This window comes from Massilia agilis, from assembly GCF_024756255.1.
GTDB lineage: Bacteria > Pseudomonadota > Gammaproteobacteria > Burkholderiales > Burkholderiaceae_D > Telluria > Telluria agilis.
The window spans coordinates 1-114,612 of record NZ_JANUHB010000001.1 but is presented as its reverse complement, the minus strand read 5'-3'; the positions used below and the strand labels follow the sequence as shown (position 1 = coordinate 114,612).

Genomic DNA, 114,612 nt, shown 5'->3' with positions numbered 1-114,612 from the left:
ATGCGCAACGTGGTCGAGACCACGCGCGTGACCGCTGTCTGAGGAGGACGCCATGAACATCAAACTTGTCGGTGCCGCGCTTGCGGTGCTTGCGTGCGGTGTGGCTGTGGCGGTCGAGATCCAGCTGCCGCCCGATGCGACGGCTTACAAGCCCAGCCAGCTGCCGGGTTACCAGCTGGTCCAGCGTAACTGCATGACCTGCCATGCGGCCGAATACCCGGCCACGCAGCCGCCCAGTTCCAACCGGGCGTACTGGGAAACCACGGTGAAGAAGATGAAGAAACCGTTCGGGGCGCAGTTCGACGACGCCGATATTCCGGCGATGGTCGATTACCTGGTCAAGACTTACGGGAACGAGCGCAGCGGGGCGGCGCCCGCGCCGAAAAAAGGTGGTTCAACGTAGGGTGGGCTCCCGAGCCCACGCGCAAGACACGCGGCGCGTGAAATCCGCGTGGGCACAAGTGCCCACCATACGGGATGCGTTACCAGCTGTACCCCGCCTTCACGTAGTAGAACCGCCCATTGAACCCGTTCGGCGCGAACCCGCTGTAGCGCGAAATGCCGCCGTTGTTCAGGTTCGCCTTCGAAGTGATCTCGGCCGGGTAGCGGTTGGTCACGTTGTCGATGCCGGCGGCGAGCCTCCAGTTGCGGTCGATCTTCACGCTGCCCGACAGGTCCAGCACCCATTGCGGGTCGTAGGTCTGGTCCAGCGTGGCGTCGTTCTGCGGCACGGTAAAGCTGCCGTAGCGCGTCACCACCGCGCGCGCGTTCCATGTGCCGCGGGTGTAGTCGCTGGACAGGCTCAGCTTGTCCTTGGGCGAAGCGACCGTCACGCGGTTGATGGTCTGGCGGTCCACCAGCAACAGCTTGTTCTGGGTGAGCAGCGCCGGGTTGTCGGCGACGTGGCGCACCGCGTTCTGGTTCCAGTTGTAGCCGAGCGTGAAGTCCACGCGCGCGCCCTGCGACAGCGGCAGGCGGTACGTGCTGACCACGTCCACGCCCTTGGTGCGGGTGTCCAGCGCGTTGGTGAAGTAGCGCGCCGCGCCGATGTAATAGCCGCGCGAGGCCATCTGCGCCTTGAGCGCGTCCGGCAGCGGCAGGTTGGCCGAGAACAGGATGCGGTCGTCGATGTCGATGCGGTACAGGTCCACCGAGGTGCTGAAGTTCTTCGACGGCTGGTACTGCAGGCCCAGGCTCAGGTTGCGTGCCTTCTCGGCCTTGAGCGGCTGCGCGCCGAGCACCTGCGCGGCCGGGTTGGTGACGGCGAAGGTGCCGGTCTCGATCGGCGTGTTCACGCCATTGATGACGAAGAAATTGGTGGTCGTGATCGTGTAGTACTGCTGCGCCAGCGACGGCGCGCGGAAACCGGACGAGGCGGTGCCGCGCACCGAAAAGTCGGGCGTGACCGCGTAGCGCGCCGATGCCTTGGCCGAGGTGGTGTCGCCAAAGTCGGTGTAGTGCTCGTGGCGCACCGCCACCGAGCCGGCCAGCTTGTCGGTCACGTCCGCTTCCAGGTTCAGGTACGCGGACTGGTTGCTGCGGCCGTTCTTGCCGGCGTCCGTGGCACGGAAGCCCGAAAAGCCCTGCGAGCCGCCGCCGGTGTACGACGCCTCTTCGCCGGCGCCGATCTCGTAGCTCTCGTGACGTGCCTCTAGGCCGAGTGCGACGGTCAGCGGGCCATGCAGGAACGACACCGGGATCTCACGCGCCACGTCCAGGTTGGCCAGGGTCTGGCCGAACTTCAGGCGGCCGGCGTAAAAGTGGGTCGGGCTGGCCGCGCCCAGGCTCTGGTTGATCGTGTTGTCCAGGTCGAGCGAGAACTCGTTGCTGCCGTAGTTCAGGCTCGCGTCCCAGCGCCAGCCGGCCAGTTCGCCGCGCAGGCCGGTCACCACCGACTTGTCGGTCGAGGTGCTGTCTTCCAGCGGCAGGAAGCCTTCCGGATAGATCGTCGGCGAGCGCAGCGCGGTGCCGACGTAGGCCGTGCGCCAGGTGGCCGCGGCCGAGGTGTAGCGCTCGCCGTAGTTGGCAAAGCCGTACCACTCGATGTCGTCGTTGACGCGCACCTGGCTGTTGACGAACAGCGTGCGCGGACGGCTCTCGGGGTCGCCCAGGCGCTGGGTCACCTGGCCATAGCGTGGCTCCTTCGGGTTGCGGAAGTCGGCCCCGGCGCGGTTGGTCGGGTCCTTGTCGGCCGCCTCCAGCGCAATGCGCACCCAGCCGCGGTCGCCCAGCTCGAAGCCGGTCGAGCCGCGCAGCGTCACTTGCCTGCCGTCGTGCTGCTGGTACTGGCCCCAGCCGGCTTCGACGTCGCCGCCCTTGGCGCCTTTTTTCAGGATGATGTTGATGACGCCGGCGATCGCGTCCGAGCCGTACTGCGCGGCCGCGCCGTCGCGCAGTACTTCGATGTGGTCGATCGCCTCCAGCGGGATCGCGTTCAGGTCCACCGGCGCCGAGCCGCGGCCCAGCGTGCCGTTGACGTTGATGACCGACGAGGCGTGGCGGCGCTTGCCGTTCACCAGCACCAGCACCTGGTCGGGCGACAGGCCGCGCAGCTGCGCCGGGCGCACTGCGTCGCTGGCGTCGGCGCCGGACGGACGCGGGAAGTTCACCGACGGCAGGATGCGGCCGAGGACGGTGGCCAGCTCGGTCGAGCCGGTGGCCTGCAGTTCCCTGGCGCCGATCACGTCGACCGGCGACTGCGAATCGAGCGTACGGCGGTTCTTGGAGAAGGTGCCGGTGACGACCACCGACTGCATTTGCGCGCCGTCGTCGGCGGCGGGTTGCTGGGTTTGCGCGCTGGCGTTCAGGCCGAGCGAGCCGATCAGGCCAAGCACGAGCAGGCTCGGTGCGGAGTGGTGCTTACTCATCTTTCGAGATACTTTCTTCTTCTGACAATTGCGAGGGGGATGCGAAGATTAGCAGCCTCATCATTCGCCGCGCCAATATTGTTTGCTTGTTTGCTTATGCGGATTCCGCGATAAGGCCCGGTCCCCAGCCAGGATGAGGCTGGACCGTTGTGGTAAATTGCCATTTTTGTTTCCTTAGTGGCCATGATCGTTTCCTTGACCCATTCGCGCGGGCTCACGCTCCTTTCCCTGTCCTTGCTCGCGGGCTGCGCCTCCTTCCACGTCGAGCCGCAACCGGAGGCCGCATTCGTGGTGCTGGGCGAGCAGGGCGCTGCGCTGGTGCGCGCGATCACGAGCCAGCCGGCCTGCCCGTCGATGGCGGTGGACGGCAAGGCGGTAGCGATGGACGTGCGCGCGCCGCTGCAGGCGATTCCCCTGCGCCCGTCGGGCAAGCCTCAATCGGCGTCGAGCGCGGTGCTCACCTGCGAACGCGCGCTGCCGCACGGCGTGCAGGAGGTGCAGGTGGCCGGCCGCAGCCTGCCGCTGCCGCGCGCCGAAGCAAAGCGCATCGTGGTGATCGGCGACACCGGCTGCCGCATCAAGGGCAAGGAGATCCAGGACTGCAACGACGAACAGGCGTTCCCGTTCGCCCGCATAGCGGCGGTCGCCGCCGCGTTCGGTCCGGACCTGGTGGTGCACGTGGGCGACTTCCACTACCGCGAAGACCCGTGCCCGGCGGACCACAAGGGGTGCGCAGGCAGCCCGTATGGCTACGGTTGGGATGCATGGAATGCGGACTTCTTCCAGCCCGCACGCCCGCTGCTGCACGCGGCGCCCTGGGTCATGGTGCGCGGCAACCACGAATCGTGTGACCGGGCGGGGCAGGGCTGGTGGCGCTACCTCGATCCGCGCCCCTTGCTGCAGCACCGTGCCTGCGACGACCCGCGCGACGACGCGCTGGGCGACTACAGCGACCCGTACGCGGTGCCGCTTGGCGCCGGCGCGCAACTGCTCGTGCTCGACACGGCGAACACTTCCCACAAAGGTTTCAAGGACGGCGACCCGCGCCGCGCCATCTACGCAGACACGCTGCGCAAGGCCGAAGCGCTGACTCGCAATGCCAGCTACAACATCGCTGTGGATCACCATCCGCTCTACGCGTTCGGCGCGACCACCGAGAAATCGGGCGCAGTGCGGCTGTTCGGGGGCGACGCCGGGCTGGTGCAGGCGTTTGGCGACGTCACCCCGCGCTACCTGCCGGCCAGCGTTGACATGCTCCTGTCCGGCCACGTGCACCTGTGGGAGCAGGTGAGCTTTGCGAGCGACCACCCGACCCAGTTCGTGAGCGGCTTTTCCGGCACCGCCGAAGACCTGGTGCCGCTGCCGGCCGCGGTATCGCCGAGCCAGACCCCGACCCCGGGGGCAGTGGTGGCGCACATGAGTTCGTGGATCGACGGCTTCGGCTTCATGACCATGGAACGCACCGGCGCGCGCGACTGGCTGGTCAAGGTGTGGGACCGCGACGGCCGCGTGCGCAACAGCTGCACCGTCAATGGCAGCAAGTCGGTCTGCGAGGTGGCGCAGGTCAAGTAGGACTAGTCCTACATTGGTACAAATCTAGTTGCATCGAAGCTACGGATCAGGCAGTATAGCGCTGTTGGGGCGTTACCTCTCCGGGTGACCCGCTCGATCAGCGATGAGGGGCTGTTGTGCTTACCTCTTGCGCCCCCGGCCACTGCCGGGGGCATTTTTTCCGCGATCGGCCAGCAATCCCGCCAGCTCTACGGATTTGCCCGCATGACCGACCTGATCTCCCTTGCATCCCGCCTCGCCTGGCCTCTGGCACTGACCCTGGCCTGGATGGCGGGTGAACTGATGTACCGCTTTTCCGGCATGCCGCGCATCGCCGTCTATGGCCTGGCCGGCTTCGTGTTCGGCAACGTGGCCGCCGGCTACCTGCCGCCATCCGAGGCGCAAGCCTTCATGCTGTTGGCCAATCTTGGCTTCGGCCTGATGCTGTTCGAGCTTGGCTACCGCATCAACCTGCGCTGGCTGCGCAACAACCCGTGGATACTCGCCACCTCGCTGGCCGAAAGCGTGTGCACCTTCGCCGCCGTGTACCTTGTCGCGACCTATTGCGGTACGCCGCCGCTGGCCGCCGGGCTGCTGGCCGCGCTGGCCATGTCGACCTCGCCCGCCGGGCTGCTGCGGGTGTTGAACGAGCAGGCCAGCTCGGGCCAGGTGACCGAGCGCGCGCTGCACCTGTCCGCGCTGAACTGCGTACTGGCCGTGTTCGCGTTCAAGGTGGTCGTCGGCATCGGCGTGTTCCAGACATCCGGCGACCTGGCGCACGCGGCGTGGAGCAGCCTGGTCGTGCTGGCCGCGTCGGCGCTGCTTGGGGCGCTGTTCGGCATGGCAGTGCCGCTGTGGCTGCGCCGGATCGACAACGCCGCGCGCGACGCCACGCTGGCCTTTGCGATAGCGGTGTTCCTGCTGGTCGTGATCACCCATGTGCTGGTGTTTTCGCCCGTGCTGGCCGCACTCACTTTCGGCATCGTCGCGCGCCACCGCCGCATTGCGCTCTCGCCGGCGCAGCGCAACTTCGGTGTGCTGGGCGACTTGCTGTCGGTGCTGCTGTTCTTCTTCGTGGCCACCACGCTGTCGTGGGATCAGGTGGCACGCGGATTTGCGCTGGGCCTGTTGCTGGTGTTGGTGCGCGCCCTGATCAAGGTCGCGGTCTGCACCGCGTTTGCGCGCGTGTCCGGCATCACCGCGCGCAAGGGCGCGTTGTCGGGACTGGCGCTCACGCCGATGGCGGTGTTTGCGATTTTGCTGCTGGAGCAGACCCGCCGCCTTGGCGTGGACCTGTTCCACAGCCTGGCGCCGCTGGCTGCGATCGCGCTGCTGCTCGAGGTGGCCGGGCCGCTGGTCACGCAGCGCGCCGTGCTGCTGGCCCGCGAAGCACGCAGCGTGCGGGAGGAATGACATGCCGCTTGAACGATTCGCCACTTCCGATTCGCTGACCATGGGCGTGGAGCTGGAACTGCAGCTCGTGAGCCTGTCCGACTTCGACCTGGTGGCCGCCTCGCCGGACATGCTGGAGCTGCTCGGGCGCGCGCCGTTCCCGGGCAACGTCACGCCCGAGATCACCGAGAGCATGATCGAGATTAACAGCAGCGTGCATACCGGCCACGCGGGCCTGTTGGCCCAGCTGCGCGAGATCCGCGACCGGCTTCTGGCGGCGGGCGACCGGCTCAACGTGGGCGTGTGCGGCGGCGGCACGCATCCGTTCCAGCAGTGGTCGCAGCGGAAGATCTTTTCCAAGCCGCGCTTTCGGCAGGTGTCGGCGCTGTACGGCTACCTCGCCAAGCAGTTCACGGTGTTCGGCCAGCACGTGCACATTGGCTGCAGCTCGGGCGACGAGGCGCTGTTCCTGCTGCATTCGCTCAACCGCTACATCCCGCATTTCATCGCGCTCTCGGCGTCCTCGCCGTTCCTGCAGGGGTATGACACGTTGTTCAACTCGGCGCGCCTGAATTCGGTGTTCGCGTTTCCACTGTCGGGCCGCGCGCCGTTCCTGCTGCGCTGGGAAGACTTCGAGCGCGACTATTTCGCCCGCATGGAAAGCACCGGCATCGTCAAGAGCATGAAGGACTTCTACTGGGACCTGCGCCCCAAGCCGGAGTACGGCACCATCGAGCTGCGCGTGTGCGACACGCCGCTGACGGTGGAGCGGGCCGCGGCGCTGGCGTGCTACCTGCAGGCGCTGTGCCGCCACCTGCTCGAACGCAAAGAGCCGGCGCCGCGCGAGGACGACTACCTGGTGTACAACTACAACCGCTTCCAGGCGTGCCGCTTCGGGCTGGACGGGACCATCGTGCATCCGCAGACGCACGAGCAGATGTCACTGCGCGAGGACATCCTGACCACGCTGCGGCACCTTGAGCCGCATGCGCAGGCGCTGGGCAGCGAAGCGGCACTGGACCATATCTACCATGAGGCGCATGCGGGCAGCGACGCTTACTTCTTGCGCGACGCGTTCGCCCAGGCCGGCAGCGCCGAGGGCATCGTGGACGCGGCGCTGCAGCGGTTTCGCGGGGAAGGGGAGGCGTGACCGGGTCAGAGCTGGGCGAGCGGCACCGCGGCGCCGGCCTCGTCGGCGGCGAGCGCGGCGATCAGCTTGTCCAGGTCCTGTTCCAGCCGCGCCAGCGTTTCGGGGTCGAGCGCGGAGAGCGCATCGGGCAGCACGCCGGCAAACGGCATCGGCGCGCTCTTGAGCACGGCCTCGCCTGCCGGCAGCAGGCGCAGCGCCACGCTGCGGCGGTCCAGTCCCTCGCGCGCGCCCACGACCAGGCCGCGCTCGACCAGCGCCTTGATCAGGTTGCTGGCGGTGGACTGGTGGATGTCGAGCTCGCGCGCGAGGTCGGTGACGCCAATGCCGGGCTGGCGCTCGATCACGGCCAGCGCCCACAGCTGGGCGCCGCCCACGCCCGCCTCGCGCTCGACCTGGCGGAAGTGGGTCTTGACCGCATTGAAGACGATACGGAACTGGCGCAGCACGCGCGTGGACGGCGCCAGCGCGTCGTCCTGATTTTGGATGAAATCAGTCATGGGCGAATGATATAGGAAATTGTCGCGCCACCCCGCTTTCCAGCCGTCCGTGCACCATGGCCCGGGGCCCAAAGTGAGGTGAACAACCGTCAGTTGCGCCGTCCTCGGCTATACTTGCTGCTCTTATCAGTGATGCAGACAGGGTAAAGACAAGTGGCCGAGGACGACAACACAGGCAGCCGGCTCAAACGCCATGGAAAACGGCTGTTCGACGCGGCCCAGGTTTCGGCCCGCAACGGCTACCAGCTGGCGCAGGGCAAGCTCCAGAATCGCACCCCGCTCCAGCGCGCCGCGCTGGTCACCCTGTGGAGCCTGCTCGCGCTGATCGTGCTCGGCACGCTGTACATGCTGCTGCTGGTCCCGCTCACGCCGGGCATTTCGGACCTCAAGCAGGCGCGCGTGGCCCGCCCCACGGTGATGCTGTCGGCCGACGGGCGCGAACTGGCCAGCTTCGAGCAGGGGCTGCAGGAGCGCGTCAAGCTGTCGCAGATTTCGCCGCACGTCATCAACGCGCTGATCGCCACCGAGGACCACCGCTTCTACGACCACCACGGGGTGGACTTCACCCGCATCGGCGGGGCGCTGGTGGCCAGCCTGCACGGCGACACGCAGGGCGGCTCGACCATCACCCAGCAGCTGGCGCGCAACATGTTCCCCGAGGAGATCGGACGCTCGCGCAGCCTGAATCGCAAGCTCAAGGAGCTCATCACCGCGATCAAGATCGAGAACACCTACAGCAAGCCCGAGATCCTTGAGATGTACCTGAACACGGTGCCGTTCCTGTACAACACCTTCGGCATCGAGATGGCGGCGCGCACCTATTTCGGCAAGCCGGCCGCCCAGCTGGACATCGTCGAGAGCGCGACGCTGGTGGGCATGCTCAAGGGGACCAACTACTACAACCCGGTGACCAATCCCGAGCGCTCGGTCCAGCGCCGCAACGTGGTGCTGGGCCAGATGCTCAAGCAGGGCGCGTTCTCGGAAGCGCGCTACAAGCAGCTGCTCAAGCGTCCGCTGCGCGTGCACTTCGCGCGCCAGACGGCCGAACGCAATACCAAGGAAAACCACTTCACGGCCTACGTGCGCAAGTGGCTGATCGATTGGGCCGACGAGAACGACTACAACCTGAACCTGGACGGCCTGGTGGTGCGCACCACGCTCGACTACGACCTGCAGCAGGCCGCGCAGCGCGCGGTCGAGCGCCAGGCCGCGGCGCTGCAGGCGGTGGCCGACGTCGAGTGGGCGCGCGCCCAGCCGCCCGGCGGCAGCTCGACCGGCCTGTACACCGACCTGCACGGCAGCGTGGCCCCGTTCGACTATTTCTGGCGCTCGCACGCCGACCTGCTGGACCAGTTCGTGCGCGAGTCCGGCGCCTACCGCCGCGCCGTCGACGGTGGCGAGGCGCCGGCGGCCGCATTCAAACGCCTGAAGGCCGACCGTGATTTCATCGCCAAGCTGAAGGCAACCAAGACCCGGCTCGAGGCAGGCTTCGTGGCCATGGATCCGAACACCGGCGAGATCAAGGCCTGGATCGGCAGCCGCGATTTCCAGCGCGAGCAGTACGACCACGTGGTGCAGGCGGCGCGCCAGCCGGGGTCCACGTTCAAGCCGATCGTCTACGGCGCGGCACTTGAACGCGGCATCACGCCCGACCATCCGTATCTGGACGCGGTGATGGACATCAAGGCTGCGGACGGCACGATCTGGCGGCCGACCGACATGAGCGGCACCACCGGCCGCCAGATGACGCTGCGCGACGGTCTTGTGTTCTCGAAGAATACGATCACCGCCCAGGTGATGCAGGACGTCGGGCTGCCGCCGATCGTCAAGCTGGCGCGCGACATGGGCATCCGCGAGAGCAAGCTGTCGCAGGTGCCCTCGCTGGCGCTGGGCACAAGCCCGGTGACGCTGCTGGAGATGGTCAACGCCTACTCGACCATCGCGGCGCAGGGCAGCTATCGCCGGCCGGTCTTCATCAAGAGCATCTCCGACCGCGATGGCAAGGTGATCGCCCAATTCGACAGCGGCAAGCCTGAGCCGGCGTTGTCCAGCGCGTCGGCAGTCACGCTGATCGACATGATGCGCGGGGTGGTCAATCGCGGCACCGGTACGGCCGTGCGCTACCGCTTCGGCATCAATGCGGACGTGGCGGGCAAGACCGGCACCACGCAGAACAATGCCGACGGCTGGTTCATCCTGATGCATCCGAACCTGGTGGCAGGCGCCTGGGTGGGCTTCAACGACACGCGGGTGGCGATGCGCAGCAGCTACTGGGGGCAGGGCGGCCACAACGCCGTGCTCCTGGTGGGCGACTTCTTCAAGACGGCGCTCGACAGTGGCAAGCTGGACGCGCGGGCGGTCTTCCCGGGCGGGCGTCCGCCACCGCCGGTGCAGCGTAACCAGGAGCCTGAGCCGGACATGGAAGAGCAGCCGAGCGACCTGCAGCAGGACGGCGCGCCGCCGCCGCAGCCGCCGGTACCGCAGCCGCCGCCCGAAGAGGATGAGCCGCCGGCCCAGACCCTGCCACCGCCGCCGGAGAACGCGCCGACGCAGGGGCAGCAGTCCGGTTCGGACCTCTAAGCCCCTGGAACCGCTCTCTTGGCACGTCGTCCCCGCGAAGGCGGGGACCCATGGAACGTTTGAACAGCCAGGGCAGTGGTTACGGGCCACCCGGGCCCGGCATGGGTCCCCGCCTTCGCGGGGACGACGGTGGCGCGGGCACTTTAGTGCAGGCTGCGCACGTTCCCCGCGCCGCGCTTTTCGCCGCTGGATGCCTGATCGTGCACCAGCATGGTCTGCGGCGGCGTCGAGGTCGAGATACCCTGGTCGATGAACATCTGCATCGCCGCGAGGATGATGGCCTGCTGGGTATCCATGAACTTGATGTAGTCCGCCGTCAGCATCGTGTAGGCCACCTCGAACTCGATGAAGTTCTGGTCGAGCGACTTGACGTGCGCACGCTCGAAGTTCACCTTATCTTTCGTCTCGACGATGTGCTTGAGCGCGGGCGGCACCTTGGCCACCAGCTCGGGCGGCGTGGTCGGACAGGCGCGCAGGCTGAACTGCACGTGGCGCGTTTGCATGCGCTTGAAATTGTGCACCGTGTTCTTGAGGATCTCGGCATTCGAAATGACGATCTGCTCCCCCGACAGCGCGCGGATTCGCGTGGTCTTGAGCCCCACGTGCTCGACGGTGCCGGAAAAGTCATTCACCGCCAAAAAGTCGCCCACCTCGAACGGCTTGTCCACCGCAATGGCGAGCGAGGCAAACAGGTCGCCCAGGATGTTCTGCACCGCGAGCGCGATCGCGACGCCACCGATGCCCAGGCTGGCGACAAAGGTCGTCACGTTGATTCCCAGGTTGGACAGCATCGCCAGCGCGAACACGGTCCACACGCTCGTTTGCAGCACCCAGATCATCAGCGTGTGCGCGACCGTGACCTGGTCGTCCTCGGCGCCACGTCCATGCTGGCGGAAGTAGCGCCGCGCCGTGACCGCAACCGCGCGGTGCAGCCATAGCGCGAGCTGTGCGCCAAGGGTGATGAACCACAGGTGGCGCACCCGCTGGTCCCACGGCGCCGGCAGGTCGAGCACCGACAGGCCGATCAGCAGGGCGGTGGCGACGATCGCCAGGTTGCTGGTGCGCGCCAGCGTCTGGCGCAGCACCTCGGCCACCGGCCGGTGCGCGCGTTCGTCGGACAGTTTGCAAACGCGGCGCCGGAACAGCAGCAGCACGGTGTGGATGGCGATGAAGCTGACCACTGCCGCCGCCAGCGCGAACAGGGCGTTGGGCAGGGTGATGTTGAGGGATGAGACGAATCCGCGGATATCCAAGGCGGCCTCCTTTCAAAAACGGCGACGCCGGCCGGCAGCGCATCATGGCGCTGCGGGGCGGCGTCGCGGGAATTACCGGATGGGGTGGGGCGGCGCGGGTCAGCGCTTGAGCTGTTCGCGCACGGCGGTCACGCTGTTGCCCGCCTGCGCGACAGCACGCGCCAGTTCCTCCTGCGAGACGCCGAGTTCGCGGGTCCAGTACTTCACTTCCCAGGGTTCGTTCATGTTGATGCGCGAACGGTCCTGCTGCCCGCGCTGGTTCAGGTCGTCTGCCATGATGTCCTCCTGAATGATGAGCATGGGCCCAGCATGCCATGGCGGGCGTACACCTTCCGTTCGCTGGCGAACGTTCAGGCCGCTTGGTCGTAGGGTGGGCGGCTCGTCCGCCCACGCGTTCAACTACTCCATGAATGACCGCTCCCGGATGCGCTGGCTCCGTTTGAACGCGTGGGCGGGAGACCCGCCCACCCTACGCGAAACGCGTGTTTTGAGGTACGCTTGCAATATCAGCACTATCAGGAGCCAATCCGCATGACCAAGCCTTACGAAACGGCCCAGCCCGAGCGCAGCGCCATCGACGCAATGCCGGGGCCGATCGCCCTTGATTTCGGCACCAACTGGTGCGGCTACTGCCGCGCAGCCGAGCCGCTCATCGAGGGCGCGCTGGCCGACCACCCCGGCATCGAGCACATCAAGGTCGAGGACGGACCTGGCCGGCCGCTGGGACGCTCGTTTCGCATCAAGCTGTGGCCGACCGTGGTGGTGCTCAAGAACGGGCAGGAAGTCGCGCGCGTGACGCGCCCGGCCGATGCCGACGAGGTACGCGCCGCGCTCGCCAAGGCGGCCGGCGCATGACGGCGGCCACCGCAACGCGCCCGGTCAACCGCCCGGCGACGGTGCTGTTCGCCAGCCTGGCCGGCACCACCATCGAATTCTTCGACTTCTACACCTACGCCAACGCGGCCGTGCTGGTGTTCCCCAAGCTGTTCTTCCCGGCCAGCGATGCCGTGGCGGCGACCATGCAGTCGTTGGTCACGTTCGCGCTGGCCTTCCTGGCGCGGCCGTTCGGCTCGGCCCTGTTCGGCCACTTTGGCGATCGCATCGGCCGCAAGGCCACGCTGGTAGCGGCGCTGCTCACGATGGGTATCTCGACGGTGGTGATCGGCCTGCTGCCGACCTATGCCGACATCGGCATGTGGGCGCCGGTGCTGCTTGCCCTGTGCCGTTTCGGCCAGGGCCTGGGCCTGGGCGGCGAGTGGGGCGGGGCAGTGCTGCTGGCCACCGAGAATGCGCCGCCGAGCCGGCGCGCGTGGTACGGCATGTTCCCGCAGCTGGGTGCGCCGATCGGCTTCTTCCTGTCGTCCGGCGTGTTCCTGCTGCTGTCGCAAACGCTGTCCGACCGCGAATTCTTCGCTTATGGCTGGCGTATCCCGTTCCTGGCCAGCGCGCTCCTGGTGCTGGTGGGCCTGTACGTGCGGCTGACCCTGACCGAGACCCCGGCCTTCCGCGACGTGCTCGACCGCAACGAGCGCGTGCGCGTGCCGGCGTTGACGGTGTTCCGCGAACACCGCCGTCCGCTCGTGCTGGGCACCTTCCTCGCGGTGGCCACCTTCGTCGTGTTCTACATCATGACGGTGTTCACCATGAGCTGGGGCACCAGCGCGTTGCACTACTCGCGCAAGGAGCTGCTGTTGCTGCAGCTGTTCGCGGTGGTGTTCTTCGGGCTGACGATCCCGCTGTCGGCGGTGCTGGCCGACCGGCGCGGCGCGCGCATGGCGATGATCGTGGTCTCGGTGCTGATCGCCGCGTTCGGCCTGTTCATCAAGCCGCTGTTCGGTTCCGGCCACCTGACGCTGGTGACGGTGTTCATGGTGCTGGGCCTGTCCCTGACCGGCCTGACCTATGGCCCGCTGGGCACCTTGTTGTCCGAGCTGTTTCCCGCATCGGTGCGCTACACCGGTTCGTCGCTCAGCTTCAACCTGGCCGGCATCCTTGGCGCCTCGCTGGCGCCCTATATCGCGATGACGCTGGCCACCAACCATGGCCTGCAATACGTGGGCTACTACCTGAGCGCCAGCGCCTTGCTCAGCCTTGGCGCGCTGCTGCTGACCGAGAAGACCCCCGCGGGCGCCGCGTTGCGCTAGCGAGCGCCACCCGCGCACGCTTGAGCTTGCGCGGGCGATGGCCTATGCTGGAAGCACACCAGCGGAGGTGATATGGACGCTTTGCTCAACCTGCTTGCGCGGATCCTGATGTCCCAGATCTTCATCGTCTCGGGCTTCGGCAAGATCACCGGCTATGCCGGCACCCAGCAATACATGCAGGCGGCCGGGGTGCCCGGCTTTCTGCTGCCGATCGTGATCCTGGTCGAGTTGGGCGGCGGGCTTGCGCTGCTGTTCGGTGTCAAGGCGCGCTGGGCGGCGCTGCTGCTGGCCGGGTTCTCGCTGGCCTCGGCCTTGCTGTTTCACCTGCACCCCGGCGACCAGATGCAGATGATTAACTTCATGAAGAACCTGGCCATGGCCGGCGGACTGTTGATGGTCACGCGCCATGGTGCCGGGCGGCCGTCGCTGGACCACCGGCTGGAACGCTCGCCCTGATCCGGGTCAGAACGAATAGACCATCGTCAGCGAGGTCTGCGTATCGGTGTTCTTCTTGTCGGCCGGGACGCTGGTGTCGTTGCGCAGGCTGAAGCCGGCCTTCATCTGCATCGTGCCGTTGATCTTGGTGCTGATCGAGGTCTCTGCGATCGAGTGCGTGTTGGACGTGCCGCGCTCCACGCTCACGTTCTGCACGAACCAGGCCGACGGGCTGACGGCCCAGCGAAACAGCGCCGCGCCGCGCACCGTCACGCCGCTTTCGCTTTCGCCGATCGAGTGCACGCCGTGGAAGTAGCCCGGGCCGATCTCCACGTCGAGCGTCTTGTCGTCCGTCTTGTACCACTGCGAACCGTAACCGACCGCCAGGCTCGAATAGCGGGTGTAGGCGCCGAACTTGTCGTCCACGTGCGAACCGAGCACGAAGGCGCGCTTGCCTTCCTGGAGCAGCTTGAACGCGGCCTTGGCCGACAGCGTGAAGCGCTCGGCCGAGCGCTGCTTGACGCGGTGGCCGTCGTCGGTGGTGACCTCGTCTTCCTTGAAGTAGCCGCTGGCGATGTACTCGTTGCTCCAGTTGGCCGATTCGTGGCGCGCATCGACCTTGCCGGTGAACGAGGTGCCGGTGGTGTTACCCGACGTGGTGATCGCGCCCATCTCGGCCGAGGTGAACCAGCCGCCATCCGGCAGCGTGGTGGGCGGCTTGACCGTCAGCGGCGCGTGCACGTTGATGGTCTCGCCCGGCTTGGCGGTCGGGACGGGATCGGCCAGCTCGTCGGCCAAAGCGGGAATGGAAACGGCGGCGGCGAGCGCCAGCGCGAAAAGCGATTGAGATTTCATAGGCATCCGTGCGGCTGGCGCATGCGCCGCGCCGAGCGCGCGGCGGGGCCAGCCCGTCTTTCGTGAGTCGCCCGCCCGGCTTGGAGCGCGCGTGGCGCGCCGTGCGGCTGAGTTCACATTGTAGCCCGAAAGACGAGCCGGCGCGACCGCCGGCGATGCCTTTTGTCAGGTGCCGATGTAGACGATCTTGAAAGCGAACAGCGCGGCGATCACCCAGATCACCGGCTTGACCTCGCGTGCGCGGCCGGTCAGCAGCTTGAGCACCGCGTAGGTGATGAAGCCGAATGCGATGCCTTCCGCGATCGAATACGTGAAGGGCATCAGCAGCGCGGTGATCGCGGCCGGAATGCTCTCGGTGGTGTCCGCCCATTCGATGTCGACCAGGTCGCGCAGCATCAGGCAGGCCACGAACAGCAGGGCAGGCGCGGTGGCATAGGCCGGCACCACGCCGGCCAGCGGCGCGATGAACAGGGCGGCCAGGAACAGCACCGCAACCGTCAGGGCGGTCAGGCCCGTGCGGCCGCCAGCCTGCACGCCGGCCGCGCTTTCGATGTAGGCGGTGGTGCTCGAGGTGCCCAGCATCGAGCCGGCGAGGATCGCCGCGCTGTCGGCCAGCAGCGCCTTGTTCAGGCGGTCCATCTTGCCCTCGACCAGCAGGCCGGCGCGGCTGGCCACGCCCATCAACGTGCCGGTGGCGTCGAACAGTTCGACCAGGAAGAACACCAGCACCACATTCAGGATGCCGCTGGAGAGGGCGCCCGGGATATCCAGCTTGAGCAGCGTCGGGGCGATCGACGGCGGCGCCGAGAACACGCCATGGAAGACGTTCCCGCCGAAGAAGAACGAAAGCACGGTCACGACGATGATGCCAATCAGGATGGCGCCCTTCACGCGTAGCTTGTCGAGCGTGACGATCAGGAAGAAGCCGAGGATTGCCATGATGGCCTCGGGCTTGTGCAAATCACCCGCCTTCACCAGCGTGGGTTCGCTGCCGACCACGATGCCGGCGCTCTTTAACGCAATCAGCGCCAGGAACAGGCCAATACCCACCGTGATGGCGGTGCGCAGCGACTTGGGGATGCCGGCCACGATCATGCCGCGCAGGCCCAGTACCGTGACCAGGATGAACAGGCAGCCCGACACGAACACGGCGCCCAGCGCCGCCGGCCAGGCGATGCCCATGCCCAGCACCACCGCAAACGCAAAGTAGGCGTTCAGGCCCATGCCGGGCGCCATGGCGATCGGGTAGTTCGCGTACAGGGCCATCACGGCCGATCCCAGCGCGGACACGAGACAGGTGGCGACGAACACGGCGTCTTTCGGCACGCCGGCCGTGCCCAGGATCGACGGGTTGACGAAGATGATGTACGCCATCGTCAGGAAGGTGGTCAGGCCGGCGATCAGTTCGGTGCGGACGTTGGTGCCGTTCTCTCGGAGTTTGAAAAGGTTTTCGAGCATGGTAGCGATCTGTGGTGGATGAGCGGCCGCGCCCGGCGCGATGACGAAAGCATAACATCGTTTCACTATCGCATTGTCCGGCGGCGGCGCGTGGCGGAATTCTACCTGCTGGCCCTTGAAAGTTCGACAAACCGGCGAAAAATTTCTCGGTTTCGCCGGCCGAACCGCGGCGAGGTGGATTTGATACCATGTCGGTTTGATCAAACTGTCGGACTCCCATGCCCCGTAACAAGCGTCCCCTGCCGAGAAAGTCAAACAACACGCCGCAGCCCAATCCCGACGCGCAGCTGCGCGAGCTGTCGATGCTCGCGCTCACCGTCATCGAGCGCGGCGAGGCCGGCACGGACAGCCCGCGCGAGGAGGAGCTGCTCACCCTGGTGCGGCGCGCGCTGCGCCGCAAGCATGACGAGGTGCTGTATGGCGCCGTCGAATTCACCAAGCTGTCCGACCCCGACGCCTGCCGCTACCTGCGCGACCGTATCGAGGAAGAGGCGGCCAGCCAGCGGATCCGCCGCGAAGGCGCGCCCGAGCTCGAAATCGACGCGTTCCTGGTGCCGCTGTTCGTGCGCAGCATCGGCGGGCTGAAGGAAGACCAGGTGTTCCAGGACGAGGCCGCGTTCGACGAGCTGGTGCGCAGCTTCAAGCGCGATGGCCTGGAAAGCGAACAGGCCAGCGTGGTGCTGGTGCGCCACCTGTACGACCTGGAGGAAGTGAACGCGATCACCTACGGCACGCTGCACGAGATCGTGCGCGAGGCCGCCGGCTCGATGACGTCGAAGAAGCCCACCCCGGTGCCGCTGCTGGAAGCGTCCATGCGCGGCTGGAGCGGCGAGGACTTTGCGCCGGACGACGAGGCGATGGAACTGCGCTTCCTGTTCGGCTTTTCGCTTAAGCGCGCCGACGACCCGTTCTATGAGGTGCCGGAAGACGAGGCGGGCAGCGAAGCCTATTTCGACGCGCGCATGGAGCGCTACCGCGCGTGGACCCGGCAGGCCGCGCCGCTGCTCAAGCGCTGCTTTGCGGCCGTGCCAGACGCCCTGGAGGTCAACTTCCTGTACCAGGACCTGTTCTTCGGCGCCCGCGCCCAGGGTGCAGAGGAGTTGGCGATGCTGGTGTCGCTGGCCGAGGTCAACCATGTGCTGGGCAAGCATGCCCTGGCGCTGGAAGATGCGCGTGCCGTGGTCGCGGTGCTCGACGGCGGCGAGAACGCGCTGCTGCGCACCAACCTCTATCGCGGCGACGAACTGGTTGGCACGCTGGACCGGCCGATCGACCTGTCGGCGGACCTGGGCGAAGAACTCGACACGATGTGCGAGGCGCTGCTGTCGTTCGGTGTTGGCGTGGTCGAGACGGCGGCCGACTTCACCGAGGAAGGCCAGCCCGAAGGCGCCGAGCGCTTCGAATCGGCCTGAACCGGTTTTGTAGGGTGGGCGGGTCTCCGCCCACGCGTACAAACCATCTCCGCGTAGTGGCCCGGCACGCCCGTGTTGAACGCGTGGGCGGGAAACCCGCCCACCCTACGCATCCCATTATTCGCCGCCGCTTCCCCTCGCGCGTACGCGCGCGCCCGCGCACGCTTGCGCACATGATGAGTTTTCGTAGTGTTTTTTCTTGAATCGTTGTAGGACTGGGCCGACATTCGGCTTCCGGCCTAGGCAGCCTCTCCTATGAAACGCCTGTTGGCGGTACATACATTCCATTTCCACAGGGAAAAATTGCAATGTATAAATGAAAATCTTAGAAAAGTAGCATGTTACGATTTCCCGGTCTGGCGTGGTTCGGCCAGGTGCCACAAGCCCTCGTGCCGACGACCCGCGCAGCAACTCCCAGATCAATCAAAACAGCCACAAAGGCGAAAGGAAAACTGAACATGCCGACCCTGATCGTGTTTTGCCACTTGCGTTGGGATTTTGTGTTCCAGCGCCCACAGCACTTGATGACGCGCCTGGCGGAACACTACCAAATCCTGTTTGTCGAGGAACCGGTCTATCACGAGGGGCAGGCACACCTGAAGAAAACGGCGGTTGCGCCGAACATTACGGTGTGCCAGCCGCATACCGCGATCCATGCCCCGGGCTTCCACGACGACCAGATCCCGACCCTGCAGACCCTGCTGGCGGACCTGGTGCCCGAGGGCGAACAACCCGTCGTCTGGTTCTACACCCCGATGGCCCTGCCGCTGCTGCAAGGGCTGCACCCCGCGCTGGTGGTCTATGACTGCATGGACGAACTGGCAGCATTCAAGAATTCGCCGAAACAGCTGCTGCAGCGCGAGACCGCGTTGCTGAACATCGCCGACCTGGTCTTCACCGGCGGCCCCAGCCTGTACGAGGCCAAGAAGGAGCGCCACAACAACGCGCACTGCTTCCCGAGCAGTGTCGATGCCGCCCACTTCCGCAAGGCGCTCGACCGCGCCAGCAGCCACCCGAGCCAGGAACCGTATGCCGGGCCGCGCCTGGGCTTTTACGGCGTGATCGACGAGCGTTTCGATACCGAGCTGGTCAAGGCCATGGCCGAGGCGCATCCGGAATGGAACATCGTGCTGGTCGGCCCGGTGGTGAAGATCGACCCGGCCGCGTTGCCGCGGGCCAGGAACATCCACTACCTCGGCCAGCAGGACTACAAGGCCTTGCCGCAGTTCCTGGCGGGCTGGGACGTGTGCCTGCTGCCGTTCGCCTTGAACGAATCGACGAAGTTCATCAGTCCGACCAAGGTGCTCGAGTACATGGCAGCCGAGCTGCCGGCGGTGTCCACCCCGATCACCGACGTCAAGGTGCCGTATGGCGACGTGGTGGCGATTGCCGAAACGCCGGAACAGTTCATCACTGCCTGCGAGCGTGCGCTGGCCGCGTCAAGCGAGCAGAAGGCCGCGATGGCGCGGCGCATGCGCGAGATCGTCGCCCGCACCTCGTGGGACAACACGGCAACGAGCATGCACCAGCTGATCCAGGCCACGGCGCCGGGCAACAAGGCGCACCGCCTGGTGGCGCACGGCGGCGACGCCGGTGCGCAGGTGAACCCGCTGCCGGTGCAGGCGGCGCAGAAGTCGTCTTACCGCAACGTGATCATCGGCGGCGGCCCGACTGGCCTGTCGGCGGCCTACCACCTGGGCGCGGATACCGTGCTGCTGGAGCGTAACCAGACCATTGGCGGCTGGTGCCGCTCGATCGAGGACAATGGCTTCACCTTCGATTACGCCGGCCACATCATGTTCTCGAACGACCCCTACGTGCTGAAGATGTACGAGGTGCTGCTGGGCGATAACGTGCACTGGCAGAACCGCGAGGCCTGGGTGTACAGCAAGGGCGTGTACACCCGCTACCCGTTCCAGGGCGCGCTGTACGGCCTGCCGCCGACGGTCATCACCGAGTGCGTGATGGGGGCGATCGAAGCGCGCTACGGCGTGGACGAGGCGGCCGAATCGCTCGATGCAACTCAGATCGAGGATTGCTGCGCCGACGGCACCACCGACGTGTGCAACACCGACAAGTCGGTCAAGGGCCAGGTCCGCAACTTCGAGCAGTTCATCTACAAGGTCTGGGGCAAGGGCATCGCCAAGCACTTTGCGATTCCATACAACCGCAAGATCTGGACCGTCCCGCTGACCGAGATGGAAACCTCGTGGCTCGGCGGACGGGTGCCGCTGCCGAACCTGGAGGAAATCATTTCCGGCGCGCTGGAGCCGGTGGCCAAGCCGATGGGCCCGAACGCGCGCTTCGGCTATCCGCTCAAGGGCGGCTTCCAGGCGCTGATGGACGGCTTCAAGCCGCACATCAAGGGAAAAGTCGAGACCAATGCCGACGTGGTGCAGGTGCTGCCGCGCGAGCACGTGGTGGCGCTGGCCGACGGCCGCCGCTTCCGCTACGACAACCTGGTCTCGACCATGCCCTTGCCGGAGTTGGTCAAGCTGATCGGCGACGAGGCGCCGGAAGAGGTTCGCGCCGCGGCCAAGGGCCTGCGCCATGTGTCGATCCGTTGCGTGAACATCGGCATCGACCGCGTGGCAACCGACAAGCACTGGATCTACTACCCGGAAGACACGATCTTCCACCGCATCTTCGTGCAGGGCAATGCCAGCCCGCAGTGCAACCCGCCGGGCGGCTTCGGCTTCACGTGCGAGATCTCGTACTCGCCGTACAAGCCGCTGCCGGTCGATGGCGACGAGCTGATCGCACGCGCGATCGAGGACTGCCGCAAGGTCGGAATGATCCAGCCGGGCGACAAGATCCTGGCGGCCAACCAGGTGGACATGCCGATTGCCTATGTGTTGTATGACCACAACCGCGCAAAGAACGTGGAGACCTGCAAGGCCTGGCTGAAGCAGTTCGACATTACCCTGGCCGGCCGCTACAGCGAGTGGGAGTACTACAACTCGGACCACGCCCTGCTGGCTGGCAAGAAGGCGGCCGACACGGTGCTGGCACTGCAGGCCGCCGCCGACGCGGCGCAGGCATCGGCCGCGCCAAAGCAGGGGCAGCAAGCACAGGCCGAATAGGGGCGCATGTTCGTGCTTCTGCCCGCATGCGGTCGTTGAACGCGTGGGCGGAATCCGCCCACCCTACGAAGGGCCGAGACCGGTAGGGTGGGCAGATTCTGCCCACGCGTTCAACCAGCCTGGATGATGCCCCGCCTCAAACCGTTTCCCATTCCTCCGTCTGCAGCGCCAGGCGCGGTGACGCTGCCGGCTGCGCCACGCTCAATTCGCGCTGCGCAGGGGCGGCTTGTTCATCGATCCGGAACACCTGCACCAGCTCGGCCAGCCTGGTCGCCTGTTCCTGCATTGCTTCGGCCGCAGCCGCCGCCTCCTCGACCAGAGCGGCATTTTGCTGCGTGGTTTGGTCCATCTGCGCGATGGCCTGGTTGACCTGCTCGATTCCGGAAGTCTGCTCGTAGCTGGCAGTGGTGATTTCGCCCATGATTGCCGTCACGCGCTCGACGCTGGACACGACCTCCTTCATGGTTGCCCCGGCCTGGTCCACCAGCCTGGTGCCGGCTTCCACCTTGCCCACCGAGTCGTCGATCAGCTGCTTGATTTCCTTGGCTGCCGCCGCGGATCGTTGCGCAAGCGTGCGCACCTCGCCTGCCACCACTGCAAAGCCGCGCCCTTGTTCACCGGCGCGCGCCGCTTCCACGGCCGCATTCAGGGCGAGAATATTGGTTTGAAATGCAATGCCGTCGATCACGCCGATGATGTCGACGATCTTGCGTGCCGAGGTGTTGATCGAGCCCATTGTCTGCACCACCTGGCCCACCACTTCACCGCCCTTGGTCGCGACGGACGAGGCGCTGCCCGCCAGCTTGTTGGCTTGCTGGGCGTTGTCGGAATTCTGCTTGACGGTCGAGGTAAGTTCCTCCATCGACGAGGCGGTCTCCTCGAGCGAGCTGGCCTGCTCCTCGGTGCGCGAGGACAGGTCCAGGTTGCCCGCGGCGATCTGGGCCGAGGCGGATGCGATTGCGTCGGTGCCGTTGCGCACCTGCCCGACGATGGAGGCGAGGCTGTCGCGCATGCTTTTCATCGCGAACAGCAGGCTGGTCTGGTCGCCGGGGCGCAGATTGATCTCGGTCACCAGGTCGCCCGCGGCAATGCGTTCGGCGATGGCCGCCGCGTGTGCCGGTTCGCCGCCCAGCTGGCGCGTCAGCAGGCGCGTCATGGTGACGCCCATGATGATGCCGGCGCCCAGCCCGCACAGCACCAGCACCAGCATGGTGGTGCGGCTGGTGGCGTACAAATCGGCGCTGGCCTGGGCCACGCGCGCGGCGTTGGTTTCCTTCAACCGGCTCAGTTCGCCCAAGGTTTCGGTCACAGGGGCGAGCGTGGTCGAATAGGTGCCAAACAGGAAGGCGATGGTGTCGCTGCGTGCTTGCAGCGGCTCGGCGCGGATGCGCTTGACCAGTTCATCGGCCAACGGCAGGTAGGCTTGCAGCTGGTTGTCCAGTCCCCCGAGCAGCGCCTTGCCGCGCTCGGTGACGAACAGGGGACGGGCCTGCGCCAGGTTCTGCTGCAGCAGGTCGCGTTGCTTCTGTGCATCCTCGAGGTATTGGTTGCGCAGCTGCTCGGTCGGGGCGAGCAGGGCATTGCGCAGGGCGCGTCCCAGGTTGGTCAGGCTCAGGTTCGCGTCCTTGATCCTTGAGACGCCCACCAGTTCCTGTTTGTAGATCACGTCGGATTGCTCGTTGAGCTTGCCCATGTTGCGAATACCGATGCCGGCAACCACGGCGCCAATCAGGGCGACGATGATGAAACCAAACAGCAGTCTGGTGCTGATCTTCACATCTTTGAACAATTTTTTCTCCAGCAGAAAAGCAAACGGGTGTACCAGGCGGCACGGCCGCGAAGCGAGCGCTTCGCCAAGCGTGATGAGGGATCGTCGTGGCGCAGCGCCGGGCAGCGCCGCGAATTCAACCAGATCAAGAATACGGGGCTGACATTACGTTGTGCTTACGGCCCGGTCACACGCGCAAAGCGCCATGCAACACAGTTATGCAATTGTTCACGCGGCTCCTGCATGCGCCCCGTGGCGCCGTGTGCGCTTCACGCTGCGGGCACGATGTTCTGGTTTTGCCGGAACAGGTTGTGCGGGTCGTAGCGTTGCTTGATGGCCTTGAGCCGCGCATAGTTGCCGCCGTATGCGGCAGCGATGCGTCCGCCTTCGTCCTGCGTCATGAAATTGATGTACACGCCGGTGCTGGCGTACGGGGCGGTCTCGGCGAAGAAGGTGCGCGCCCAGCTGATGCACGCTTCATCCTCGCCCGGCGCGGTCCAGCGGCCGTGCACGTTCATCACGTACAGCGCATCGCGGTGCGGGTAGGCGATGGCGTCGGCGGCCAGACGCGACGCCTGCCCGCCGAGCAGGCCGAGAAAGATTTCGGTATGGGCCGACGGCAGCGCGCCGGCGTGGCGCACCACGGTGTCGATGGCCTCGTCGCCCAGGTCGGCGAAGTTGTGCGACTTCCAATAATTGCGTGCGCCTGGCGCCAGCATCGGGTCGAAGATGCGCTGCCAGGCCACGTAGGGCATGGCGCCGGCCATCTCGCCGTGCGGGTTGCCGAATGCGCGCACCAGGTCCAGCTCGGCGCTCACGTCGTCCGGGGGCAGCGGCGAGAAGAAGGCCATGACGACAACCTCGTTGCCGTGTACGTTTTCCGGCAGGAAGGGCAGGGGCGGGGCCTTGCGCAGCACGGCCCACACGCTGACGTCGTCGCCAAGCTGGGGCACCAGGTTGCGGTAGCGCGTCAGCACCTGGCGCGCCTGGTCGAACGGGAACACGATCAGCGCGGCGGTTACCAGCGGCCCTACTGCGTGCAGGGCGAACTCGAAGGTGGTGACGACGCCGAAATTGCCGCCGCCGCCGCGGATCGCCCAGAACAGGTCGGGGTGCTCGGTGGTGCTGGTGCGCAGCAGCTCGCCGCCGGCGGTGACGATCTCGGCCGACAGCAGGTTGTCGGCGCTGAGCCCGTACTTGCGGCTCAGCCAGCCAAAGCCGCCGCCGAGGGTGAGTCCGGCCACGCCGGTCGTCGAGTTGATGCCCAGCGGCGTGGCCAGGCCAAACGACTGCGTCTCGTGGTCGACGTCGGCCAGCAGCGCGCCGCCCTGCACCCAGGCACGGCGCGCGCTGTTGTCCACGTGCACCGCGCGCATGCGCGACAAATCGATCACGAGCCCGTCGTCGCACAGCGCGTTGCCTGCGATGTTGTGGCCGCCGCCGCGCACGGCCAGGCGCAGGCCGTTGTCGCGCGCAAAAGCCAGTGCGGCGCGCACGTCGGCGCTGTCGGCGCAGCGCACGATCAGCGCCGGGTGCTTGTCGATCATGGCGTTCCAGATTTGGCGCGCGCTGTCGTAGCCGGCGTCGGTGCCTTGCAACAGGTCGCCGCGCAATTGCCCGCGCAGGCCATCAATGGCTGTTTCCTGTAACGTGTTCATCATCCCCTCCTGTGGCTGGGGCGCGTTTCGCTCCAACGGTGCGACAGTATCGCGCGCGGCGCCGCGCAATTGGACGCCCGGGCCTTCGGTGCTGATGCCCGAAGCGCCAACTTTGAGAGGGATCATGGATGCATGCGATGTTCGGAAGGCCGCGCAACACAATCGGCGGCCGGACGCAAAAAAGCCGGCGCGGGCAACCGTATTCCAGTGTGCCCGCGCCGGCGTTCTTCAGGCGCCCTCAACGGGCGCCCTCAGTGATGGCGATCAGCGACGGCCGCCGTGGCCGCCGTTGTTGTTGCCGCCGCCTTGGTTGCCGGCATTGTTGCCGCTGCCCGAGCGCGAGCCCGAGTTGCTGCCGCTTTGCTGGTTGCCGTCGTTTTTGTGCGACTGGCGGCCGGCTTCGCGTGCTTCTTCCGAATTGAATTCGTGGGCGTGGCCCGAAGCGTGTGCTGCGCGGCCGCCCTCCGAAGCGATCTCACGCTGCTTTTGCGGATCCATCGAGGCAAAACCGCGGTTGCTGTTGCCGCCGCTTTGGTTGTTGCCGCCGTTACCACCTTGGTTGTTGCCACCTTGGTTGTTACCGCCTTGGTTGTTCGATGCCATGATCGTTCTCCTTAATCGAATCGTTCGAATGGATTACTGCGTCCCCTGCCGGATCAGTGTCAACTGACAGGCCGATCGGGGAGAGGCGAGGTCATCTTAAGCGGGGGAAGGGTAGGACAGAATAGGACAGGGCAGGGCAGCCTTGTAGGATGAGTCCGGCTAACTTGCGCAGAGAAATCTAATGCCTCATCGCACGGTCGGACACGGGCGCGACAGGCGCGGGGCCGGCACGCGCGCCGATGTCGCCGGGCTGCCGGTCGAACACGCGCACGATCGACATGGGATGCGCGAACTGGATATGTTCCTGTTCGAAGCGCCGGTAGAGCGCAAGAAAGATTTCCTGTTGTGTGTCCAGGTGCGCGAACCAGTCCGGGCTGCGAAACACGTACACCACTTCGTAGTTGAGCGACCATTCGCCGTAGGACATGAAGTGGCAATGCTCGAAGTCCACCGGATGCGCGCCGACGATCTCGCGGATGATGGCCGGCACCGCGCGCAGCTTTTCCTCGGGCGTGCCGTAGGCGACGCGCACGGTGAAGGCAACGCGGCGCCGTTCCAGTCGCTTGTGGTTGTGGATGCGGCTCTTGAGCAGGTCGCCGTTGGAGAACACCACTTCCTCGCCGCCCAGGCCGCGCACGCGGGTGGTCTTCAGGCCGATGTGTTCGACCCAGCCGAGGACGTCGCCGACGATGATGAAGTCGCCCAGCTCGAACGGCTTGTCGAGCATGATCGACAGCGACGCGAACAGGTCGCCCAGGATGTTCTGCACCGCCAGCGCCACCGCGACGCCGCCGATGCCCAGGCTGGCCACCAGGGTGGTGATGTTAAAGCCGAGATTGTCGAGCACCATCAGGAACGCGACGACCCACAGCGACAGGCGCAGCACGAAGCACAGCACGGCGCTGGAGGCGCGCCGCCCGCCGTCGCCGGGTGCGTTGTTGCGGTAGCGGTCGCGCCATGCGCGCAGGCCCACGTCGCCCCACACCGCCGCTTGCAGCAGCAGGACGGTGATCGCGATCCGGGTGAGGATCAGCGCCGGGTGCGCGCGGATTTCCAGGAACTGCGCGCCGATGTAGGCGCCGACGGCCAGGATCGCGAAAGTGTGGGTGGACGCGAGCACGGCGACGACCAGGTCGTCCAGCGTGGTCTCGGTGCGCCCGGCCAGCTTGCGCAGCCGGCACAGCATGTAGTAGCGCAGCGCGTACAGCACCGTCAGCGTGACGGCACCGGCCAGCAGGGCGGCGCTCCAGCGTTCGATTGAATTACCCCAGAACACAAAATCCATGCGGTCCCCGACGGTGTCAGCCTTTTGAAGGGGCATAGTGTGCGGCGATCCCGCGGCCGGGGTGCGCACAATTGACATTCGGAAGGGCCGCGCATACATTGCCTTTAGTGCATCGAATATGCCACCCGCGGGCCATGATTGCCGACATTCAAACAAGAATCTTGCTCGTCGACGACCAGCCTGCCAACCTGACCGTCCTGGCGACGGTCCTTGCCGACCTGGGACCGCAACTGGTGGCGGTCGATTCCGGCGAAAAGGCGCTGCGCGCACTGCTCGAGCACGAGTTCGCGCTGGTGCTGCTGGACCTGCGCATGCCCACCATGGACGGGTTCGAGACCGCGCGCCTGATCCGCGAGCACCCGCGCACGCGTTCGGTGCCGATCATCTTCATGACCGCTGCCGAGGAGCCGGCGTTCCCGGTGGACGAAGCCTACGCGCTGGGCGCGGTCGACTACCTGACCAAGCCGGTCAACCCGGCGGTGCTGCGCGCCAAGGTCTCGGTGTTCGTCGACCTGTACCGCAAGAACGCCGAACTGGCGCGCCTGATGACGCGGCAGCACCAGGACGCTCTCAGGAAGCGCGACCAGCGCCTGCGTCTCATCCTCGACAATGTGCGCGACTACGCTTTCATCGGCACCGATGTGGAGCGTCGCGTGACCGAATGGGAAGGCGGGGCCGCGGCGATCACCGGCTGGAGCGCGCAGGAGGCAATCGGGCGCAGCGCGGACATGCTGTTCGATGCGCAGGAACGCCAGGCCGGTGCGCCGGAAGACGAAGCGCGCCGCGCGCTGGAGAACGGGAACGCCCAGGACCGGCGCTGGCACCTGCGCCGCAACGGCAGCCGGTTCTGGGCAGACGGCGTGATGGTGGCACTGCGCGACGAGGGCGGCGGATTGCGTGGCTTTGCCAAGATCCTGCGCGACGCCACCGCCGAGCGGCTGGCCGCCGAACGGCTGGCGCAGAGCGAAAAGCAGCTGGGCGAGAGCATGGAGCGCTTCGCCCTGCTGCTCGAATCGGCGGGCGAGGCGATCATCGGCCTGGGCATGGATGGCACCTGCACCTTCATGAACGCGGCCGGCGCGGCCATGCTGGGGTTTCGGCCGGGCGAGCTGCTCGACACCAATGTGCACGAGCGCATCCACCACCATCGCGAGGACGGCTCGCCGCACCCGGTAGAAGAGTGCCCGATCCTGGACGCGGTACGCAACGAGCGCGTGCTGCGTGGCGAGGACGTGTTCTGGCGCGCCGACGGCAGCATGGTGCCGGTGGCGTTCTCGGTGCACCCGATGATCGTGGGCGGGCGCGCCACCGGGGCGGTGCTCACCTTCACCGACATCACCGGGCGCCGCCAGGCCGATGCGGAGCGCGAGCGCCTGAACCGGGAACTGCGCACGGCCAACGACCGGATGATCGACATCTTCTACCGCGCGCCCGCATTCATGGCGGTGATGCGCGGGCCGGAGCACGTGTTCGAGATGGTCAACGAGCGCTATCTCGCGCTGATCGGCGCGCGCGAGGTGATCGGGCGCCCGGTGCGCGAGGCGCTGCCCGAGGTGGAAGGCCAGGGCTTCTTCGAGCCGCTCGACCAGGTGTACCGCACGGGCGAAGCCTACGAGGGCAGCAACGTGCGCATGCTGCTGCAACCGGACGGCGCCGGCGACCGGCTGGAGGAGCACTTCGTCGACTTCATTTACCTCGCGCTGCGCGAGCCGGACGGCAGCATCGCCGGCGTGCTGGTGCATGGCGTGGACGTGAGCGAGCGCACCCGGGCCAACCTGCTGGCGGTCGGCCAGCGCGGCGCGCTCGAGCTGGCGGTGACCGATGCGCCGCTGGCGGACGTGCTGGACGTGCTGGCACACACCGCCGAGGACTATGCCGGCGGGGCCGCGCTGGCCGCAGTGCAGCTGGCTGAGCCGGACGGCGTGCACCTGCGCCACGCGGCCGCCCCATCGCTGCCTGCAAGCCTGCGCGAGGCGTTCGACCGCCTGCCGGTGGCGCCGCTGTCCGGCAGCAGCGGCGCGGCGGCCTGGCGCGCCGAGCCGGTGGTGAGCACCGACATCGACACCGATCCGTTATGGGAGTCCCTGCGCGAGGTGGCGCTCGAACACGGCCTGCGCGCCGCGCACTCGGTGCCCATCCTGGCGCCGTCGGGCGCGGTGCTGGGCACCTTCAGCTGGTACTTCCGCGAACACGGCGCACGGCCGGCGCACGAAACCGAGGCGATGGCGCTGCTGGCCAACACGGCCTCGCTGGTGATCGGGCAGCGTCACGAGGCGCAGGAGCGGCAGGCGGCCGAGGAGCGCTCGCGCAACATCCTGGAGAGCATGAGCGAGGGCTTCCTGGCGGTGGACCGCGAATGGCGCGTGACCTACGCCAACCGCGCGGCCGAGGAAGTGGCGCAGATGAGCCGTGAAGAGATGGCCGGCGGCGTGTTCTGGGAGCTGTTCCCGCACGTGCGCGGCACCGTGCGCGAGCAGGCCTACCGGCGCACCGCGGCCGAGCGTGTGCGCACGCGCATCGAGGCCTACCTCGACCCGCACGGCCGCTGGTTCGAGATCAACAGCTTTCCCACGCCGGACGGCGGCATCGCGCTGTACTTTCGCGACGAGACCGAAAGGCGCCGGGCGGAAGAGGACATCCGGCGCCTGGCCGCGCTGGCCGAGCAGTCGTCCGACTTCATCGGGCTGTTCACGCCGGACGCCGGCGGCATCTATCTTAATCCGGCCGGGCGCGCGCTGGCCGGGCTGGCGCGCGATGCCAACATCGAGGCCTGGCGCCTGCTCGATTTCGTGGCGCAGGACAGCCGCGATTTTTTCCGGAACGAGGTGCTGACTGCACTGACCGGCACCAAAGCCCAGTGGGAGGGCGAACTGCGCTTTGCGCGCGCCGGCGGCGGCGCTACCTTCCCGGTCTATTTCAAGGGCTTCGTGGTGCGCGATGCGGCCGGCCACCACCTGGGCCTGGCCACCATCACGCGCGACATCACGGGCCAGAAGGCGGCCGAGGACGAGTTGCGACGGGTCGCGGCGGACTTGTCCGAGGCCGACCACCGCAAGAGCGAGTTCCTGGCCACGCTCGCGCATGAGCTCAGGAATCCGCTGGCGCCGATCCGCACGGGCCTGGACCTGCTGCGCATCGGCGCCGGCAACGCACAGACCGCCGAGCGCGTGCACGACATGATGGAGCGCCAGCTCGGGCACCTGATCCACCTGGTGGACGACCTGCTCGACATTGCCCGCATCACGCGCGGCAAGATCGAGCTGAAGAAGGAGCCGGTGGACCTGCGCGCGGTCGTCGCCACCGCGCTCGAGACCAGCGCGGCCATGATCGAGGGCAGCGGGCACACGCTGTCGGTGCAGCTGCCCGACGAGCCCTTGATGCTGGCGGCCGACGTCACGCGGCTGGTGCAGGTGTTGTCCAACCTGCTCAACAACGCAGCCAAGTACACGCCCGCCGGCGGCCATGTGGGGCTCAAGGCATGGCGCGAGGATGGGCAGGCGGTGGTCGAGGTGTCCGACAGCGGCGTGGGCATTCCGCCAGAGGCGCTGGGCGCCGTGTTCGAGATGTTCACCCAGGTGCGCGGCAGCATCGATCGCGCCCAGGGCGGGCTCGGCATCGGGCTGTCGCTGGTGCGCCGGCTGGTCGAGCTGCATGGCGGCCGGGTGAGCGCGGCCAGCGCCGGGCGCGGCAAGGGCAGCACGTTCACGGTGCGCTTGCCGCTGCGCCAGGCGCAGGCCGGCGCCACCGGCGCGGCCGCGCCGCACGCCGCCCACGAACCGGATGCGCGACCGCTGCGGGTGCTGGTGGTGGACGACAACGCGGACGCCGCCGAGAGCCTGGCCGAACTGCTGGGGCTGCTGGGGCACACGGTCAGGGTCGCCCACGACGGACCGCAGGGCTACCAGCTGGCCAGGGAGTTCCGGCCGGACCTGGTGTTCCTGGACATTGGCCTGCCCGGCATGTCCGGGCACGAAGTGGCGCGCGCGATCCGCCGCACCAAGGGCCTTGAGCGCGTGGTGCTGATCGCGCTCACCGGCTGGGGCGCGGCGCGCGACATGGCGCGCTCGCACGAGGCGGGCTTTGACCAGCACCTGACCAAGCCGGTCAGCTTTGAAGCGCTGGAGCAGGCCTTTGCCGCGGCCTGGGAGGCGCGCCGGTGAGCGCCGGCCTGTCGTGCGGCGTGCTGGTGGTGAGCCCGCGGCGCGAGCTGCTGCTGTGCCATGTCACGCATACCGCGAAATGGGACATCCCCAAGGGCATGCGCGACCCGCACGAAAGCACGCTGGAGGCGGCCATGCGCGAGCTGTACGAGGAAGCCGGCATCGCGTTCGCGCCTGCGCGCTTCGAGGATCTGGGTGAGTTCGCGTACCGGCCGGCCAAGCGCCTGCACCTGTACAAGGTGGCGGCACAGGGCGAGCTGGAGAGCCTGGAGCAACTGGCCTGCACCAGCTTCTTCCCGCACCGGGTCACCGGCAAGCCGACGCCGGAGGTCGATGCGTTCCGCTGGGCCGGACGCGGCGAGATCGCGGCCCTGTGCTGGCCGCGCATGGCGCAGGTGCTGCTGTCGCTCGACTGGTAGTTCAGGCCGCGGTGGCCGCCACTTTGGCGAGCACCTGCTCGATCGCTTCGATCGTGGCCGGCTTGGTCAGGTGTTCGTCAAAGCCCGCGCTGGCGCTGCGCGAGCGATCGAGCTCGCCGCCCCAGCCGGTGAGCGCCACCAGCATCACGTTGTCGAAGTTGTGGTCGCGCCGGATCGCACTGGCCACTTCGTAGCCGGACATGCCCGGCATGCCGATATCAAGGAACACCACTTGGGGGCGGAAGCTGTGCATCATGCGCAGCGCCTGCGCTCCGTCGTTGGCGACCGGCGCCGCGTGGCCCATGACGTCGAGCAGGGCGGCCAGGGTTTCGGCGGCGTCGCGGTTGTCGTCCACCACCAGCACCCGCAGCGCAGAGGCGCTTTGCTGGGCGGCGTTCGGCAAGGCAGCGCCGGACAGGGCGGGTGCGCCCTGCGGCGCAAGCGGCAGCCGCACGGTGAACACGCTGCCGGCGCCGGGCCCCTTGCTCGAGGCGACCACCGTGCCGCCATGGAGCTCGACGAAGCTGCGCACCAGCGACAAGCCGATGCCCAGCCCGCCGTGCGGGCGGAAGTCCTCGGCGCCGACCTGGGTGAACATCTTGAAGACGTCGGCCAGCGCCGCCTTCGGGATGCCGACGCCGTTGTCCGCCACCGTGATCACGGCCTCGGCGGCGTCGCGCCTGGCCGACAGCGCAATGTGCCCGCCGCGCGGGGTGTACTTGGCGGCGTTGTTGAGCAGGTTGCTGACGACCTGGGTGATGCGGGTGGGATCGGCGAACAGCGGCACCGGCTCGGCAGGCAGGGCCAGTTCGAGCTGGTGGCGCGAGGCTTCCACCAGCGGCATGCTGGCGTCCACCGCACCCTGCAATACCTGCCCGAGGTCGATCCACTCGCGCTTGAGCTCGACCTGCCCGCGGGTGATGCGGGCCACGTCCAGGAGGTCGTCCACCAGGTGCACCAGGTGGTCGAGCTGGCGGTCCATGATGGCCTGCACGCGTTCCATGGTGGCCGCGTCGCTGCCGGCGCGGCGCATCAGCTGCAGGCCGCTCCTGATCGGCGCCAGCGGGTTGCGCAGTTCGTGCGCGAGCGTGGCCAGGAACTCGGTCTTGAGGCGGTCGGATTCGGCCAGGTCGGCCGCCAGGCGGCGCAGCTCTTCCTCGGCATGGCGCCGCTCGGTGATGTCGTTGAACAGGACCGCGACGCGGCGCAGGGCCGGTGCGCCGATGCGGGTGGCGTACACGTCGTACCAGCGTCCCAGCGCGCGCGCTTCGTGGGTAAAGCGCACCGGCTCGCCCGTGAGCGCGACGCGCCCGTAGATGTCGAACCAGTGCTGCTCATGCGCCGGCGCCAGCGTGCGGATGGTCTTGCCGACCGCGTCTTGCAAGCCGGTGTGGGCGACGAAGGCCGGATTGACCTCGAGGAAGCGGTAATCGCAGGGCAGTTGCTGCGCGTCGAACAGGACCTCGATCACGCACACGCCTTCGTCGAGCGATTCGAACAGGGTGCGGTAGCGTTCCTCGCTGGCCGCCAGCTGCTGTTCGGCCTGGATCTGGCGGGTCGCGTCGATGATCACGCCGCGCAGGCGCAGCGCGCGCGCGTGGCGGTCCAGCTCGACCCGGCCGCGCGCGATCACCCAGCGCCAGCCGCCCGGCGCGCGCAGGCGGAAGGTGGCGTCGTACGTGGCGCCCTCGCGCATCGCCTGGTCGAGCTGGGCGCGGGTGGCGGCCACGTCGTCGGGATGGATCGCCGCGAACCAGCGCGCCAGCGGCGCGCCGTCCAGTTCGGCCGCGGGCACGGCGAACAGGGCGCCCATGCGCGCGTCGGCATGCACGTAATCGGCCTGCACGTCCCAGGTCCAGGTTGCGACCTCGGCCGCCTCGATGGTCGCCTCCAGCCGCGCGCTCGTTTCGAGCAGGGCCGCCTCGGCATGGCGCCGTTCGGTGGCTGTGGCGAAGGCGTCGAGGTAGAAGCGGGCCTTGGCCTTGAGGATGGCGGGCGAGATCGGTTCGGTGACCACGGCGATGGCGCCCGCTTCGTACAGCGGTTCGAGCGGGAACCCCGGGTCCGGCGGCACGCCGAGCACCACCACCGGGGTCTGGCTCGACCGGGGCGTGGCGCGGAAGGTGCGGATGGCGTGCAGCAGCTTGTCGGTGTTGCCGGAGTAGCCGGCCAGGATCAGCGCGAATTCATTGTTGCGCAGATGGGCGAGCGCGGATTCGGCCGAGTCGGCGCGCACCAGCATTTGCCCCAGCTCGCGCGACACGGTTTCGATCACCGGATCGGAGACCGGGCGGTCGCAGACGAACAGGATATGGCCTTGGTCGGGGCGGTTCACGGGCGGCCGCTGCCTTTCCGGGGGCGCGCACACGCAAGGCCGGCCGTCGGCAGGGCAAGGTGGCGGACGGCAGGGGGCGGGCATGGAATGTTCATGTACAGCTCCACACAATAGGAGCGCCGCGCAGCCTTGTCAACGTCCGCGCCGGCGCGCTCAGCGGGTTGCCGGCGGCACTTCGTCGTCGTCTGGCTGGGCGGCGCCCGGAACGCGCGGGGCGGCGTGCTCGGGCGCCTGCCCGATGTGCCGCGCCGCGTCGGACTGCTGGTCGAGGTTGACTTCTTCGGCCACGTCGAAACGGCCGTCGCTGTCGTCCTTTCCTGGGGGCAGCAGGTTCTCCGAGCGGTTCGGCTGGGCCGAGCCGCCGCCTGCGTTGCCCCGGTCATGCTGGTCGGTGCTTGCCATGCTGTCCTCCATGCGCGGGTGATGGGCGCGATTATCGCGCGATGAAGGTTTGGCAAGGCGCACGCTAGCGCGTCTTCGCGCGCGGCAGGTTCTTTTCGAGGATTGCCCACAAGATCAGTCCATACGCCAACAATCGGATCAGGTAATGCAGCGGCGAGTCCTCGCCGCCGTCGTCGTGCAGCGCCGAGTACACCCGGTGCAGCCCTTCGATGAAGAAGGACAGCGCGAAATACAAAAAGAAGCGGTCGCTCGTGTTGCGCCAGAAGCGCAGGAAGAACAGGGCGATGACCAGCGAGGCCATCGCGATCGCGCCGGTGAGCAGGTCGGTCATGGCTCATTCCTTCTCATAGATCAGGCCGTACAGCAGGAGCAGCAGGGCAAGCAGGGCCGAGCCCAGGCGCCCGAACAGGAAGTCGATGTCCGGGAACACCACCTTGTCCAGCAGCAGCAACAGGTTGTTCAAGGTCATCACCGCAAAGCATGAGCCGCTCCAGAACAGCAGGCGGTGGCCGGTACGGCGGTAACTGCCGAACAGCAGCCAGCAGCAGGCCAGTGAGGTCAGGGTGCACAGGATGTAGATGGTTTCCGCCACGTCAGGAGTCCTTTCGCCATCTGAAAGCGTCGGCAAATTGCTGCGCCTTGCGGTCGAGTGAGGAGTGGATCAGGTTGGTGACTTCGACGAGATGGCGTGCGTACAGCTCGGCCAGCGCGTCGATGCGCGACTGCAGCGCCGGCGACGCCGGCTGGTAGCGGTAGCAGCCGGTGGCGGCCGGCTCGCACGGTCCGGCCATGCCGGCCGTGCACAGCGCCTCGAGCAGCCCGTGCGCGACCCGTTCCGAGATGTACAGGCGGCGCGCCAGCGTGTCGGCATGCCACTGCTGGCGGGGATCGGCCCGCAGCAGCAACAATGCCTCGAGGAAGGGGACTGACGGAATGCTGGTAAGCACGAAGCGCCGCAGGTCCTCCGAGAATGTGGCTCTATCCATCGCCAGAAGTTCCGGTATGGAAATATCAAAAAGAATCGGATTCTAGAGCATCAAGGAAAGCTCTGCCTTTTCAATCGTGCGCGCCGTGTTGTGGATGGCACGCCAGGCAATTGTATCTTAAATGTAAATTGTGTGTCAGAAAAATATTTCCTCGAAGTCACATTGCTGGGTTGTAAAATTCTGCGTCGCACGAATCCAGAGAAATATGCTGTCTCCGAAACTGATGCTCGCCGCCGCGCTGCTGTCCTCGTTTGTGGGCGTTGCCGTGGCCGGCGATTGCCCGTCCCATTACGTCGGCGGGCGCCTGCCCGAAATCCACAACCCCAAGCTGGCGAACGGTACCCGCGAACTGTGCTATGGCGAGTTCGGGGTGATGCATTCGGGCGTGACGCGCACCCCGCTGTGGTCCGCCGAACACCTGCGTGCCGAGAACGTGCTGGCCGCCCAGGGCCTGACGCGCGAGAACACCTTCCATGCCGAACCGCGGCTGCCGCCGGCGCAGCGCGCGGAACTGGCGGACTACGCGCGCAGCGGCTTTGACCGCGGCCATATGGCGCCCAACGGCGACATGCCGGACCGCGACAGCCAGCACGAGAGTTTTACGCTGGCCAACATGGTGCCGCAGGATGGCGACAACAACCGTCATGTCTGGGCCGGCATCGAGGGCGCGGTGCGCAAGATGGCGAAGAAGGAGGGATCGCTGTACGTCATCACGGGACCGGCATTCCTGGGCGCCCAGCTGCGCAAGGTGGGTAACGTGATCGTGCCGAGCCATTTGTACAAGGTGGTGTACAGTCCCCGCCAGCAGGCCGGCGCGGCATGGTTCGTCGCCAACGAGGCCGGCGCAGAGCCGCAGGTGCTGTCGATCCCGGAGCTGGAGCGCATGGTCGGCATCGACCTGTTGCCTTCGCTGAGCGCACAGCAGAAGGAGCGCATGCTGCGCCTGCCCAAGGTGCGCCAGGGCGAGCGGCGCCGGCTGTAACAAGGAGAGGTAATGGCAAACAAGAAGAGTTCTTTTGTGCCGTTTGCAAACGAAGCGGACGTGCTGCAGGTCGGCGGGCTGACCGCCGAAAACCGGCTGGACCGGATCACACTGTCCGGCGACATCGACCTGACGGCCGACCAGGCAGGCCTGGCTGCCGCCCGGGTGCTGCACGAGCTGCTTGGCAAGGTGGTTGCGGCGCTGGAGGGACGCGATCTGCCCGAGCGCTTGCCGCCGCCAAACGTCAAGCGCGTGGACAACCCGTTCGCGTAGGGTGGGCAGGTTTCCTGCCCACGCGTTCAGGCGGCCCAGGCAAACCACACAGGCGCCACCACTGTGAATGCATGAACTGAACGCGTGGGCGGGAGACCCGCCCACCCTACACGGCGCGCCGGGTCCGGGCGGCTAGCGCTCCAGCACGTAGGTGCCCGGTGCCGCCGCCAGCGAGGGACCGACCGGGCGCGCCGGCACCCGGGCGCCACGCGTGTGCCGGCCCAGCCAGGCAGCCCAGGCCGGCCACCACGAGCCGTCGTGCAGGCGCGCCTCGGCCAGCCAGGCATCGGCGTCGATGTAGCAGTCGCCGCGATGGCGATCGAGGCTGTAGTAGTGGCGTCCCCGGTGGCCCGGCTCGCTGACGATGCCGGCGTTATGCCCGCCACTGGTGAGCACGAACGAAACGTCGCAGCCGGAGAGCAGGTGGATCCGGTGCACTGAACGCCAGGGCGAAACGTGGTCGGTGATGGTTGCCACCGCGAAGATCGGCAGTTCGATGTCGGTGAGCGCGATCGGCTTGCCGCCAACCCGGTAGCGGCCCGCGAACAGGTCGTTGTGCAGGAACAGGTGGCGCAGGTAGTCGCTGTGCATGCGGTAGGGCATGCGCGTGGTGTCGGTGTTCCATGCCATCAGGTCGTTCATGGGTGGGCGCCGCCCCAGCAGGTATTGCTCCACTGCGATCGACCACACCAGGTCGTTGGTGCGCAGCAGCCGGAATGCCCCCGCCATTTGCCGGTTGTCCAGGTAGCCCTGTTCCCACATCAGGTCTTCCAGCCAGGTGACCTGGCTTTCATCGATGAAGAGCTGCAATTCGCCGGCCTCGGAGAAATCGGTCTGCGCCGCCAGCAGGGTCATGCTGCCCAGGATCTTGCGGTCGGCACAGGCCAGCGCCGCCGCCGCCATCGACAGCAGCGTGCCGCCCAAACAGTAGCCGGCGGCGTTGATCGGCTGCCCGGGCACCAGCGCGCGCACGACGTCGATCGCGGCCAGCACCCCGTCCTCGAGGTAGTCGTTCAGGTTCAGCTCGCGGTTTTCCGCGGTGGGGTTGTGCCACGAGATGATGAACACCGTGTGCCCCTGCTCGACGAGGTAGCGCACCAGCGAGTTGTGCGGCGACAGGTCGAGGATGTAGTACTTCATGATCCACGCCGGCACGATCAGCACCGGCTCGGCGTACACGGTGGGGGTGGCGGGCTTGTACTGGATGAGTTCGATCAGGCCGTTGCGGTACACCACTTCGCCGGGGGTGACGGCGACCTCGTGGCCAGGCCGGAATTTTTCGGCGCCGGCGGGCGGCTTGCCGGTCAATGCGCGGTGGATGTCATCCACCATGTAGCCCGCCCCGCGCACGAAATTGAGGCCGTGCTCGGCGATGGTGGTGGCCATCACCTCCGGGTTGGTGGCGACGAAATTCAGCGGCGACACCATGTCGAGCAGCTGGCGCGCGGCGAACGAGACCACCTGCTCGTGGTGGCGGGTAACGCCGTCCACGCCGGTGGTGGCGTTGTACCACCACTGCTGGTTCAGCAGGAAGGCTTGCTGCAGCAGGTTGTACGGCCACTGCTGCCACAGCTCGTTGACGAAGCGGCGGTCTTGCGGCAGCGGCTTGATGCAGGGCGGTACCTGCATGCCGAGCGAGCTGCGCACCGCGTAGTCCCACCACCGGATGTCCTTGTGCCAGGCCTTTTCGGCCAGGCGCTGCCATTTGGCGGGCGCCTGCGCCAGGTGTAGCAGCCAGTCGAACGCGGCCAGCGCCAGGCTGGTGGGTGAAATGCCGTGCGTGGCGTGGCCGATCAGCGCGTGCAGCAGCCGGTCCGCGTCGCTTGGCGGCTCCGGCACGCTGGTGTGCATGGCGACCATGTCCTGGTGGCGCTGGGCGCCGCCAATTTGCGGCGGCGGCCAGGGGATACCGGGGATCGGCGGTGGCGTTTCCATGTGTTCTCCCAACCCGTGCAAGGCGCGAGGGATCCAGCATCGCGCGCGGAGCTGGCGCAAACTTGATCGGTCTCAATGGTGCGCGGCACAAGGCGGCTTTGGGGTAATCTCGGTCGGTCTCGCGCAACCACTTCGGAGCCCGTTCGATGGCAGACAGCCCGCAGCAGCAAGCCGAAAGCGATGCGCTCAAGGTTCCCGTGATCGAGGAACAGCTCGCACTGGACACACGCACGGTCGACACCGGCCGCGGCGTGCGCATCCACAAGACCGTGGCCGAACATCCGGTGGCCATCGACGAACGCCTCATTCACGATGAGGTGGACGTGCGCCGGGTACCGGTCGACCGTGTAGTCGGGGCCGGCGAGGCTCCCGCTGTGCGGTACGAAGGCGACACGCTGGTCGTGCCGGTGCTCGAGGAAGTGCTGGTGGTCGAGCGGCGCGTGCGCATCAAGGAAGAGCTTCACATCACGCGCAACCGGCGCGAGGAGCGCCACCAGGAAACCGTCATGGTCAGGTCGGAGCAGGTCAGCATCGAACGCTTCGACGAAGCGGCAGCGCCACTCCCACCCCGCTAACCCAAGGAGGAAATCATGCAACATACACTCATCGCCGTGTTCGACAACCGCGCCGACGCCGACCGCGCCCAGGACGACCTGCTGATGGCCGGCTTCAAGCGCGACTGCATCAAGATCTCCAACAGCGACCCGACCGGGATCACCGACAGCGTTTCGGGCAGCACCACCGCCACGGCAGCCAACACCGGGACCGAGCATGAAGGGCTGGGCGCGAGCATCAAGCACTTCTTCGCCGATATCTTCGGCACCGACAACAGCGAGCACGCACAGCGCTACTCCGACGCGGTCAGCCGCGGCCACCACGTGCTGACCGTCACCGCCGACGATGAGCCGGAAGTGGAACGCGCCGCCGACATCGTCGAGCGCCACGGCCCGGTGGACATCGACGAGAAGGCGGCCGAATGGGCGGGCGGCGCCGCGATCGGCCATCCCGAGTCGATGCGCATGAGCGGGGCCGGCGGCATGCAGCAGTCGGGCGCCACCTCGCTGCAGTCCGAGGGCGACCGCAACCTGTTCGCGCAGCAGTCGCTGAACGAGGATGTGCCGATGGGCCAGACCTACCAGGAGCCGATGTCGCGCAGCGGCGAGTCGCTGCAGGGTTCCACGCTCGGCGGTTCGCAGCAGTCCGAAGGCATGCAACTGGACAGCACGCGGGGCAGCACGCTGCGGCCCGAAGCCGGTGTCCTGGGCGCCGAGCAGCGCGACACCGGCCTGTCCGGCTCGCTGCAGCGGGACACGTCGAGCCAGGCCATCCCGGTGGTCGAGGAACGCCTGAAGGTGGGCAAGCGCGAAGTGCAGCGCGGCGGCGTGCGCGTGTTCTCGCGCGTGGTCGAGCAGCCGGTGAACGAGAGCATCGGGCTGCGCGAGGAGCATGTGAACGTCGAGCGCCACCGCGTGGACCAGCCGCTGTCGCCGGGCGACACCAGCGCGTTCAAGGAGCAGACCATCGAGATGCGTGAGACCGCCGAGGAACCGGTGGTCGAAAAGAGCGCACGCGTGGTCGAGGAAGTGGTGGTCGGCAAGCAGGTGTCGCAGCGCGAGCAGCAAATCCGCGACACGGTGCGCCACACCGAGGTGCAGGTGGAAAACCTGGGCGCGCGCGCGTCGATGCTGAGCGATGACGACTATTTCCGCCGTCACTGGACCAGCAACTACGGCAGCAGCGGCGGCAGCTACGGCGATTACGCGCCGGCCTACAGCTTCGGTTCCGACATGGCGCGCGATACCAGGTACCGCGGCCGCAAGTGGGATGAGGTCGAATCGGACCTGAAGAGCAGCTGGGAGGCGCGCCACCCGGGCCAGTCGACGTGGGAGCGCTTCAAGGCATCGGTGCGCGAGGGCTGGGACCGGATCACCAACGACGAGGCCAGCCGTTCGCACTGGAACAGCAACTATGCCACCAGCGGCGGCAGCTACGACGACTACGCGCCGGCCTATGACTACGGCTACCAAATGGCGCGCAGCGACAAGTACCGTGGCCGCAAGTGGGACGAGGTCGAGTCCGACCTGCGCAGCGACTGGGACAGCCGCTATCCGGGCGAGTCCGGCGCATCGAGCTGGGAGCGGTTCAAGATGGCCGTGCGTAATGGCTGGGATCGTCTGACTTCCTGAGTCAACCCAGGTCGTCTGCCATCGAACCGTCGTCCCCGCGCAGGCGGGGACCCATGCTGCGCTTGCGCTCGGGCTGGCCTTGCCTCGGGCACGCGGTCCATGGGTCCCCGCCTTCGCGGGGACGACGTTGTTTTAGGCCGGTTCGGAGATGGGCAAGCTGATCCGGTTGCGCCCCATGTGCTTGGCCCGGTACAGGGCCGCGTCCGCAATCGCCACCAGCTGGCTCGCATCATTTTCAGGCGATGCGATCGCGGTCGCGGCGCCAATCGACACGGTCACGTGCTGGGTAGGCGCCAGCCGGTTCGGCACCTGCAGCTTCTCGACACGGCAGCGGATGCGCTCGGCCACGATGGCGGCACCCTTGAGCGACTGGTTGGGCAGGATCACCGCGAATTCTTCTCCGCCGTAGCGCGCCACCAGGTCGTTGGCGCGCATCTCGCTTGCCACCGCGGTAGCGATGCGCTTGAGGCATTCGTCGCCACCCAGGTGCCCGTTGGCGTCGTTGTAGGCCTTGAAGTTGTCGACGTCGACCATCAGCAGCGACAGCGGCTGGTGCTGGCGCAGCGCGCGTGCCCACTCGGCATGCAGGGTGTCGTCAAAGCAGCGGCGGTTGGCCAGGCCCGTCAGGCCGTCACGCGTGGCCAGCTGTTCCAGCGCGATCTGCGCCATCTTCTCATCGGTCAGGTCGCGCAGCGTCTCCACCACCGCCGACAGGCGCCCGTGCTGGTCGTAGATCGGGCTGGCGTCCGCGGCCAGGTAGCGGCGCCGGCCCATGCGCGGCATGTCGCACCAGCTTTCGGCCGACAGGTTGGCGCCAAGCGGCTGCACCTTGGCCTGGCGCGGATAGATCTGGCGAATCTCCTCGGTCCGGTTCTGGATCACGAGGTCGGCCAGCGTGGGACGCGGTTCTTCGTAGAAGGTGCGCCAGTGGTTGTCGGTGCCGACGATCTCGTCGGATGGCACCCCGGTCAGGCGCTCGCAGGCCCGGTTCCAGATCATGACCCGCGAGTTGGTATCAAGCACGAACACCGGGATCGCCAGCATTTCCATCAGCTGGTTGGCGAACGCGCGGTCGTGCGGTTGGGCGGAGGACTCTATCAGGCGGGACATTGTTGTTGTGCTGGTCATGAGCCATCCTCGTTGTCTGTCCGTTGAGCAATCAATTGACTGCTGACAAGTCGGATTTTGCTACCCGGAAGTGTTGGGATTCTTGATCCCGAGCAAGGAAGGAACCGGTCGCGTTCACCGCACCACGGTTTCATGCGCGAGGGGTAAGGACAGCGCCAGCAGGGTCCCGGCGTCGGGCGCGCTCTCGACCAGCAGGTCGCCGCCCACCGCGCTGATACGCTCGCGCATGCCGGCCAGGCCGCAGCCATAATGCGCCGGGTCGGTCGGCATGCCCACGCCGTTGTCCTGGATGCGCAGGCACACGCAGCCTTCCTCGCAGGCCACGCGCACCCAGACCTTGGAGGCATGCGAGTGGCGCGCCACGTTGGTCAATGACTCCTGCAGCACGCGGTACAGCACCACGTCCAGCGCCGGCTCGCGCTGGGCCAGCTCGAGCGCATGCTCGTCGGCGATGAACTCGTGGGTGATGCCGGAAAGGCGGCTGAACTCGCGCACCTGGCGCTGCATGGCGCCGCACAGTCCTTCGCCGAGCGCGAGCGGTCGCAGGTCGTTGAGCACGGCGCGCAGCGAACGCAGTGCGTGGTCGAGCGTCCCGGCCAGCATCCCCAGCTTGTCGTGGATGGCCGGGTGCAGGCCTTTGGTGGAAACCTGCAGCAGCGACACGTCGATGCGCAGCGCGAGTAGCGTCTGGCCGAGGTCGTCGTGGATGTCGCGCGCGATGCGGCCGCGTTCGGTGTCGCGCTCGCGGCCCTGTTGCTGGACGAGCCGGGAAAGCACGGCGTGCGTTTCCGAGAGCGCCGCTTCGGTGTCGGCACGTTGCTGCTGCTCGGCATACAGCTTCGAGCGCAGGCGTTCGACCTCTTCTTCGATCCGGAAACAGCGGCGCAGCAACAGGCAGCACGCGCTCGCCAACGCCACGACCCACAGCAGGCAGGCGCCAGCCGCGGTCGGGACTTCCCAGGCGCTGGCCTGGGCTTCATTCCACGCCAGGCAGAGGAGGGCGGGGAGACAGACAGTTCGATGGGACAGGTGGGCCATGGCATACCTTCCGACGTTGATCAGAACTTTCTGTTGACCAACATAGCGTGCCGGCGCCGGGCGAATATTGTTCGTAATCAATCGGTTGCCGAGTATTATTCCTAGTCACTGTCGGCGAATGCGCCGGCGGGAGCTCGCTGCGCAGGACGTTCCCGCGCTATAATGGAGGGTTCTCGAAAGGCTCAGCGTGACTTACAGCATCAAAGAAATCTTCTACACCTTGCAGGGCGAAGGGGCGCATGCCGGCCGGCCGGCCGTGTTCTGCCGCTTCTCTGGCTGCAACTTGTGGAGCGGGCGCGAAAGCGACCGTGCCAGCGCCATTTGCACGTTCTGCGACACCGATTTCGTCGGCACGGACGGCGAGCGCGGGGGGAAGTTTCGCGACGCGCCAGCGCTGGCGGCGGAAATCGACAGCCTGTGGCCGGCCAGCTACCCGGCCAGCAAGTACGTCGTGTTCACCGGCGGCGAGCCGCTGCTGCAGCTGGACACGGCACTGCTGGAAGCGATGCACGCGAAAGGCTTCACGGTCGCGATCGAAACCAACGGCACATTGCCGGTGCCGGCGGGCGTCGATTGGGTGTGCGTGAGCCCCAAGATGGGCTCGAAGCTGGTGGTGGAGAAGGGCAACGAAATCAAGGTCGTGATCCCGCAGGCCGGGCAGGACCTTGCCGCTTACGAGGGGCTCGACTTCGACAACTTCTACGTCCAGCCGATGGACGGGCCGCTGGCCGAGTTCAACACGCGCCTGGCGATCGAGACCTGCCGCCGCAACCCCAAATGGAAGCTCAGCCTCCAGACCCACAAACTGCTACAGATTCCCTAAGCCATGCTGACGATTACCCGCAAGCTCGAGTTTGACGCCGGGCACCGCATCCCCGACCACAAGAGCCAGTGCCGCAACCTGCATGGCCACCGCTACACGCTTGAGATTACGCTGACCGGCGCCGTCATCAATGCCGAAGGAAATTCCGACAACGGCATGATCATGGACTTTTCCGACATCAAGGCGCTGGCCAAGCAGCACCTGGTGGACGTGTGGGACCATGCCTTCCTCGTGTACGAAAAGGATGACAAGGTGCGCGAGTTCCTCGCCAGCCTGCCGGACCACAAGACGGTCGTGATCGACCGCATCCCGACCGTCGAGAACCTGGCGCAGGTCGCCTTCAATATCCTCAAGGGCGCCTACACCGACCGCTACGGCACCGGCCTGCGCCTCACGAAGCTGGTGCTGCATGAAACCCCCAACTGCTGGGCCGAGATCGGCGATGCCTGATTCGCGCTTCATGCAGCTGGCCCTGGACCAGGCACGCCTGGCGTGGGCCGTGGGCGAGGTGCCGGTGGGCGCGGTCGTCGTGCGTGACGGCGAGGTCATCGCGACGGGCTACAACCAGCCGATCGGCCGGCACGACCCGACCGCACATGCCGAGATCGTTGCGCTGCGCGCGGCGGCCGAGAAGCTCGGCAACTACCGGCTGCCCGGCTGCGAATTGTACGTGACGCTCGAGCCGTGCGTGATGTGCTCGGGCGCGATGATGCATGCGCGCCTTTCGCGCGTGGTGTACGCGGCGGTCGATCCCAAGACCGGCGCCTGCGGCTCGGTCGTGGACCTGTTCAAGCAGGAGCAGCTCAACCACCACACCGAGGTGGTCGGCGGTGTGCTGGCGGACGAGGCCAGCGCCATGCTCAAGGGTTTTTTCGCGGAGCGCCGCGCCAGCGCGCGCCGTCCCGTCACCGAGTAGCGCGCCGCACGCGGCGCGAGCGCCGCCGATTTGTCGAAAATGCTATGCTGGTTTCACATCGCCCTCGGGCGAAGGAGACCACGTTTTGCATTTGCGTTCACACGTTCGGCGTGCGCGGCCCTTGCGGGCTGGCGGGGCGCCGTTCCAGCTGCCATGCCTACCCTGACCGCCAACGGCATCCGCCTCGCATTCGACACCACCGGCGACCCCAAGGCCGTGCCGCTGCTGCTCATCCACGGCATCGGCATGCAGCTCACCGCGTGGCCTGAAGAATACGTCGACGGCCTGGCCGAGCTGGGCTTCTACGTGATCCGTTTCGACAACCGCGACTGCGGCCTCTCCACCAAGTTCGAGCAGGCCGGCACGCCCAACCTCATGCTCTCCTGGCTCAAGGCCAAAATCGGTTGGCCGATCTCGCTGGCGTACACCATCGACGACATGGCCGAGGATGCGGTCGGCGTGCTGTCCGCGCTGGGCGTGGCGCGTGCCCACGTGGTCGGGGTGTCGATGGGCGGCGTGATCGGGCAGCTGCTGGCGGCGCGCCACCCCGGGCGGGTGCTGTCGCTCACCTCGATCATGTCCAGCAGCGGCCGGCGCGGTTTGCCGGAACCGTCGCGCGAGGTGCGCAAGGTGGTGCAGCAGGCGCTGGCCAAGCCGCCCGACTTCGACACTGCGGTCGAGCAGTCGATTGCAGTGCTGCGCAAAATCGGCAGCCCGGCTTACCCGACCACCGAAAAGCAGCTGCGCCGGCGCGTGGCACGCCAGCTGCGCCGCAACTGCTGCCCGAGCGGCGCCGCGCGCCAGTGGCTGGCCGTGACCGCGGCCGGCGAGCGTTGCGACCTGCTGGCGCAAGTGAAGGCGCCAACGCTGGTGATCCATGGCGCGGCCGACCCCTTGCTGGCACTGGCGCACGGTATCGATACCGCGCAGCGGATTCCCGGCGCGCGCCTGGAGATCATCGAGGGCATGGGTCACGACCTGCCGGTGCAGCTGGCCGAGCGCATCCTTGCCTTGATTGACGAACATGCCCACGGTAAGATGGCACCGGACTCAACACCCCGGCTATTCGTCAAACAGTGATCACCAAACAAATCGGCATCGCCATTGCCGGCACCGGCGGGGCTGCGCCCGACTACGCCGCGGTCGAGCGTGGCGTGGAGCGCCTGCGCGCGCAGGGCATCCTCGTTCATAACTTCGCCTCGCAAGAGCAAGTGCACCAGCGCTTTGCCGGCACCGATGGCGAGCGCCTGGCCCAGCTTCATGGCGCCGTGGCCGATCCGGACGTCCAGGTCGTCATGGCGCTGCGCGGACAATACGGCATGACGCGGCTGCTGCCGCACATCGATTACGAGGCGATTGCTGCCAGCGGCAAGATCATCGTCGGCTACTCCGACGTGACGGCGCTGCACATGGCGCTGATGGCAAAGACCGGCGCACAAAGCTATGCGGGGCCGATGTTCTGCGGCGACTTCGCTGTGGACGCGTGGGAGCCGTACACGCAGGAGCAGTTCTGGCAGTGCCTGGCCGGGCCAACCCACAGCGTTCTTGGCGCGGCATGCGGTAACCCGCAGGTGGCGCTCGAGGGCAGGATCTGGGGCGGCAACCTGGCCATGTTCGTGTCGCTGCTCGGCACCGAATACTTCCCGCGCATCGACGGCGGCATCCTGTTTTTCGAGGACATCGCCGAACACCCGTACCGGGTCGAGCGCATGCTGCTGCAACTGCACCAGGCCGGCGTGATCGCGCGCCAGCAGGCCGTGGTGCTGGGCGATTTTTCCGCGTACCGACTGAGCCCCGCCGACAACGGCTACGACTTCGACGCGATGCTGGCCTATCTGCGCCAGACGCTGCCGGTGCCGGTGCTGACCGGGCTGCCGTTCGGGCACATTGCGCGCCGCGCCACGATCCCGTTCGGCGCACTGGCGCGGCTGGTGTCCGACCCTGATGGTTTTACCCTGACGCTGTCGGAGTATCCGACGGTGCGTCATGCCTAGCGCTCTTGCCCCGCTCGACTACTACCGGGCGACGTGCTCGCCCGATTCGTACCCCACGCTGGACGGCGCACGCGAGTGCGCCGTTTGCATTATTGGCGCCGGGTTTGCGGGCCTGGGAACGGCATTCGCGCTGCATGAGCGCGGGGTGACGGACGTGGTCGTGCTGGAGGCGCAGCACGTGGGCTTTGGCGCATCCGGGCGCAATGGCGGCTTTGTGTTCGGCGGTTTTTCGCTCGACGAGCGCGCGTTGCTGGCGCAGGCTGGCCCGGATCACGCGCGCGCCCTCTACGGATTGACGGTGGCGGCCGTCGACACGATCCGCGAGCGCATTGCCCGCCATGGCATCGCCTGCGAGGCGCGCGAGGCCGGCGTGCTGCTGGCGAACTGGTTCGACGACGACCGCGTGCTCGATGAGCGCCACCGCTTCATGGCCGAGCACATGGGCGCGCAGTGGCAGCGCATCTCGCGCGCCGAGCTGAGCGAGATGCTGCTGACGACGCGCTACCACGGCGCCTTGCTCGAGCCGGCGGCCTTCCACTTCCATCCGCTGAAGTACGTGCAGGGGCTGGCGCGCGTGCTGTCCGGCCATGGTGTCGCGATCCATGAGCACAGCCGCGCGGCACGCGTCGAGCGCGCGGGCGACGGCTGGCGCATCGCGACCGCGCGCGGGCAGGTGAGGGCGCGGGAAGTGGTCATGTGCTGCGGCGGCTATCTGGGGCGCCTGCAGCGCAAGCTGGCGTCTTGCGCGTTGCCGATTGCGACCTATGTGATGACGACCGAGCCGCTGGGCGAACGCCTGGGCGAGGCGATTCGCACGCACGCGGCCGTGTACGACACGCGCTTTGCGTTCGACTACTACCGCGCGCTGCCGGACACGCGGCTGCTCTGGGGCGGGCGCATCGCGGTGCGCGACCGCGATCCCGCGGCCGTGTCGCGGCTGCTGTACTGCGACATGCTGAAGGTGTATCCGCAGCTGGCCGGCGTGCGTGTCGAGCACGCATGGAGCGGCATGATGAGCTACGCGCGCCACAAGATGCCGCAGCTCGGGCGCCTGCCTGACGGGATGTGGTACGCGATGGGCTTTGGTGGCCACGGCGTTGGGCCGACGACGCTGGCGGGTGAACTGCTGGCCTGCGCGATATTGGGCGACCCCGAGGGGATGCGACGCTTCGAGCAGTGGGGCTTGCCGTCCACTGGCGGCCCCGCCGGAAAACTGGCGGCCCAGCTCGTGTATTGGTACCATGAGCTGCGCGACCTGATGCGCTCTTAGCCGAACAGGGATTTGAGCGCTTTGGGTGCAACCTGAGTGAACAGTCCGAGACCGATTATCCACATGATCAGGCTTGTTTTCGCCTCCAGCACGTCGGCTTTCGTCGCATAGTTCGCCTTGATTACCATGAGGCCCTGCTTGAGGTCGGCCAGCTGCTTAGAGATGTCGCGTTCGAACGAATCCACGTTGAGCTCCTTTCGTTTGAGGGGACTACAAACAGTTTACGCTCCCTTGAAACGGGGCGTTTGATAAGGACGCATGCAGTAGATGGAACTTCAAACCCGCAGTGAACTGGCAGCCCCGCGCATGCCGCGCGCGATCTGGATACTCGGCTGCGTGAGCATGCTGATGGACGTGTCGTCCGAGATGATCCAGAGCCTGCTCCCCTTGTTCATGGTTGGCGCGCTGGGCGCCAGCGTGCTCACGGTCGGCGTGATCGAAGGCATGGCCGAGGCGACTGCCCTGATCGTCAAGGTGTTCTCCGGCGTGCTGAGCGACTACCTCGGCAAGCGCAAGCGGCTGGCGGTGATTGGCTACGCACTGGGCGCGTTCACCAAGCCGGTGTTCGCGATTGCCCCGACGGCGGGCGTGGTGCTCGCCGCGCGCCTGGTTGACCGCGTGGGCAAGGGCATTCGCGGCGCGCCGCGCGATGCGCTCATTGCGGACGTGACGCCGCCGCAGCTGCAAGGTTCCGCCTTCGGGCTGCGCCAGGCGCTCGATACGGTGGGCGCGTTCGCGGGGCCGCTGCTGGGCGCGGGGCTGATGCTGGTGTGGGCCAATGACTACCGTGCCGTGTTCTGGCTCGCGATCGTGCCCGGCTTGCTGTCGGTGGCGCTGCTTGCGTTCGGTGTGCGCGAGCCGGAAGGCGCGGTGGAAGGGCCACGCACCAACCCGGTCGCGCGCGCCAACCTGGCACGCATGCCGCGCCGTTACTGGTCGGTGGTGGCGATTGCGGCGGTGTTCACGCTCGCGCGCTTTTCGCAGGCCTTCCTGGTGCTGCGCGCCCAGCAGGTCGGCATCGCGGTGGCCCTGGTGCCGCTGGTGATGGTGGCGATGAACGTGGTGTATGCCGGCAGCGCCTATCCTTTTGGCTGGCTGGCCGACCGCGTGGATCATGCCAAACTGCTCATGGCCGGGCTGGTGGTACTGGTCGCTTCCGACCTGGTGCTGGCGCAGGCGGCCGGATGGGGCTCGGTGCTGGCAGGCGTGGTGCTGTGGGGTGTCCACATGGGCATGACGCAGGGACTGTTCGCGGCAATGGTGGCGGGCGCAGCGCCGGCAGACCTGCGCGGCACCGCGTTCGGCATCTTCAACCTGGTCAGTGGCGTCGCCGTGCTCGCGGCCAGCGTGGTGGCCGGACTGCTTTGGGAGCGGCTGGGGCCGGCCTTCACGTTCTATGCCGGCGCGGCGTTCGCGGTGGCCGCGCTCGCGGCGCTGGCCGCGCGTCGGCAGGCGCCGGCAATGGTAGAATAGCCGGTTATCCGAAAACTTCCGCTTTCAAGGGTTTTACCGTGCTCAGTACAGCGAACATCACGATGCAGTTCGGCGCCAAGCCGCTGTTCGAGAACATTTCCGTCAAATTTGGCGAAGGCAACCGTTACGGCCTGATCGGCGCAAACGGCTGCGGCAAATCGACTTTCATGAAGATCCTCGGCGGCGACCTCGAACCGTCGGCCGGCACCGTCATGCTCGACACGAACGAGCGCCTGGGCAAGCTGCGCCAGGACCAGTTCGCGTACGAAGAGATGCGCGTGCTCGACGTGGTCATGATGGGACACACCGAGCTGTGGAACGCGATCAGCGAGCGCGACGCGATCTACGCCAACCCCGAGGCCACCGACGACGACTACATGCGCGCGGCCGAGCTGGAAGGCAAGGTCGCCGAGTACGACGGCTATTCGGCCGAGGCGCGCGCGGGCGAACTGCTGCTGGGCGTGGGCATCGCCTCCGACCTGCACCAGGGGCCGATGAGCGCGGTGGCGCCGGGCTGGAAGCTGCGCGTGCTGCTGGCGCAGGCGCTGTTCTCCGATCCGGACATCCTGCTGCTGGACGAACCGACCAACAACCTGGACATCCACACGATCCGCTGGCTCGAGAACGTGCTCAACGAGCGCAACTCGACGATGATCATCATCTCGCACGACCGCCACTTCCTGAACCAGGTGTGCACCCACATCGCGGACATGGACTACGGCACGCTGAAGGTCTATCCGGGCAACTACGACGACTACATGGAGGCGTCCACGCAGGCGCGCAACCAGCAGCTGGCGAACAACGCCAAGGCCAAGGAGAAGGTGGCCGAGCTGCAGGACTTCGTGCGCCGCTTCTCGGCCAACAAGTCGAAAGCCCGCCAGGCTACGTCGCGCCTGAAGCAGATCGACAAGATCAAGATCGAGGAATTCAAGCCGTCCTCGCGCGCTTATCCGTTCGTGCGCTTCGAGGGCGAGAAGAAGCTGCACCGCCTTGCCGTGGAAACCGAAGGCCTGTCCAAAGCCTACGACCACCAGATCTTCAAGAACTTCTCGATCATGGTCGAGGCAGGCGAGCGCATCGCGATCATCGGTGCCAACGGCGCCGGTAAGACGACCCTGCTGCGCTGCATCGGCAGCGGCGACATCACCGGGCTGTCGGCTGACAGCGGCACCGTGAAGTGGGCCGAGAACGCCAACGTTGGCTACATGCCGCAGGACCCGACCGAGGAATTCGCCCAGGACGTGAACCTGACCGACTGGATGGGCCAATGGACGCAGGAAGGCGACGATGACCAGGCGGTGCGCTCGATCCTGGGCCGCCTGCTGTTCGGCGGCGACGAGGTGAAGAAGTCGGTGCGCGTGCTGTCCGGCGGCGAAAAAGGCCGCATGATGTACGGTAAGCTGATGCTGGGCCGGCACAACGTGCTGCTGCTGGACGAGCCGACCAACCACATGGACATGGAGTCGATCGAGTCGCTTAACATCGCGCTTGATAAGTACGCGGGCACCCTCATCTTCGTGTCGCACGACCGCGAGTTCGTGTCGTCGCTGGCCACCCGCATCCTGGAGGTGAAGGACGGCCAGGTGATCGACTTCCGCGGCAATTACGAAGATTACCTGTCGAGCCAGGGCATCGACTAACCGAAGCCGCTACAATCGACACGTCGTCCCCGCGAATGCGGGGACCCATACTGAGCGTCCGGGCCAGCGGTCCATGGGTTCCCGCCTTCGCGGGAACGACGGTCGAGGCAGTCGTCAATGGCCACGTCCTCAATGTGAGATCATTCGGACATGAACATCCAACCCATCAAAACCTTCGAATACGACCGTCCCGCCGCTGGTGCCGCATGCACCGCGGAGGCCTGGGCGCGCGTGCCGGCGGCGCCCACTGCCGAGGAGCGCGCCGCGCTGAAAGAGCGCATCCGCCGCCTGCTCAAGGAGCGCGAGGCGGTGCTGGTCGCGCACTATTACGTGGACGCCGACCTGCAGGACCTGGCAGAGGAAACCGGCGGCTGCGTCTCCGATTCGCTCGAAATGGCGCGCTTTGGCCGCGACCACCCGGCCAAGACCCTGGTGGTGGCCGGCGTGCGCTTCATGGGCGAGACAGCAAAGATCCTCAGCCCCGAGAAAACCATCCTCATGCCCGACCTGGACGCGACCTGTTCGCTCGACCTGGGCTGCCCGGCCGACGAGTTCGCGGCGTTTTGCGACCAGCATCCGGACCGCACCGTGGTCGTTTATGCGAACACCAGCGCGGCCGTCAAGGCGCGCGCGGACTGGATGGTGACCTCGTCGATTGGCCTGGACATCGTCAAGTACCTGCACGAGCAGGGCAAGAAGATCCTGTGGGCGCCCGACCGCCACCTGGGTGCTTACATCCAGAAGCAGACCGGCGCCGACATGCTGCTGTGGCAGGGCTCGTGCCTGGTGCACGACGAGTTCAAGGGCATCGAGCTCGACCTGCTGCGCGCCGAGCACCCGGGCGCCAAGGTGCTGGTGCATCCGGAGTCGCCCGCTTCCGTGGTGGCGCAGGCCGACGTGGTGGGCTCGACCACCCAGCTGATCAACGCCGCGCAAACGATGGACGCCACCACCTTCATCGTGGCGACCGACAACGGCATCATGCACAAGATGCGCATCGCCGCGCCGGGCAAGCACTTCATCGTCGCGCCGACCGCGGGTAACAGCGCCACCTGCAAGAGCTGCGCGCACTGCCCGTGGATGGCCATGAACGGCCTGCAGAACCTGGCCGATGTGCTCGAAAGCGGCAAGAACGAGATCCACGTCGATCCGGAGATCGGCCGCCAGGCCAAGCGCGCGATCGACCGCATGCTCGATTTTGCGGCGGCCAAGAAAGCCAAGGCGCTGCCGACCGGCGCGCTGGAACAGGAAGGCAAACTCTTTACGGGGATCGGTCCGGCATGAGCAAGCTGAAAAATCCGCACAACCAGTTCAGCGACAAGCTGCAATCGGCATTCGAACAGAACATCCTGGCCGCGCTGCTGGAAGACGTGGGCACCGGCGACGTCACGGGCCGCCTGGTCCCGGGCGACTCCCGCGTGCAGGCGCGCGTGATCGTGCGCGAGCAGGCGGTGCTCTGCGGGGCGCCGTGGTTCGAAGGGCTGATGCTCGCGGTCGACCAGGACATCGAGATCGACTGGAAGTTTGCCGAGGGCGACCTGATGGCGGCCGACAGCGTGGTGTGCACGATCGAGGGTTCTCCGCGTTCGCTGCTGACCGCCGAGCGCGGCGCGCTCAATTTCATGCAGCTGCTGTCGGGCGTGGCCACCGCAACGCGCAGGTATGTGGATGCGGTTGCCGGCACCAAGGCGAAGATCCTCGACACGCGCAAGACGCTGCCGGGCCTGCGCCAGGCCCAGAAGTACGCCGTGCGCGTGGGCGGCGGCGAGAACCAGCGCATGGCGCTCTACGACGGCATCCTGATCAAGGAAAACCACATCGCGGCAGCGAGCGGCATCACCAAGGCGCTGCAGGCGGCGGCTGCGCTGGACGCGGGCGTGCCGGTGCAGATCGAGGTCGAGAGCCTGGACGAGCTGCGTGAAGCGCTGGCGGCCGGCGCGACGTCGGTCCTGCTCGATAACTTCGACCTGGGCATGATGCGCGAGGCGGTGGCTGTGAATGCGGGCAGGGCGCTGCTTGAAGCGTCGGGCGGCATCAACATGGATACGGTGCGGGCGATTGCCGAGACGGGCGTGGACCGCATTTCCATCGGCAGCCTGACCAAGGACGTGCGCGCGACGGACTACTCGCTGCGCGTGATTGGCTGACCTGCACTGAGCCTCAAACTGCGTCGTCCCGGCGAACGCCGGGGGCCATGCGTTTTTATCGAATCCGGACAGTCAGCATGGGTTCCGGCTTGCGCCGGAACGACCGGTAGGGTGGGCACTTGTGCCCACGCGGTCATACGCGCGACTGATCCGGGGTAGAACGTGGGCACAGGTGCCCACCCTACGGGTTCAGACCCCGCTTTCGCTGGCCCGTGCCAGCGCTTCGGCGCGCGGGTTGCGGATCTGGACCGGTTCGCCCACCTGGGCAGCCATCGCGTCGATCGCCTCCAGCACCTTTTCCGGATGGGCGTAGTGGGTCATGTGGCCAACGCCCGGCTCCAGCGCCAGCTCGCCTTCCGGCACCCGTTCGCTTAAACGCTCCGAGTTGTGGCTGAAATCGGCCATCTTGTCGCGCGTGCCGGCGATCAGGGCAACCGGCACCTTCAGCTCCGGATACCGCCTGGCCAGCGCCATTGCGGCCGGCACCATCAGCGCGCTGTCGGCAGCAACCGCGCGCAGCTGCTTTGGCCGAACCATCATCCATGGCGGCAGCTCGCGAAAGCGCTGCGGCACCGGCTGCGGCGAGAACATGAACTTTGCCATCAGCGGCCAGCGCAGGCGCCAGAGCAAGGGCGACACCGTGTAGCGCAGCAGGTCGCCCAGGATCGGGATCGCGGGCGTGGACAGCATCGGCACGTCCAGGCGCAGGCTCGGGTAGTAGTAGCCGGACAGCAGGACCAGCCCGCGCACGAAATCGGGCACCTCCAGCGCCATCGACAGCGCCACCAAGGTGCCCCACGAGTGGCCGACCACGATCGCCGAGTCCACGCCTATTTCCTGCAGCGCGTGGTGGAGCAGGCGCGCCTGCGCCTGGGGCGTCCAGACCGTCGCGCGCGGCCGCTCGCTGTAGCCGTAGCCGGGGCGGTCGAATGCGATCACCCGGTAGCGCTCGGACGCACGCTCCACAAGCCCGCTGTGGTCATAATCTTCCGCGCTCACCATGTTGCCGTGCAGGAGAACCAGCACCGGTCCCTGGCCGCGTTCGATGTAGTGCAGGCGCACGCCATCGACCTCGATGAATTTACCCTGTGGCGGATGCTCGCGCTCGACCTGGCGGGTCTTGGCGCGCACATACAGGAACGAGGCCGCCAGGCCCACGCCGGCCAGCAGGGCGGCGTTGCGCCAGCCGTTTGCGCGGGCGCCGCGCGGCAACATGCTGCTCATGGATTCGCTCACAGTACTCCTCCTCGTGTGTGGTCAGGTGCGGTGGCGCTTGCGGGCTCCCTGGGGTGTAACAGCTGGGGCACGAGCGGCAGGATGCGCTCGGCCGATTCCTCGATCTTGAGGTCGATCAGGTGGTCGGCGCGCGTGCGGCCGAGGTTGAGGGCGGCAATCGGTTTTCCCTGTTCGGCGGCCATGCGGCAGAAGCGGTAGCCGGAGTACACCATCAGCGACGAACCGACCACCAGGAGCGCGTCGGCCGCCTCCATCTGCGCGAGCGCACACGCCGTGCGCGCGGCCGGGATGCCGTCGCCGAAGAACACCACGTCCGGCTGCAGCGTGCCGCCGCAGTGCACGCAGGCGGGCAGGTTGAAGTGTTCGAGCGCCTCGGGTTCAAGGTCGGCGTCGCCATCGGGCAGGGGCGTCGCCAGGGTGGCTGCCACTTCGGGATTGGTTTCCAGCAGCTGCGCCTGGACGAAAGCGCGCGGGAACCGGGCCTGGCAGGACAGGCAGACCACGCTGTGGATGTTACCGTGCAGTTCGAGCACGGCGTGGCTGCCGGCTTGCTGGTGCAGGCCGTCCACGTTCTGCGTCAGCAGCGCGCCGATGCGCCCGTTTGCCTCGAGCATGGCAAGCGCGCGATGGCCGGTATTGGGCTGCGCCTTGGCCAGCGTGGGCCAGCCGACCATGCTGCGCGCCCAGTAGCGGCGCTGGACCGCGGGCGAGCGGCGAAATTCCGGGCCCTGGATCGGCTGCCTGCCGCGGCGGTTGCCGTCGCGGTCGCGGTAATCGGGAATGCCGGAGGCGGTCGACAGCCCCGCCCCGGTCAGCACCAGCGTATTGGGGTGCCTTGCGAGAAAATCCGCCAGCGCGCCCGCGTGGTCTTGAACGGTGAAACCTTCGGCCATCGTGTTACTCCTCTCATCGGATGGGATCGTAACATCGTTGCCCGCGGGACCAGAACACCTTTCCTGTCGATATGGAACAGCGCTCAGCCCTGGCGTGAAGACCAGGCGATGCCGCCGACGATCAGCACGAACGCGAGCGCATGGTACAGGCGCGGCGGCTCGCCCAGCAGGGCCGAGCTGAAGAGGGCCGTGAACAGCGGCGTGAGGTTGATGAAGAAGGCGCCGATGTTGGGGCCGGCGCGCATCACGCCGGCGCCCCAGCAGCGCATCGCGACGATTGCCGGGCCGATGGCGACGTAGGCCAGGGCCGCGACGACCGGCCAGCTCCAGGCGATGTGGATGCCGGAAACCGCCCATTCGGCGCCGGTGGCCGCGGCCGACCACAGCACGCCGTAGCCGACCTGCACCAGCAGGAACGCGGCCCAGTCGGCGCGCAGCGCCGGTGCGTCGGTTTTTTGCAGCAGCATCCAGCTGTAGAACGACCAGGCGATGGTGGCGAGGATGGTGTACAGGTCACCCACCACCAGACGCAGCGCAGCCAGCTGCTGCCAGTCGCCGCGCGAGAGCACCACCAGCACGCCGGCAATCGACAGGATCGCGCCGGCCACCTGGCGCGGGCGCACCGGCACCTTGAAGAAGTAGCGGCCCACCAGCATCATCCACACCGGCATGCCGGATGCGACCAGGGTCACGTTGATCGGCGTGGAAGTGTGCAGGGCCAGGTACAGCAGCGAGTTGTAGGTGCCAACGCCCAGCAGCCCGAGCATGCTGTAGCGGCGCCAGTTGGCCAGCACGCCGCTGCCTTGCGCAAAGGCGGCGCGGCCCAGCGGCAGCAGCACCACCAGCGCGATGGACCAGCGCAGCAGGTTCAGCGTCATCGGCGGCACCGCGTCGCGCACCAGGCGGCCGACCACGGCGTTGCCGGCCCAGAGGATGGGCGAGACGGTGAGCAGGACGATGGTCGAGAGGGACAGGTTACGGTTCATTCTTGTGAAATGAGTCGAACAAGGAGCGCCTTGTGGGCAACCCGCCATTGTGAGCGGTGGACGGGCGCGCCGTCCATGATCTGGTTCAGGTTGTTGTTGGTCGGCCCGACCCGCAGCGGGCGGTCATGGCCGGCATCTCCCGGCGCTCGCCGGGAGTCCGATCCCGGCGGTGCCGGGAACGACGTGCGTTAGCGTCGCGGTGGCGTCAGCACCGAGGGCAGCGCCTTGGGCAAGGTGTCCGGATAGTCGCGCGAGTAGTGCAGGCCGCGGCTCTCCTTGCGCGACAGCGCCGAGTTGACGATCAGCTCGGCCACGGCAACGAGGTTGCGCAGCTCGAGCAGGTCAGGCGTGATGCGGAAGTTGCGGTAGTACTCATCGATCTCGTCGCGCAGCAGCGAGATGCGGTGCTGTGCGCGTTCGAGGCGCTTGGTGGTGCGCACGATGCCCACGTAGTTCCACATGAAGCGGCGCAGCTCGTCCCAGTTGTGGGCGATGACCACTTCCTCGTCGGCGTTGGTGACGCGGCTTTCGTCCCATGCCGGCAGGGCCGGCGCTTCCCTGGACGGCATGGCGGCGATCTGCTGGGCGCAGGCGCGGCCGACCACCAGGCATTCGAGCAGCGAATTGCTGGCCAGGCGGTTGGCGCCGTGCAGGCCGGTGCAGGCGGTCTCGCCGACCGCGTACAGGCCCGGAATGTCGGTGCGCCCGGCCAGGTCGGTGACCACGCCGCCGCAGGTGAAGTGCACCGCCGGCACCACCGGAATCGGCTGCCTGGTGATGTCGATGCCCAGCTCGAGGCAGCGCGCGTAGATGGTCGGGAAGTGCTCCTGGATGAAATCGGCGCTCTGGTGGCTGATGTCCAGGTGGACGTAGTCCAGGCCGCGCTTTTTCATCTCGAAGTCGATCGCGCGCGCCACCACGTCGCGCGGGGCCAGCTCGCCACGCTCGTCGTGCGCGGGCATGAAGCGGGTGCCAGCGGCTGCGCCGGCTTCGGGCGGCAGCTTGAGCAGGCCGCCTTCGCCACGCACCGCCTCGCTGATCAGGAAGGACTTGGCGTAGGGGTGGTACAGGCAGGTCGGGTGGAACTGGATGAATTCCATGTTGGCCACGCGGCAGCCGGCGCGCCAGGCCATCGCGATGCCGTCGCCGGTGGCGGTGTCGGGGTTGGTGGTGTACAGGTACACCTTGCCGGCGCCGCCGGTGGCCAGCACGGTGTGCTCGGCCTCGAAGGTCAGCACCTTGCCGCTTTTTTCGTCCTGTACGTACAGGCCGTGGCAGCGCGGCTGGCCCACCAGGTGCGGCGCGCCGCCGTGGACGCCCTTGGCGGTCAGCTTGTCGGAGGTGATTACGTCGATCGCGCAGTGGTGCTCGAACAGCGAGATGTTCGGGTGCGCGCGCACCTTCTGCTCGAGCGTCACCTGGACCGCGTGGCCGGTGGCGTCGGCGGCGTGGATGATGCGGCGCTGGCTGTGGCCGCCCTCGCGGGTCAGGTGGAAGCCCAGCTCGGCGGTCTCGTCGCGGGTGAAGGGCACGCCTTGTGCGATCAGCCATTCGATCGCGGCGCGGCCGTGCTCGACGATGTAGCGGGTGGCCGCCTCGTCGCACAGGCCGGCGCCGGCCACCAGGGTGTCGGCGATATGCTGGTCGTGGCTGTCGCCGGAATCGAGCACCGCGGCGATACCGCCTTGCGCCCAGTTGCTGGCGCCGTCGAGCAGCGCTTTCTTGGAGATGACCGCGACCTTGCGCGTCTCGGCCAGGTGCAGAGCCACCGACAGGCCGGCCAGGCCACTGCCGACGATGGCGACGTCGAATTTCATGTTAGTACGCAGTTTTGGACAGAAGCATCACTATAGACGATTTGGCGCACACTCGCCCAGTAACCCTTGGCAGGAAAAGTTGCTAACAGTCAATATTGGGGCCAGCAAGTTGCGCCATCATCCCCCTGCAGGCTGCGGGCACCGCCCCGGCCGGCAGGGGGAGGAGGCGGCGATGGCAAGGCGAAAACTGCTGGTGGTGGAGGGCGATGCGGAGCTGCGCCGTGCGTTGCGGCAGCACTTCGAGCACCTCGAGGTGGTCGTGGCCGATTCGCGCGAGACCGCGCTGGCGCAGGTGCGCCGGCACGAGCCGCCCGCGGTGCTGCTCGACCTGTGCCTGCCGCCCGAGCCGGACGTCACGGTCGAGGGCCTGGCCGCGTTGCGCCAGATCCTGGCCGAGGCGCCGGACACCAAGGTGGTGGTGCTGGCCCCGGGCCGGGATCATGCCAGCGCGCTGGAAGCGATCGGCAGCGGCGCCTACGACGTGCACCACAAGCCGTGCGACCTGGCGCTGCTGTCGCTGGTGGTCGAGCGTGCCGCCGTCCTGTACGCGCTTCAGCAGGAGCACCGCCGCACGCAGCAACTGGCGCCGGATTCGCCGCTGGCGGGCATCGTCTCGCGTGACGCGGCCATGCTCAAGCTGTGCCGCGACGTGGAGCGCGTGGCGTCGACCGCCGCCACCGTCATGCTGTTGGGCGAATCGGGCAGCGGCAAGGAGCTGGTGGCGCGCGCACTGCATCGCATGAGCGGGCGGGCTGACGCGCGCTTTGTGGCCATCAACTGTGCCGCGATTCCCGGTGACCTGCTCGAGAGCGAGCTGTTCGGGCATGAGAAGGGCGCCTTCACCGGCGCGGGCCAGCAGACCCTGGGCAAGATCGAGATGGCCAGCGGCGGTACCTTTTTCCTCGACGAGGTGGGCGACATGGCGCTGGCGCTGCAGGCGAAGCTGCTGCGCTTCGTGCAGGAGCGGGTGATCGAGCGGGTGGGCGGGCGCGCCGAGATCGCGGTGGACGTGCGCATCGTATGCGCTACGCACCAGGACCTGAAGGCGCTGGTGGCGCGCGGGGCATTTCGCGAGGATTTGTACTACCGGCTGTCGGAGATCGTGCTTGCGATACCCGCGCTGCGCGAACGCGTCGGCGACTGCGCGCTGCTGGCGCACCACTTTCGCAACCTGTGGAGCGCGCGTACCGGGCGTGTGCCGATGCGGTTTACCGACGAGGCGGTGGCGGCGATCGAGGCTTATCGTTGGCCAGGTAATGTGCGCGAACTCGAAAACTGCATCAAGCGGGCCGTGATCATGGCGGACGGCCCATTGATCGGCGCCAGCGACCTTGGCCTGCCGCTGCCCGGGCAGCCCGGGCCGGACGTGAACCTGCGCCGGGCGCGCGCCGCGGCCGAGTACCAGGCGATGGTGTGCGCGCTGGCTCGGGCGGACGGCAACATCGCGCGCGCGGCCGAGCTGATGGGGGTCTCACGCCCGACCGTGTACGACCTGATGCACTACCACGGGATACGCGGGTGAACGCGCTACCAGGACATGATCCAGTTGGCGCTGGCGTCGGCCACCTCGTCGCGCCAAGCGCTGCTGGTAAAGGCGTGGTCGGCCTGTGCCACCTCAACGCAGCGAAAGCGCGCATGGTGCCGGGCCAGCACGCGCGCGAAATGGCGGGCTGCCAGGTCTTCGCCGCCCAGCACCAGCAACAGGCGGCCCGGAAAGCCGTTCAGGCTGTCGGCGATGCGGCGCGGCAGCGCCGTGCGGTGCGCGCCGCCGCCCATCCGGCGCCACTGCTCGCGCAGGGTACCGGCGCGTTCGGCCAGCCCAAGTTCGCCGCGCGCCACCTTTTTCCAGAACGCCACCTCGCCCAGGCGCGCCAGGTAGTGGTGGCGCAGCGGCTCGGCCGGGTCGTCGACGGGTCGGCCCGGCAGCGGGTTGAGCAGCACCAGGGCGCACACCCGCTCGTCCAGCGGCGCGTACAGGGCCGCGGCCAGCGCGGCGTCACCCAGGCCGAGGATGACAATTTCTTTCATCTCCGGCACCTGGGTGGAAAATTCTTTTATCGCTGCCCGGATGTCGTCTTCGATGGCGTCGAACGCGCGCGGCGCGCCCTCGCTGTCGCCCATGCCGCGGCGGTCGAAGCGCATCATCGGCAGGCCGCGCTGGGCCAGCACGCGCGAGAGCAGGGTGAACTGGCGGTGGCTGCCGATACGGTATTGCTCGCTGTCCGCCAACATGAGCACACCACGCTGCAGCGGGCGCTCCGGCACATCCACCACCCCGATCAGGCTGCTGCCGTTGCAGTTGAAACGCAACGCGCGCTGGTCGATTTTCATGGCTGGCTCCCGAACACCTCGCTGGTGGCGTCCAGCAGGGCGGGACATTCGATCACTTCGTCATTCCAGGCGTGGGGGCCGGCTACGGGATGGAACTGGACCCGCACGCCGTCGCGCGCCCAGCGCGCGGCCAGCCGGGCCACGTTGGCTTCGACCCGGGCGGGCGCCGGCTCGGGATTGGCGAACCAGTGGACGGTACAGGGCGGCAGGCGCAGGTTGGCGGCGTCGCAGCCGTCGATGGCCTTGACGAGCGGGATCGCCACCTCGTAGCCGCCCACCTCGATGTGACCGTGCACCGCCAGCTGGGCGCGCAGGGCGGCGGTGCTGCGCGCGGTGCCGGGCGCCTTGCCCTGCAGCTGTGCCGCAAGGCGCAGGCGCAGGAATTGGTTGATGCAGGTACGCCCGTTGGTGAACGGTTGCCACAGGATGATGCCGGCCGGCCGCAGCTGGGCCGCGCAGTCGAGCGCCAGCAGGCCGCCCAGGCGCACGCCCCACAGGTGCAGCGGCCCGCCGCCGGTGCGGTCGAGCAGCCAGCCGGCGGCAATGGCCAGGTCGCTCTTCCACAGCTCCCAGCGGCCGGAATGGAAGTCGCCACAACTGTCGCCGCAGCCGAACAGGTCGAACTGCAGCACGGCGTAGCCCATGGCAGCGAACGCCCGCGACTGCAGCGCGGCCATGCGCCGCGATTTGTTCATTTCTTCAGCGAACGCGTGCACGTGCAGGATTGCGCCGCGCGGCTCCACGCGCGGGTTGGGCGCATGGTACACGCTGAACCGCGTGCCGGGCTCGGCATCGAAGAAGAAGGGCTCCACGCGCGGCGTGGACAGCAGCGGGGCATTCATGGTGCAAGTGTCTCCTGCACGGGCTCGGGCGGGCCGCCGCGGGCCCCGGCACGCGGCGCGGGGCGAGGGAAGTGCACTGGTTGTCGGAGCCGGTTGGTCATCTTAACGCTCGTGCTTTTATGTTAATTAGACACCCCCGATGAGCCCGGGCCTTGATGGGCCGCAAGCGTCCTCCCCGCGCCATTCTTGAGAAGACGCAATGAGCCGTCCGCGCTTTTTGCGAATGATGAATCTTTACTTGGAGCATCTAGGGAGGGACGATGGCCCTGCTCGTCCAGGAACTGATCTACGAGGCCGCCAGCCGCGACGCGGATGCGCCGGCGCTGCGCTATGCCGGCGCACGCATCGGCTACGGCGCGCTGGCGATGATGGTCGAAGCGGCGGGCGGCGGCCTGCGCGCGCTCGGTGTGCGCGCCCATGACCGGGTGGCGCTGTGGCTGCCCAAGCGCGAGGAGGCGGTGGTCGCCCTGTTCGGCGCCAATGCCGCCGGCGGCGCGTTCGTCGTGCCTGATCCGGCGCTGGCCGCGCCGCAGGCGGCGGCGCTGCTGCGCGACTGCGGCGCGCGGGTGCTGGTGACGACCAGCGAGCGGCTGGCCACGCTGGGTTCCGAGCTGGCGCGCTGCCCCGACCTGGCGGCGGCAGTGGTGTGCGGCGCGCCCGGCCCGCTGCCTCCGGGGATCGAGGTCGTGCACTGGGACGAGCTGCTGCGTGCTGGCTCCGGCCGCGCTGCGCCGGGCGGGGTGGACGACGACATGGCGGCCCTGCTGTACCTGCGGCACGGGGCAAGGCCATCGGCCATCATCCTCACGCATCGCAACGTGGTGGCCGCGGCGCGCACGCTGCAGCGCGCGTTGCGGATTGGCGCGGACGACCGCCTGCTGGCCGCGCTGCCGCTGTGCGTGGACGCCGGGCTGCACCAGCTGACCACCGCCTTCACGGCCGGCGCCAGCGCGGTGCTGCTCAATCCGATGCTGGCGCGGGACGTGGTGCGCGCGGTCGAGGACGAAAGCGTGACGGCGCTGGCTGCGTTGCCGCCGCTGTGGACCGAGCTGGCCGAACTGGCATGGCCGGCTGGCGGCGGTTCGCTGCGCGTGGCCGTCAATGCTGGCGGCTCGCTGCCTGCGGCGAGTGTGGCGGCCCTGCGCCGCAAACTGCCGCGCGCGCGCATCGTGCTGCTGCATGGACAGCCGGAGGCATTTCGCGCCACCTGCCTGGCGCAGGAAGAGTTCGAGGGCCACGGCGATTCGATCGGCCGCCCGCTGCCGCAGGCCGGGGTGCTGGTGCTGCGGCCGGACGGCAGTCCTTGTGCGGCCGGCGAGCCGGGCGAGCTGGTGCAGCGCGGCCCGCTGGTGGCGCGCGGCTACTGGAACGACAGCGCCCGCACGCGCGACCGCTTCCGCACGCTGCCTGCCCGTCCTGGTGCGAGCGTGCGCGAGACGGCGCTGTGGACCGGAGAAACGGTGAGCGCCGATGCGCATGGCTACCTGTACCCGGCGCGGGCCGGCGAAGAGATCATTTGCACCGGCGGGCGCCGCGTGCGCGCGGCGGAGGTGGAGGAAGCGCTGTACGCAACCGGCTTGGTGGAGGAAGCGGCGGCGGTCGGCATTGCGCACCCCGCGCGCGGCCAGGTGATTGCGGTGATGGCGAGGGCGAGCACGGGGCTCGCCATCGATTCGGGCCAGCTGTTCGAGGCCTGCCGCGCGCAGCTGCCCGGGCACATGCTGCCGGCGATGCTGGACCTGCGGCGCTCGCCGCTGCCGCGCGACGCCGGCGGACGGATCGACCGCGCCGGCGTGGCGGCTGCACTGGCTCCGTTGTTTGGCGAGGTGGCGCCATGAGCGGCCTGTGCGGCTGGTTCTCGCGCGAGCCGGCGGCCCTGCCGATTGCGCAGATGGCGGCGCCGCTGTGTCGCTTCGACCAGGCGCCGCTGCGTACGGCGGCCCACGGCATGGGCGCGGTGGCGCTGGCGGGCGGCCTGGATTGCGCCAGCCTGTACCACGAGGACGGACTGCTCATCGCGCACTGGGGCGAACGGGTGGACGCGCTGGCCCGCCTGTGGCGCGCGCACGGCGTGAAGGCGTGCGCGGCGCTGTCGGGGCAGTTTGCGTTCGCGCTGATCGACGAGCGGCGCGGCGAAGCGCTGCTGGCGGTGGACCGCGCGGCCTCGCGCCCGCTGTACTACCAGCTGGTCGGGCACACGCTGGTGTTCGCCAGCTCGACCGACGCCATGGTGCTGCATCCCGGCGCCGGCCGCGAGGTCGACCCGCAGGCGCTGTACAACTACCTGTATTTTCATGCCGTGCCGGGCTCGATCTACAAGGGCCAGCGGCGCCTGGCGCCGGGCGAATACGTGCACCTGCGCGCCGGCCGCCTCGAGCGCACGCGCTACTGGCGGCTGCGCTTTCACGAGCGCCAGCCGGCCACCAACTCCCCGGTGCTGGCCAGCGAGCTGCTGGACACGATACGCGGCGCCGTCGAGTGCTGCGTGGGGCAGCAGCGCACCGGCGTGATGCTGGGCGGAGGTCCGGCCAGCACGGCGCTGGGTGCGCTGCTGGCCAATGCCAGCGGCCAGCGTGTCCCGACCTTTGCAGTGGGCATCGGTCCGGCCGGGCGCGCCGCGTTCGAACACGCGCGCCAGGCGGCGCGGGCGCTGGGCTTCGACCACCACGAACGCGTGATCGGCACCAGCGAGGTGGCCGACGCGATTGCCCAGCTTGGAGCGGCGTTCGACCTGCCGTGCGGCGACCCCGCGGCGCTGGCTGCCTACTACTGCGCACTGCTGGCACGCGAGAGCGGAACGCAGCGCCTGCTGACCGGGCAGGGCGCCGCGGAACTGTTCGGGCGTCGCGCCTACTATGCGCGCCAGTTGCGGCTGGCGCGGTACGAGCGCCTGCCGTCCGGGTTGCGCCAGCTGCTGATCGAGCCGCTGCTGTTTCGGCTGGCACGGCGCGTGCGGCGCGGCCCGTTGGCCATGGCGCGCGAACATATCCGCCAGTCGATGATGCCGCTGCCGGCGCGCCTGCAGCATGCCAACCTGCTGCACGGGTACGGCCCGGGGGAAGTGTTCGAACCGGGCTTCCTGGAGCTGGTCGACCCGACCGCGCCAGCGGCGACGGTGGAACAAAGCTGGTGGCTGGCGCAGGGGCGCCACCCGCTCAACCGCATGATCGCGCTCGACCTGCAGTACCGGTTGGGCGAGCGCGGACTGCCTTCGGTATCGCGCGCCTGCGACATGGCCGGCGTGGCGGTGCAGTTCCCGTACCTGAACGACGCCCTGGTCGCGTTCGCGGCGCGGCTGGACCCGGCCGCGAAGGAGGCCGGCGCATCGGCGCATGGCCTGTTCTGCCAGGCGCTGCAGGCCACGCTGCCACGCCGCAGCCTGCACGTGCGCGGTTACGGGCTGGCGCCGCCGGTCGGGCAGTGGCTGCTGTCGGACCCGCGTCTGAGAGCGATCGCGTTCGACAGCCTGTCGGCGCTGCGCGAGCGCCATATCGTGCGCGCCAGCTTCATCGACCAGCTGCTGTCCCAGCGGCTGGCGCAAGATCCGCCGCGCCACGGGCGCATGGTGTGGATGCTGATGATGCTGGAGCAGTGGTTCGCGCAGCGGCGCGCGCAGGCCACAACAGCGCCGGCGCCAGCGCACGCGCCCGCCACCGCACGGACTTAGGCGAGCCATGCGCGTTGCGCTGCTACCCGATCCGGTTCTGTTCCAGCGTCCTGGCGGCCTGCGTACGCAGGTGCGCGAGACGCTGGAGGCGCTCGCGCGCCAGCAAGTCGAGGCGGTGCTGGTGGCAGGCGGCATGCCGCGCGGCGGGTTCGACCTGCTGCATGTGTTTGGCGCGGCGCGTGGCAACGCCGCGCTGGTCGAGCAGGCGGCGGCAAGCATGCCGGTGGTGCTCACACCCCGCGTGTCACCCGCGTGGACGAGCGCAAACGGCACCCGGGCGCGGGTGGCCGACCGCGTGCTGGGCAACCGCACGTCGTGGGACTTCGATACCGGCTACGCCCAGATCCGGCGCGCGCTGCGCTGCGCCACGCACGTCGTCGCCCAGGGGGAAGCCGAGCGTACCGCAATCTGCCGGGCATTCCTGATCGACGCGCAGCGCGTGTCGCTGGTTCCAAACGGCGTCGCTCACCGCTTCTTCGTGGCCGGTGGTGCGCTATTTCGCGAGCGCCGGCGCATCGCGGGGCAGTTCGCGCTCATGGTTGGCCAGGTGTCGCCGTGGCATGGCCAGCTCGAGGTTGGGCGCGCACTGGCCAGGCTGGCCGTGCCCTTGGTGGTGATCGGCGAGGCGCACGGGCGCGACACGGGCTACCTGCAGGCGCTGCGTGCCCTGCGCACGGTCACTTGCATCGACGCCCTGGCCCACGATTCCCCGCTGCTGGCCAGCGCTTACGCCGCCGCGTCGGCGCTGGTGCTGCCACCACATGGCGCGGGACTTCCAATGGCGGCGCTGGAAGCGCTGGCAGCCGGGACGCCCGTCGTGACGGCAAGCTCGCCGGGGCACTGGTCGGAGACGGCAGGCGTGCGCAAGGCAAGCGGCGAAGGGCCTGACGCGCTCGCGATCGCAGTCTCGGCGCTGCTGCACGAGCCCTTGCCGCGGGAGGGAGTACGGGCCGGCGTACGTGTTTTCAGCTGGGATGCGGCGGCCGCGCGGCTCGCCGCCTTGTACGCAGAGCTGCTCGCGGCGCGGCGCTGAGGGCGCTCAAGCCCGCTGCGGCGCCGCGCTGGCCTGGCGTGCGAGCGCGTCGTACACGGCCAGGTAGCTGCGCGCCATCGCGGGCAGGCTGTGGTGGGCGATCACCTGGCTGCGTGCGCGGGCACCGTGGCGCGCGCCCATCTCGGGGATGCGGCAGTAGTCCGCGATGGCGGCGGCCATCAGGTCGGGCGACGTCGGCGGTACCAGGATGCCGGTGAAGCCGGGGTGCACCAGCTCGTTGCTGGCGCCGACCGTGGTGGCGACCACCGGCAGGCCGGTCGCCATCGCCTCCAGCAGCGCGTTCGAACCGCCCTCGGCAACCGAGGGCAGCACGAACAGATCCATGGCGCGCAGCAGCTGCGCGATATCGGCCCGTTCGCCGGGCAGCCAGGCCTTGTGCCCGGCCCCGGCACGGTTGAGCATGGACTGGCACTCGGCGCGGCACGGCCCGTCGCCGATGATCATCAAGCGCAGGCGCTGGTGCGCCGGGTGCGGCGAAGCGATCAAGCGCAGGAAGGCTTCCACCAGCGTGGCGTGGTTCATGGCCTCGTCCATGTGGCCAACGCTGCCGATCACGTAGGCGCTGTCGTGCATGAACCCGGCCGGCCCGACCGCGGCCGGCGGGCCAAGGCGCGGGTGGAACTGCACACTATCGACGCCGTTGGAAATGTGGGAGACGCGGGCCGGCTCGGCGCCTACCTGGTCCACCAGCCAGCGCTGCAGGTCGGAGCTGACCGCGATGAAGTGGCCGATCAGGGGCCGCAGCAGGCGCCGCAGCAGCCGGTGGCGGGGTGCTCCGCCGTCGTCACGCTCGCGGCCGTGCTCGGCGTGCACGCGCAACTTCACCCCGGCCAGCGCGGCCACCAGCTGGCCTTTCAGGCCGCTCAGGTTGCGGGTGTGGACCAGGTCCGGCTGCAGGGCGCGCAGCGTGCGGAACATGCGCAGGTAGTGGCCGAAGTCGGCGCCGTCGCGCTTGTGCAGGTTGATGATCGCAACGCCGCGCTCGCGGATGTCGGCGTGGTAGCTGGCGCTCTCGCTCAGGCACACGATTGCATGGCGGTAGCGCTCGGGGGGCATGTGCGCGATCAGGTTCACCAGGCCGGTGCCGGCACCGCCAGCGTCGAGCTGGCTCACCAGGTGCACGACCAGCGGCGGCGCATCGGCGTGCTGGCTCATGGTTGCGCTGCGGCCGCGACGAAGGTGGCCGGTGAGGGAAGGGCGCTGTGCATGGCGGACGGCCTCCTGTCGTTGCGCGTGGGTCGCTCGGCGATTGAAGCAACGATTATATGGCCGCCTAAACGCGCGTATCTGCCGCTCGGCAGCGCCGTTGACACCCGTCAAGAGCGGCAGCGCAAGCGTCGCGCGCGCACCGTATGCTTGCGGCAAATTTCCGTCGAGCTTGACGCATATCCATACGGCAAACGAAGGGGCATTCCGCACGGAACCCATGCATTGCCGCGCTTGTCTGAGACCCCATTACGCCATGAACGGAGGAAGAGAAAATGCGGGTTGAGGAGCAGCCAATCGTTTCGTTCCAGGTGCCGGCCAGTGCCGTCGGCGCCAGCCAGCTGGAGTGTCGTCAGGACGCGCGCACGGCAGGCCTGCAGCAAGTGAATGTGCACATCGATGCATCGGCCGATGGGCTGGCGGCCGCCGGCAGCCTGCTGCGCCGGATGTACGCCTGGCGCGGCTACGCGCTCGCGGACGGGATGGGGCACGCCAACCGGATCACGCTGGTGGCCGAGACCGGCGGGCTGGCGATCGGAACGATGAGCCTGTGGTTCGACCGGCAGGGCGCGCTGCCGGCCGACGAAGAGTTCGGCGACCGCCTCGACCTGCTGCGCGCCCAGGGGCGGCGCTTGTGCGAGCCGTCGCGGCTGGCGATCGACAAGGGCATGTCCAAGCGCGTGTTCGCGGCGCTGATCCACGTCTCCTATATTTACGCGCACCATATCCAGGGCTTTTCCGACTACGTCATCGAGGTCAACCCGCGTCATGTGACGTTCTACAAGCGCATGCTCGGCTTTGCCGACTTCGGCGGCGAGCGCGCGTGTGCCCGCGTGGGCGCGCCCGCCGTGCTGCTGCGCTTGCCTCTGGAGCAGATGGGGGCCCAGATACGCCAGTGGGGCGGGCTGATGGAGCAGCATGGCGGCGAGCGCTCGTTCTATCCGTATTTCTTTGCGCTGCGCGAGGAGGCCGGGATCACCGCGCGCCTGGTGGCCAGCTGCGTGCAGCGGAGCGCGGCATGAACGCGGTCACGGAGACGCACGCGATCGGCATTCCGGCGCAGGGCGTGCTGGAGGCGATGGCGCAGGTGGTGGGCGCGTCCAACCTGGTCGTCGAACAGGCGGCACTGGCCGGGTACGCAGCCAGCACCGCGGCACGCCCGGTGTGGCCGCTGGCGGTGGCGCGCCCGGGCTCAACGCAGGAAGTGGCGGCACTGGCGCGACTGGCCACGGTGCATGGGGTGGCGCTGTACCCGGTCAGCACCGGCAGGAACTGGGGGTACGGCGACGCCTGCCCGGTGGGCGGCGGCCAGGTGCTGCTGGACCTGTCGCGCATGAACCGGATCGTCAAGGTGGATACGGAACTGGCGTATGCGGTGATCGAGCCCGGCGTGACCCAGCAGCAGCTGTCGGACTACCTGCGCGAGCAGCAGACCGGTTTGTGGTGCGATTGCACGGGCGCGGGGCCGGACACCAGCTTCGTCGGGAATATCCTGGAGCGCGGCTTCGGCCATTCGCCGTATGGCAACCGGCTGCAGCACGTGGCCGGCATGCGTGTGGTGCTGGCGAGCGGCGAAATCCTCGACACCGGCTTTGGGCACTATCCGCAGGCGCGCACTACGCACCTGTTCCCGTACGGCGTGGGCCCTTTTCTCGACGGGCTGTTCACGCAGTCGAACTTCGGCATCGTCACCCGGCTGGGGATATGGCTGATGCCGCAGGCGCGCTGCATCAACCACTTCCTGTGCTCGGTGCCGCGCCATGCGGATGTGGCGTTGCTGGTCGATGCGCTGCGCCCGTTGCGGCTGGACGGGACGCTGCGCAGCATCGTCCACATCGGCAATGACCTGAGGGTGATCTCCGGCGGGCGTACGTTCCCGCATGCGCTGGCGGGCCTGGCGTCGTCGTTGCCGGACGAGGTGCGGGCGAAGTTGCGCGGCGAGGCTGGCGTGGGGGCCTGGACCGCGTCCGGCGCGCTGTATGGCAGCCTTGAACAGGTGGCGGCGGCGCGCAAGGCGCTGCGGCGGGCGCTGGCGCCGCTCGGGGCCAAGCCCGTTTTCATCACGCCGGGCGCACTGAACACGGCGCGGATGCTATCGCGCTTGCTGGGGTTCTCGCGCGCAGGTCAGGTGTTGCGGGCCAAGGTGGCACTGGGCGAATCGCTGCTGGCCATGAACCGGGGCGAGCCGAACGGACGCTTTCTTACGGGAGCGTACTGGCGGCGGCGCGGCGGGGTGCCGCAGGACTTCCCGCATGGGGCCAACCCGGCCCGCGACAATTGCGGCATGCTGTGGGTGTCGCCGGTGTTGCCGATGCGCGGGGCGGACATGCTGGCGGTGCACGCGCTGGCCGAGGCGGTGTTCCGCCAGTACGGCTTCGACCTGTTTGCGACCTTCAGCATGATCAACGAGCGCGCGCTGGGCGGGGTGCTGACCGTCGCCTACGACAAGGAAGATCCGGACGAGGTGGAACGGGCGCATGCCTGCTACCAGGAGGTGTTCACGCGCTGCATGAATGCAGGCTACATTCCCTACCGGGTGGGCAATCATTCGATGGGGGAGCTCGATCCCGAAGGGGACGTGTACTGGAAGACGGTGGCGCGTATCAAGGCGGCACTGGACCCGATGGGGACCATTGCGCCAGGGCGGTATGAGCCGACGCCGGTGTGCCGGTGAAGGTATCCGATGAACCTCCGGCGGGCGCTGCGCCGGCGCAGCGGCTGGCTGAACCCGTGGGCAGGGAGAGGGTGGGCAGTGCCCAGCCGAGCGCCCACCCTACCAGGCGCATCGTTTCATTCAATCCAGCCATTGGCCAGCTCGTAGGGTGGGCAGGTTTCCTGCCCACGCGTCCAACTGGCCGTAGTGAAGCTGATCCTGCGCTTTATGAGGGGCGGCTGTCCCGCCACGCTAGAACCCAACCTTGCGCGCCGGCAGCACCCGCACCACGCCACGAAAGTCCACCGTATGCAAGGACACAGGCCGGCGCCAGATGCGCGTGACGTACTCCATCACGCGCTCGGCCTGCTGCAGGTCGAGCCCGCGCCCGTCGTGCAGGTAGTCATGGCGCAGGTCGAGGCTGCCGTCGGCGCCCACTTGCTGCACCACCACCGTGGGCGCACCATAGTTGTATTTCGGCGCCAGGATCGCCTCGCGGATTGCGTGGATGTCGCGGCTTGCGATCTTGGTTTCGCCATCCTTGCGTGTCTCGTAGACAAACAAGTCGAGCTTGTCGGCCAGCTCCTGGTCCAGGTAGTTGCGAATGAAGCCAAAGTCGTCTTCGTCGCGCACGATCTCGCGCGCCTTGGCCAGCCCATGCTTGTCGATGATGTGCTCCCACATCGAAAAGCCGAGGTGGTAGGGGTTGAGCGAGAGCGCCAGCTGCTGGCCGCTCGCATACGGGCGCACCACGTCCGAATGCGACTTGATCGCGGCCAGGTACAGCTCGTGCGGCAGGAAATTGGCCTCGCGCAGCAGCCGGGCGTGCCAGTACGAGGCCCAGCCCTCGTTCATGATCTGGCAGGCGAAGATGGGGTGGAAGTAGTAGGCCTCCTCGCGCACCGCCAGGAAGATGTCGCGTTCCCATTCCTCCAGCTCGGGCGCATAGTGCGCAATGAACCACAGCAGGTCGCGCTCCGGCGCCGGCGGCAGCGGGCTGCGCTGTACCGGTCCCGCCGGTGGCGGCGCCGCGGCCTCGCCGGGCAAGCGCGCAAAGCGGTCGCGGAAGACGTCCGGCGGCGGCTCGGTGGGCGGCGCCATGAAGGCGGGATACAGCGGCCGGTGCAGCGGCTGGTCCACGTCGATGTGCGGCTCGAGCGCCAGCGCCGCGTCCAGCACCGCCTCGACCGCCTCCTGGCCGTGCGCCGTCAGCGCCTGCTCCAGCCGGTGCGCGCGTCCGGCACTTTGTTCCAGGATGTGCCCGCCGGCCATGTCCATGAAGCGCGCGAACAGCTGGTTGTTCTTGGCAAAGTCGGCATGGCCGAGCACGTGGGCCGTGACCAGCGTGTTTTCGGCCAGCGAGTTCTGTTCCAGCATGAAGGCATTGCACGGATCACCCGGAAACATGACCTCGAAGATGCGTGAGTGCCCCATGTGCTGGCGCACCAGCTGGTGGATGTAGCGCACGCCGAAGGACCAGTGGCGCATCCGGACCGGCAGTCCGTACACCGCGATTTCGACCATGAAATTGTTTGGCACCAGGTCGAAGTTCACCGGGTGGTAATCCAGGCCCAGCTCGCAGGCGAGCGCCTCGAGCCGGCCGGTGTACTCCGCCAGGCGCGCGTGCAGCTCGCTCATGGCAGCACCTCGGCCGGCTGGTCCTCGGACTGGTCGCTGAAGAAGCGCCGCAGCGCGCGCCAGACATCGTCGGAGTGCGCCAGCACGCTCGATCCGACCGGCAAGCCGCGCCGCTCCAGCTCGTTGCACATGCGCCGCATCTCGGTCTCGAGCGCGCGCGGCACGCCGGGCAGGGTTTCGATGTAGCCGATGTAGTTGAGCATGCCGGCCAGTTCGGTCAGCGTTTGCGTGGCCGAGGCCCGGTCCTCGGTAAAATTTTCGCCGTCCGAGGCGTAGAACATGTAGATGTTGTTCTGCGCCGCATTCATCTCGGCGTTGATGGTGTCGAGCACCAGCCGGAACGCGCTGGAGGCGATGGTGCCGCCGATGCCGGACACCTGGAAGAAATCGGCCTCGCCGAATTCCCACGCGTGGGTGGTGTGGGCGATGAAACGGGTTTCCACCTTGCGGTACTTGCGCCGCACACCCTGCAGGGCGAAAAAGAAGAAGGACTTGGCCAGCTTGCGTTCCAGCTGCGTCATGCTGGCCGAAACATCGATCACGAAGAAAATGACCGCACTGGTGCTCGGCCGCGAGCGCGTGACCAGCTGCCGGAACCGCAGGTCCTCGTTGGTGAACGGTACCGGGTCCTGCTGCACCGCGCGCCGCTTGATCGCCTCCTTCACCGTACGCCGGCGGTCCAGCCGCGAACGCGCGCCGCGCTTGTCCCAGCCCTCGCGCACCAGTTCCAGTTCGTCGATGCGCGCGCTGGACTTGGGCTTGAGGTCGGGCAGCTTGAGTTCTTCCCACACCCAGTCCATCACGTCGTCGATAGAAAACTCGAGCAGCAGCTTGACCTCGCCGTCCTCGTTGCCGCCTTCTCCCGGCTCCATGCCGCCTTCATCCTCGGGCTGGGCAGGTGCAAGCACGTCGCCCGGCTTGCCCTTACCCTGGCCGGCGCCGGTTTCGGAACGTCCCTCAGCCAGCCGGAAGCGTGCGTGTTCCAGCAGGCGCACCGGCACCTGCACGCTGCGATCCTGCGGGCCGGTGATCAGGTCCGGGCCGGCGATCAGCTCCGGCAGGTGCTTTTGCACCGCTTCCCGCACCTTGTCGTTGTGGCGCAACCAGTCCCGCGCACCGCGCGAAAACAGGTCGTACCAAGCCGTGTTCATCGTTGTCACGCCGCACCTCCAGACAGGTTCCGGCTGTTGTTCGGCTATTCTTGCGCCAGCAGTGTCGTCACATAGTTCAGGGCCTCGCGCGCGCTGTGCGCGTCGTAGCCGTATTCGTCCACCAGCCGTTTTTCGACGGCCGAGATCTTGGTCCGGATTTCCTCGTCCGGCCGCTTGGCCGAGCTCACCAGGCGCAGTACGTCGCGCCGCTGTTCGAACAAGTACTGCTGCACGGCATCGTTGAGCTGGATATGGCTCTCCAGCCCGAACTTGACGCCGCGCTTGTAGGCACCCATCGCCTTGCGCACCACCTCCTGCCGGAAGGACTGCTTGCCGGACTCGGAAATGTGGATCTTTTCCTCCACCGCGCGCAGGAAGCGCTCGTCCGGGCGCCGCTCCTCGTTGGTGATCGGATCCTTGATGGTGCGGTTGTCGAGCATGGCCTCAACTTCGTCCAGGTATTTGTTGAGCAGGTCCTGCGCCTCCTGCTCGAACGATACGAACAGCGCCTTGTGCACGTCCTGCTTGACCCAGCGGTTGTAGAAGTCCTTGCGGGTGAGCACCAGGTAGTCGACCCACTTGCGTTTTTTCTTGGGGTCGATGCGGGCGTCGTTTTCGATCCCGTCTTTCAAGGCAAGCAGCACGTCCATCGTTGACAGGCTCTTCTGGTTCGACTGGATGATGGCATTGGACAGCGCGTTGATCACAAAGCGCGGCGACACCCCCGACAATCCCTCATCGGGCGCCTTTTCCTTCTCTTTGACCCGGCGCACGTCGGCACGGTTCACCCCCTCGACCTCTTCGTCGGCGTGGATGCGCACCTTCTTGACCAGCTCGACCTCCTTCTCGTCGCTGTCCTGGATGCGCGACAGGATCGCGAACACGGCCGCCGCGTGCAGCACGTGCGGGTCCAGGTGCACGTCGCGAAAGGCCGGCGCCGCCGAGGAGATGAGCTTTTTGTAGATGCGCGCCTCTTCCTTGTAGTTAAGAGTGTAAGGCACCTGGATGATGACCATGCGGTCGAGCAGGGCCTCGTTTTCGCTCTCCTGCAAGAATTTGCGAAATTCCGCCAGGTTGGTGTGCGCAAGAATGGTCTCGTCCAGGTAGATAAGCGGAAAGCGCGACACCTTGACGTTCTTTTCCTGCGTCAGCGTGAGCAGCAGGTAGAGGAACTCGCGCTTGACCTTGAGGATCTCGATCATTTCCAGCACGCCGCGGCTGGCTGCGTACACCGCGCCGGACCACGACCAGGCGCGCGGGTCGCCCTCGTCGCCGTACTGGGCCACCTTGGACAGGTCCACCGAGCCGACCAGGTCGGCCAGGTCGGCCGTGGTGGGGTCGTGCGGGGCGTAGGTGCCGATGCCGCTGCGGCCGGACTCGGAAATGAAGAAGCGCTCCACCGGCATCTGCATGAAGTCGCCGTCGTACTGGTCCTCCAGCCGCGCCCGGCAGTGGGGACAGATTTCGCCGCTGATGTCGATGCCGTAGGTGTTGCGGAAGGAAGCGCGCATCGTGTGCGGGATCAGGTGCAGCGGCGACTCGTGCACCGGGCAGCCGGCGATGGCGTACAGCGCGCCTTCTTCGGTGTAGCTGTATTCCTCCAGCCCGCGCTTGAGCAGGATGACGAGCGTGGACTTGCCGCCCGACGGCGGGCCGAGCAGCAAGAGCAGCCGGCGCCCGACCTCGGACCCGCTGGCCGCCGCCTTGAAGTAGTCGACGACGCGGTCGATCGCCTCGTCGATGCCGAAGAGGTCATCCTCGAACAGCTTGCAGCGGAAATGGCCTTCGCCATCGTCGATGCAGGTGGCGCGGATCATGTCCCAGATGTACTGGTGCGAGCTGCGTGCCACTTGCTGCGGCGCCAGCGGCAGGACCTTCTCCATGAACTCGGAAAACGGCCCGGACCAGTGCCCGGCCCGGTGCTGCCGGGTGAACAGGCTCAGGCTCTTCAGGAAATTGTCCTGCTCGTCCCAGGGACGGGCAGGGAATTCTTCGCCAGGTAGCGTCACGTTGCCTCCGTATTCCAGACAGGCGCGCGCGAACGAATCGCGCGCCGCGCGAAGCCACAGTATCGGCGCGCGCTACGGGCAGCAAATGAGCCGCGTCAATGTGAGAGACCGAACCTTGCCGCTGCGGCGACAAGGGGCGCGGCAGCAGGGGCTCAGAAGCTGGCGTTGACGGTCAGGCGCAGCGCGCGCGGCGAGCCCGGCGTGATGTTGCTGTCGCTGTTGGCCGACGCGTAGTAGCGCTGGTCGAGCAGGTTCTCCACGTTCAGCTGGGCCTGGTAGTGCTTGTCGATCCGGTAGTACAGCGCCGCGTCCAGGCGGGCAAAGCCGGGCAGGGCGACCGCGTTGGAGGTGGAGGCAAACACCCGGTCACGGGCCACGATGCCCACGCCGGCGCCGAGCGCATTGCTGAAGTCATAGCGGTTCCACAGCGACAGCGTGTGGCGCGGCACCTGCGCCACCGTACGGCCGGCCGGCACGTTGCCGGACGCGGCGGTCAGTTTGGCATCCTGCCACGCGTAGCCACCCATCACGCTCCATGCCTTGGTGATCTTGCCCTGCAGCCCCAGCTCGACGCCTTTGCTGCGCTGGCCGTCGACCAGGTAGGTGCGTGCGGGATCGACCGGGTCGGTGGCCAGCACGTTGCTGCGATCGAGCCGGTACACGGCTGCCGTGGCCGACAAATTCGGCAGCACATCCCACTTCGCGCCCAGCTCCACGTTGCGGAATTTTTCCGGATCGAATGCGGCGTTGGACGGCGTGAGCGAGGACAGCTGGTCGCCCGCGCGCGGCGCGTAGGCCAGGCTGTAGCTGGCATACAGCGACATCGCGCGCACCGGTTTGTACACCAGGCCAACGCGCGGCGAGACCGGGGTATCGGTGATGTCGAAGCGCCGGCCGCTGCGGTGGTCGGTGAAATCGACCTTGAAGCGGTCGTAGCGCAGCCCGACGATGGCCTGCCATTGCGGCGAGAATTCCAGCTGGTCCTGCAGGTAGGCGGACGCCGCCGTGGCCACCCCGTGGTTGTCGGCGTCGGTTGCCGACTGGCGGAAGCTGACGCTGCCCACCAGCCAGGGCGCGGCGGCCGGAACGGTGGCGGACGTGCCGCTGAAGTAGCCTGTGTTGCGGTAGTTGTCCGTCACCTGGCGGCCGTACTCGATGCCGGTCGCGAACTTGTGGCGCAGGCCGAGGGCATCGACGCTGAAGTTGAGGTCGGTCTGGTTGAACAGGTTGGTGCGGTGGGTGGCGTTGTTGTATGCGCCGAGCGTCAGGGTCGGCACGCCGTTCTTGAGTGTCACCACGCTGCCGGCGTAAATGTTCTGGTAGAACTTGTCGTAGTCGGCGTAGCGGGTGCGGTTGCGCAGCAGCACGCCGTTGCCGAAGTCATGCTCGACCAGCGCCGAGTATGCGTTCACGCGCGACCACGTCGGGCTTTGCGCGGCGTCGCCAAAGAAGGTGGCCGGGTCGGTCTCGTAGGGGCGGCCATTAAATCCTGGCACGCCGCGGTCGGCCACGCGCTCGTCCTGGAAATGTTCGTAGCCGAGCACGATGCGGGTGTTGTCGCCCGGGGCCAGCAGCAGGGTGGGATTGATGCCCTTGCGCTTGTTCGACACACCGGCGCGGTAACTGCCGGAGTCATCCACCAGCGCATTGAGGCGCACCGCCGCGGCGTCGCCGAGCGCCTGGCCGAGGTCGACGCTGGCCCGGCGGTTGCGCCACGAGCCCACGGTCAGCGACGCGTCGCGCACCGGCGTCCACACCGGCTCCTTGCTGACCCGGTTGATCACGCCGCCGGCGCCGCCGCGGCCGAAGATCATGGCGTTCGGGCCCTTGAGTGCCTCGACCCGCTCGATGTTGTACAGGTCGCGGTAGTACTGCACGTCATCGCGCACGCCATCGACAAAGAAGTCGCCGGTGGTGCTGTTGCCGCGCATGACGGCGGTGTCGCGGTTGCCTTCGCCCTGGGCGGTGACCACGCCGGGCACGTAGCGGATCACGTCGGCCATGCCTTGCATCGCCTGGTCGCGCATCAGTTCGCTGGTGACGACCGTGACCGCCTGCGGGGTGTCGCGCAGCAAGGTGTCGGATTTGGTTGCGGTGCTGCTGGATTTGGCGTCGTAGCCGCGCTCGGCGGAGCCGACGATGGTCACCTGCGGCAGCGGCGCGTCGTCGTCCGCCAGGGCTGCGCCGGCGTACCCGGCAAAGATGGCGGCAATGGCCAGGCGGAGGGGAGTATTGGTCTTGTTCTTGGACATCGCAGCTTTCCTTAAACGCAAATGAGAATTATTCGCATTATGTATCAGGAACTGTTCAGTTGCAAGTCCTCAATCGCGCACAAGGTTGGACTGCGCACCGTGGCGGCGACGCGCCAGCGCTAACATGCAGGCTTCCATGAACCGAGGAGGAATCACGCCATGACCACCCCGACCGACTCCGGCCACGTGGCGGCGCTGGCCGACAAGCTCGGCCCCGTCCGCTTTGCCATGTTCACCACTGCCGACCAGCACGGCCACCTGATCAGCCACCCGATGACGCTGCAGCTCACCGACGACAGCGGCGGCCTGTGGTTCTACACCGCGACCACGGCCCCGCTGTGGGAAAACATTGCCCACAATCCGGAAGTGAACCTCAGTTTTGCCCGGCCCGACGACATGCTGTTCGTGTCCGTGAGCGGCCGGGCCGAGCGGGTGGTGGACCGCCAGCGCATTCGCGACCTGTGGAACGTGGGCGTGCAGGCCTGGTTCCCGGCCGGGCCGGACGACGAGCACCTCGTGCTGGTCCGTGTGGACCCGCACGCGGCCGCGTATTGGGATTCGAAAGAAAGCAAGATGGTGCGGCTGTTCGAGTACGCCAAGGCCGCGTTCACCGGCAACCGTCCGGACGTGGAACCGGGCGAGCACGGCACCATACCGCTCGATTGAGCCTGCGGCGATGGCCGGGGGCGGCCGCGTTGTTGCTTGCAGAAAATTGCCCCTCTAGTTAGAGTACCTGCTTCTTCAACAAGGAGCAGGCATGTCCAGTCAAGGCAGGGCGCAATGACGCCGCTGGAAGTGGCGGCGAACGCGTTCACGGCGCTCGCGATCGTGCTCGCCGGGCGCAACAACGTGCACACCTGGTGGACCGGCATCGTCGGCTGCACGCTGTTCGGCGTGCTGTTCGCGCAGAACCGTCTTTACGCGGACGTGGTGCTGCAGGCGTTTTTCGTTGGCACCAGCATCTTCGGCTGGTGGAAATGGGTCCGTGGCGGCGACGCGGGAAGCGCATTGCCGGTCACACATGCGAGCCTGGCCAGCATTTTGTGGACCGTCCCCGCCGGCGTGCTGGCCACTGCTGCCTACGGCGCGCTCCTTCACTACTACACCAACGCCTATTCGCCGTTCTTCGACTCGGCCGTGCTGGTCTTCAGCGTGATCGGGCAGATCATGATGATGCAGCGCCGGGTCGAGAACTGGGCCTTCTGGGTGCTCGTCAATACCATCGCGGCGCCGCTCTACCTGAGCCGCGGCCTGGCGCTGACGGCGGCCTTGTATGCCGGCTTCTGGGTCAACGCACTCGTGTCCTGGCACACCTGGCGCAAGCTCGCCGCGCGCACCCGCCAGGAGCAAGAACTGGTTTCCGTCACCACCGCTGTATCCATCGAAAGCACGCACACATGAAATTGACCCGCCTCTTTGCCGGCCTGGCTGCCGCCGGCGTCCTTGCTTCGTCCGCTCTCGCCGCCGACCAGGTGGTCGCTATCCGCGCCGGCAAACTTGTCGATGTGGTCAAGGGCGAGGTGCTGCGCGACCAGACCATCGTCGTGAACGGCGAGCGCATCGCGGCTGTCGGCCCATCCGGGTCGGTGCAGGTGCCGGCCGGCGCGAAGACCATCGACCTGTCCGGCGCGACGGTCTTGCCCGGCCTGATCGACATGCACACCCACCTGACCGGCGACCCCAACCTGCATGGCTACAAGTCGCTGGGCGTGTCCGATATCCGCTCGGCACTGTACGGCGCGCGCTCGGCAAAGGTGACGCTGGAGGCGGGCTTTACCAGCGTGCGCAATGTGGGCGCGAGCGGCTTCGGCGACGTGGCGCTGCGCGATGCGATCGACGAGGGCGAACTGCCGGGGCCGCGCATGCGGGTGTCTGGCTACGCCATCGGCATCATGGGCGGGCACTGCGACAACAACCTGCTGCCGAATGATTTCCACTACGTCGAGCGCGGCGTGGCCGACGGTCCGTGGGAAGCGCGCACCAAGGTGCGCGAGATGGCCAAGTACGGCGCCGACGTGATCAAGATCTGCGCCTCCGGCGGCGTGCTGTCCAAGGGTGACGAGCCGGGCGCGCAGCAGTACACGCTGGAAGAGATGAAGGCGATCGTGGACGAGGCGCACAAGCTGGGCCGCCGCGTGGCGGCGCACGCGCACGGCGCATCGAGCATCCGCGACGCGATCCTGGCTGGCGTGGATTCGGTCGAGCATGCGAGCCTGATCGACGATGAGGGCATCCGCCTTGCACGCGAAAAGGGGACCTGGCTCGTCATGGATATTTACAACGACGACTTCATCCTGCAGGAAGGCGCCAAGGCGGGCATGCTGCCCGAGTCGTTGGCCAAGGAGAAGGCGCTTGGCCAGCTCCAGCGCGACAACTTCCGCAAGGCGTTCAAGGGCGGGGCAAAAATGGCGTTCGGCACGGATGCCGGCGTGTACCCGCACGGCGACAATGCGCGCCAGTTCTTCTACATGGTCAAGTACGGCATGACGCCGATGCAGGCGATCCAGGCCGCGACCATCAACGCTGCCGACCTGATGGGCTGGAAGGACCGTGTCGGCTCGATCAGCGCCGGTAAATACGCGGACATCATCGCGGTCAGTGGCGACCCGACCGCGGACCCGGCCGAGCTCACGCGCGTGCGCTTCGTGATGAAGGGCGGGGCGGTGTACAAGGCTGATCCGGTTCGCTGAGCATGGTAGGGTGGGCAGGTCCTCCTGCCCACGCGTTCAAGCAGCTCATGCACTGGCTGGACGCGTGGGCAGGAGGACCTGCCCACCCTACGGGCTACCGGCTGGGCTTGCTTGGCCGCTCCAGGTCGGCCGGCTCCTGGTTGGCCCCGGTCTCGGGCGTGCCCAAGCCGGTTGCTTTCGGCCCGGCCTGGTCGCTGCGGGTGTCCTGGAATCCACGCCGGCCGGTATCCAGGGCCTCGCTGTCCGCCGACTGGCGCGGCTGCTCCTCTTGTTGCGCTCCCTGACAAGCGTCGTTACGGGTTAATCCGGCGCCGCCGCTGCCGCCTGTCTCGGCCATGGTCTCGTGGGTCGGGGTCGAGCCGGCTTCGCCGCTGGTCGGTCCGCCAACGCCGAGCGTGGTCGAGGGGGCCGTCTGGCCGCTGTTTCCTGATCGGTTGCCGCTCATGTCGCTCTCCTGCAAGTTGCCGATGCCCCGATTATGCGCCCCGTGCGCGCCGCCGGCAGTCAGCGCGCGTAGCGCAGCGGCGTAGGAGGGGGCCGGGACTATCATTTTGCGTTGCAGCATGCTAGAGTTCGTCACATGATGTGTTCGGTCCGGAAATTCGTCGCGCTGCTCATGTTGGTCGTGGTCACGACCAACGTGTTCGTCTGGGATTCCAGCAGCACGCGCATGGCCCACCAGATCAGCCATATCAGCCAGCTGGACCTGGGTGCCGGCAACCACAGCCACCCGTGCCTGGACGCCGCCCATTCGCTGGGCAAATGCAGCGTGCTGCACCAGGTGCTGCACGCGGTTGACCATCTCCAGTACTTCGCCAACCTGGCAGCGCACGCCGCGATCGAGCTGCAGAGCGCCGGTCTTGGCCGGATTGCTTTCCCCGAGCGGGGGTATGCGCTTGCCACGCTCGAACCTCCCTACCGCCCTCCAAGCGAGCAGGCCGCCCGGGCCTGATCGCCAGCTTCGTTCGTTTTTTCCTGCGGGTGCTCAGGCCGTGTCGCGGCATGGCTCGGATAATCGTCCGAGCCACCGCTTCCGTTGCCGTTCGCAATCGCGCGCAGCCAGCCGGCTGGGCGCAGAAACGCCGGCCCGTGCACTGTCGTATTGGAACAAAACATGAAGAATCCGGTATCCCTTTTCCTGGCCACCACGCTGGCCTGGTGTCCCCTTGCGTTCGCTGCCGAGCCAGGCGCGGCGATTCCCGTTAGCGCCCAGCAGATGCAGGCGCTGGGCATCACGGTGCAGCCGCTCAAGCGCGGCGCCGCGTCCGGCGAGGCCACCGTGCCCGCGCGCGTGGTGCTGCCGCCCGGCGGCGAGCTGGTGGCCAGCGCGCCCGTTTCCGGGCTTGCCGTGCAGGTGTACGTACAGCCCAACCAGTCTGTGGCCAAGGGCGCCGCGCTGGTGCGCATTGCCAGCCCCGAGCTCGGCACGCTGCAGCTGAACCTGATGCAGGCCGCCAGCCGCGCGGCCCTGGCCCAGCGTACGGTGGAACGCGAACGCGCGCTGTTCGGCGAAGGCATCGTGGCCCAGCGCCGCTTGCAGGAAGCCGAGGCGGTCCAGGCCGAGGCGCGCGCGGCGCTGTCGCAGGCACGTTCGGCCTTGCGGCTTGCCGGCATGGCGCCGGGCGCGATCGAGCGCGTTGCCGCCGGCGGCAAGCCGGACGATTCGATCACCGTCGCTGCCGCCGCGTCCGGTGTCGTGACCAAGGTCGAGGTGCGCCCCGGCCAGCGGGTCGACGCGTCGACCGCGCTGGTCGGACTGGCGCGCCTGGATCGCCTGGTGCTCGAGATCGAGGTGCCGGCCGCCGACGCGGCGCACTGGCCGGCAGGCGCACAGGTCGGCATCCAGGGCCGCAAGGCCAAGGCGGTGGTGAAAGGTACGAGCCCGCTGGTGTCGGCCCAGACCCAGACCACAACGGTGCGCGCCGAGCTGGCGGGCGGCGCGGACGTGCGCCCGGGCGAGCTGGTTGCGGTGCAGGTGCCGCAAGGCGCGGCCGGCAACGGTTGGGACGTGCCGCTGGCCGCCGTGGCGCACGTGGGCAAGCAGGGGTATGTGTTCGTGCGCACCAGCAGCGGCTTCGAGGCACGCCCGGTGAGCGAACTTGGCAGCGCGGGCCAGCAGGTGCGCGTGGCCGGCGCGCTCAAGGAAGGCGACTCGCTGGCAGTGTCGGGCGTGGTGGCGCTGAAGGGCGAATGGCAGCGCGGAAAAGGGGGGCAGTAACATGCTGTCTCGTCTTATCCAGGCCTGCCTGGCGCAGCGCCTGTTCGTGGCGCTGGCCGCGCTGATGCTGGCCGGCTTCGGCTGGCACTCGTTCAGCCAGCTGCCGATCGACGCCTTCCCCGACGTGTCCAGCACGCAGGTGAAGGTGATTATGAAAGCGGCGGGCATGACGCCCGAGGAAGTCGAGACCCGGATCGCGGTGCCGATCGAGGTCGAGATGCTGGGCATCCCGCGCACCAGGCTGCTGCGTTCGGTGACCAAGTATGGCCTTGCCGACGTGACCATCGACTTCGAGGACGGCACCGACATCTACTGGGCGCGCCAGCAGGTGAGCGAACGCCTGTCCGGCATTGCCGACGTGCTGCCGCCATCGGCAACCGGCGGCATGGCCCCGATCACGACCCCGCTGGGCGAGATGTTCATGTTCACGGTGGACAGCAAGGACATGTCGCTGGCCGAGCGCCGCACGCTGCTCGACCGGGTGATCCGCCCGGCCCTGCGCACCGTGCCTGGCGTGGCCGACGTGAACTCGCTGGGCGGCGCCGTGCGCGCGTTCGAGGTGGTGCCGGATGCGGCGGCGATGTCCGCGGCCGGCGTCAGCCTGGCGCAGCTGTCCGACGCGATCCGTGCCAATAACCGCAACGACGGCGCGGGCCGCCTGGGCGAGGGCGGCGAGGTGCTGCTGGTGCGCAGCGAGGGCAGCATCGCCACCGTCGAGGACTTGGCCGCCGTGGTGGTCGCGGTGAAGAATGGCGTGCCGGTGCGGCTTGGTTCGCTGGCCGCGGTGCGGGTCGGGAACATCACCCGCAACGGCGCCGTGACCCGTAGCGGCGCCGGCGAGGCGGTCGAGGGGCTGGTGCTGGGCCTGGCGGGCGCCAACGCGCAGCAGGTGGTGGACGGCGTGCGCGCCAAGATCGCCGAGCTGCAGCCGACGCTGCCCAAGGGCGTCACGCTCAACGTGTTCTACGACCGCGCCTCGCTGGTGGAGCGCGCGGTGCACACCGTGTCCTCGGCACTGCTGGAAGCAACCGTGCTGGTGATCGTGCTGCTCGGGCTGTTCCTGGGTAACCTGCGTGCGGCCGTGACGGTGGCATTGGTGCTGCCGCTGGCGGCGCTGGTCACGTTCATCCTGATGAACATGTTCGGCATGTCGGCCAACCTGATGAGCCTTGGCGGCCTGGCCATTGCGATCGGCATGCTGGTGGACGCGGCGGTGGTGGTGGTCGAGAACATCGTCCAGCACCTCGGCCACGATTCCGCGCAGGGCCGCTTGCCGCGGCTGCACGTGATCTACCGCGCCGTGCGCGAGGTGGCGGTGCCGGTCACGGCCGGCATCCTGATCATCGTGACGGTGTTCCTGCCGCTGCTGACGCTGCAAGGGCTGGAAGGGAAGTTCTTTGCCCCGGTGGCGCTGGCGATCGTGTTTGCGCTGGCCGGCTCGCTGGTGCTGTCGCTGACGGTGATCCCGGTGCTCGCGTCCTGGCTGGTCAAGGCCGGTGCGCACGCCGAGCCCTGGTTGCCGCGCAAGCTGCTGTCGCTCTACCAGCCGGTGCTGGACTTTGCGATGCGGCGCCAGCGCGTGGTCGCGGTGGTGGCGGCAGTGCTGCTGGTGCTGGCGGGCGTGCTCTACACCCGCGTGGGCAAGACCTTCATGCCGACCATGGATGAGGGCGACCTGATCGTGGGCATCGAGAAGATCCCCTCGATCGGGCTGGAGCAGAGCGTGGCGCTGGACCTGAAGATCCAGCAGGCGATCATGAAGCAGGTGCCGGAGGTGACCGGGATCGTCGCGCGCGTTGGCTCCGACGAAATCGGCCTGGACCCGATGGGCCTGAACCAGACCGACACCTATTTGCTGCTCAAGCCGCGCGGGCAGTGGCGCATGAAGTCGAAGGATGAACTGATCGACGCTGTGCGCAAGGTGCTCGACCAGCTCCCCGGCATCAATTACAGCTTCACCCAGCCGATTGAAATGCGCGTGTCCGAAATGATCGTCGGCGTGCGCGGCGACATCGCGGTGAAGGTGTTCGGCCCCGACCTGGACAAGCTGAACGAATACGCCAAGGGCATCGAGTCGGTGCTCAAGACGATTCCCGGCAACCAGGACGTGTACACCGTGCAGAACGGCGGCGTGCAGTACCTGCGCGTGGTGGTCGACCGGCTGGCGGCCGGGCGGCTCGGCCTGTCGGTGGACGAGATCCAGGACGCGCTGCGTGCCCAGGTCGAAGGCCAGCAGGCGGGCAATGCGATCGAGGCCGGCCGCCGCACCCCGATCGTGGTGCGTGCCGGCGAATCGGTGCGGCTGTCGCCAGCCGGGTTCGAGCAGGTCCGCATCACCACGCGCGATGGGGCCAGCGTGCCGCTGTCCAGCGTGGCGCGCCTGGAGCGAGCCGAAGGCCCGGTCAAGATCGACCGCGAGATGGGCAGCCGCTACAGCGTGGTGGTGGCCAACGTGACCGGGCGCGACCTGGTCGGCTTCGTCGAGGAAGCCAAGGCGGCGGTGGCGCGCAAGCTGCCGCTGGCCTCCGGCTACCGGATGACCTGGGGCGGCCAGTTCGAGAACCAGCAGCGCGCTGCGGCGCGGCTGTCGATCGTGGTGCCGGCGGCGCTGGTGCTGATCTTCATCCTGCTGTTCACCACCTTCGGATCGGTGCGGCAGGCGCTGCTGGTGCTGTCGATCATTCCGTTCGCACTGGTCGGCGGCATCGTGGCGCTGTGGGTCACCGGCGAGTACCTGTCGGTGCCGGCATCGGTCGGGTTCATTGCGCTGCTCGGCATCACGGTGCTGAACGGCGTGGTGCTGGTGAGTTACTTCAACCAGCTGCGCGAAGCCGGCATGCCTCTGGTGGAGGTGGTGGTACATGGGGCGCGGCGACGCCTGCGTCCGATCATGATGACGGCGTCGATCACCGCGTTCGGCCTGATCCCGCTGCTGCTGTCGAGCGGCCCGGGGTCCGAGATCCAGAGGCCGCTTGCGATCGTCGTGATTGGCGGCCTGGTGTCGGCCACCGCGCTGACCTTGCTGCTGCTGCCCATACTGTATTTGCGCTTCGCGTTTGCGAAGCGGGAGGAACAACATGCCTGATATTTGCCTGACTTTGCTCTGCCATGCGGAGCTGGAGGAGCGGGTGCTCGATGCGCTGCTGCTCACTCCGCAACTGACCATTTTTACCAGCACCCCGATCTTCGTCCACGGGCTGGCGCACTCGGGCCTGGAAGAGTCCGAGCAGGTGCTTGGCCGTGCCGACTGCGTGCAGGTGCAGGCGCTGATGCCGGAGGACGCGGGGCGCGAAGTGGTCGAACGTATCAAGATCGAGTTTGCCGGTGCGCGCATGCGCTATTGGCTCACGCCGGTGATCGCCTCGGGAGCATGCGCATGAAACGACTGATCTTGATCGCGGCCCTGGCCGCGGCCGGCGTACATGCCGAAACGCTGCCCTCGATGCCTGGCCTGCTGCCGGAACCCGTGGCGCATCCCTTGCTGGTGAACGATGCGATGGTGGCGTCGGCGCGAGCCGACGCCGCAGCCGCGCGCGAGGATGCGCGGCTGGCGGAGGGCTCGCCCTACGAGTTCACCGCCCGTCTCAACGCGCAAAAGCGGCGGCTGGACGTTGGCCCGCAATACAAGGAATGGAACGTCGGGATCGAGCGCACGCTGCGCTTGCCCGGCAAGGCGCAGGCCGACCGCAGCATCGGGCAGGCCTTCATGGCCGAGAGCGACGCCGTGTACGGCGAAGCGCTGCACGAGGCAGCACGCGTGCTGCTGACCCTGTGGCTGGACTGGGCACAGGCCGAACGTGCCGTCGAACTGGCGGCGCGCAACCTGGTGGCCGCGCAAGAGAACGCCGATGCCGTCGACAAGCGCGTGAAGGCGGGCGACGCGGCGCGGCTGGACGCCAGTATCGCCCGTGCCGACCTGGCCGAGCAGGAGCGTGCGGCCGTGGAAGCCAAGACGGCCGCCGCGGTGGCGTGGGCCCAGCTTAACGCCCGCTTTCCGGGCCTGAAGCACGAGCACGCCGTGTTGCCCGAACCGCAGCCGCTGGCGCGGCCGCTGCAATTCTGGCGCGAACGCATTTTGGCCGAAAGCGACGAGCTGAAACTGGCCGCCGCAGCGCGTGACAAGGCGGCAGGACATGCCGCCCGGGCGCGCGCCGAGCGCGTGCCGGACCCCACGGTCGGGGTGTACACGGCATCGGAGTTCGCTGGACAGGAACGCTTCACCGGGGTGATGATCAGCGTGCCTATCCCGGGCGCGCGGCGCAGCAGGCTGGCCGACAGGGCAGTGAGCGCTGCGGAGTCGGCGCGGCAGCTGCACCAGGCCAAGCTGGTCCAGCTGGAGGCGCATGTCGCGTCCGAAGTGGCGACCGCCGAAGGCGCGTACGAGGCCTGGCGCGCTGCCCGCACCAACGCTGCCTCGATGGGCGAGAACGCGCGACTGGCGACCCGCGCCTACGCGCTGGGCGAGGCGGACCTGCAGTCCTTGCTGGCAGCAAGGCGGCAGGCCAATAGTGCGGCCCTGAGCGCGCTCACGGCGCAGGTCACGGCGGTGCACGCGCAGGCTGCGTTGATGGTCGATGCGCACTTGGTGTGGGGGCTGGGCGAGGAGTAGGAAAAAGGTGCCTGCTTCGATCTCCGGCGCTGGCACCTGGTGTAGCGTGGGCAGCTTGCTGCCCACGCGTCCTACCGGTGCGTGGATGACCTGACTGTATGGCTTCGTCGTTCGGCCGACCGTTGGCGAGCCAGAGTTCGAGCGACGCACCTTCTGGCTGGACGCGTGGGCAGGAGAACCTGCCCACCCTACGGAATAGTCGTGCGGCCAGGGCGCACGCCCTCTCAAGCCATGATTTGCCGGCGTGTTGCGTCCGACGACCCGGTAGCCAGACTTGCTGGCCACCACTATATCGTGCGGCCTCGGCGCTTTCGCTGTGATAGGGTCGGGGACATGAGGTTATCTGTTGGTGCAATCCTGCTGGGCCTGGCGTTAGCCGGTGCCGAGCCCGCCACCGCCGTGGTTCCTGCCGCTTCAAAGCCTGCGTGCGCGGGCCACGCGCAGCGCGGGAGCGCAAGCGCGAACGCAAAGGGACGGACGAGCGGTGGCAACCGCGTCATCGTCCGCGGCAAGAACCAAGGGTGTCCGCCGGCGCGGCAGACACCACCAGCCCGTTCCCCGGCTTGCGCTCCTTGCTGCCCCGGCACGTCCGCTCCGCCAGCGCGCGGCGCGGAACCGTCCTTTGGCGAGGTACCTCCGGCGGCAATGATGCCACCCGCCGAATCGTTCGGCGGCAGCATTCCCCCCGGGGGGCGTTCCTCTCAATCGCCGGACGACCCGTGCGCCGCACCGCGCCGGTCCCGCTAAGTCCACCAGGACTGTTCCGCGCAGACAGCCATCATCCACCCGTCAATGACACGAGGAGAAAGACAATGGATCGTCAGCAATTCCAATCTTGTATCGAAGCCTGCAACGACTGTGCCGATGCCTGCGACCTGTGCGCCGCATCCTGCCTGCAGGAGCAGGACGTGAAGGCAATGGCGCGTTGCATTGCGCTTGACATCGACTGCGCGCAGATGTGCCGCCTTGCCGCCGGCGCGATGGCGCGCGGCAGCGAGGTGGCCGATGCGATCTGCAATGCCTGCGCGCACATTTGCGAGCTGTGCGCAGACGAGTGCGCCAAGCATCCGATGCAGCACTGCCGCGATTGCGCGGATGCCTGCCGTCGCTGCGCAGCCGAATGCCGCCGGATGAGCGGCGCGCAGGCCAGTGGCACGGGCGCCGGCACCGGGTCGCACGCCCACTAAGCGCTGACCCGGACTTTTCGCCCGCAAAGCGCGTATCTAGCGGGCGGCCGCCCCGCCCGCGCCCGACAGCGCCTGCTTCAATGTGTCGCTGTGCGGGCTGCTCACCTTGCCGCTCACCACATCCTGTACCGTGAGCGCCTTGCCGTAGTAGGCCTGGGTCGCCTTCTGGTTGTAGCGGATGTCGTTGATCGCCAGCGTGGCCACATTGCCGAACAGGCCTTTGGAGCCGGTCCAGACGACGACGTCGCCGGCGCCAGCCTGGCCCTGGGCCTGCGCGCGCCAGTTCACGACGGTCAGGCCTGCGTCCGCGCTCAGGTTGAAGTTGTTCTTTTGCCGGAAGCTGTTCAGGGCCTTGTCGTTCATGAGCAGCAGCGCCACCGGCCCGCCCTCGACCCCGGCCTGCAGCCCCACGCTGATGCCGCCGGTGTTAAAGAAGGCCGGGTCGCTCCAGGTGCCGTCGGTACGCTTTTCGGAGAATACGCCGGCGCCACCGGCTGCGCCCAGGCCAAGGGCCGCGCGGCCGTAGCGCGGCATGATGTAGATGCCGCGTGCCTGGGAAAGCAGCCGGCTGATGCTGGTATCGGACGCGAGCGTGCGGACCACGGCCGCCGCGTCATCCACGTGCTTGATGGCAGTGGAGGCGGCGCTGCTGGTGCCGCCCGTGCTGCCGCTGCTCTGCTGGCTGGCAGAGCTGCCTTGCGCCAGCGCCGGCTCGCCCAAACCGGCCAGCATGATGAGGCCGACGGCGGACAAGACGGCCCGTCTGGTGGGTAGGTGTAATTTCATGCCGATCCTCCTTTCTTCGAATGGCTACGCCTCGATCGGGGGTGTCAGCCTTCGAGGATAAGGGGAGGGAACCGCATGCGTTTGATCCGGCTCAGGCGTGCCGGCCGGGCGGCATCGGCGTCGCGGCGAAACCACCGCTCCGGCGCGAGACGTCTTTACAGCGAACGTTCGCGGGCATAGGCTCGTTGCACGATGACATACCGCGTGGCCGCAGCTGCCGTGCTGTTCCTTCACCTTGCGTTCATCCTGTTCGTGATGGCAGGCGCCTTGCTTGCCGTACGGCGCCGCTGGGTGCTGGCCGTGCACTTGCCAGCCGCGCTGTGGGGCGTGTGGGTGGAGCTGGGCGATGCACCTTGTCCGTTGACCGGCATCGAGAACTACCTGCGCCTTCGCGGTGGCCTGGCCGGCTACCGCGAAGGCTTCATCGAGCACTACCTGCTTGCCGCGATCTACCCGAGCGGGCTGGATCGGGAGCTGCAGCTGGCGCTTGCGGCAGCCGTGCTGGCAACAAATGTTGTGCTGTACGCGCTGGTGTTGCGCCGGCGGCGGCGTGTTCAGACGGGAAGCTCGGAAGTGCCGCCGGCCGATGAGCCGTAGTTCTGCAGGTCGCCGAACTCCAGCCGCCGCTCCTGGAGCGCGGCGAGGATGCGCGCCAGTTGCTCATCGTTCGGCACGATGTACACCATGGCCTGGTCGATCTCGTTCTCCCAGCGGTGGCCATACGGCACCGCGTCCTCGCGCATGACCTTCGCGACAAAGCGGCCGTCGCGCAGTTCGCCAAACAGCGTCACCATCGGGGTGGCGGGCGTGGTGTTCTTGACTGTGATGCTCATTCAACTCCTCCTCGCAAAGATGAAACGGTTCAGTCCTCGGCACCGGTCTCGTCCGGCGGACCGGCTTCGCCGGCCGGTGAAATGTCGGGCGCACGGGCCAGCGGCGTGAGCGCCGGGCCTTCCAGCACTTGGCCATCCGGCCGGAACCTGCTGCCGTGGCAATGGCAATCCCAGCTCGTCTCGGCATCGTTCCACTGCAGGTCGCATCCCATGTGCGTGCATTTGGCGCCCACGATGAGCACGCGGCCATCCTCGCAGCGGTAGGCAGCGAGCTTCTGGCCAGCGTGCTCGAGTTGCCGGCTTTCGCACAGCGGCAAATCGTCGAAGAGGTCGCGTGCCGCCCGGTCCAGCGGCAGCACAGCGGACGGCGCGGCTTCGGTGTGCTCACGCGCGAAGCCCTCGGGCCGCTTGCCGTTTGCCAGACGCGACGGGCTATAGAGGTCGTCCCACGGCGTAGGCCGGCCTAGCATCTGCTGCGCCACCATCATTCCGGCGAGCGTGCCGTAGGTCAGGCCGTCACCGGAGAAGCCGGTTGCGATCCACGTGCGCGCGCTGTCCACGTTCCTGCCAATGGAGGGCAGCAGGTCCTCGGACCGGTAGCGCTGCGCGGACCAGCGGTAGTCGACCGGGCCCAGCTTGAAATGCGTACGGGCGTAGCGCTCCAGCGCGTCGAACGGGTGGGCCGTCGCGTGCACATGACCGGTCGGGTGCGCCGCGCCGACGGCGACCAGCCAGGCTATCCCGCCTTCCGTGAAAAGGCGCAGCGAGTAGTTGTCCTGCCCAAGCACCCAGTAGATGCCCGGCTCTGGCAACACGTCCTCCAGCCGCAGGGCCACCGCGTATTCACGTACCACGTCCAGCTTCGATTGCACGAGGTGCACGCCGACCGGCGTATGGGTGGCCAGCAGGATCCGCTCGCATCGCACCGATCCTTCCGGCGTGCGGATTTCGCCGTTGGCATCGTCAACGGCCAGCGCCGGGGTGTTTTCGAACACCAAGCAGCGATCGCCCACGATGTGCTGCGCCAGCTGGCGCACGTAATCGAGCGGCTGGAACTGCGCCTGGTTCTCCACGCGTAGCGTGCGCCGCGCGGGCAGGGGCAGGGGAGGCGCATCCACCAGGCGCGCCTGCAGGCCCGCGGCCTGTGCTGCCTTGTGTTCATCTTCGACCGCCCTGGCGGTCTCGGGTGTGCTGGCGATCAGGTGCCACGGGGTGCGGGCGAACGCGCAATTGAGCGACAGTGCCTGGATCGTCTGCTCGACTGCCTCGACGGCCGAAGCACGCGATTCGGCCACGGCGCGCATGGTCTCTTCGCCGCGCCGCCGTGCGATCTCGCGCAGGCCCATGTCGGTCAGCGCATACAGGTTGCCGGTGGAGTGGCCGGTGCTCGATCCGCCGATGCGGTGCGCCTCCAGCACGGCGACGGTCTTGCCACCAGCCGCGAGCAGCATTGCGGCCGTCAGGCCGGTGATGCCGGCGCCGACCACCGCCACGTCCACGGCGATGTCGGTCTGCAGCGTGGGCAGACACGCCATTTTCACGGCTGTTCCTTGCCACAGTGATGCGGTATCCATGTTCGCTCCCCGGCGGTGTGTCGCACCAATCATCATTCCAGCAATCGCGATGCCGTGGCGCTGCATTGCCCGCCACCACTTACCGAGGCGTATTGACGTGCATGTAAGGACTGTACTAACGGGCAACTCTTGTTTATCGTCTTGGATTGTCCCTGTGCCTGACTACCGGTTGATGTCTTGATGCTCAAATCCACGAACACCAGCGCGCTGCGCGCTGCCTCCCGCAAACTGCTGCTTGGCGCCCTGGTCGGCGACGTGCTGTGCGCCGGATGGGCTATGGCGCAGCAGGCGCCCGCCGCCAAACCAGCCGTACAGCAGCCTGTGCAGGCGGACACCGCCAACGGCAACAGCGGCGAGGTGCCTTCGGTGACGGTATCGGCGGAGCGGCCCACCAACCGCATCGACCGGCAAGTCTATGACGTCAAATCCGATGCCAGCAGCACGAACGGGACGGCGGCGGACGCGCTCAACAACGTGCCCTCGGTGTCGCTTGACCCGGACGGCACGCTCAGCCTGCGTGGCAGCACCAACGTGCAGATCTACATCGACGGCAAGCCCTCGGCCATGTTCCAGGGCGAGAACCGGGCGGCTGCGCTGCAGGCACTGCCATCGGAAGACATCGAATCGATCGAGGTCATCAACAACCCCGGCGCGCAATTCGGCAACGAGACGGGTGGGGGGCCGATCCTCAACATTGTGATGAAGCGCACGCGCAAGCCCGGCGGATTCGGAGTCGTCAATGCGAACGGAGGAACGGCAGGGCGCTACAACTCGGCGGTATCGGGCACCTTCAACAGTGGTCGCCTCGGCCTGCAGGGCGGGATCAATGTGCGCCATGACGGGCGCAACTCGGTGAGCCAGGTCGAGCGCGAGCGGGTCAATCCTGCCACCGGCGACGTGACGCGCAGCGCGCAGGCGTCCAGTTCAGCCGGGCTGAACGACTCCGCGGGGCTGAACGGCAGCATCAAATACAACCTGGGCGACACGGACACGCTCAGTGCCGCTGTCTCGTGGCTGGGGCGCACCAACGACGCCAATGCGGTGGACCGCTATCTTGGCTTTGGTCTTGATGGCGGCACGGTCAGCGACTACCAGCGCACGACCACGCGCGGCGGCGACAGCCGCAACTACACGGTCAGCACGCATTGGGACCGCAAGGGCGAGCTGCCGGGCGAAATCTTCAAGCTGGACCTGCGCGTTTCGTCAGCGCGCAACGCCAGCGACAGCGACTATGCGAATGCCTACAGCGTGCGCCCGCCAGGTACGCGCGACAGCCGCAGCCAGCAGGCCAACGACAACACGACCCGGATCTCGGACTTCAGTGGCGACTACGAGCGGCCCGGCGACACGGGCGTGCTCAAGCTCGGTTTCAAGGCGATCGCACAAAGGAGCGGCGTGGACGCGCTGTATGAGGATATCGATGTGGTCACCGGGTCCGGCGTGGTCAACCCGCGCCGGACCAACAGCTTTGAACTGAACCAGCACAATCTGGCAGCGTACGCGTCTTACCAGCTGCGGCTGACCGACCGGCTTGGCGTGCTGGGCGGACTGCGCACCGAATACACGCATGTGGACATCGACCAGGTCACGTCGCATAGCAACGCGACCAACCATTACGTGAACGCCATCCCGAGCGCGTTTGCGACCTACAAGCTGACGGACGATACCAACCTGCGGCTGGCGTACGCGCGGCGTTTGCGGCGTGCCAGCGCAGCCGAGCTCAATCCGTTCGTGGTTTACCGGGACGAGCTGAACGAATCTGCCGGTAATCCAAGCCTGAATCCGGCGCTGACCGACTCGTTGGAACTGGGGCTGGAATCGCGCCTGATGGGCTTGGAAGCGAACCTGCGCGGCTACTACCGCAGGGACAAGGACGCGATCGTGTACCGCCGCAGCTTCGTGGGTGATGCGGTGGTGCTGACGCGGCCGGAGAACGGCCCCGGCTCCCGGGCGGGCGGTCTTGAGTTCACGCTTGGCGGCAAGGTCACGCCGCGATTTTCGATCAACACGAGCGGCAACCTGGCGCATATCGAGCAGCCGCAACTGGACGCGACTGGCGCGGACGTGCGCCGCAGCGCGACCTCATTGAGCATGCGTGGTCGCTTCAACGTCGAGTTGACCGACGTGGATCACTTGCAGGTCGCGCTGAACGGACAAGGCAAGGCGCTGACCGGCCAGGGCTACCGCCAGCCGACGTCGTTCACGAACGTCAGCCTGCGCCACAACATTACGCCGGCGCTGTCAGTGGTGATCAACGTGACCGACATCTTCAACACACAAAAGATCGAGACCGTGACCGATACCGACACGCTCAGGGAGACCAATCTGCGGCGGTTCGACGGACGGATCGTTTATCTGGGGCTGTCGTGGCGGCTTGGCGGGATGGCCAGTGTCGGGCGGGGCCCAGTGCGCAACTGAGAAGCCAGACGGGCAGGTGAAAACAGGCCGCTGGTTCGGGATATCGCATTTGACATAATATAGATTATGCGAAGTCGCGAGTAGGAGCTCAGGTGTAATGTCCCGGTTCAAGATGTCCGGCCAGATGGCGCTGAGTCCGATCCGAAATGCCTACCACGCCTTCGGACCGACGTAAGCGCGAAGACTCCGCGAAATCCATCGCAGGTTTGAGCTTCGTCAGCGGCCACACATCTGAACTTAGCCTCAAACATCACCAACACGCCGTGATCGTATCGGTTAATCGTGCTATGCCAAATCTGGTGCTTGCGTGAAGTAATAATGCCCACCATGTAGGATGACCAGGACGTTCCCATTATTTGCGTTGTTGGCCACAGCGCCTTGGGCGTTGAAATTGCCCTGCGTGGTCACAACGGTAACGTTTCCGTTGATGTTATGGTGAAGTGCCAGCCGGTTTGTTATTTCTTGAATCAGCCCTGGCAACATTGGAAGCTGGCCATGTGCATTGAAATGGCCATTCTGCGCACTGTGATTGTTCAACCAGGCTCGAATTTCAGCTGCCGCCTGCTCTGTAAGTGCAACGCCAAAAGCGCCCGCTATGGCAAAGATCAGACAATTGTTGCCGTGCGACCCGCCATAATGCGCTTCAACGCCATTTTGCTGAGCCAATTGTTGGACTTCATGCGGCAGGTACGGTTCATACTCATCATCATCCTCACTGTCGGATGCTTGATCGTTTGAACCAGTGTACAGTTTGCTTTGCAGGTCAGCGAGCCTTGGCAGGTGACCCATCAGTTCGTTCAGGATTTGTTCAATGCCGTGCCTGATTTGCTGTTCTGCCCCACGCCTTCCGGCGTTATGGAATTGAATATTGCTATGCATTAGCATCACAACGTTGGCGATTGCTCGCTTGATCAATTTGATGTAAAACAGATACGCGATTTTTTGTACATTCCGGGCCATTTTCGTGGATGGGAATTCCACATCCGTGCCCTGCAGGAACGAGCTTATGTCAGCATGCGCTTGTTCTAGATTCTTGTTTTCAACCGCAGTCAGGTGCGTTCGCTTCCTTGATTTGGTTCCTTCTTGCCTCGCACCTTTGGATCTTTGCTTGTTCTTGGCGGCCAAGTACGCTTCTTTATGCGCCTCGGTCGCAACCGCTGTCAGCCGCCCATCCAGGAATAGTTGCGTGTCCTCGGCTGTTTTCGTTATAAAATCTGGATTGGCGGACAGCTTATCCAGGAAGTTTTTGAAAACGCTGTGCACGCCTTTGTAATCCGTACCGGCGCTCTTGTCCGATATTGTTGGTGGAAAGTTTACGTCAAGTGTCGGGCCGAGCGTAGTTAGCCAATGGTCTGATTGCTGTGCTTGCGTAAATGGAGCGTAGATTGCGGACTCTGGGACAATTTGGTTAAAATTTGACAAGTACTGTGCCTCGTAAAGGTCATGAACAGTCAGGTTTTTCTCCAATTTGTCTTTTCTCTGGTATGAGCTCTTGATGTAATCGTCGGCTTGATGAAAAGGGAGCCCGCCACTTGCATCAACAGAAAATTCATGTTTTTCACCCGAGGCATACGGTCGTTTGTTGAAATCTTCCTTTGGTGGTGCTGGCTGCGCCAGCGTGCCATAGGCGCGCGTCCTTTCGTCGAGCAGCTTACGGTACCCTTCTGACGGTTGTTCTCCTTTTGGCAGGGAGGGAATGTCCGAGAAAAAATCCCTGAACTCTTGATCTCTGATCTTTCCGTGGGCTGAATACGGTAGATCGTCTTTCTCCATTTCCTCATCTTCTCTGAGCGTATCCACGCCATTGAAGCCAGTGAAATCAGCGTGTACGCGGTATGCGCGGTCGCGTACCGGGTTCAGTGTGACCTGGGCTGGTTGGCCGACCCTATTCCACGTACCGTCAATCCCGCGCTCAATGACAAAGCTCTCGCCATTGTCTGCCGTAAGGCTTACCCTTCCGCCTGACATTGTGCTGGTTTGTCGGTAGACTTTGTTTGTGTCCGTATCTGTCCACAAGAACGTCTGATTATCCTGGACGAACACACCTTGTATCACCTGTGATGGTTCGGCCGTACCAGTTTGCGTTGCCACATGCCCCACTTGTCCTAGCGCTTGCCGGTTGTCCGCAAGCGGTGCGAAGCTCCTTGTGCTGTTTTTTGCTGGTTCCTGCGAGTTCCGCATCTGTATCGCTTCAGGCCGATTGTCCACATGCTGAAATGGGGAAGAATCTCGCTTTTGCTCATTCCTGGCCTTGCCAGTGGCCGATGAGCTCTGACTACCCTGACTTTTCTTGTCTGCGTACGTTTGCATGGCTGACTCTTTTCGGCTTGCACTTCGGTTGGACCACACCGGGATAAAAATATGTCGACCAGAATGAGGACTCCGCGAGAAGCAGCGGAACCCCAGGGTTCACCAGGGTGCCGTGCGGCAAAATGAGCGGATCAAAGGCGCCCTAGCCCCGACCTCCGGCATGTTTGCCATGCGCATCCGTGGTAGTTGCAATAATGGAATTGTACGCCCGCTCGGCGCAGAGGTGCAGAGCTTGGTCCGCCGCCGGACATGTGAACGTAGCCTCAACAACAGGCCCGACACGCGAACGACCGCCGCGTGCCACTTTCGTTCCTTCGTGCAGGCGACGCCGTTGGTGTGCGCGCCCGTTCAGGCGCCGTCAATCCACAGCGGCAGCTCGACGAAGCCGCTTGCCGGATACACGGCGTTTACTGGTGCCGCATCTGGAGCCGGCGCGATATTTTGCACGCGCGCCAGAAGTTCCTCGACAATGATGCGCAACTCCAGGCGCGCCAGTGGTGCTCCCGGACAAACGTGGATACCTGCGCCGTACAACAGATTTTTCGACGGATCCCGGTCCAGGCGGAATGTTTCTGGTTCGTCAAAGACCGCTTCGTCGCGGTTGGCCGATGCCCACATCAAGGTGACGCGTTCCCCGGCGGCGAGCTTCTGTCCGCCGATCTCCACGGGCCGGGCCAGGACGCGCCGGTTCGATATCAGCGGCGCATGAAGGCGCAGGATTTCGTCGATGGCCGACGGTACCAGCGCGGGCTCCCTACGCAACTGCTGCTGCAGCGCCGGCCAGGTTGCCAGGTAATGCGCAAGGATGCCGACGCTCGCCGCGATCGTGCTGAGCTCACCGACAGTCCAGTTGCGCAGGATGCTGATGATTTCCTCTTCATCCAGCGGGCGCCCGTCCAAGTGCTCGCGCAACAGGCTGGTCGTCAGGTCGGCTGGCGCGCTTGCGCCCGCGCTGCGGCGTACCGCCAGCAGTTCGCGTATGTAGCCGTCGAACTCGAAGGCAACCGCTTCCATCGCCGCGCGATCGCGCGCCAGCGTCGCCGCATGGTTCTTGCGAGTCCAGCGTCGCAGCGGATCGTGCAGTTCGCCTGGCCAGCCGAGAAACGCAGACTGAACCCGCAAGGCATAGTCCTCGGCGAACGCGCTCATGAACTCGACTTCGCCGGAGTGCGGAAGGCTTTCCACCAATTCGACGGCGATGGCGCGGCACGCCGGTTCGAACGCCTGCATGCGTTCTGCGTCGAAATAAGGCTCGATGATGCGCCGGTATTCGGTGTGCTGCGGCGGATCCATGCCACTCGGAACGGCGAGGTGGCTTGAGACGGCACTGCTGAATGTGATGGGGTCGTGCAGCGCGCGCGTAACGTCGTCATGCCGAAACAGCGACCAGTTCAGGTAGTCGCTGTGGGCCACCGGGCACCGGCGCCGCATCTCGTCATAGGCCGCGATCTGATCCTGAAGCACCGCTTCGGACCGTGGGTCCCATTCGGGGCTTGGTTTACTGTCCATGATTCCAGCACAACATGCCGCGCACCTCGGCCGCGTACACGTTCCCTTTAGGATGTTAGTGACCTAAAGATTGTATCGGATGGAAATGCGATCGCAGGCGCTGATTGCGAAATGCTTGATCTGGTGAATGGAATCGGCGTCGCTTGAGCGACGGCAGGCATTACTTACGCCGTCACCGGCGCAACCGGCATTCCGCGCGCAGCCCCGAGCAGCCGCACCAGCCGCCTGGCAAGCCGCGACAAGGCCCACGCATAAGCGTATATCAACGCAACCACCAGGGCGAACAGGGCAAACAGCAGCGGCTGTGGCTGGCCTGCGATCGGCACGCCCCAAATCCTGCTTGCAGCTGCCACGGCGAACATCATGAGCGGGAAATGGCAGGCGAAAATGACCGAATTTGCGGCCGGAAATCCTCGAGTGAGCCGCCACAGCAAGACCGAACGGCGGTCCCGGTAAATCCTGCTGCTACCCAGCGCGAGCAGCAGGCAGGTCAGCCCGATGCCGAACTGGAGGTCGAGCAAGCTGCGAACCACCAGCACATACTGCTCCGGGACCTCGGACAGGTGCGCCCCGACCACACGCGATGTCAGCAGGCTCGCCACGAAGAGCACGAGCGCCCTGCCCCGGCTTAGCCGTTCCTGCAACCGCAAACGGTAGTGATAGACGGCGGCACCCATCATCCACAACAGCAGGTAGCCCACGAACTCCGGGGCCAGCACGGAGCCGACGACCGCGACGAATGATCCGAGCACCGCGCCCGTGCGACGACGCGTGGGCAGGATGAACGCGGCAAAGGCCAGGTAGGCCCAGCATTCGTACGCCAGCAGATAGAGCATCGAATTGCTGCCAAGGCCGGGAACGATGAAGCGTTGGACCGGCAGCAGGTTTTCCGCCACCGCGCGCAGCGAAAAATCAGGCGTGAACTGATCGAAATAGGCGTAGGTACCCGTGGAACGCAGCTCGCAATGACCGGTTAGGTCCAGCAAGCCGCCAAGCAGCAGGCCGGGAACCAGGAATGCGTAGAACCACAAGGCCTTGTGGGCGATATCGCGCCACGCGCCGGCACCCTGCAATTTCCATCGGCGCAGGGATAGCCCGCCCAGCAGCATGCCGCTGACCAGCATGTACAGCACGAACCCTTCGTGCCCCAGGCTGGTGCCAAAATAGAACAGGTTCAGCAGCACGCCCTTCTCAGCCACGTCGTCGTACGGAGCGAGCAACAGAAAGCGCACGTGATAGAGCACCACCGCGAATGCGGCCAGCCAGCGCCACCAGCCCAGCATCGTCACAAAATGCTTGTTCACGCAAGAACCTCCAGGCCAGTGGACACCGGTGCCGCAACCACACCCCAAACTAGCACCGGACCGAGCCGCTGCCTTGATCCACGCTGACGAATTGTTGGGAACCCCGCCGGACCCAACGAATCCAGCGCCACTCCATGCCTGCTCGGCAAAAGCATGAATCTCGAAAGGCGCCGGGAAGACACAATATTTGAAGGCAGAAATTCCTGGCATTAACATTCATTTACAGCAGAATCAGCCATAATGAGAGGCGGCCTGAAGTGGCCGACCGTGTTTCCAACTGACGGCATCCAATATGCATCGACAATATCGTGCAGGCCGCATGCGCCTGTACGGAACCTGCCTCCTCGCAATGCTGGGCGCGGGTTGCGCAACGCACCGGCCGATGGCCGGCCCCGAGTACCAGGCGCCGCAGCTGCAGGCGCCCGCGACCTGGCACGGCGCTACCGAATCGGCCGGCCTCACGCCTGCCAGCCCGGCCCTGCTGGCGCAGTGGTGGCGGGTGCTGGGCGACTCCCAGCTCGACACGCTGGTGGAACAGGCACTGGCGGCCAATGGCGACGTGCGGCTGGCAGCAGCGCGCGTGCGTCAGGCCCGTGCGGTGCGTGTGCAGGCGCGCGCCGGCCTGTTCCCGACCTTGACAGCTAACGTGTCGCCTTCCACGCGCAGCGCGTCCACGAGCGGCGTGCGCGCCACCTCCACACTGTACGAAGCAGGCTTTGACGCTGGCTGGGAAGTCGACCTGTTCGGCAAGAACGGCCGCACGCTCGAGGCGGCCGGCGCCGACCTGGAGGCCAGCGAGGCGTCGCTCGCCAACGTGAAGGTGTCGCTCGTCGCCGAGGTCGTTCAGGGTTATGTTGACCTGCGCAGCTACCAGCAGCGCCTGGCCATCGCCCGCGAAAACCTGGCCAGCCAAACCGAGACCGTGCAGCTGGCGCAGTGGCGCAACCAGGCCGGCCTTGTGAGCACCAGCGACGTTGACCAGGCCGTGGCCAGCCGCGAGCAGACCCGCGCCTCGATTCCCGACCTGGAAACGGCGATCGCCAATGCCCAGAACCGGCTGGCCGTGCTGCTGGCGCAGCAGCCGGGTGCCTTGCGATCGGCGCTGCAGGAGCCGCGTCCCCTGCCCCGGGTTCCCGCCAGCGTCGCGGTTGGCATTCCCGCCGACGCGCTGCGGGCCCGCCCGGACCTTGCTGCCGCCGAGCGCAGCCTGGCTGCGGAAACCGCCCGGGTCGGCGCACAGATGGCGCAGCGCTACCCGAGCCTGAACCTGTCCGGCTCGATCTTCTGGCAGGCCGCTTCGCTCGGTGCACTCGGCACGGCCGATACGCTGGTGCGCAGCGCCGCCGGCTCACTGGCCGCCACGCTGTTCGACGCCGGACGGCTGCGCAGCGCGGTCGAGGTGCGCAGCGCCGTCCAGGAGCAGGCGCTCATCGCCTACCAGAACGCGGTGCTGTCGGCGCTGGAAGAAGTCGAGGACGCGCTGGTGGCCTACACCGCCGCGCGCGACCGCCTCGAGGCCCGCACCAGCGCGGCCGATGCGGCTGCCCGCGCCGCCACCACGTCGCGCCAGATGTACCAATCGGGCCTGTCCGACTTCCAGCGCCTGCTCGACGCCGAGCGCACCCGTCTTTCCGCGCAGGACGCGCTGGCCACCGCGCAAGCGGCCCAACTGTCCGCGCTCGTGGCCCTTTACAAGGCACTCGGCGGCGGATGGCAGCAGGCCTGACGTCTCCCCTCTTCCGGAACCGCAAGCATGACAACCAAAGTTAGCGACGACACCAAGGACAAACTGCAGCGCCTGCTCGACGACGCCGCCGCCGGCACTTCCGGGCATGCCCGGCGCCGCTGGCCCATGATCGCCGGCGCGCTCGTCGTGGCGGCGGCAGTGGTGGTGTACCTCGCCACGCGCAGCGCCGGCCCGACGGTCAAGTACGTCACCGAGCAGGCCACAATCGGCGATCTCGTCGTCACCGCATCGGCCAGCGGCACGCTGGCGCCGACCAAGTCGGTGGACGTGGGCAGCGAGCTGTCCGGCACCCTGGCTTCGGTGCTGGTGGACGAGAACGACACCGTGAAAAAGGGCCAGCTGATGGCGCAGCTGGACAAGTCGCGCCTGAATGACACCGTGTTCAAGTCGCGCGCCGCGGTCCAGGCGGCCGAAGGCCAGGTCGCGCAGGCCCAGGCCACCGTAGCCGAGGCGCGCGCGTCGCTCACGCGCATGCGCCAGGTGTCCGAGCTCTCGGGTGGCAAGGTGCCGGCACGCACGGAACTGGAGGCAGCGGAAGCGGCCCTGCAGCGCGCCATCGCCAACGAGTCGACCGCGCGCGGCCAGGCCGCACAGGCCCGCGCCACCCTCAAGACCGACGAGACCAACCTGACCAAGGCTGACATCCGCTCGCCGGTCGACGGCGTGGTACTGACGCGAAAGGTCGAACCCGGCAACACCGTAGTGGCCGCCATGACCACGCCTGTGCTGTTCGTGGTGGCGGAAGACCTGACGCGCATGCAGCTGCAGGTCAAGGTGGACGAGGCCGACGTGGCCACCGTGCGGCCCGGCCAGCCGGCCAGCTTCACCGTGTCCGCATGGCCGGGGCGCCGCTTTCCGGCCGCGATCCAGCGCGTCGGACTGGGCGCGACCACGACCGATAACGTGGTCACCTACAAGACCATCCTCGACGTGGTGAACAAGGACCTGGCGCTGCGACCGGGGATGACGGCCACCGCGTCGATCGTCACCGCGCGCCGCGACAAGGCGCTGCTGGTGCCCAATGCCGCCCTGCGCTTCGTGCCGCCGCAGTCGGGCCAGGCATCGCAAGGCGGCTTCGTGAGCCAGCTCATGCCCCGCTTTCCTGCGGCGCCGCGCCGCGCCGCCAAGCCGCTCAACGGCCAGGCGCAGGTCTGGGTACTCGGTGCAAACGGCCCGCAGCCGGTCGGTGTGCACACGGGCGTGAGCGATGGCCGCCATACCGAAGTGACCGGCGGCGAGCTGAAAGCCGGCATGGCGGTGATCACCGATTACGAAGAGGCGGCCAAGTGAGCGAGCAAGAGGCGCCGCTGATCGAACTGCGCGCCATCACCAAGACCTTCGGCGAAGGCGCGGTCGCCTTCCAGGCCTTGCGCGGCATCGACCTGAAGATCGCCGCCGGCGATTTCGTGGCGGTGATGGGGCCAAGCGGTTCGGGCAAATCGACGGCGATGAACATTCTCGGTTGCCTGGATTCGCCGACCTCGGGCGAATACCTGTTCCGCGGCATCCACGTCGAACGGCTCGACCGCAACCAGCGCGCCCTGCTGCGCCGCGGCTACCTCGGGTTCGTGTTCCAGGGCTTTAACCTGCTGGCCCGCACCTCGGCGCAGGAGAACGTGGAGCTGCCCCTGCTCTACCGGGGCGAACCGCCCGAGCAGCGCAGCGCTGCGGCGCGCGCCGCGCTGGACATGGTGGGCCTGGACGGCTGGGAGGACCACACGCCGGCCGAACTGTCCGGCGGCCAGCAGCAGCGCGTGGCGATCGCGCGCGCCATTGTCACCAAGCCGCTGGTCCTGCTGGCCGACGAACCGACCGGCAACCTGGATTCCAAGCGCAGCCACGAGATCATGCAGCTGATCGCCGACTTGAACCGCGAACAAGGCATTACCGTCGTCATGGTCACCCACGAGCCGGACATGGCCCGCTACGCGCACCGCATCATCCACTTCATCGACGGGGCGATCGACAGCGAGACCGTCAACGAGGAGACCGCCAATGCTCGGTAACGCCTTGCTGGTGGCGCTGCGCGAAATCCGCCGCAACCTGCTGCGCTCCTTCCTGACCGTGCTGGGCATCGTGATTGGTGTGGCGGCCGTCATTACCATGGTCACGCTGGGCAACGGCGCGACCCAGATGGTGTCCGACCAGATCTCCAGCCTCGGCAGCAACCTGCTGATGGTGCGCCCCGGCCAGCGCATGGGGCCGCGCGACGGCGCCCGTCCGCCCAACTTCAAACTGGCCGACATCGAAGCACTGCGCTTGCAACTGAGCGGGGTGAAGGCGGTGGCGCCGGCGGTGAGCCGCACCTCGACTCTTGTCTCCGGCAACAACAACTGGTCTTCCGTGGTCAACGGCACCACCAACGACTACTTCATTGCCGGGAACTGGAAGCTGGCCGCGGGCCGCGAGTTCAACGAGGACGAGGAAAAGGCCGGCAAGGCGGTCTGCGTCATCGGTAACACGGTGCGCAAGCAACTGTTCGGCAGCCAGAACCCGGTCGGCGCCCAGCTGCGCGTGAAGAACTTCTCGTGCGAGATCATCGGCCTGCTGGCTTCCAAGGGCCAGGGCGCGATGGGGATGGACCAGGACGACGTGGTGGTGATGCCGATCGCCACCGTCCAGCGCCGCATCACGGGCGATACCGATGTGGGCACGATCCTGGTCTCGCTGCGCGACTCGGCACGCACGGCGCAGGTGATGAAGCAGATTAACGCCCTGCTGCGCGAACGGCGCCGCCTGGCGGAGAACGAAGACGACAATTTCAACGTCATGGACACCAAGCAGATCGCCGACACCCTGTCGGGCACGATCCGCACCATGACCGGGCTCTTGGGCGCAGTGGCGGCGGTCAGCCTGCTGGTGGGCGGCATCGGCATCATGAACATCATGCTGGTGTCGGTGCGCGAGCGTACCCGCGAGATCGGCATTCGCCTGGCGATCGGCGCCCTGGAGCGCGAGGTGTTGCTGCAGTTCCTGATCGAGGCGGTGGTGCTGTCCGGTTTCGGTGGCCTGATCGGCATCGCGATTGCGCTTGCAGCCTGCGTTGGCCTGGCGGCGCTGATGCACATGCCGTTCCTGTTCAGCCCCTCGATCAACCTGACCGCGTTCGTGTTCTCGGCCGCGATCGGCATCATCTTCGGCTATTTTCCGGCGCGGCGGGCGGCGCACCTGGACCCGATCGAGGCGCTGCGGCACGAGTAGAACGCGCCGGGGCAGCCCGGCGCTTGCGTGCTACTTGGCCTTGCGCGACGACCAGTGCACATGCGTGATCAGCCAGCCGTCGCCGTCGCGCTCGAGCAGCACCGTCTCGGTGCCGAACAGGTGCACCGGCCGGCCCTGGTGGCTGCCCGTGGTCTCGGTCTCTCGGCGCACGACGGCGAGGTCGCCTGACGCCTGTTCATGCTGTTGCAGGATGCGCATCGTGGTCGTCTTTGCGAACGCCATGTCCGCAGGCAGGTGGTGCGCCGCATATTCGGCGCGAGAGCGCTCGACGTAGCCGGACTCGTAGATGTCCACTGCCGGCGCGAGCAGCGCGCTGGCCTGCGCCATGTCACCACGCTTGAGCGCCTCGTGGAAGCCGGCGACGGTTTCGGCCGGCGTGGTGGCGAACGCTGGCACGGATAGTGTGGCAAGGGCGACGAACAGCAGCTGGCGCATGTGCACTCCTCAACGAGAATGGAAGTGGACGATCATACAACAAGGCGTAGGGTGGGCGGCTTGTCCGCCCACGCGTTCAGGCGCGCTCAAGTTCGCGGCAATGCGTGCCTCGGTTGAACGCGTGGGCGGGAACCCCGCCCACCCTACGGATCAAGTGCCTTCCCGCTTGCGTCGTCTTAAAAGGAGGTAGGCGGCCGGCACCACGAACATTGACAGCAGCGGCGCCGTGATCATGCCGCCGACCATGGGGGCGGCAATGCGCTGCATGACCTCCGAGCCCGTACCCGAGCCGATCATGATCGGCACCAGCCCCGCCACGATCACCGCAACGGTCATCGCCTTCGGCCGCACGCGCAGCACGGCGCCTTCGGTCACCGCATCAAGCAGGTCCTGTTCGCTGGTCTTCCCAAGCGCGACGCGCCCTTCCCATGCGTGCTTGAGGTACAGCAGCATGATGACGCCGAATTCGGCCGAGACGCCGGCCAGCGCGATAAAGCCCACGCCACTGGCCACCGACAGGTTGTGCCCGAGCAGCCAGAGAAGCCAGGCCCCGCCGGCCAGCGCGAACGGCAGCGTGGCCATGATCAGCAGCGCCTCGTCCAGCCGGCGGAATGTGGCGTAGAGCAGCAGGAAGATGATCGCAAGCGTCACCGGCACCACGACGCGCAGCTTGGCGGACGCGCGCTCCATGTACTCGAACTGCCCCGACCACGCGATCGAATAGCCGGGCGAGAGCTTCACCTCGCGTGCGACTGCCTGCTGCATCTCGCGCACTGCCGAGCCCAGGTCGCGGCCGCGGATGTCGACATACACCCAGCCGGACAGCCTGGCGTTTTCGCTCTTGAGCATGGGCGGTCCGTCAGCGATGCGGATGTCGGCCACGTCGCCCAGCGCGATCTGGGCACCGCGCCCGGTCAGCACCAGCAGCTGGCGCAGCTTGTCGACCGAGTCGCGCACCTCGCGCGGGTAGCGCACGTTGATGGGGAAGCGCTGCAGCCCCTCGACGGTCTCGCCCACATTGTCGCCGCCAACGGCTGCCGACACGATGCCTTGGACGTCCGCGATGTTCAACCCGTAACGCGCCGCGCGGTCGCGGTCGATGCGGATATCGACGTAGCGCCCGCCGTTCAGGCGCTCGGCCAACGCCGACGAAACGCCGGGCACCTTTTTGACGGCGGCCTCGATCGCGCTGCTCAGGCCGTCGATCTCCGCCAGGCTGGCGCCCGAGACCTTGATCCCGACCGGGCTCTTGATTCCGGTGGCGAGCATGTCGATGCGGTTGCGGATCGGCGGCACCCACACGTTGGACAGTCCCGGTACCTTCACCACACGGTCCAGTTCTTCGGTGAGCTTTGCCATCGTCATGCCCGGCCTCCACTGTTCGCGCGGCTTGAACTGGATAGTGGTCTCGAACATCTCGAGTGGCGCGGGATCGGTGGCCGACTCGGCGCGGCCGGCCTTGCCGAACACGGTGGCGACCTCCGGCACGGTCTTGATCAGCCGGTTGGTCTGCTGCAGCAGCTCGGCCGCCTTGCCAGCCGAAAGGCCGGGCAGCGCCGACGGCATGTACAGCAGGTCGCCCTCGTCCAGCATCGGCAGGAACTCGCCGCCCAGCCGGCTGACCGGCCACACGGTGGCGGCGGCCACGAACGCGGCCGCCACCAGCGTTGTCTTGGGATGGCGCAGCACGGCGGCGATCAGCGGCCGATAGCCGGCAATCAGCGCGCGACTAATCGGGTTGCGCCGCTCGTCCGGAATGCGCCCGCGAATGAGGTAGCCCATCAGCACCGGCACCAGCGAAATCGATAGCCCGGCCGCTGCGGCCATCGAATAGGTCTTGGTGAACGCGAGCGGTGCGAACAAGCGGCCTTCCTGTGCCTGCAGCGCAAACACGGGCACGAACGAGAGCACGATGATCAGCAGCGAGAAGAACAGCGCCGGGCCAACTTCCGCCGCGGCGTCGCCGATCACGCGCCAGCGCTCTTCCCCGTTCAGGTCAGCACCCGGGTGCGCGTGGTTCCATGCCTCGACATGCTTGTGCGCGTTCTCGATCATGACCACGGCGCCATCGACCATGGCTCCGACCGCGATCGCAATGCCGCCCAGCGACATGATGTTGGCGTTCACGCCCTGGTAGTACATGACGATGTAAGCGGCCAGCACACCCAGCGGCAGCGAGACGATGGCCACCAGCGCCGAGCGCAGGTGGAACAGGAACAGCGCGCACACCAGGGCGACGACGATGAATTCCTCCACCAGCTTGTGCTCGAGGTTGTCGACCGCGCGGTCGATGAGGCCGGAGCGGTCATAGGTGGTCACCACCTCGACGCCCGGCGGCAGGCTGGCCTTCAGGCTGGCGAGCCTTTCCTTGACGGCGGCGATGGTTGCGCGCGCGTTCTTCCCGGAGCGCAGGACCACCACGCCGCCTGCCACCTCGCCTTCCCCGTTCAGCTCCGCGATCCCGCGCCGCATCTCGGGGCCAACCTGGATGCGGGCGACGTCGCCCAGGCGCACCGGCACGCCGGCCGCGTTGGTCGACAGGGGCACCGCGCGGAAGTCGTCCAGCGAGTGCAGGTAGCCGGTGGTGCGCACCATGTACTCGGCTTCGCCCATTTCCAGTACCGAACCGCCGCTTTCCTGGTTGGCCCTGGCCAGCGCGTCGAGCACCATCGCGTGAGTGACGTTGTAGGCCCTCATCTTGTCCGGATCGAGCACGACCTGGTACTGGCGCACCATGCCGCCGATGCTGGCCACTTCCGACACGTTGGGAACCGTCTTGAGCTCGTACTTGAGGAACCAGTCCTGCAGCGCACGCAGTTGCGACAGGTCGTGGCGCCCACTGCGGTCCACCAGCGCGTACTCGAACACCCAGCCGACGCCGGTGGCGTCTGGGCCGAGCGCGGGGCGGGCCTGCTGCGGCAGGCGCGACTGCACCTGGTTCAGGTACTCCAGCACCCGCGAGCGCGCCCAGTACGGATCGGTGCCATCCTCGAACAGCACATACACGAACGAGTCGCCAAAGAACGAGTAGCCGCGTACGGTCTTCGCCCCCGGGACCGAGAGCATGGTGGTGGTCAGCGGATACGTCACCTGGTTTTCGACGATCTGCGGCGCCTGGCCAGGCCAGGTGGTGCGGATGATGACCTGCACGTCCGACAGGTCGGGCAGCGCGTCCACGGGTGTGCGCCCGAGCGACCACGTGCCCCACCCGGCCAGCGCCACAGCGGCGAGCAGGACGAGCAGGCGGTTGGTAATCGACCAGCGGATGATGCGGGCGATCATTGGTGCGCTCCGTGCTCATGGGACGCTTCTTCAAGCATGGCTTGTGCCCCATGTTCGCCGTGCGCGGCGTCGCCCTGGCCGGTGGCGTGGTCCGCGCCGTGTTCGCTGCCGTGCTGCGCAGGTTCATGGGCAGGAGGCGGCGCAGCCTTCGCTTTGCGTTCGATGCCCATGATCTGGTAGCGCCCATCGGGGCGGGCCTGCACATCGAACGCTACACTGTCGCCCACCCGGATCCCTGCCGGCAGGCCACCGGCCGGCGGCACGAAGCCCATCGTCATCGGCCCCCATCCAAGCGTTTGGATGGGCCCGTGCGAGATGGTGACTTCATCCGGACCGATCTTTTCGATCTTGCCGATACCGTGGTGCGTGGCGGGTGCGACGGTCGCGGGCTTTGTTTGCGTGGCCCCTTCCAGGCGCCGCACGGCGCCGCGCAAGCTGGCTTCGGAGTCGATCAGGAACTGGCCGGAAGCGACCACCCGCTGCCCTGCGGAGAGACCCGACAGGATTTCCGTGTCGCCGTTGGCCTCCGTGCCGACGCTTACCTCCATCGGCATGAATTTGCCGTCGCCTTGCGCCACGATGACGACGGTGCGCGTGCCGGTCTGGATCACGGCTTCGGACGGAACAACCAGCGCTTGCCGGCGCCCGGCGCCGGTCACGCTGATGTTGGCGAACATGCCGGGACTCAGCTTGCCGGCGGGGTTGGCAATCTCGATCCGCGCGACCAGGGTGCGCGTGCTTGGATCGACCTGCGGCAGCAAGGACTCGACCTTGCCGCTGAAACGCTCGCCGGGATACGCCGGCGTCGTGACCCCGACCGCGGTGCCCGGCCGCACCTGGGCCGCGGCGTTTTCGGGCACTTCGGCGTTGACCCAGACGCTGGCTAGTCCGCTGATCGTCATCATCGGCGCGCCGGCACTGACCGTCATGCCCTCGCGCGCCGGCAGTTCGCTCACCACGCCGGTGGCGGGCGCCGTAACGGTCACCCGCTTGATCACCTGGCCGCGCGCGGCCACCTGGCGGATCTGCTCGTCCGTCATGCCGGCCAGGCGCATGCGCTGCTGCGCCGCTTCCAGCAGGCCCGCGGACTGCGTGGCGCCCATGCGGCGGATCGACAGGTATTCCTCCTGCGCCGCCACCCAGTCTGGCACGTAGAGGTCCAGCAGCGCCTGACCCTTGCGCACGCGCTCGAGCGGGGCGCGCACATACAGCCGCTCGACGAAGCCGCTGCTGCGCGCCTGCACCAGCACGCGTTCGCGCTCGTTGAACGCGATATTGCCGACCAGCCGAAGGCCGCCGCCCATCTGGCCCTGGCGCACCTCGGCGAAGCGAATGCCCAGGTTCTGCTGCACGTCGGGACTGACCTTGACCGTTCCGTCGGCGCCCTGCTCGTCCGCGTACACGGGCACGAGGTCCATGTCCATGTACGGCGATTTGCCGGGCTTGTCGAAGCGTTTGCCGGGGGCCATGGGGTCCTGCCAGTACAGGACCTTGCGCCCCGATTCCGGCGCGGCGGCCGGCGCATGCGCGACCGAACGCTGGCCAAGGCGGTAGGCGCCAAAGCTGGCGCCGGCCAGCACGAGGGCCGCGGCTGCGGCTGCAATCACGCGGCGGTTCATGGCGCCTCCGGCTTGTTGAGGTTCGAAACGGTGTTCATCTGGCTGGTCGGGAATAGAAAGTTCAGGCGGGCCCACAGGCGCGCGGTGTCGGCCTCGAGCTGCAAGGACTGCAGGCGGGTCTCCAGTTCGTCGCGGCGCGCGGCGATGACGTCGGCCAGTGCGGACTTGCCGCCCCGGTAGGCGGCAAGGAGCGCGTCTGCCCGTTCGTGCGCGAGCGGCAGCAGTTCGGTGCGGTAGCGGTCCATGCGTTCCAGGCCGGTGCGCCACTCGCCGACCTGGTTCGCGGTTTCGGCGGTGTGCATGCGCAGCGCCTCGTCGCGCTCGTCGCGCGCCTGGTCGGCCAGCGCGAGGCGTGCCGCAATCTCGCGGTCCTGGCGGTGCTTGCGGTCCCATTGCAGCGGCACCGCAACGCCGAACGAGACCATGTTCGGGTAATCCGGGCCGCGCTGCTGGAACGCCAGTTCCACGCGCCAGTCCGGGCGGCTCTCGGCGTCCGCCAGGCGGGCCTCGGTGCTGGCCAGGTCAGCGGCGCGGTTCAGCACGCTCACCTCCGGGTGGTGTTCGAGTTGGTGCGGCAGGGTGTCCGGGTCGTGGCGAATGTGCGTGAGATCCGGGCTGCCCGCGAGCGCGAGACCAGGCAACTCGCCAACCCAGCGCACCAGCGTCGTGCGGGCGCTCTGACGTTGCCGCTCGATCGCGCTCGCGCGGTCGTGCACCATCGCCAGCGCGCTGCGGGCGGCGAGCAGGTCCGCGCGGCTGGAGCGGCCGCCACGATAGGCCGCATCCACGGCCACCACCAGCGCCTCGGCCTGGCCGGCCTGCTCGGCCACGACCTGCGCCATCTGCTCGAAGTAATACAGGTCCAGCCAGGCCAGCGCCGTGTCGCGCTCGACGGCGCCGGCGGCGGCCACCTGCTCGGCGCGCGTCTTGTTGGCCACACGCTCGTAGCGCTGGGCGCGAAGGTCGCGCTTGACGCTACGTGTAAGCTCCTGTTCGATGCCGATGCGCCGCATCGTCATCGAGTCGCGGCCCAGCGAATACCTGTCGGGACCGCTCAGCGGGACATTCTCGACGCCCGCCTTGAGCATGGGGTCGGGCAACTGGCGCGCGGCCGCGGCCAGCTCCTGCGACGCCGTCACCGCCGCGTCCTGTGCGCGCAGCTGCAGGGAGCGGCCGAGCGCGCGCTGTTGCGCTTCGGGGAACGTCAGGCCGGTGCCGGACGCCATGGCTGGGCCGGCGAACGCCAACGCCAGCACCGCCGGCGCAAGCATGGCCGGCGTAGTGCGGCGCCGCAGCGCCGCGAGTCGAATTCGGGAAAACATGACATCTCCAACTTGCAATGAACGGCCGCAGTCCCGGTATCAACGGGACCATGGGCTAGCGAGCAAGCTGAGATCTAATTGCGCAGGCAGCAGTTCCGGATCGGAATCGGAGGCGAACTGCTGGCGGTCTCCAGGAACGAAGCTGGCGCCTCGAGGTTGAGCGGGAGCGGCGTCTCGACAGCGGAGATGGCGAGGACGAGGGATGTCGGAACGAACGGCGCCACCGGCGGCTGCGCCGGCAGGTCGAGCGACTGCGCCTTGGACTGGCCATGCGCCTCGCACAGGTTGGGACTTTGCTGGTCGTGCGGGGTGCAGCAGTCGGAATGGGCGACTTGCATTGCCACCGGTTGTTCGAGCGCGCGCGCCACCTGCGGGCAGTCGTAGCCCGCCAGGGCCAGCTGCGTGAACAGCAGGCTCACCAGGGCCACCAGGGCGGCCAGGAAGCGAATGCGGCGTGTGTATCTCATGGCGTTTACCGGCGCCACCTTAGCACTGTTGCAGCTGGCTGTCGAGCAGATTGCATTTTCATTTACTTGCCGCCGTGCCGCGCAAGCGCAGCGCATTGGTCACGACCGAGACGGAGCTCAGGCTCATCGCGAGCGCGGCCAGCATGGGCGAAAGCAACTGGCCGGTGACCGGATACAGCAGGCCCGCCGCGACCGGAATGCCCAGCGCGTTGTAGACGAACGCGAAGCCAAGGTTCTGGTGCATGTTGCGCACGGTGGCCACCGAAATGGCGCGCGCCCGCGCGATCGCCCTCAGGTCGCCCTTGACCAGCGTGACGTGCGCGCTGTTGATGGCCACGTCGGTGCCGGTGCCCATGGCGATGCCCACGTTGGCCTTGGCCAGCGCCGGAGCGTCATTGATGCCGTCGCCCGCCATGGCCACCACCCTGCCCTCTGCCTGGTAGCGCTCGACCAGGGTGAGCTTGTCCTGCGGCTTGACTTCGCCATAGACCTCGTCAATGCCAAGCCGCTCGCCTACCGAGCGCGCCGTGGTCAGGCCATCGCCGGTCGCCATCACGACCTTCATGCCCGCCTCGCGCAGGGCGGCCAGTGCTTCTGGCGTGGTGAACTTGATCGGGTCGGCCACCGCCAGCAGCCCGGCCAGCTGGCCGTCGCGCGCCAGGTACATGACGCTTGCGCCTTCCTGGCGCAGGCGCTCGGCCTGCTCGCGCAGCAGCTGCCAGGCCACGCCGGCGCTGTCCATCAGCACGGTATTACCAAGCACGACAGCCGCGCCGTCGACAGTGCCGCGCACGCCGATGCCGCTGGACGACTCGAACGAGCCGGGTTTCGACAGCCGCAGGTTGCGGCGCCGCGCTTCGGCCACGATGGCGTGCGCCAGCGGGTGCTCGCTGCCCTGGTCGATGCTGGCGGCCAGGGCCAGCACCTGGTCCTCGCTCCAGCCGGGTGCGCCCACCACGGCCGAAAATGCCGGCTTGCCTTCTGTGAGCGTGCCGGTCTTGTCGACGATGAGCGTATCCACCTTGCGCAGCGCTTCGATGGCTGCGGCGTCCCGGAACAGCACGCCCTGGGTGGCGGCCTGCCCGGTCGCGGCCATGATCGACATCGGCGTGGCCAGGCCCAGCGCGCACGGACAGGCGATGATCAGGACCGAGACCGCGTTGACGAAGCCGAACACCCAGCTGGGCTCCGGGCCGTAGATGCCCCAGACCAGCAGCGTCAGCACGGCCAGCGCCACCACGATCACGACGAAATAGCCGGCCACCACATCGGCCAGCCGCTGCATCGGCGCGCGCGAGCGCTGTGCCTGCGCGACCATTTGCACGATCTGCGACAGCATGGTCTGGCCACCCACCTTCTCGGCACGCATGATGAGGCTACCACTGGCGTTGATGGTGGCGCCAATCACCCGGTCGCCCGGGCGCTTGGTCACCGGAACCGGCTCGCCGGTCAGCATCGACTCGTCCAGCGCGCTCTCGCCCTCCAGCACCACGCCGTCGACCGGCACCTTTTCGCCGGGGCGGATGCGCAGCGTGTCGCCGATGTGAACGTGGGTGAGCGGCACGTCTTCTTCGCTGCCGTCCGCGCGAATGCGGCGCGCAGTCTTTGGCGCCAGGCCGAGCAAGGACTTGATCGCGGCCGAGGTCTGCGAGCGGGCCTTGAGCTCAAGGATCTGGCCCAGCAACGTGAGCGAAATGATGACCGCGGCGGCCTCGAAGTACACCGCCACGCGGCCGTGCATGACAAACGACGCCGGGAACAGGTGCGGCGCAAACGTGGCCACTACGCTGTAGCCATAGGCGGCCGTCACGCCGGTTCCGATCAGGGTCCACATGTTCGGGCTGCGCTGCGCGATCGAGGCGGCGCCGCGCCGCAGGAACGGCCAGCCGGCCCACAGCACCACCGGCGTGCCGAGCGCGAACTCGATGTAGCTTTGCCCGGCCAGCCCGCCGGGGAACAGGCGATGCCCGGCCATGGCCAGCACGGCCACAATGACGGTGAGCGGCAAGGTCAGCCAGAACCGGCGGCGAAAGTTCACCAGCTCGGGATTCGGCCCTTCTTCCAGCGTCGGCAACTCCGGCTCGAGCGTCATGCCGCAGATCGGGCAGTTGCCGGGCATCGGCTGGCGCACCTGGGGGTGCATTGGGCAGGTGTAGATGGTGCCGGGCGCGGCCGGGGCCGGCTCTGGAGCCTGGGCCGCGGCATCCTGGTGATGGTGGTGCCCAGTATGGGCGGGGGCGCTTGCGGTGGTCTGCTCGCCGGCGTGGCTGTGGTGCTGATGCTCGTGCTCGTTCATCGATCGGCTCGCCCAAGGGATGTGATTGTGCGGATACTGTAAGCCAGATTGCCCTGTGATTGGGCGCAGCGGCACGGCTCGACTTTGCAGGTCGCAGGGCTATGGTCCGCTATCCTATTGATCCAAGGAAACAGATTCCTTGATTTGTATCAACCCCAGCCCAGCTTTTACGGGCCTGCCGGGGCCATGCTAGAATCAGATTGTGAACGCAATCGTCAAGGCATTTTTCGTTTGGCTGATGTTGCTCGCAGTGCCATTCCAGGGCTTTGCGGCGGCATCTGCGGTGCTGTGCGCGCCGCTGCCAGTGGCGTCAGTGCAGGACATGGCCAAGCCCGCCACGGACCAGCATGGGACCGTGGCTGCCGGTGGTGAGAAAGCAAGCGCGGCCGCACACCCGCATCACCATGCCGACGGCAAATGCGGCGCCTGCGCCAACTGCTGCACCGGCGCCGCCATCACACCGTCTTTCGTGCCGGCTCTGCCGGTCCACCCCGCCCGGCTGGTGTCCACGCCAATGGCCGCGCACCGCCTCGTCTCTGTCGATCTCGCCCTGCCCGAGCGACCTCCCCGCGCCTGACCGTTCCCTCGGCACGATGCTGCAGCCGGGACAATTGGTCCCGCCGCGCCCGCTCATCGTGCCCGCGTATCCCGCAACACGGTCGCGTCGACGCGGCCGTGAACCACGAACGTATCACGCAAGGAGCTTCACATGACTCGCCTATTTACTCTCGCCGTCGCCGCCGGCGGTCTCGTAATCGCCTCCGCCCAGGCTGGCGCCCAGATGCAGGACCACGCGCAGATGCAAGCGCAAATGCACGCACAGCACCAGGCCGCGCCTGAACAAGCCGCGGCCGAGCTGTCGTCCGGCGAAGTGCAGAAAGTGGACAAGGACACCGGCACGCTGACCATCCAGCACGGGCCGCTCGTCAACCTGGGCATGCCGGGCATGACCATGGTTTTCAAGGCCAAGGACGCTGCGATGCTCGGCCAGGTCAAGGTTGGCGACAAGATCCGTTTTCGCGCCGAACAGGTGAACGGTGCGTTCACCGTCTCTAAACTGGAACCGGTGCGCTGACCGGGCTTGCGCGGCCCCGGTGGTGTTCTGTACGCTGCCGGGGTTGATCTGCGTTTTATCGATTTTTGGTCCGGAGAAGAGATGTCCCTGAAACGACTGTCCATTGCTGCCGGCATCGCCGCCAGCGCCTTTGCTGCCACGGCCGCGCACGCCCACGCCAGGCTCGAATCGTCCGAGCCGCTGGCCGGCAGCGTCCTTGCCAGCGCCCCGAAGCAGCTGCGGCTGGGCTTCAACGAAGCGCTCGAGCCTGCGTTCAGCAAGATTCGGCTCGTCGACGCCAGGAATGCCGAAATCGCGCTGCCGCGCGCCCAGGTCGACAAGGCCGATCCGACCGCGATGACGGCGCCGCTGCCGGCGCTGCCGGCGGGTACCTACCGCGTGCAATGGACGACCATGACCCATGACGGCCACAAGACCAAGGGAGACTTCACCTTCCAGGTCAAGTAGCGACATGGGCGTTGACATCGCAATACTGCTGAAGGTGGTGACGGTCCCGCTGTACCTGTTCGCCGCGGTTGCCGCCGGCGCCAACATGGCGGTGTTCTGGCTGGCGGATGCGCGGTCGCCGTGGGCGGTCGGGCAGTTACCGTCGCTGCGGCGCTGGGCAGCGGGCGGTGCGCTGCTCGCGCTGTCGGCATCTGTTGCGGCGCTGTGCGCGGAAGCGGCCGAAATGGCCGAGGTGCCATTGTCGGAAGCCATGCCGGCGGTTGCGACGATGCTCGCCTCCACCCATTACGGGCTGGCCTGGTCCATTGGCGCGGGTGCGCTCGTGGTCGCGGCCGTGCTGCCGCTCCTGCTGCGCGCTCGCGGCGGCGGCACCATCGCCTTCGGTGCACTGGCGGTCTTCTGGTACAGCCGCAGCATGGTCAGCCACGCATCGGGCAACGGGGATGCCAGCCTGCCTGTGCTGGTGGACTGGCTCCACCTGGTCCTCGTCAGCGTCTGGCTGGGTGCGGTCGTCATCGCGGCCCTGGTGGCATTGGCGAGCCGGCGCGACGTGCAGGAGAAGGACAGGCGCGAACGGGCTGCTTACGTCGCCGCGCTGAGCGCCTCCGCCACGATCGCGCTCGTCGGTATCGTCATCACCGGACTGGCCAGCGGCTGGCACAACCTGCGCAGTCTCGATGATTTGCTGGGCACCCCATACGGCAACGCCCTGCTCGCCAAGCTGGCCCTGGTCGCAGTAGCGGTGCTGCTCGGTGGCGTGAACCGATTCATCGTCATGCCGCCCTGGATCCTGTCCGAAGGCGCAGGGCGCCCGGCAGCGGCGACCTTGCCGCGCCGGTTCCGGCTCGTCTTGCAGATCGAAGCCACGATTTTGATTGCCGCGCTGGCCATGGCGGTGGTCCTTGCGGCTACCCCGCCGCCGGGCGCGGCGACGTAGCCACACACATACACTTTAGGAGAAGGAAAATGTTTGCACAAACAATTCGCAAGACCCTGCTCGCAGCCCTGGTTGGCCTGCCGGTCCTGGCCTATGCCGCAACGCCGGTGATCGACGTGTACAAGAGCGCTTACTGCGGCTGCTGCGAGGCCTGGGCCAAGCACCTGCGCGACAGCGGCCTGAAGGTCGAGGTGCACACCGTCGCCAACCCGTCGGACGTGCGCGAGAAGATGGGCATCCCGAACAACCTTGGCTCGTGCCACACCGCGACCGTGGCCGGGTATGCAATCGAGGGTCACGTGCCGGCGCAGGAGATCAAGCGCCTGCTGGCCACGCACCCGAAGGCGAAGGGCCTGGCGGTGCCCGCGATGCCGGCCGGCTCTCCTGGCATGGAAGGCCCGCGCAAGGACCCGTTCGACGTACTGCTCGTGCAGAACGACGGGCGCACGACGGTGTACAAGCACTACAACTAAGATGGCGCGTGCCTGGAAC

General features: G+C 67.2%; 97 protein-coding genes (1 of these 97 only partly in view). 53 read left to right on the top strand and 44 right to left on the bottom strand.

All coding sequences use genetic code 11. The features are described from left to right. Together sorA and sorB are read left to right on the top strand one after the other, a co-directional pair. Positions 1-42: the final stretch of a SorA family sulfite dehydrogenase catalytic subunit gene (gene sorA, locus NX774_RS00490; RefSeq protein ID WP_258820195.1), read on the top strand. The gene continues 1,200 nt to the left of window position 1, outside the view; 42 of the gene's 1,242 nt are visible here — the last part of the coding sequence; the start codon falls outside the window, past its left edge; its stop codon occupies positions 40-42. A gap of 10 nt (positions 43-52) precedes the next feature. Beyond that, positions 53-403, top strand: coding sequence for a SorB family sulfite dehydrogenase c-type cytochrome subunit (gene sorB / locus NX774_RS00485; protein ID WP_258820194.1), 351 nt, complete (start codon positions 53-55; stop codon positions 401-403). A gap of 79 nt (positions 404-482) precedes the next feature. Here sorB and NX774_RS00480 read toward each other — a convergent pair whose 3' ends face one another. Next, positions 483-2,867, bottom strand: coding sequence for a TonB-dependent receptor plug domain-containing protein (locus tag NX774_RS00480; RefSeq protein ID WP_258820193.1), 2,385 nt, complete (start codon positions 2,865-2,867; stop codon positions 483-485). After that, positions 2,864-3,052: a hypothetical protein gene (locus tag NX774_RS00475; RefSeq protein ID WP_258820192.1), complete on the bottom strand. Its 189-nt coding sequence runs from the start codon at positions 3,050-3,052 to the stop codon at positions 2,864-2,866. The genes NX774_RS00480 and NX774_RS00475 overlap by 4 nt, the downstream gene beginning before the upstream one ends. On the opposite strand from NX774_RS00475, the gene NX774_RS00470 reads away from it, so the two are divergent. The 3 genes from NX774_RS00470 to NX774_RS00460 all read left to right on the top strand — a co-directional run bounded on the left by NX774_RS00470 (position 3,051) and on the right by NX774_RS00460 (position 6,960). Further along, on the top strand, positions 3,051-4,439 hold the full coding sequence (locus NX774_RS00470; protein WP_258820191.1) for a metallophosphoesterase family protein: 1,389 nt from the start codon (positions 3,051-3,053) through the stop codon (positions 4,437-4,439). The genes NX774_RS00475 and NX774_RS00470 overlap by 2 nt on opposite strands. Positions 4,440-4,643: 204 nt before the next feature. Continuing rightward, positions 4,644-5,831, top strand: coding sequence for a cation:proton antiporter (locus NX774_RS00465; protein WP_258820190.1), 1,188 nt, complete (start codon positions 4,644-4,646; stop codon positions 5,829-5,831). A gap of 1 nt (position 5,832) precedes the next feature. Beyond that, positions 5,833-6,960, top strand: a complete 1,128-nt coding sequence (locus NX774_RS00460; protein ID WP_258820189.1) for a YbdK family carboxylate-amine ligase — start codon at positions 5,833-5,835, stop codon at positions 6,958-6,960. Between the two features lie 5 nt (positions 6,961-6,965). Here the strand turns inward: NX774_RS00460 and NX774_RS00455 are convergent, their stop codons facing one another. After that, positions 6,966-7,457, bottom strand: a complete 492-nt coding sequence (locus tag NX774_RS00455) for a MarR family winged helix-turn-helix transcriptional regulator (RefSeq protein WP_258820188.1) — start codon at positions 7,455-7,457, stop codon at positions 6,966-6,968. 153 nt (positions 7,458-7,610) lie between these two features. Here NX774_RS00455 and NX774_RS00450 point away from each other — a divergent pair, with 153 nt between their 5' ends. Further along, the gene (locus NX774_RS00450; RefSeq protein ID WP_258820187.1) at positions 7,611-10,037 is read left to right on the top strand and encodes a penicillin-binding protein 1A; all 2,427 of its coding nucleotides are present in this window, start codon (positions 7,611-7,613) and stop codon (positions 10,035-10,037) included. Positions 10,038-10,180: 143 nt separating this feature from the next. On the opposite strand, the gene NX774_RS00445 is transcribed toward NX774_RS00450, so the two are convergent. Together NX774_RS00445 and NX774_RS00440 are read right to left on the bottom strand one after the other, a co-directional pair. Beyond that, positions 10,181-11,290 carry a mechanosensitive ion channel family protein gene (locus NX774_RS00445; protein ID WP_258820186.1) on the bottom strand — a complete coding sequence of 370 codons (1,110 nt, stop codon included), beginning with the start codon at positions 11,288-11,290 and terminating at the stop codon, positions 10,181-10,183. A gap of 99 nt (positions 11,291-11,389) precedes the next feature. Further along, complete coding sequence (locus NX774_RS00440; protein ID WP_258820185.1) at positions 11,390-11,566, bottom strand: DUF3606 domain-containing protein; 177 nt, start codon at positions 11,564-11,566, stop codon at positions 11,390-11,392. A 255-nt stretch (positions 11,567-11,821) separates the two neighbouring features. On the opposite strand from NX774_RS00440, the gene NX774_RS00435 reads away from it, so the two are divergent. The 3 genes from NX774_RS00435 to NX774_RS00425 all read left to right on the top strand — a co-directional run bounded on the left by NX774_RS00435 (position 11,822) and on the right by NX774_RS00425 (position 13,890). Then, positions 11,822-12,145 carry a thioredoxin family protein gene (locus tag NX774_RS00435; protein WP_258820184.1) on the top strand — a complete coding sequence of 108 codons (324 nt, stop codon included), beginning with the start codon at positions 11,822-11,824 and terminating at the stop codon, positions 12,143-12,145. Continuing rightward, entirely contained in the window at positions 12,142-13,434 is a 1,293-nt protein-coding gene (locus NX774_RS00430; RefSeq protein WP_258820183.1) for an MFS transporter, read from the top strand. The genes NX774_RS00435 and NX774_RS00430 overlap by 4 nt, the downstream gene beginning before the upstream one ends. Before the next feature lie 72 nt (positions 13,435-13,506). Then, positions 13,507-13,890, top strand: a complete 384-nt coding sequence (locus NX774_RS00425) for a DoxX family protein (protein ID WP_258820182.1) — start codon at positions 13,507-13,509, stop codon at positions 13,888-13,890. Positions 13,891-13,896: 6 nt separating this feature from the next. Here NX774_RS00425 and NX774_RS00420 read toward each other — a convergent pair whose 3' ends face one another. Together NX774_RS00420 and NX774_RS00415 are read right to left on the bottom strand one after the other, a co-directional pair. Continuing rightward, positions 13,897-14,724 (bottom strand): DUF481 domain-containing protein, encoded by an 828-nt coding sequence (locus tag NX774_RS00420; protein ID WP_307731078.1) that lies wholly within the window; start codon positions 14,722-14,724, stop codon positions 13,897-13,899. Positions 14,725-14,889: 165 nt separating this feature from the next. Further along, positions 14,890-16,182: an NCS2 family permease gene (locus NX774_RS00415; protein WP_258820180.1), complete on the bottom strand. Its 1,293-nt coding sequence runs from the start codon at positions 16,180-16,182 to the stop codon at positions 14,890-14,892. Between the two features lie 218 nt (positions 16,183-16,400). Between NX774_RS00415 and NX774_RS00410 the strand changes: the two genes are divergently transcribed. Continuing rightward, positions 16,401-17,594 (top strand): hypothetical protein, encoded by a 1,194-nt coding sequence (locus NX774_RS00410; protein WP_258820179.1) that lies wholly within the window; start codon positions 16,401-16,403, stop codon positions 17,592-17,594. 458 nt (positions 17,595-18,052) lie between these two features. After that, positions 18,053-20,677, top strand: coding sequence for an FAD-dependent oxidoreductase (locus NX774_RS00405; protein ID WP_258820178.1), 2,625 nt, complete (start codon positions 18,053-18,055; stop codon positions 20,675-20,677). A 136-nt stretch (positions 20,678-20,813) separates the two neighbouring features. On the opposite strand, the gene NX774_RS23345 is transcribed toward NX774_RS00405, so the two are convergent. The 4 genes from NX774_RS23345 to NX774_RS00380 all read right to left on the bottom strand — a co-directional run bounded on the left by NX774_RS23345 (position 20,814) and on the right by NX774_RS00380 (position 25,991). Then, positions 20,814-22,466: a methyl-accepting chemotaxis protein gene (locus tag NX774_RS23345; protein ID WP_307731077.1), complete on the bottom strand. Its 1,653-nt coding sequence runs from the start codon at positions 22,464-22,466 to the stop codon at positions 20,814-20,816. A gap of 248 nt (positions 22,467-22,714) precedes the next feature. Then, positions 22,715-24,103 (bottom strand): FAD-binding oxidoreductase, encoded by a 1,389-nt coding sequence (locus tag NX774_RS00390; protein ID WP_258820177.1) that lies wholly within the window; start codon positions 24,101-24,103, stop codon positions 22,715-22,717. Positions 24,104-24,367: 264 nt separating this feature from the next. Next, positions 24,368-24,706 (bottom strand): KGG domain-containing protein, encoded by a 339-nt coding sequence (locus NX774_RS00385; protein WP_258820176.1) that lies wholly within the window; start codon positions 24,704-24,706, stop codon positions 24,368-24,370. 178 nt (positions 24,707-24,884) lie between these two features. Continuing rightward, on the bottom strand, positions 24,885-25,991 hold the full coding sequence (locus NX774_RS00380) for a mechanosensitive ion channel family protein (RefSeq protein WP_258820175.1): 1,107 nt from the start codon (positions 25,989-25,991) through the stop codon (positions 24,885-24,887). A gap of 161 nt (positions 25,992-26,152) precedes the next feature. Here NX774_RS00380 and NX774_RS00375 point away from each other — a divergent pair, with 161 nt between their 5' ends. Beyond that, entirely contained in the window at positions 26,153-30,151 is a 3,999-nt protein-coding gene (locus NX774_RS00375; RefSeq protein ID WP_258820174.1) for a PAS domain S-box protein, read from the top strand. Further along, positions 30,148-30,570 carry an NUDIX hydrolase gene (locus NX774_RS00370; RefSeq protein WP_258820173.1) on the top strand — a complete coding sequence of 141 codons (423 nt, stop codon included), beginning with the start codon at positions 30,148-30,150 and terminating at the stop codon, positions 30,568-30,570. Before NX774_RS00375 ends, NX774_RS00370 begins: the two co-directional genes overlap by 4 nt. A 1-nt stretch (position 30,571) precedes the next feature. On the opposite strand, the gene NX774_RS00365 is transcribed toward NX774_RS00370, so the two are convergent. From NX774_RS00365 to NX774_RS00345, 5 genes are all read right to left on the bottom strand, one after another. Continuing rightward, entirely contained in the window at positions 30,572-32,905 is a 2,334-nt protein-coding gene (locus tag NX774_RS00365) for a hybrid sensor histidine kinase/response regulator (protein ID WP_258820172.1), read from the bottom strand. 153 nt (positions 32,906-33,058) lie between these two features. After that, a complete protein-coding gene (locus NX774_RS00360; RefSeq protein ID WP_258820171.1) occupies positions 33,059-33,307 on the bottom strand; it encodes a hypothetical protein in 249 nt (82 codons plus the stop codon). A gap of 64 nt (positions 33,308-33,371) precedes the next feature. After that, positions 33,372-33,638, bottom strand: coding sequence for a DUF5985 family protein (locus tag NX774_RS00355; protein ID WP_258820170.1), 267 nt, complete (start codon positions 33,636-33,638; stop codon positions 33,372-33,374). 3 nt (positions 33,639-33,641) lie between these two features. Continuing rightward, the gene (locus NX774_RS00350) at positions 33,642-33,899 is read right to left on the bottom strand and encodes a DUF5985 family protein (protein ID WP_258820169.1); all 258 of its coding nucleotides are present in this window, start codon (positions 33,897-33,899) and stop codon (positions 33,642-33,644) included. A 1-nt stretch (position 33,900) separates the two neighbouring features. After that, on the bottom strand, positions 33,901-34,293 hold the full coding sequence (locus NX774_RS00345) for a hypothetical protein (protein ID WP_258820168.1): 393 nt from the start codon (positions 34,291-34,293) through the stop codon (positions 33,901-33,903). Between the two features lie 205 nt (positions 34,294-34,498). On the opposite strand from NX774_RS00345, the gene NX774_RS00340 reads away from it, so the two are divergent. Together NX774_RS00340 and NX774_RS00335 are read left to right on the top strand one after the other, a co-directional pair. Then, positions 34,499-35,275 (top strand): DNA/RNA non-specific endonuclease, encoded by a 777-nt coding sequence (locus NX774_RS00340; RefSeq protein ID WP_258820167.1) that lies wholly within the window; start codon positions 34,499-34,501, stop codon positions 35,273-35,275. Positions 35,276-35,287: 12 nt separating this feature from the next. Further along, positions 35,288-35,548 carry a hypothetical protein gene (locus tag NX774_RS00335; protein WP_258820166.1) on the top strand — a complete coding sequence of 87 codons (261 nt, stop codon included), beginning with the start codon at positions 35,288-35,290 and terminating at the stop codon, positions 35,546-35,548. A 132-nt stretch (positions 35,549-35,680) separates the two neighbouring features. Here NX774_RS00335 and NX774_RS00330 read toward each other — a convergent pair whose 3' ends face one another. Then, complete coding sequence (locus NX774_RS00330) at positions 35,681-37,483, bottom strand: PHA/PHB synthase family protein (RefSeq protein WP_258820165.1); 1,803 nt, start codon at positions 37,481-37,483, stop codon at positions 35,681-35,683. Positions 37,484-37,629: 146 nt separating this feature from the next. On the opposite strand from NX774_RS00330, the gene NX774_RS00325 reads away from it, so the two are divergent. Both NX774_RS00325 and NX774_RS00320 read left to right on the top strand, forming a co-directional pair. Further along, positions 37,630-38,058, top strand: coding sequence for a DUF2382 domain-containing protein (locus tag NX774_RS00325; protein WP_258820164.1), 429 nt, complete (start codon positions 37,630-37,632; stop codon positions 38,056-38,058). 15 nt (positions 38,059-38,073) lie between these two features. Beyond that, positions 38,074-39,669, top strand: coding sequence for a YsnF/AvaK domain-containing protein (locus NX774_RS00320; protein WP_258820163.1), 1,596 nt, complete (start codon positions 38,074-38,076; stop codon positions 39,667-39,669). Positions 39,670-39,801: 132 nt separating this feature from the next. Here the strand turns inward: NX774_RS00320 and NX774_RS00315 are convergent, their stop codons facing one another. Further along, entirely contained in the window at positions 39,802-40,779 is a 978-nt protein-coding gene (locus NX774_RS00315) for a sensor domain-containing diguanylate cyclase (protein ID WP_258820162.1), read from the bottom strand. Positions 40,780-40,911: 132 nt separating this feature from the next. Beyond that, positions 40,912-41,835, bottom strand: a complete 924-nt coding sequence (locus NX774_RS00310) for a sensor histidine kinase (protein WP_258820161.1) — start codon at positions 41,833-41,835, stop codon at positions 40,912-40,914. A 187-nt stretch (positions 41,836-42,022) separates the two neighbouring features. Between NX774_RS00310 and queE the strand changes: the two genes are divergently transcribed. The 6 genes from queE to NX774_RS00280 all read left to right on the top strand — a co-directional run bounded on the left by queE (position 42,023) and on the right by NX774_RS00280 (position 46,838). Further along, complete coding sequence (gene queE / locus NX774_RS00305; protein ID WP_258820160.1) at positions 42,023-42,658, top strand: 7-carboxy-7-deazaguanine synthase; 636 nt, start codon at positions 42,023-42,025, stop codon at positions 42,656-42,658. 3 nt (positions 42,659-42,661) lie between these two features. Continuing rightward, positions 42,662-43,108 (top strand): 6-carboxytetrahydropterin synthase QueD, encoded by a 447-nt coding sequence (gene queD, locus NX774_RS00300; protein ID WP_258820159.1) that lies wholly within the window; start codon positions 42,662-42,664, stop codon positions 43,106-43,108. Continuing rightward, positions 43,101-43,574 (top strand): tRNA adenosine(34) deaminase TadA, encoded by a 474-nt coding sequence (gene tadA, locus NX774_RS00295; protein WP_258820158.1) that lies wholly within the window; start codon positions 43,101-43,103, stop codon positions 43,572-43,574. The genes queD and tadA overlap by 8 nt, the downstream gene beginning before the upstream one ends. A gap of 153 nt (positions 43,575-43,727) precedes the next feature. Further along, entirely contained in the window at positions 43,728-44,654 is a 927-nt protein-coding gene (locus NX774_RS00290; RefSeq protein WP_258820157.1) for an alpha/beta fold hydrolase, read from the top strand. Next, positions 44,651-45,568, top strand: coding sequence for a muramoyltetrapeptide carboxypeptidase (ldcA, locus tag NX774_RS00285; protein WP_258820156.1), 918 nt, complete (start codon positions 44,651-44,653; stop codon positions 45,566-45,568). The genes NX774_RS00290 and ldcA overlap by 4 nt, the downstream gene beginning before the upstream one ends. Further along, a complete protein-coding gene (locus tag NX774_RS00280) occupies positions 45,561-46,838 on the top strand; it encodes an NAD(P)/FAD-dependent oxidoreductase (protein ID WP_258820155.1) in 1,278 nt (425 codons plus the stop codon). Before ldcA ends, NX774_RS00280 begins: the two co-directional genes overlap by 8 nt. Here NX774_RS00280 and NX774_RS00275 read toward each other — a convergent pair. Continuing rightward, positions 46,835-47,023: a hypothetical protein gene (locus tag NX774_RS00275; protein WP_258820154.1), complete on the bottom strand. Its 189-nt coding sequence runs from the start codon at positions 47,021-47,023 to the stop codon at positions 46,835-46,837. The two genes, NX774_RS00280 and NX774_RS00275, sit on opposite strands and share 4 nt — an antisense overlap. Positions 47,024-47,105: 82 nt before the next feature. Between NX774_RS00275 and NX774_RS00270 the strand changes: the two genes are divergently transcribed. From NX774_RS00270 to nadC, 4 genes are all read left to right on the top strand, one after another. After that, a complete protein-coding gene (locus NX774_RS00270) occupies positions 47,106-48,311 on the top strand; it encodes an MFS transporter (protein WP_258820153.1) in 1,206 nt (401 codons plus the stop codon). Positions 48,312-48,349: 38 nt separating this feature from the next. Further along, complete coding sequence (locus tag NX774_RS00265) at positions 48,350-49,951, top strand: ABC-F family ATPase (RefSeq protein ID WP_258820151.1); 1,602 nt, start codon at positions 48,350-48,352, stop codon at positions 49,949-49,951. Positions 49,952-50,101: 150 nt separating this feature from the next. After that, on the top strand, positions 50,102-51,235 hold the full coding sequence (gene nadA, locus NX774_RS00260) for a quinolinate synthase NadA (RefSeq protein ID WP_258820149.1): 1,134 nt from the start codon (positions 50,102-50,104) through the stop codon (positions 51,233-51,235). Next, positions 51,232-52,098 (top strand): carboxylating nicotinate-nucleotide diphosphorylase, encoded by an 867-nt coding sequence (gene nadC, locus NX774_RS00255; RefSeq protein WP_258820147.1) that lies wholly within the window; start codon positions 51,232-51,234, stop codon positions 52,096-52,098. Before nadA ends, nadC begins: the two co-directional genes overlap by 4 nt. A 189-nt stretch (positions 52,099-52,287) precedes the next feature. On the opposite strand, the gene NX774_RS00250 is transcribed toward nadC, so the two are convergent. From NX774_RS00250 to nadB, 4 genes are all read right to left on the bottom strand, one after another. After that, on the bottom strand, positions 52,288-53,322 hold the full coding sequence (locus NX774_RS00250) for an alpha/beta fold hydrolase (RefSeq protein WP_258820142.1): 1,035 nt from the start codon (positions 53,320-53,322) through the stop codon (positions 52,288-52,290). A gap of 8 nt (positions 53,323-53,330) precedes the next feature. Next, positions 53,331-54,227, bottom strand: a complete 897-nt coding sequence (locus NX774_RS00245; protein ID WP_258820140.1) for an NAD-dependent protein deacetylase — start codon at positions 54,225-54,227, stop codon at positions 53,331-53,333. Between the two features lie 83 nt (positions 54,228-54,310). Next, on the bottom strand, positions 54,311-55,213 hold the full coding sequence (locus NX774_RS00240) for a DMT family transporter (RefSeq protein WP_258820139.1): 903 nt from the start codon (positions 55,211-55,213) through the stop codon (positions 54,311-54,313). A gap of 188 nt (positions 55,214-55,401) precedes the next feature. Continuing rightward, positions 55,402-57,030: an L-aspartate oxidase gene (gene nadB / locus NX774_RS00235; RefSeq protein WP_258820138.1), complete on the bottom strand. Its 1,629-nt coding sequence runs from the start codon at positions 57,028-57,030 to the stop codon at positions 55,402-55,404. Positions 57,031-57,202: 172 nt separating this feature from the next. Here nadB and prsR point away from each other — a divergent pair, with 172 nt between their 5' ends. Beyond that, on the top strand, positions 57,203-58,552 hold the full coding sequence (prsR, locus tag NX774_RS00230) for a PEP-CTERM-box response regulator transcription factor (protein ID WP_258820137.1): 1,350 nt from the start codon (positions 57,203-57,205) through the stop codon (positions 58,550-58,552). A gap of 5 nt (positions 58,553-58,557) precedes the next feature. Here prsR and NX774_RS00225 read toward each other — a convergent pair whose 3' ends face one another. Next, positions 58,558-59,361 (bottom strand): hydrolase 1, exosortase A system-associated, encoded by an 804-nt coding sequence (locus NX774_RS00225; protein WP_258820136.1) that lies wholly within the window; start codon positions 59,359-59,361, stop codon positions 58,558-58,560. Further along, complete coding sequence (locus NX774_RS00220; protein ID WP_258820135.1) at positions 59,358-60,203, bottom strand: hydrolase 2, exosortase A system-associated; 846 nt, start codon at positions 60,201-60,203, stop codon at positions 59,358-59,360. The genes NX774_RS00225 and NX774_RS00220 overlap by 4 nt, the downstream gene beginning before the upstream one ends. A 260-nt stretch (positions 60,204-60,463) precedes the next feature. Here NX774_RS00220 and NX774_RS00215 point away from each other — a divergent pair, with 260 nt between their 5' ends. From NX774_RS00215 to NX774_RS00205, 3 genes are read left to right on the top strand one after another with little or no spacing between them, the layout of a single operon-like run. Continuing rightward, positions 60,464-62,041: an AMP-binding protein gene (locus tag NX774_RS00215; RefSeq protein WP_258820134.1), complete on the top strand. Its 1,578-nt coding sequence runs from the start codon at positions 60,464-60,466 to the stop codon at positions 62,039-62,041. Beyond that, the gene (locus NX774_RS00210) at positions 62,038-63,870 is read left to right on the top strand and encodes an asparagine synthetase B family protein (RefSeq protein ID WP_258820133.1); all 1,833 of its coding nucleotides are present in this window, start codon (positions 62,038-62,040) and stop codon (positions 63,868-63,870) included. Before NX774_RS00215 ends, NX774_RS00210 begins: the two co-directional genes overlap by 4 nt. Positions 63,871-63,877: 7 nt before the next feature. After that, a complete protein-coding gene (locus NX774_RS00205) occupies positions 63,878-64,903 on the top strand; it encodes a glycosyltransferase (protein WP_258820132.1) in 1,026 nt (341 codons plus the stop codon). A gap of 6 nt (positions 64,904-64,909) precedes the next feature. On the opposite strand, the gene NX774_RS00200 is transcribed toward NX774_RS00205, so the two are convergent. After that, positions 64,910-66,079 carry a TIGR03088 family PEP-CTERM/XrtA system glycosyltransferase gene (locus tag NX774_RS00200; RefSeq protein ID WP_258820131.1) on the bottom strand — a complete coding sequence of 390 codons (1,170 nt, stop codon included), beginning with the start codon at positions 66,077-66,079 and terminating at the stop codon, positions 64,910-64,912. Positions 66,080-66,405: 326 nt separating this feature from the next. On the opposite strand from NX774_RS00200, the gene NX774_RS00195 reads away from it, so the two are divergent. Both NX774_RS00195 and NX774_RS00190 read left to right on the top strand, forming a co-directional pair. Then, on the top strand, positions 66,406-67,152 hold the full coding sequence (locus NX774_RS00195; RefSeq protein WP_258820130.1) for an N-acyl amino acid synthase FeeM domain-containing protein: 747 nt from the start codon (positions 66,406-66,408) through the stop codon (positions 67,150-67,152). Further along, positions 67,149-68,804 carry an FAD-binding oxidoreductase gene (locus NX774_RS00190; protein WP_258820129.1) on the top strand — a complete coding sequence of 552 codons (1,656 nt, stop codon included), beginning with the start codon at positions 67,149-67,151 and terminating at the stop codon, positions 68,802-68,804. The genes NX774_RS00195 and NX774_RS00190 overlap by 4 nt, the downstream gene beginning before the upstream one ends. A gap of 231 nt (positions 68,805-69,035) precedes the next feature. Here NX774_RS00190 and NX774_RS00185 read toward each other — a convergent pair whose 3' ends face one another. The 4 genes from NX774_RS00185 to NX774_RS00170 form a co-directional block, all read right to left on the bottom strand. Next, positions 69,036-70,421 (bottom strand): SpoVR family protein, encoded by a 1,386-nt coding sequence (locus NX774_RS00185; protein ID WP_258820128.1) that lies wholly within the window; start codon positions 70,419-70,421, stop codon positions 69,036-69,038. Beyond that, on the bottom strand, positions 70,418-71,572 hold the full coding sequence (locus tag NX774_RS00180) for a DUF444 family protein (protein WP_258821415.1): 1,155 nt from the start codon (positions 71,570-71,572) through the stop codon (positions 70,418-70,420). Before NX774_RS00180 ends, NX774_RS00185 begins: the two co-directional genes overlap by 4 nt. Before the next feature lie 44 nt (positions 71,573-71,616). After that, positions 71,617-73,581, bottom strand: coding sequence for a serine protein kinase (locus tag NX774_RS00175; RefSeq protein WP_258820127.1), 1,965 nt, complete (start codon positions 73,579-73,581; stop codon positions 71,617-71,619). A gap of 152 nt (positions 73,582-73,733) precedes the next feature. After that, complete coding sequence (locus NX774_RS00170) at positions 73,734-75,833, bottom strand: TonB-dependent receptor (RefSeq protein ID WP_258820126.1); 2,100 nt, start codon at positions 75,831-75,833, stop codon at positions 73,734-73,736. A 159-nt stretch (positions 75,834-75,992) separates the two neighbouring features. Here NX774_RS00170 and NX774_RS00165 point away from each other — a divergent pair, with 159 nt between their 5' ends. The 3 genes from NX774_RS00165 (at position 75,993) to NX774_RS00155 (ending at position 78,523) form a co-directional block, all read left to right on the top strand. Beyond that, entirely contained in the window at positions 75,993-76,499 is a 507-nt protein-coding gene (locus tag NX774_RS00165; protein ID WP_258820125.1) for a pyridoxamine 5'-phosphate oxidase family protein, read from the top strand. A gap of 114 nt (positions 76,500-76,613) precedes the next feature. Further along, entirely contained in the window at positions 76,614-77,234 is a 621-nt protein-coding gene (gene pnuC / locus NX774_RS00160; RefSeq protein WP_258820124.1) for a nicotinamide riboside transporter PnuC, read from the top strand. Then, complete coding sequence (locus tag NX774_RS00155) at positions 77,231-78,523, top strand: Xaa-Pro dipeptidase (protein WP_258820123.1); 1,293 nt, start codon at positions 77,231-77,233, stop codon at positions 78,521-78,523. The genes pnuC and NX774_RS00155 overlap by 4 nt, the downstream gene beginning before the upstream one ends. Positions 78,524-78,617: 94 nt before the next feature. Here NX774_RS00155 and NX774_RS00150 read toward each other — a convergent pair whose 3' ends face one another. Then, a complete protein-coding gene (locus NX774_RS00150; RefSeq protein WP_258820122.1) occupies positions 78,618-78,968 on the bottom strand; it encodes a hypothetical protein in 351 nt (116 codons plus the stop codon). A gap of 135 nt (positions 78,969-79,103) precedes the next feature. On the opposite strand from NX774_RS00150, the gene NX774_RS00145 reads away from it, so the two are divergent. The 6 genes from NX774_RS00145 to NX774_RS00120 all read left to right on the top strand — a co-directional run bounded on the left by NX774_RS00145 (position 79,104) and on the right by NX774_RS00120 (position 86,537). Then, positions 79,104-79,475 (top strand): hypothetical protein, encoded by a 372-nt coding sequence (locus tag NX774_RS00145; protein WP_258820121.1) that lies wholly within the window; start codon positions 79,104-79,106, stop codon positions 79,473-79,475. Between the two features lie 162 nt (positions 79,476-79,637). Continuing rightward, a complete protein-coding gene (locus tag NX774_RS00140; RefSeq protein ID WP_258820120.1) occupies positions 79,638-80,741 on the top strand; it encodes an efflux RND transporter periplasmic adaptor subunit in 1,104 nt (367 codons plus the stop codon). A 1-nt stretch (position 80,742) separates the two neighbouring features. After that, a complete protein-coding gene (locus tag NX774_RS00135) occupies positions 80,743-83,826 on the top strand; it encodes an efflux RND transporter permease subunit (RefSeq protein WP_258820119.1) in 3,084 nt (1,027 codons plus the stop codon). Beyond that, complete coding sequence (locus NX774_RS00130; RefSeq protein ID WP_258820118.1) at positions 83,819-84,121, top strand: DUF3240 family protein; 303 nt, start codon at positions 83,819-83,821, stop codon at positions 84,119-84,121. Before NX774_RS00135 ends, NX774_RS00130 begins: the two co-directional genes overlap by 8 nt. Next, positions 84,118-85,350: a TolC family protein gene (locus NX774_RS00125; protein WP_258820117.1), complete on the top strand. Its 1,233-nt coding sequence runs from the start codon at positions 84,118-84,120 to the stop codon at positions 85,348-85,350. Before NX774_RS00130 ends, NX774_RS00125 begins: the two co-directional genes overlap by 4 nt. Positions 85,351-86,162: 812 nt before the next feature. Then, complete coding sequence (locus tag NX774_RS00120; RefSeq protein WP_258820116.1) at positions 86,163-86,537, top strand: four-helix bundle copper-binding protein; 375 nt, start codon at positions 86,163-86,165, stop codon at positions 86,535-86,537. 36 nt (positions 86,538-86,573) lie between these two features. On the opposite strand, the gene NX774_RS00115 is transcribed toward NX774_RS00120, so the two are convergent. Continuing rightward, positions 86,574-87,323, bottom strand: a complete 750-nt coding sequence (locus NX774_RS00115) for a lipid-binding SYLF domain-containing protein (protein ID WP_258820115.1) — start codon at positions 87,321-87,323, stop codon at positions 86,574-86,576. A gap of 192 nt (positions 87,324-87,515) precedes the next feature. On the opposite strand from NX774_RS00115, the gene NX774_RS00110 reads away from it, so the two are divergent. Continuing rightward, complete coding sequence (locus NX774_RS00110; protein ID WP_258820114.1) at positions 87,516-87,920, top strand: DUF2784 domain-containing protein; 405 nt, start codon at positions 87,516-87,518, stop codon at positions 87,918-87,920. On the opposite strand, the gene NX774_RS00105 is transcribed toward NX774_RS00110, so the two are convergent. Next, complete coding sequence (locus NX774_RS00105; protein WP_258820113.1) at positions 87,878-88,156, bottom strand: hypothetical protein; 279 nt, start codon at positions 88,154-88,156, stop codon at positions 87,878-87,880. The two genes, NX774_RS00110 and NX774_RS00105, sit on opposite strands and share 43 nt — an antisense overlap. A gap of 29 nt (positions 88,157-88,185) precedes the next feature. After that, positions 88,186-89,691 (bottom strand): FAD-dependent oxidoreductase, encoded by a 1,506-nt coding sequence (locus NX774_RS00100; protein WP_258821414.1) that lies wholly within the window; start codon positions 89,689-89,691, stop codon positions 88,186-88,188. Positions 89,692-89,910: 219 nt separating this feature from the next. Between NX774_RS00100 and NX774_RS00095 the strand changes: the two genes are divergently transcribed. Continuing rightward, entirely contained in the window at positions 89,911-92,148 is a 2,238-nt protein-coding gene (locus NX774_RS00095; RefSeq protein ID WP_258820112.1) for an outer membrane beta-barrel family protein, read from the top strand. Positions 92,149-92,433: 285 nt separating this feature from the next. Here the strand turns inward: NX774_RS00095 and NX774_RS00090 are convergent, their stop codons facing one another. From NX774_RS00090 to NX774_RS00080, 3 genes are all read right to left on the bottom strand, one after another. Next, positions 92,434-94,458, bottom strand: coding sequence for a hypothetical protein (locus NX774_RS00090; protein ID WP_258820111.1), 2,025 nt, complete (start codon positions 94,456-94,458; stop codon positions 92,434-92,436). 348 nt (positions 94,459-94,806) lie between these two features. Beyond that, positions 94,807-95,967, bottom strand: a complete 1,161-nt coding sequence (locus tag NX774_RS00085) for a cytochrome P450 (RefSeq protein ID WP_258820110.1) — start codon at positions 95,965-95,967, stop codon at positions 94,807-94,809. Positions 95,968-96,131: 164 nt separating this feature from the next. Then, the gene (locus NX774_RS00080) at positions 96,132-97,271 is read right to left on the bottom strand and encodes a hypothetical protein (protein WP_258820109.1); all 1,140 of its coding nucleotides are present in this window, start codon (positions 97,269-97,271) and stop codon (positions 96,132-96,134) included. A 319-nt stretch (positions 97,272-97,590) separates the two neighbouring features. Between NX774_RS00080 and NX774_RS00075 the strand changes: the two genes are divergently transcribed. Genes NX774_RS00075 through NX774_RS00060 form a run of 4 tightly spaced genes read left to right on the top strand, consistent with a single transcriptional unit; the run spans position 97,591 to position 102,219 of the window. Continuing rightward, positions 97,591-98,997, top strand: coding sequence for an efflux transporter outer membrane subunit (locus NX774_RS00075; RefSeq protein ID WP_258820108.1), 1,407 nt, complete (start codon positions 97,591-97,593; stop codon positions 98,995-98,997). Positions 98,998-99,024: 27 nt separating this feature from the next. Further along, positions 99,025-100,308, top strand: a complete 1,284-nt coding sequence (locus NX774_RS00070) for an efflux RND transporter periplasmic adaptor subunit (protein WP_258820107.1) — start codon at positions 99,025-99,027, stop codon at positions 100,306-100,308. Continuing rightward, complete coding sequence (locus tag NX774_RS00065) at positions 100,305-101,024, top strand: ABC transporter ATP-binding protein (RefSeq protein WP_258820106.1); 720 nt, start codon at positions 100,305-100,307, stop codon at positions 101,022-101,024. Before NX774_RS00070 ends, NX774_RS00065 begins: the two co-directional genes overlap by 4 nt. After that, positions 101,014-102,219, top strand: a complete 1,206-nt coding sequence (locus NX774_RS00060) for an ABC transporter permease (RefSeq protein ID WP_258820105.1) — start codon at positions 101,014-101,016, stop codon at positions 102,217-102,219. The genes NX774_RS00065 and NX774_RS00060 overlap by 11 nt, the downstream gene beginning before the upstream one ends. Positions 102,220-102,249: 30 nt before the next feature. Here NX774_RS00060 and NX774_RS00055 read toward each other — a convergent pair whose 3' ends face one another. From NX774_RS00055 to NX774_RS00030, 6 genes are all read right to left on the bottom strand, one after another. Continuing rightward, the gene (locus tag NX774_RS00055; protein WP_258820104.1) at positions 102,250-102,675 is read right to left on the bottom strand and encodes a YybH family protein; all 426 of its coding nucleotides are present in this window, start codon (positions 102,673-102,675) and stop codon (positions 102,250-102,252) included. Positions 102,676-102,825: 150 nt separating this feature from the next. Beyond that, the gene (locus NX774_RS00050) at positions 102,826-105,957 is read right to left on the bottom strand and encodes an efflux RND transporter permease subunit (RefSeq protein ID WP_258820103.1); all 3,132 of its coding nucleotides are present in this window, start codon (positions 105,955-105,957) and stop codon (positions 102,826-102,828) included. Further along, positions 105,954-107,576: an efflux RND transporter periplasmic adaptor subunit gene (locus NX774_RS00045; RefSeq protein ID WP_258820102.1), complete on the bottom strand. Its 1,623-nt coding sequence runs from the start codon at positions 107,574-107,576 to the stop codon at positions 105,954-105,956. The genes NX774_RS00050 and NX774_RS00045 overlap by 4 nt, the downstream gene beginning before the upstream one ends. Continuing rightward, a complete protein-coding gene (locus NX774_RS00040; RefSeq protein WP_258820101.1) occupies positions 107,573-108,898 on the bottom strand; it encodes a TolC family protein in 1,326 nt (441 codons plus the stop codon). The genes NX774_RS00045 and NX774_RS00040 overlap by 4 nt, the downstream gene beginning before the upstream one ends. A gap of 74 nt (positions 108,899-108,972) precedes the next feature. Then, entirely contained in the window at positions 108,973-109,365 is a 393-nt protein-coding gene (locus tag NX774_RS00035) for a hypothetical protein (RefSeq protein WP_258820100.1), read from the bottom strand. Positions 109,366-109,423: 58 nt separating this feature from the next. Continuing rightward, on the bottom strand, positions 109,424-111,661 hold the full coding sequence (locus tag NX774_RS00030) for a copper-transporting P-type ATPase (RefSeq protein ID WP_258820099.1): 2,238 nt from the start codon (positions 111,659-111,661) through the stop codon (positions 109,424-109,426). Between the two features lie 202 nt (positions 111,662-111,863). Here NX774_RS00030 and NX774_RS00025 point away from each other — a divergent pair, with 202 nt between their 5' ends. From NX774_RS00025 to NX774_RS00005, 5 genes are all read left to right on the top strand, one after another. Further along, positions 111,864-112,238 (top strand): hypothetical protein, encoded by a 375-nt coding sequence (locus tag NX774_RS00025; protein ID WP_258820098.1) that lies wholly within the window; start codon positions 111,864-111,866, stop codon positions 112,236-112,238. A gap of 132 nt (positions 112,239-112,370) precedes the next feature. Then, positions 112,371-112,736 carry a copper-binding protein gene (locus NX774_RS00020; RefSeq protein WP_370660390.1) on the top strand — a complete coding sequence of 122 codons (366 nt, stop codon included), beginning with the start codon at positions 112,371-112,373 and terminating at the stop codon, positions 112,734-112,736. 81 nt (positions 112,737-112,817) lie between these two features. Further along, positions 112,818-113,183 carry a copper homeostasis periplasmic binding protein CopC gene (gene copC, locus NX774_RS00015; protein ID WP_258820097.1) on the top strand — a complete coding sequence of 122 codons (366 nt, stop codon included), beginning with the start codon at positions 112,818-112,820 and terminating at the stop codon, positions 113,181-113,183. 4 nt (positions 113,184-113,187) lie between these two features. Then, positions 113,188-114,120, top strand: a complete 933-nt coding sequence (locus NX774_RS00010; protein ID WP_258820096.1) for a CopD family protein — start codon at positions 113,188-113,190, stop codon at positions 114,118-114,120. Between the two features lie 29 nt (positions 114,121-114,149). Further along, entirely contained in the window at positions 114,150-114,593 is a 444-nt protein-coding gene (locus tag NX774_RS00005) for a DUF411 domain-containing protein (RefSeq protein ID WP_258820095.1), read from the top strand. Positions 114,594-114,612 lie beyond the last annotated feature (19 nt).

What these genes read in the sequence shown, in the direction of transcription:
- NX774_RS00190 (WP_258820129.1), top strand. Translation starts at nt 67,149, where the DNA reads ATGAACGCGGTCACGGAGACGCACGCGATCGGCATTCCGGCGCAGGGC.
- NX774_RS00220 (WP_258820135.1), bottom strand. Translation starts at nt 60,203, where the DNA reads ATGAATGCCCCGCTGCTGTCCACGCCGCGCGTGGAGCCCTTCTTCTTC.
- NX774_RS00100 (WP_258821414.1), bottom strand. Translation starts at nt 89,691, where the DNA reads ATGGCGTGTCTGCCCACGCTGCAGACCGACATCGCCGTGGACGTGGCG.
- NX774_RS00145 (WP_258820121.1), top strand. Translation starts at nt 79,104, where the DNA reads ATGATGTGTTCGGTCCGGAAATTCGTCGCGCTGCTCATGTTGGTCGTG.
- NX774_RS00250 (WP_258820142.1), bottom strand. Translation starts at nt 53,322, where the DNA reads ATGAGCAGCATGTTGCCGCGCGGCGCCCGCGCAAACGGCTGGCGCAAC.
- NX774_RS00480 (WP_258820193.1), bottom strand. Translation starts at nt 2,867, where the DNA reads ATGAGTAAGCACCACTCCGCACCGAGCCTGCTCGTGCTTGGCCTGATC.
- nadC (WP_258820147.1), top strand. Translation starts at nt 51,232, where the DNA reads ATGAGCAAGCTGAAAAATCCGCACAACCAGTTCAGCGACAAGCTGCAA.
- NX774_RS00020 (WP_370660390.1), top strand. Translation starts at nt 112,371, where the DNA reads ATGACTCGCCTATTTACTCTCGCCGTCGCCGCCGGCGGTCTCGTAATC.
- NX774_RS00010 (WP_258820096.1), top strand. Translation starts at nt 113,188, where the DNA reads ATGGGCGTTGACATCGCAATACTGCTGAAGGTGGTGACGGTCCCGCTG.
- NX774_RS00085 (WP_258820110.1), bottom strand. Translation starts at nt 95,967, where the DNA reads ATGGACAGTAAACCAAGCCCCGAATGGGACCCACGGTCCGAAGCGGTG.
- NX774_RS00075 (WP_258820108.1), top strand. Translation starts at nt 97,591, where the DNA reads ATGCGCCTGTACGGAACCTGCCTCCTCGCAATGCTGGGCGCGGGTTGC.
- NX774_RS00140 (WP_258820120.1), top strand. Translation starts at nt 79,638, where the DNA reads ATGAAGAATCCGGTATCCCTTTTCCTGGCCACCACGCTGGCCTGGTGT.
- NX774_RS00360 (WP_258820171.1), bottom strand. Translation starts at nt 33,307, where the DNA reads ATGGCAAGCACCGACCAGCATGACCGGGGCAACGCAGGCGGCGGCTCG.
- nadA (WP_258820149.1), top strand. Translation starts at nt 50,102, where the DNA reads ATGAACATCCAACCCATCAAAACCTTCGAATACGACCGTCCCGCCGCT.
- NX774_RS00290 (WP_258820157.1), top strand. Translation starts at nt 43,728, where the DNA reads ATGCCTACCCTGACCGCCAACGGCATCCGCCTCGCATTCGACACCACC.
- NX774_RS00170 (WP_258820126.1), bottom strand. Translation starts at nt 75,833, where the DNA reads ATGTCCAAGAACAAGACCAATACTCCCCTCCGCCTGGCCATTGCCGCC.
- NX774_RS00105 (WP_258820113.1), bottom strand. Translation starts at nt 88,156, where the DNA reads ATGAGCATCACAGTCAAGAACACCACGCCCGCCACCCCGATGGTGACG.
- nadB (WP_258820138.1), bottom strand. Translation starts at nt 57,030, where the DNA reads ATGAAATTCGACGTCGCCATCGTCGGCAGTGGCCTGGCCGGCCTGTCG.
- prsR (WP_258820137.1), top strand. Translation starts at nt 57,203, where the DNA reads ATGGCAAGGCGAAAACTGCTGGTGGTGGAGGGCGATGCGGAGCTGCGC.
- NX774_RS00130 (WP_258820118.1), top strand. Translation starts at nt 83,819, where the DNA reads ATGCCTGATATTTGCCTGACTTTGCTCTGCCATGCGGAGCTGGAGGAG.
- NX774_RS00390 (WP_258820177.1), bottom strand. Translation starts at nt 24,103, where the DNA reads ATGAACACGTTACAGGAAACAGCCATTGATGGCCTGCGCGGGCAATTG.
- NX774_RS00420 (WP_307731078.1), bottom strand. Translation starts at nt 14,724, where the DNA reads ATGAAATCTCAATCGCTTTTCGCGCTGGCGCTCGCCGCCGCCGTTTCC.
- NX774_RS00455 (WP_258820188.1), bottom strand. Translation starts at nt 7,457, where the DNA reads ATGACTGATTTCATCCAAAATCAGGACGACGCGCTGGCGCCGTCCACG.
- NX774_RS00340 (WP_258820167.1), top strand. Translation starts at nt 34,499, where the DNA reads ATGCTGTCTCCGAAACTGATGCTCGCCGCCGCGCTGCTGTCCTCGTTT.
- NX774_RS00150 (WP_258820122.1), bottom strand. Translation starts at nt 78,968, where the DNA reads ATGAGCGGCAACCGATCAGGAAACAGCGGCCAGACGGCCCCCTCGACC.
- NX774_RS00090 (WP_258820111.1), bottom strand. Translation starts at nt 94,458, where the DNA reads ATGCAAACGTACGCAGACAAGAAAAGTCAGGGTAGTCAGAGCTCATCG.
- NX774_RS00475 (WP_258820192.1), bottom strand. Translation starts at nt 3,052, where the DNA reads ATGGCCACTAAGGAAACAAAAATGGCAATTTACCACAACGGTCCAGCC.
- NX774_RS00380 (WP_258820175.1), bottom strand. Translation starts at nt 25,991, where the DNA reads ATGGATTTTGTGTTCTGGGGTAATTCAATCGAACGCTGGAGCGCCGCC.
- NX774_RS00005 (WP_258820095.1), top strand. Translation starts at nt 114,150, where the DNA reads ATGTTTGCACAAACAATTCGCAAGACCCTGCTCGCAGCCCTGGTTGGC.
- NX774_RS00215 (WP_258820134.1), top strand. Translation starts at nt 60,464, where the DNA reads ATGGCCCTGCTCGTCCAGGAACTGATCTACGAGGCCGCCAGCCGCGAC.
- NX774_RS00310 (WP_258820161.1), bottom strand. Translation starts at nt 41,835, where the DNA reads ATGGCCCACCTGTCCCATCGAACTGTCTGTCTCCCCGCCCTCCTCTGC.
- NX774_RS00270 (WP_258820153.1), top strand. Translation starts at nt 47,106, where the DNA reads ATGGAACTTCAAACCCGCAGTGAACTGGCAGCCCCGCGCATGCCGCGC.
- NX774_RS00245 (WP_258820140.1), bottom strand. Translation starts at nt 54,227, where the DNA reads ATGGCCGAAGGTTTCACCGTTCAAGACCACGCGGGCGCGCTGGCGGAT.
- queD (WP_258820159.1), top strand. Translation starts at nt 42,662, where the DNA reads ATGCTGACGATTACCCGCAAGCTCGAGTTTGACGCCGGGCACCGCATC.
- copC (WP_258820097.1), top strand. Translation starts at nt 112,818, where the DNA reads ATGTCCCTGAAACGACTGTCCATTGCTGCCGGCATCGCCGCCAGCGCC.
- NX774_RS00040 (WP_258820101.1), bottom strand. Translation starts at nt 108,898, where the DNA reads ATGTTTTCCCGAATTCGACTCGCGGCGCTGCGGCGCCGCACTACGCCG.
- sorB (WP_258820194.1), top strand. Translation starts at nt 53, where the DNA reads ATGAACATCAAACTTGTCGGTGCCGCGCTTGCGGTGCTTGCGTGCGGT.
- NX774_RS00335 (WP_258820166.1), top strand. Translation starts at nt 35,288, where the DNA reads ATGGCAAACAAGAAGAGTTCTTTTGTGCCGTTTGCAAACGAAGCGGAC.
- NX774_RS00320 (WP_258820163.1), top strand. Translation starts at nt 38,074, where the DNA reads ATGCAACATACACTCATCGCCGTGTTCGACAACCGCGCCGACGCCGAC.
- NX774_RS00060 (WP_258820105.1), top strand. Translation starts at nt 101,014, where the DNA reads ATGCTCGGTAACGCCTTGCTGGTGGCGCTGCGCGAAATCCGCCGCAAC.
- NX774_RS00110 (WP_258820114.1), top strand. Translation starts at nt 87,516, where the DNA reads ATGACATACCGCGTGGCCGCAGCTGCCGTGCTGTTCCTTCACCTTGCG.
- NX774_RS00055 (WP_258820104.1), bottom strand. Translation starts at nt 102,675, where the DNA reads ATGCGCCAGCTGCTGTTCGTCGCCCTTGCCACACTATCCGTGCCAGCG.
- NX774_RS00465 (WP_258820190.1), top strand. Translation starts at nt 4,644, where the DNA reads ATGACCGACCTGATCTCCCTTGCATCCCGCCTCGCCTGGCCTCTGGCA.
- NX774_RS00240 (WP_258820139.1), bottom strand. Translation starts at nt 55,213, where the DNA reads ATGAACCGTAACCTGTCCCTCTCGACCATCGTCCTGCTCACCGTCTCG.
- NX774_RS00345 (WP_258820168.1), bottom strand. Translation starts at nt 34,293, where the DNA reads ATGGATAGAGCCACATTCTCGGAGGACCTGCGGCGCTTCGTGCTTACC.
- NX774_RS00460 (WP_258820189.1), top strand. Translation starts at nt 5,833, where the DNA reads ATGCCGCTTGAACGATTCGCCACTTCCGATTCGCTGACCATGGGCGTG.
- NX774_RS00440 (WP_258820185.1), bottom strand. Translation starts at nt 11,566, where the DNA reads ATGGCAGACGACCTGAACCAGCGCGGGCAGCAGGACCGTTCGCGCATC.
- NX774_RS00405 (WP_258820178.1), top strand. Translation starts at nt 18,053, where the DNA reads ATGCCGACCCTGATCGTGTTTTGCCACTTGCGTTGGGATTTTGTGTTC.
- NX774_RS00225 (WP_258820136.1), bottom strand. Translation starts at nt 59,361, where the DNA reads ATGAAAATCGACCAGCGCGCGTTGCGTTTCAACTGCAACGGCAGCAGC.
- NX774_RS00425 (WP_258820182.1), top strand. Translation starts at nt 13,507, where the DNA reads ATGGACGCTTTGCTCAACCTGCTTGCGCGGATCCTGATGTCCCAGATC.
- NX774_RS00125 (WP_258820117.1), top strand. Translation starts at nt 84,118, where the DNA reads ATGAAACGACTGATCTTGATCGCGGCCCTGGCCGCGGCCGGCGTACAT.
- NX774_RS00165 (WP_258820125.1), top strand. Translation starts at nt 75,993, where the DNA reads ATGACCACCCCGACCGACTCCGGCCACGTGGCGGCGCTGGCCGACAAG.
- NX774_RS00205 (WP_258820132.1), top strand. Translation starts at nt 63,878, where the DNA reads ATGCGCGTTGCGCTGCTACCCGATCCGGTTCTGTTCCAGCGTCCTGGC.
- NX774_RS00135 (WP_258820119.1), top strand. Translation starts at nt 80,743, where the DNA reads ATGCTGTCTCGTCTTATCCAGGCCTGCCTGGCGCAGCGCCTGTTCGTG.
- NX774_RS00355 (WP_258820170.1), bottom strand. Translation starts at nt 33,638, where the DNA reads ATGACCGACCTGCTCACCGGCGCGATCGCGATGGCCTCGCTGGTCATC.
- NX774_RS00430 (WP_258820183.1), top strand. Translation starts at nt 12,142, where the DNA reads ATGACGGCGGCCACCGCAACGCGCCCGGTCAACCGCCCGGCGACGGTG.
- NX774_RS00030 (WP_258820099.1), bottom strand. Translation starts at nt 111,661, where the DNA reads ATGAACGAGCACGAGCATCAGCACCACAGCCACGCCGGCGAGCAGACC.
- NX774_RS00120 (WP_258820116.1), top strand. Translation starts at nt 86,163, where the DNA reads ATGGATCGTCAGCAATTCCAATCTTGTATCGAAGCCTGCAACGACTGT.
- NX774_RS00325 (WP_258820164.1), top strand. Translation starts at nt 37,630, where the DNA reads ATGGCAGACAGCCCGCAGCAGCAAGCCGAAAGCGATGCGCTCAAGGTT.
- NX774_RS00280 (WP_258820155.1), top strand. Translation starts at nt 45,561, where the DNA reads ATGCCTAGCGCTCTTGCCCCGCTCGACTACTACCGGGCGACGTGCTCG.
- NX774_RS00180 (WP_258821415.1), bottom strand. Translation starts at nt 71,572, where the DNA reads ATGAACACGGCTTGGTACGACCTGTTTTCGCGCGGTGCGCGGGACTGG.
- NX774_RS00315 (WP_258820162.1), bottom strand. Translation starts at nt 40,779, where the DNA reads ATGTCCCGCCTGATAGAGTCCTCCGCCCAACCGCACGACCGCGCGTTC.
- NX774_RS00095 (WP_258820112.1), top strand. Translation starts at nt 89,911, where the DNA reads ATGCTCAAATCCACGAACACCAGCGCGCTGCGCGCTGCCTCCCGCAAA.
- pnuC (WP_258820124.1), top strand. Translation starts at nt 76,614, where the DNA reads ATGACGCCGCTGGAAGTGGCGGCGAACGCGTTCACGGCGCTCGCGATC.
- NX774_RS00185 (WP_258820128.1), bottom strand. Translation starts at nt 70,421, where the DNA reads ATGAGCGAGCTGCACGCGCGCCTGGCGGAGTACACCGGCCGGCTCGAG.
- NX774_RS00115 (WP_258820115.1), bottom strand. Translation starts at nt 87,323, where the DNA reads ATGAAATTACACCTACCCACCAGACGGGCCGTCTTGTCCGCCGTCGGC.
- NX774_RS00050 (WP_258820103.1), bottom strand. Translation starts at nt 105,957, where the DNA reads ATGATCGCCCGCATCATCCGCTGGTCGATTACCAACCGCCTGCTCGTC.
- NX774_RS00210 (WP_258820133.1), top strand. Translation starts at nt 62,038, where the DNA reads ATGAGCGGCCTGTGCGGCTGGTTCTCGCGCGAGCCGGCGGCCCTGCCG.
- NX774_RS00200 (WP_258820131.1), bottom strand. Translation starts at nt 66,079, where the DNA reads ATGAGCCAGCACGCCGATGCGCCGCCGCTGGTCGTGCACCTGGTGAGC.
- NX774_RS00415 (WP_258820180.1), bottom strand. Translation starts at nt 16,182, where the DNA reads ATGCTCGAAAACCTTTTCAAACTCCGAGAGAACGGCACCAACGTCCGC.
- NX774_RS00070 (WP_258820107.1), top strand. Translation starts at nt 99,025, where the DNA reads ATGACAACCAAAGTTAGCGACGACACCAAGGACAAACTGCAGCGCCTG.
- NX774_RS00045 (WP_258820102.1), bottom strand. Translation starts at nt 107,576, where the DNA reads ATGAACCGCCGCGTGATTGCAGCCGCAGCCGCGGCCCTCGTGCTGGCC.
- NX774_RS00435 (WP_258820184.1), top strand. Translation starts at nt 11,822, where the DNA reads ATGACCAAGCCTTACGAAACGGCCCAGCCCGAGCGCAGCGCCATCGAC.
- NX774_RS00195 (WP_258820130.1), top strand. Translation starts at nt 66,406, where the DNA reads ATGCGGGTTGAGGAGCAGCCAATCGTTTCGTTCCAGGTGCCGGCCAGT.
- NX774_RS00155 (WP_258820123.1), top strand. Translation starts at nt 77,231, where the DNA reads ATGAAATTGACCCGCCTCTTTGCCGGCCTGGCTGCCGCCGGCGTCCTT.
- NX774_RS00410 (WP_258820179.1), top strand. Translation starts at nt 16,401, where the DNA reads ATGCCCCGTAACAAGCGTCCCCTGCCGAGAAAGTCAAACAACACGCCG.
- NX774_RS00470 (WP_258820191.1), top strand. Translation starts at nt 3,051, where the DNA reads ATGATCGTTTCCTTGACCCATTCGCGCGGGCTCACGCTCCTTTCCCTG.
- NX774_RS00385 (WP_258820176.1), bottom strand. Translation starts at nt 24,706, where the DNA reads ATGGCATCGAACAACCAAGGCGGTAACAACCAAGGTGGCAACAACCAA.
- tadA (WP_258820158.1), top strand. Translation starts at nt 43,101, where the DNA reads ATGCCTGATTCGCGCTTCATGCAGCTGGCCCTGGACCAGGCACGCCTG.
- NX774_RS00035 (WP_258820100.1), bottom strand. Translation starts at nt 109,365, where the DNA reads ATGAGATACACACGCCGCATTCGCTTCCTGGCCGCCCTGGTGGCCCTG.
- NX774_RS00330 (WP_258820165.1), bottom strand. Translation starts at nt 37,483, where the DNA reads ATGGAAACGCCACCGCCGATCCCCGGTATCCCCTGGCCGCCGCCGCAA.